The 115,343-nt window shown below is 44.6% G+C and carries 71 protein-coding genes and 1 tRNA gene (2 of these 72 running past the window's edge); 46 read left to right on the forward strand and 26 right to left on the reverse strand.

Annotation, left to right across the window (positions count from 1 at the left end):
• The 8 genes from HMPREF1212_RS22140 to HMPREF1212_RS22175 form a co-directional block, all read left to right on the forward strand.
• Positions 1 to 462, forward strand: partial view of an Ig-like domain-containing protein gene (locus tag HMPREF1212_RS22140; RefSeq protein ID WP_046151114.1) — the 3' portion only. 5,037 nt of this gene lie to the left of the window's left edge; 462 of the gene's 5,499 nt are visible here — the last part of the coding sequence; the start codon falls outside the window, past its left edge; it ends in the stop codon at positions 460 to 462.
• Between the two features lie 165 nt (positions 463 to 627).
• Positions 628 to 1,359 carry a LiaF transmembrane domain-containing protein gene (locus HMPREF1212_RS22145; RefSeq protein WP_046151115.1) on the forward strand — a complete coding sequence of 244 codons (732 nt, stop codon included), beginning with the start codon at positions 628 to 630 and terminating at the stop codon, positions 1,357 to 1,359.
• A 2-nt stretch (positions 1,360 to 1,361) separates the two neighbouring features.
• Positions 1,362 to 2,168 carry a LytTR family DNA-binding domain-containing protein gene (locus HMPREF1212_RS22150; RefSeq protein ID WP_046151116.1) on the forward strand — a complete coding sequence of 269 codons (807 nt, stop codon included), beginning with the start codon at positions 1,362 to 1,364 and terminating at the stop codon, positions 2,166 to 2,168.
• A 447-nt stretch (positions 2,169 to 2,615) separates the two neighbouring features.
• A complete protein-coding gene (locus tag HMPREF1212_RS22155; protein ID WP_046151117.1) occupies positions 2,616 to 4,820 on the forward strand; it encodes an alpha-galactosidase in 2,205 nt (734 codons plus the stop codon).
• A gap of 23 nt (positions 4,821 to 4,843) precedes the next feature.
• The gene (locus HMPREF1212_RS22160) at positions 4,844 to 6,841 is read left to right on the forward strand and encodes an alpha-galactosidase (protein WP_046151118.1); all 1,998 of its coding nucleotides are present in this window, start codon (positions 4,844 to 4,846) and stop codon (positions 6,839 to 6,841) included.
• A gap of 22 nt (positions 6,842 to 6,863) precedes the next feature.
• A complete protein-coding gene (locus tag HMPREF1212_RS22165) occupies positions 6,864 to 9,989 on the forward strand; it encodes a SusC/RagA family TonB-linked outer membrane protein (RefSeq protein ID WP_046151119.1) in 3,126 nt (1,041 codons plus the stop codon).
• Between the two features lie 47 nt (positions 9,990 to 10,036).
• Positions 10,037 to 11,635: a RagB/SusD family nutrient uptake outer membrane protein gene (locus HMPREF1212_RS22170; RefSeq protein ID WP_044193676.1), complete on the forward strand. Its 1,599-nt coding sequence runs from the start codon at positions 10,037 to 10,039 to the stop codon at positions 11,633 to 11,635.
• 113 nt (positions 11,636 to 11,748) lie between these two features.
• On the forward strand, positions 11,749 to 14,343 hold the full coding sequence (locus HMPREF1212_RS22175) for a beta-mannosidase (protein ID WP_082099963.1): 2,595 nt from the start codon (positions 11,749 to 11,751) through the stop codon (positions 14,341 to 14,343).
• A gap of 376 nt (positions 14,344 to 14,719) precedes the next feature.
• Here the strand turns inward: HMPREF1212_RS22175 and HMPREF1212_RS22180 are convergent, their stop codons facing one another.
• Both HMPREF1212_RS22180 and HMPREF1212_RS22185 read right to left on the reverse strand, forming a co-directional pair.
• Positions 14,720 to 15,298 carry an FKBP-type peptidyl-prolyl cis-trans isomerase gene (locus tag HMPREF1212_RS22180; protein ID WP_046151120.1) on the reverse strand — a complete coding sequence of 193 codons (579 nt, stop codon included), beginning with the start codon at positions 15,296 to 15,298 and terminating at the stop codon, positions 14,720 to 14,722.
• A 4-nt stretch (positions 15,299 to 15,302) separates the two neighbouring features.
• Complete coding sequence (locus HMPREF1212_RS22185; RefSeq protein WP_046151121.1) at positions 15,303 to 16,847, reverse strand: glycine--tRNA ligase; 1,545 nt, start codon at positions 16,845 to 16,847, stop codon at positions 15,303 to 15,305.
• Between the two features lie 331 nt (positions 16,848 to 17,178).
• On the opposite strand from HMPREF1212_RS22185, the gene HMPREF1212_RS22190 reads away from it, so the two are divergent.
• Together HMPREF1212_RS22190 and HMPREF1212_RS22195 are read left to right on the forward strand one after the other, a co-directional pair.
• Positions 17,179 to 17,733, forward strand: a complete 555-nt coding sequence (locus HMPREF1212_RS22190; RefSeq protein WP_028730239.1) for an NAD(P)H-dependent oxidoreductase — start codon at positions 17,179 to 17,181, stop codon at positions 17,731 to 17,733.
• 152 nt (positions 17,734 to 17,885) lie between these two features.
• Positions 17,886 to 19,322, forward strand: coding sequence for a Gfo/Idh/MocA family oxidoreductase (locus tag HMPREF1212_RS22195; protein ID WP_046151122.1), 1,437 nt, complete (start codon positions 17,886 to 17,888; stop codon positions 19,320 to 19,322).
• A 54-nt stretch (positions 19,323 to 19,376) separates the two neighbouring features.
• Here the strand turns inward: HMPREF1212_RS22195 and HMPREF1212_RS22200 are convergent, their stop codons facing one another.
• The gene (locus HMPREF1212_RS22200; protein WP_046151123.1) at positions 19,377 to 19,850 is read right to left on the reverse strand and encodes an arsenate reductase ArsC; all 474 of its coding nucleotides are present in this window, start codon (positions 19,848 to 19,850) and stop codon (positions 19,377 to 19,379) included.
• A gap of 332 nt (positions 19,851 to 20,182) precedes the next feature.
• Between HMPREF1212_RS22200 and HMPREF1212_RS22205 the strand changes: the two genes are divergently transcribed.
• A complete protein-coding gene (locus tag HMPREF1212_RS22205) occupies positions 20,183 to 23,347 on the forward strand; it encodes a GH92 family glycosyl hydrolase (RefSeq protein WP_046151124.1) in 3,165 nt (1,054 codons plus the stop codon).
• Between the two features lie 130 nt (positions 23,348 to 23,477).
• Here HMPREF1212_RS22205 and HMPREF1212_RS22210 read toward each other — a convergent pair whose 3' ends face one another.
• The gene (locus HMPREF1212_RS22210; RefSeq protein WP_046151125.1) at positions 23,478 to 23,861 is read right to left on the reverse strand and encodes a helix-turn-helix domain-containing protein; all 384 of its coding nucleotides are present in this window, start codon (positions 23,859 to 23,861) and stop codon (positions 23,478 to 23,480) included.
• Between the two features lie 237 nt (positions 23,862 to 24,098).
• Between HMPREF1212_RS22210 and HMPREF1212_RS22215 the strand changes: the two genes are divergently transcribed.
• Positions 24,099 to 27,143 (forward strand): SusC/RagA family TonB-linked outer membrane protein, encoded by a 3,045-nt coding sequence (locus HMPREF1212_RS22215; protein WP_046151126.1) that lies wholly within the window; start codon positions 24,099 to 24,101, stop codon positions 27,141 to 27,143.
• Between the two features lie 13 nt (positions 27,144 to 27,156).
• Positions 27,157 to 28,875 (forward strand): RagB/SusD family nutrient uptake outer membrane protein, encoded by a 1,719-nt coding sequence (locus HMPREF1212_RS22220; RefSeq protein ID WP_046151127.1) that lies wholly within the window; start codon positions 27,157 to 27,159, stop codon positions 28,873 to 28,875.
• Between the two features lie 157 nt (positions 28,876 to 29,032).
• Here the strand turns inward: HMPREF1212_RS22220 and ilvA are convergent, their stop codons facing one another.
• Positions 29,033 to 30,232 (reverse strand): threonine ammonia-lyase, encoded by a 1,200-nt coding sequence (gene ilvA, locus HMPREF1212_RS22225; protein WP_046151306.1) that lies wholly within the window; start codon positions 30,230 to 30,232, stop codon positions 29,033 to 29,035.
• Between the two features lie 203 nt (positions 30,233 to 30,435).
• Here ilvA and HMPREF1212_RS22230 point away from each other — a divergent pair, with 203 nt between their 5' ends.
• The 3 genes from HMPREF1212_RS22230 (at position 30,436) to HMPREF1212_RS22240 (ending at position 34,714) form a co-directional block, all read left to right on the forward strand.
• Entirely contained in the window at positions 30,436 to 33,156 is a 2,721-nt protein-coding gene (locus HMPREF1212_RS22230) for a DNA gyrase/topoisomerase IV subunit A (RefSeq protein ID WP_046151128.1), read from the forward strand.
• 85 nt (positions 33,157 to 33,241) lie between these two features.
• Positions 33,242 to 33,323: transfer RNA gene (locus HMPREF1212_RS22235), tRNA-Leu, on the forward strand.
• Positions 33,324 to 33,589: 266 nt separating this feature from the next.
• The gene (locus HMPREF1212_RS22240; RefSeq protein ID WP_046151129.1) at positions 33,590 to 34,714 is read left to right on the forward strand and encodes a site-specific integrase; all 1,125 of its coding nucleotides are present in this window, start codon (positions 33,590 to 33,592) and stop codon (positions 34,712 to 34,714) included.
• A 105-nt stretch (positions 34,715 to 34,819) separates the two neighbouring features.
• On the opposite strand, the gene HMPREF1212_RS22245 is transcribed toward HMPREF1212_RS22240, so the two are convergent.
• Both HMPREF1212_RS22245 and HMPREF1212_RS22250 read right to left on the reverse strand, forming a co-directional pair.
• Positions 34,820 to 36,106, reverse strand: a complete 1,287-nt coding sequence (locus HMPREF1212_RS22245; protein ID WP_157317108.1) for a hypothetical protein — start codon at positions 36,104 to 36,106, stop codon at positions 34,820 to 34,822.
• 117 nt (positions 36,107 to 36,223) lie between these two features.
• Positions 36,224 to 37,906, reverse strand: coding sequence for a DUF4365 domain-containing protein (locus HMPREF1212_RS22250; RefSeq protein WP_046151131.1), 1,683 nt, complete (start codon positions 37,904 to 37,906; stop codon positions 36,224 to 36,226).
• 98 nt (positions 37,907 to 38,004) lie between these two features.
• Between HMPREF1212_RS22250 and HMPREF1212_RS22255 the strand changes: the two genes are divergently transcribed.
• Complete coding sequence (locus tag HMPREF1212_RS22255; protein ID WP_046151132.1) at positions 38,005 to 38,262, forward strand: hypothetical protein; 258 nt, start codon at positions 38,005 to 38,007, stop codon at positions 38,260 to 38,262.
• Between the two features lie 150 nt (positions 38,263 to 38,412).
• On the opposite strand, the gene HMPREF1212_RS22260 is transcribed toward HMPREF1212_RS22255, so the two are convergent.
• Positions 38,413 to 39,000, reverse strand: coding sequence for a GNAT family N-acetyltransferase (locus HMPREF1212_RS22260; RefSeq protein WP_046151133.1), 588 nt, complete (start codon positions 38,998 to 39,000; stop codon positions 38,413 to 38,415).
• Between the two features lie 881 nt (positions 39,001 to 39,881).
• Entirely contained in the window at positions 39,882 to 40,283 is a 402-nt protein-coding gene (locus tag HMPREF1212_RS22265) for a hypothetical protein (protein WP_028730246.1), read from the reverse strand.
• Between the two features lie 223 nt (positions 40,284 to 40,506).
• Here HMPREF1212_RS22265 and HMPREF1212_RS22270 point away from each other — a divergent pair, with 223 nt between their 5' ends.
• The 4 genes from HMPREF1212_RS22270 to HMPREF1212_RS22285 all read left to right on the forward strand — a co-directional run bounded on the left by HMPREF1212_RS22270 (position 40,507) and on the right by HMPREF1212_RS22285 (position 44,625).
• Positions 40,507 to 41,400 (forward strand): HEPN domain-containing protein, encoded by an 894-nt coding sequence (locus HMPREF1212_RS22270; RefSeq protein WP_046151134.1) that lies wholly within the window; start codon positions 40,507 to 40,509, stop codon positions 41,398 to 41,400.
• A gap of 109 nt (positions 41,401 to 41,509) precedes the next feature.
• The gene (locus HMPREF1212_RS22275) at positions 41,510 to 41,845 is read left to right on the forward strand and encodes a helix-turn-helix domain-containing protein (RefSeq protein WP_010801025.1); all 336 of its coding nucleotides are present in this window, start codon (positions 41,510 to 41,512) and stop codon (positions 41,843 to 41,845) included.
• Entirely contained in the window at positions 41,823 to 42,974 is a 1,152-nt protein-coding gene (locus HMPREF1212_RS22280) for a type II toxin-antitoxin system HipA family toxin (RefSeq protein WP_046151135.1), read from the forward strand. The genes HMPREF1212_RS22275 and HMPREF1212_RS22280 overlap by 23 nt, the downstream gene beginning before the upstream one ends.
• A 556-nt stretch (positions 42,975 to 43,530) precedes the next feature.
• Complete coding sequence (locus HMPREF1212_RS22285) at positions 43,531 to 44,625, forward strand: tyrosine-protein phosphatase (protein WP_046151136.1); 1,095 nt, start codon at positions 43,531 to 43,533, stop codon at positions 44,623 to 44,625.
• A gap of 60 nt (positions 44,626 to 44,685) precedes the next feature.
• Here the strand turns inward: HMPREF1212_RS22285 and HMPREF1212_RS22290 are convergent, their stop codons facing one another.
• The 5 genes from HMPREF1212_RS22290 to HMPREF1212_RS22310 all read right to left on the reverse strand — a co-directional run bounded on the left by HMPREF1212_RS22290 (position 44,686) and on the right by HMPREF1212_RS22310 (position 50,551).
• Positions 44,686 to 45,324 carry an HAD family hydrolase gene (locus tag HMPREF1212_RS22290; protein ID WP_046151137.1) on the reverse strand — a complete coding sequence of 213 codons (639 nt, stop codon included), beginning with the start codon at positions 45,322 to 45,324 and terminating at the stop codon, positions 44,686 to 44,688.
• A 136-nt stretch (positions 45,325 to 45,460) separates the two neighbouring features.
• The gene (locus HMPREF1212_RS22295) at positions 45,461 to 47,050 is read right to left on the reverse strand and encodes a S41 family peptidase (protein ID WP_046151138.1); all 1,590 of its coding nucleotides are present in this window, start codon (positions 47,048 to 47,050) and stop codon (positions 45,461 to 45,463) included.
• 24 nt (positions 47,051 to 47,074) lie between these two features.
• Positions 47,075 to 47,536, reverse strand: coding sequence for a pantetheine-phosphate adenylyltransferase (gene coaD, locus HMPREF1212_RS22300; RefSeq protein WP_028730252.1), 462 nt, complete (start codon positions 47,534 to 47,536; stop codon positions 47,075 to 47,077).
• Positions 47,537 to 47,545: 9 nt separating this feature from the next.
• Positions 47,546 to 49,411, reverse strand: coding sequence for a DNA topoisomerase IV subunit B (locus HMPREF1212_RS22305; protein WP_028730253.1), 1,866 nt, complete (start codon positions 49,409 to 49,411; stop codon positions 47,546 to 47,548).
• A 9-nt stretch (positions 49,412 to 49,420) separates the two neighbouring features.
• The gene (locus HMPREF1212_RS22310; RefSeq protein ID WP_028730254.1) at positions 49,421 to 50,551 is read right to left on the reverse strand and encodes a hypothetical protein; all 1,131 of its coding nucleotides are present in this window, start codon (positions 50,549 to 50,551) and stop codon (positions 49,421 to 49,423) included.
• A 202-nt stretch (positions 50,552 to 50,753) separates the two neighbouring features.
• Here HMPREF1212_RS22310 and HMPREF1212_RS22315 point away from each other — a divergent pair, with 202 nt between their 5' ends.
• Positions 50,754 to 51,686 (forward strand): SMP-30/gluconolactonase/LRE family protein, encoded by a 933-nt coding sequence (locus HMPREF1212_RS22315; RefSeq protein WP_046151139.1) that lies wholly within the window; start codon positions 50,754 to 50,756, stop codon positions 51,684 to 51,686.
• A 96-nt stretch (positions 51,687 to 51,782) separates the two neighbouring features.
• Positions 51,783 to 53,963: a ribonuclease R gene (gene rnr / locus HMPREF1212_RS22320; RefSeq protein WP_046151307.1), complete on the forward strand. Its 2,181-nt coding sequence runs from the start codon at positions 51,783 to 51,785 to the stop codon at positions 53,961 to 53,963.
• A 92-nt stretch (positions 53,964 to 54,055) separates the two neighbouring features.
• On the opposite strand, the gene HMPREF1212_RS22325 is transcribed toward rnr, so the two are convergent.
• From HMPREF1212_RS22325 to HMPREF1212_RS22340, 4 genes are all read right to left on the reverse strand, one after another.
• On the reverse strand, positions 54,056 to 54,934 hold the full coding sequence (locus HMPREF1212_RS22325; RefSeq protein WP_046151140.1) for a hypothetical protein: 879 nt from the start codon (positions 54,932 to 54,934) through the stop codon (positions 54,056 to 54,058).
• 120 nt (positions 54,935 to 55,054) lie between these two features.
• The gene (locus tag HMPREF1212_RS22330) at positions 55,055 to 55,267 is read right to left on the reverse strand and encodes an immunity 17 family protein (protein WP_009860178.1); all 213 of its coding nucleotides are present in this window, start codon (positions 55,265 to 55,267) and stop codon (positions 55,055 to 55,057) included.
• A 3-nt stretch (positions 55,268 to 55,270) separates the two neighbouring features.
• Complete coding sequence (gene tsaE / locus HMPREF1212_RS22335) at positions 55,271 to 55,690, reverse strand: tRNA (adenosine(37)-N6)-threonylcarbamoyltransferase complex ATPase subunit type 1 TsaE (protein ID WP_046151141.1); 420 nt, start codon at positions 55,688 to 55,690, stop codon at positions 55,271 to 55,273.
• A gap of 79 nt (positions 55,691 to 55,769) precedes the next feature.
• Positions 55,770 to 57,320, reverse strand: coding sequence for a T9SS response regulator signal transducer PorX (locus HMPREF1212_RS22340; RefSeq protein ID WP_010801006.1), 1,551 nt, complete (start codon positions 57,318 to 57,320; stop codon positions 55,770 to 55,772).
• Between the two features lie 303 nt (positions 57,321 to 57,623).
• On the opposite strand from HMPREF1212_RS22340, the gene HMPREF1212_RS22345 reads away from it, so the two are divergent.
• From HMPREF1212_RS22345 to HMPREF1212_RS22400, 12 genes are all read left to right on the forward strand, one after another.
• The gene (locus HMPREF1212_RS22345) at positions 57,624 to 61,766 is read left to right on the forward strand and encodes a hybrid sensor histidine kinase/response regulator transcription factor (protein WP_082099964.1); all 4,143 of its coding nucleotides are present in this window, start codon (positions 57,624 to 57,626) and stop codon (positions 61,764 to 61,766) included.
• Between the two features lie 19 nt (positions 61,767 to 61,785).
• Complete coding sequence (locus tag HMPREF1212_RS22350) at positions 61,786 to 64,053, forward strand: beta propeller repeat protein (RefSeq protein ID WP_232430182.1); 2,268 nt, start codon at positions 61,786 to 61,788, stop codon at positions 64,051 to 64,053.
• Positions 64,054 to 64,266: 213 nt separating this feature from the next.
• Positions 64,267 to 67,491: a SusC/RagA family TonB-linked outer membrane protein gene (locus HMPREF1212_RS22355; RefSeq protein ID WP_052725085.1), complete on the forward strand. Its 3,225-nt coding sequence runs from the start codon at positions 64,267 to 64,269 to the stop codon at positions 67,489 to 67,491.
• Between the two features lie 26 nt (positions 67,492 to 67,517).
• A complete protein-coding gene (locus HMPREF1212_RS22360; protein ID WP_046151142.1) occupies positions 67,518 to 69,218 on the forward strand; it encodes a RagB/SusD family nutrient uptake outer membrane protein in 1,701 nt (566 codons plus the stop codon).
• A gap of 291 nt (positions 69,219 to 69,509) precedes the next feature.
• On the forward strand, positions 69,510 to 72,038 hold the full coding sequence (locus tag HMPREF1212_RS22365) for a glycoside hydrolase family 9 protein (protein ID WP_046151143.1): 2,529 nt from the start codon (positions 69,510 to 69,512) through the stop codon (positions 72,036 to 72,038).
• 41 nt (positions 72,039 to 72,079) lie between these two features.
• Entirely contained in the window at positions 72,080 to 74,602 is a 2,523-nt protein-coding gene (locus tag HMPREF1212_RS22370; RefSeq protein ID WP_046151144.1) for a glycoside hydrolase family 9 protein, read from the forward strand.
• Positions 74,603 to 74,631: 29 nt separating this feature from the next.
• On the forward strand, positions 74,632 to 76,506 hold the full coding sequence (locus HMPREF1212_RS22375; RefSeq protein ID WP_046151145.1) for a hypothetical protein: 1,875 nt from the start codon (positions 74,632 to 74,634) through the stop codon (positions 76,504 to 76,506).
• Between the two features lie 12 nt (positions 76,507 to 76,518).
• Positions 76,519 to 78,906 carry a glycoside hydrolase family 31 protein gene (locus HMPREF1212_RS22380; RefSeq protein ID WP_046151146.1) on the forward strand — a complete coding sequence of 796 codons (2,388 nt, stop codon included), beginning with the start codon at positions 76,519 to 76,521 and terminating at the stop codon, positions 78,904 to 78,906.
• Positions 78,907 to 78,917: 11 nt separating this feature from the next.
• Complete coding sequence (locus tag HMPREF1212_RS22385) at positions 78,918 to 81,737, forward strand: TIM-barrel domain-containing protein (RefSeq protein WP_046151147.1); 2,820 nt, start codon at positions 78,918 to 78,920, stop codon at positions 81,735 to 81,737.
• A 13-nt stretch (positions 81,738 to 81,750) separates the two neighbouring features.
• On the forward strand, positions 81,751 to 84,252 hold the full coding sequence (locus HMPREF1212_RS22390) for a sugar-binding domain-containing protein (protein WP_046151148.1): 2,502 nt from the start codon (positions 81,751 to 81,753) through the stop codon (positions 84,250 to 84,252).
• 10 nt (positions 84,253 to 84,262) lie between these two features.
• Positions 84,263 to 86,461 carry a glycoside hydrolase family 3 C-terminal domain-containing protein gene (locus HMPREF1212_RS22395; protein WP_046151311.1) on the forward strand — a complete coding sequence of 733 codons (2,199 nt, stop codon included), beginning with the start codon at positions 84,263 to 84,265 and terminating at the stop codon, positions 86,459 to 86,461.
• A gap of 188 nt (positions 86,462 to 86,649) precedes the next feature.
• Positions 86,650 to 87,861, forward strand: a complete 1,212-nt coding sequence (locus tag HMPREF1212_RS22400) for a peroxiredoxin family protein (protein ID WP_046151149.1) — start codon at positions 86,650 to 86,652, stop codon at positions 87,859 to 87,861.
• 77 nt (positions 87,862 to 87,938) lie between these two features.
• On the opposite strand, the gene HMPREF1212_RS22405 is transcribed toward HMPREF1212_RS22400, so the two are convergent.
• Positions 87,939 to 89,456 carry a potassium/proton antiporter gene (locus HMPREF1212_RS22405; RefSeq protein WP_046151150.1) on the reverse strand — a complete coding sequence of 506 codons (1,518 nt, stop codon included), beginning with the start codon at positions 89,454 to 89,456 and terminating at the stop codon, positions 87,939 to 87,941.
• A 527-nt stretch (positions 89,457 to 89,983) separates the two neighbouring features.
• On the opposite strand from HMPREF1212_RS22405, the gene HMPREF1212_RS22410 reads away from it, so the two are divergent.
• The 3 genes from HMPREF1212_RS22410 (at position 89,984) to HMPREF1212_RS22420 (ending at position 97,742) form a co-directional block, all read left to right on the forward strand.
• On the forward strand, positions 89,984 to 93,238 hold the full coding sequence (locus tag HMPREF1212_RS22410) for a SusC/RagA family TonB-linked outer membrane protein (RefSeq protein ID WP_232430183.1): 3,255 nt from the start codon (positions 89,984 to 89,986) through the stop codon (positions 93,236 to 93,238).
• Between the two features lie 24 nt (positions 93,239 to 93,262).
• Positions 93,263 to 94,939 carry a SusD/RagB family nutrient-binding outer membrane lipoprotein gene (locus HMPREF1212_RS22415; protein ID WP_046151152.1) on the forward strand — a complete coding sequence of 559 codons (1,677 nt, stop codon included), beginning with the start codon at positions 93,263 to 93,265 and terminating at the stop codon, positions 94,937 to 94,939.
• Between the two features lie 145 nt (positions 94,940 to 95,084).
• Positions 95,085 to 97,742, forward strand: coding sequence for a transglutaminase-like domain-containing protein (locus HMPREF1212_RS22420; RefSeq protein ID WP_046151153.1), 2,658 nt, complete (start codon positions 95,085 to 95,087; stop codon positions 97,740 to 97,742).
• A gap of 83 nt (positions 97,743 to 97,825) precedes the next feature.
• Here HMPREF1212_RS22420 and HMPREF1212_RS22425 read toward each other — a convergent pair whose 3' ends face one another.
• Positions 97,826 to 98,713, reverse strand: a complete 888-nt coding sequence (locus HMPREF1212_RS22425; RefSeq protein WP_046151154.1) for an Rpn family recombination-promoting nuclease/putative transposase — start codon at positions 98,711 to 98,713, stop codon at positions 97,826 to 97,828.
• A gap of 618 nt (positions 98,714 to 99,331) precedes the next feature.
• Between HMPREF1212_RS22425 and HMPREF1212_RS22430 the strand changes: the two genes are divergently transcribed.
• From HMPREF1212_RS22430 to HMPREF1212_RS22450, 6 genes are all read left to right on the forward strand, one after another.
• Positions 99,332 to 103,696: a DUF6383 domain-containing protein gene (locus HMPREF1212_RS22430; RefSeq protein ID WP_046151155.1), complete on the forward strand. Its 4,365-nt coding sequence runs from the start codon at positions 99,332 to 99,334 to the stop codon at positions 103,694 to 103,696.
• 305 nt (positions 103,697 to 104,001) lie between these two features.
• Complete coding sequence (locus tag HMPREF1212_RS22435; protein WP_046151156.1) at positions 104,002 to 104,352, forward strand: hypothetical protein; 351 nt, start codon at positions 104,002 to 104,004, stop codon at positions 104,350 to 104,352.
• A gap of 233 nt (positions 104,353 to 104,585) precedes the next feature.
• Positions 104,586 to 104,861 (forward strand): hypothetical protein, encoded by a 276-nt coding sequence (locus tag HMPREF1212_RS22440; RefSeq protein ID WP_198293295.1) that lies wholly within the window; start codon positions 104,586 to 104,588, stop codon positions 104,859 to 104,861.
• A gap of 257 nt (positions 104,862 to 105,118) precedes the next feature.
• Positions 105,119 to 105,256 carry an Rpn family recombination-promoting nuclease/putative transposase gene (locus HMPREF1212_RS27425; protein WP_232430184.1) on the forward strand — a complete coding sequence of 46 codons (138 nt, stop codon included), beginning with the start codon at positions 105,119 to 105,121 and terminating at the stop codon, positions 105,254 to 105,256.
• Positions 105,228 to 105,581 (forward strand): hypothetical protein, encoded by a 354-nt coding sequence (locus HMPREF1212_RS22445; protein WP_046151158.1) that lies wholly within the window; start codon positions 105,228 to 105,230, stop codon positions 105,579 to 105,581. The genes HMPREF1212_RS27425 and HMPREF1212_RS22445 overlap by 29 nt, the downstream gene beginning before the upstream one ends.
• A 203-nt stretch (positions 105,582 to 105,784) precedes the next feature.
• Positions 105,785 to 106,240 carry an HU family DNA-binding protein gene (locus HMPREF1212_RS22450; RefSeq protein WP_028730269.1) on the forward strand — a complete coding sequence of 152 codons (456 nt, stop codon included), beginning with the start codon at positions 105,785 to 105,787 and terminating at the stop codon, positions 106,238 to 106,240.
• Positions 106,241 to 106,247: 7 nt separating this feature from the next.
• Here HMPREF1212_RS22450 and HMPREF1212_RS22455 read toward each other — a convergent pair whose 3' ends face one another.
• Positions 106,248 to 106,472: a DUF4248 domain-containing protein gene (locus HMPREF1212_RS22455; RefSeq protein WP_028730270.1), complete on the reverse strand. Its 225-nt coding sequence runs from the start codon at positions 106,470 to 106,472 to the stop codon at positions 106,248 to 106,250.
• A gap of 83 nt (positions 106,473 to 106,555) precedes the next feature.
• On the opposite strand from HMPREF1212_RS22455, the gene HMPREF1212_RS22460 reads away from it, so the two are divergent.
• Positions 106,556 to 107,047 (forward strand): glucosaminidase domain-containing protein, encoded by a 492-nt coding sequence (locus HMPREF1212_RS22460; RefSeq protein ID WP_028730271.1) that lies wholly within the window; start codon positions 106,556 to 106,558, stop codon positions 107,045 to 107,047.
• A gap of 36 nt (positions 107,048 to 107,083) precedes the next feature.
• Positions 107,084 to 107,281, forward strand: a complete 198-nt coding sequence (locus HMPREF1212_RS22465) for a hypothetical protein (RefSeq protein WP_122146420.1) — start codon at positions 107,084 to 107,086, stop codon at positions 107,279 to 107,281.
• A 7-nt stretch (positions 107,282 to 107,288) separates the two neighbouring features.
• Here HMPREF1212_RS22465 and HMPREF1212_RS22470 read toward each other — a convergent pair whose 3' ends face one another.
• The 5 genes from HMPREF1212_RS22470 to gldL all read right to left on the reverse strand — a co-directional run.
• On the reverse strand, positions 107,289 to 110,204 hold the full coding sequence (locus tag HMPREF1212_RS22470; RefSeq protein WP_157317110.1) for a FimB/Mfa2 family fimbrial subunit: 2,916 nt from the start codon (positions 110,202 to 110,204) through the stop codon (positions 107,289 to 107,291).
• A 14-nt stretch (positions 110,205 to 110,218) separates the two neighbouring features.
• The gene (locus HMPREF1212_RS22475) at positions 110,219 to 111,886 is read right to left on the reverse strand and encodes a hypothetical protein (protein WP_046151161.1); all 1,668 of its coding nucleotides are present in this window, start codon (positions 111,884 to 111,886) and stop codon (positions 110,219 to 110,221) included.
• Positions 111,887 to 112,239: 353 nt separating this feature from the next.
• A complete protein-coding gene (gldN, locus tag HMPREF1212_RS22480; protein ID WP_046151162.1) occupies positions 112,240 to 113,331 on the reverse strand; it encodes a type IX secretion system ring subunit PorN/GldN in 1,092 nt (363 codons plus the stop codon).
• A 44-nt stretch (positions 113,332 to 113,375) separates the two neighbouring features.
• Positions 113,376 to 114,944, reverse strand: a complete 1,569-nt coding sequence (gldM, locus tag HMPREF1212_RS22485) for a type IX secretion system motor protein PorM/GldM (protein ID WP_046151163.1) — start codon at positions 114,942 to 114,944, stop codon at positions 113,376 to 113,378.
• A 23-nt stretch (positions 114,945 to 114,967) separates the two neighbouring features.
• Positions 114,968 to 115,343, reverse strand: the 3' end of a protein-coding gene (gene gldL / locus HMPREF1212_RS22490; protein WP_232430185.1) for a type IX secretion system motor protein PorL/GldL. 737 nt of this gene lie beyond the right edge of the window; 376 of the gene's 1,113 nt are visible here — the last part of the coding sequence; the start codon falls outside the window, past its right edge — the gene reads right to left on this strand; it ends in the stop codon at positions 114,968 to 114,970.

The raw sequence follows: 115,343 nt of genomic DNA on the forward strand, positions 1-115,343 counted from the left end.
GACAAATCTGAGTTGACTCTGGCTGTAAAGGGCACTTATACCCTGAAAGCAACTGTTGCTCCGGCCGATGCCGACAACAAGAACGTAACCTGGAAGAGCAGCGACGATAAGATTGCGACTGTCGATAAAGACGGTAAAGTAACAGCGGTTGCCATCGGTAAAGCTACTATCACGGTAACAACCGAAGATGGCGGCAAGACTGCTACCTGTGTGGTGACTGTCGATGCAGCTACCGGTCTGGAGGAATTGATTGCCAATACCCGTGTATACGGTCAGGATCATGCGATCCGTATCGAACCGGCTATGTCTGTCAATGTTCTGGTGGTAAGTATGAACGGACAACTGATCTATAACGATATCGTTAGTTCCGCTACACAGATACCTGTTCCTGCTGCAGGCATCTATATCGTAAAACTTGGAACCGGAAACGATACTTCCGTTCGCAAGGTTAGCGTGAAATAAACAAACAAGTAAGTAAAAATTAGGGGGGATATGCTAAATATCTCCCCTTTTTTGTCGGTAATTATCGGTAATTCACCGATATTTGACGGTGGTACAACGTATTTCTATTGCCGGAAGGCTGGCCGGAGCATACTTTTGTCCTCAAACAATTAAACTGTATTTATTATGAACGTAAGGAAAAATGTATTTTGGGCGATCCCGTTTATTGTGGTGGGGATTGTATGGTTGCTTAGAAATATGGGGATGGTTACATTCGAACTGTTCGATATAATTGTCTCCTGGCAGATGCTGTTGATGTATGTCGGCGTAGGCAATATGTTGAGCCGGCATTTTACCGGTGGTTTGATCACCTTTATGATCGGTGCACTGTTCCTGATGCCCGAACTGGGATGGATAGACAGCAACTGGCTGAGTGTGAACTGGCCGATTACATTAGTTGTAATAGGTATCATCATTCTGCTGAAACCTCTGTTCAGGAAATCAAACCATAAACGTCATGGTCATTTAAATCCCGAAAATGTATCTGTGGGGCGTACGACAGAAAGCTTCGTTAATACCGATGGCTATGTGGAGATCGATAATACATTCGGTTCGGTACAACAGATCATTCTCGATCCGGTATTCAAAGGGGCACGGATCAAGACCTCGTTAGGTGGAACGATCCTCGATCTCAGACAGACCAAACTGGAAAACCCGGAAACTGTGATCGAGGTGGATTGTTCCCTGGGTGGGATAGAGATTTATATGCCGGCCGGTTGGCGGTTGCATTTTCAGACGAACTCGATGCTGGGAGGATGTGAAGATAAGCGTTATAACAGGGGGATAGCAATCGATGAAGAGCATATATTGATTATTCGCGGAAATGTAACTTTGAGTGGTATTGTTATTAAGAGTTGAGTATGCAGACACATCCATTTATAATATCTGTCCCTTATAAGATTGCCGGAATTGTCTCAGCTGCGGTAGGATGGGTGGTCGGCGCTTTGCTGTTGTACTTCTATACACAGGCGGGATGGGTGGTTGCTTGTCTGGATAGTCTTATTTCTGTCGGCCTCTTTGCTGTTTGTGGCTTTTTGCTCTGGTTCGTGACAGGTGTGTTGCGACTGGTTCAGGTACAAGTGGCGGTGGCTATATTAGTACAGGTTCTTTGTCTGGTAGGAGGATATATGGTCGAGTTGCTGGGATGTCCCGGCCGGATAGATACATTCGTGTATACGGTTCCTTTCCGCTTTCTCTTTGGGGCGTTGGGATGGATCATTCTGGCACAGTGGTATTATGCCCGCTGGCTGGAACAACGCCAACAGGAGGAGGGAGAAGAAGAGGGAAATGCTTCGGAGACGGAGTTATTACCTATTCCGGCAGAATCTGCCGAGCCGGAACTGGATCGTATTTCGGTAAAAGATGGTAGCCGTATCCATCTGATCCAGTTGGATGAACTGCTCTATATCCAAGCGAGTGGCGATTATGTCACCCTTTTTACCACAAACGGACAGTATGTGAAGGATCAAACAATGAAATATTTTGAATCCCGCTTGCCGGCTAGTACCTTTATCCGTATCCACCGTTCTTGTATAGTGAATTGCGAATATATTGCGCGCATAGAGTTATTCGGAAAAGAAACCTGGCAGGTTCGACTGAAGACAGGTGTTTCCCTGCGGGCAAGTGCAGGCGGATATAAGTTACTGAAAGAGCGTCTTTCTCTATAAAAGGAAGAAATAAAACTGTTAATTTTAGCAGATTTTGATTGTAATGTATATAGTTTTGTGTTCGGAAACAATTTTTAGCTACAATGCCTCGACAGCTTAACATATATTGTCTGTAAAAGACTTGACAAATGCTTGTTGCAGCTGTATATTTGCATTGTGGTTTTTTCATAATAGTATTAGATTTAAGGTTAACAAAGTTGGTTAGGGGTTGTCGTGAGACAGCCTTTAATGTTTTATAGAGGTTTGCATTATCCGATGCAGGCCTTTTTTTATTCTCTGCATTGTAACAGATGCGTCAAAAAATGACACAAATGTTGCATCTTCATTAAGTCCTTATTAATTAAGCTCATAATTACAAGTAATTGGCGAATCCGTGCTTTTTGTACTATTATTTATTGGTTTAGTTTGCATCGTCAACCATGAATAATAAGTATAAAATTGATAGACATGAAAGCACTATTGTTAACTGTTGCCCTGCTGTTGGGATGTATAACTGCTTCCTCGCAAGATAAGGATACGGGTATCATTACCGTTTCTACGAACGACCTGAGTATGGTCTTTTCCATCTCGGCGGATAAGAAAGTGGTGTATAACTATTTCGGGGATAAATTCCAGCATGTATCTCCTTTCCTTAATAAGAAGTATAAGGAACAACCGGATAACGGGATCGGTTATGCTCCGGTGATCTATCCGGCCTACGGGGGACGTTTCTTCCTGAACCCGGCGTTGAAACTGACCCATAACGATGGTGTGCAGACTACCGAATTAATCTATGCAGATCATCAGGTAAAGAATATAGATAATAACAGAACGGAAACAGTGATACAGTTGAAAGATCCTTTGTATCCGGTTTTTGTTAACCTGAACTTCACGGCTTACCGCAAAGAAAATGTGATCTGCCAGTCAGTTTCCATATCTCATCAGGAGAAGAACAAACTGGCTGTCGAGAATATTGCTTCCGCTTACCTTCCCCTGCATGCAGACTCTTATTATCTGACCCATTTCCACGGAGCCTGGGCTTCCGAAATGCAACTGGTAGAAGAGAAGCTGACGTCGGGTGTGAAACGGGTGGAGTCGAAGAAGGGAGTACGTACTACCCAGTCCGAAAACTCTTCTTTCCTGCTTTCGCTGAATGGCCCGGCTAATGAAGACAGAGGCGAAGTGTATGCCGGTTCTCTGGCCTGGTCGGGCAACTATCTGTCTTCCTTTGAGATAGATGAATGCGGTTTGCTTCATGTTATGAGCGGTATGAATGATTTTGCCTCTACCTATAACCTGGAACCGGGTAAAACGTTACAAACGCCTGAAATGGTATGGACATACAGTTCTACCGGTAAGGGACAGGTATCGAGAAACCTGCACGACTGGTCGCGCAACTATGCGCTGGCTCATGGTGACTGGGAATTGCCTGTTGTCCTGAATAGCTGGGAAGGTGCTTATTTTGATTTCAGTGAAAAAACGATTACGGATATGATCGATGACGCTGCTGCTTTCGGTGTTGAAATGTTCGTACTCGACGACGGTTGGTTCGGAAATAAGTATCCTCGTAATTCGGATAAGGTCAGTCTGGGAGACTGGCAGGTGAATAAGAAGAAACTGCCGCGCGGAATCGATTACCTGGCTAAATATGCGGTAGATAAAGGACTGAAATTTGGCATCTGGATCGAACCGGAAATGGTAAGCCCCAAGAGCGAACTGGCGGAAAAACATCCCGAATGGATTGTAAAGAGCGGTAAGCGTGATATTATCCCGATGCGTAACCAGTGGCTGCTCGACTTGAGTAATCCGGCTGTGCAGGACTTCGTGGTAAAGACATTCGATGAGGTAGTGGCCTTGTCGCCCCATATCTCCTATATAAAATGGGATGCAAACCGTCACGTCGACAATTTCGGTTCCGATTATCTTTCCAAAGAAAACCAGACTCATTTCTGGATTGAATATACGAAAGGACTGTACAGTGCTTATGAACGTATCCGTGAGAACCATCCGGATATTATGATTCAGCTATGTTCTTCCGGTGGCGGCCGTCTCGACTTCGGTGCGTTGAAATACCACGATGAGTTCTGGGCAAGCGACAATACCAACTCGCTCGACCGTATATTCATTCAGTACAGCACAAACCTTTTCTTCCCGGCTAAGGCTACGGCAGCCCATGTTTCGACCACTCCGAATCATCAAACCGGTATGATGGCACCGCTGAAGTTCCGCTTTGATGTGGCTATGACCGGCCGTCTGGGTATGGAACTGCAACCCAAAGACCTGACCGGCGATGAACTTCCTTTTGCAGAAGAAGCCGTGAAGAATTATAAACGTATCCGTCCGATCGTGCAGATGGGCGACCTTTATCGCCTGAAATCCCCTTACGACGGAAACGGTTGGGCTTCACATATGTATATATCTAAAGATAAAAAAGAATCGGTATTTTTCGCATACAGCCTGAAATACCATGGACGTACAACATTCTTTGAGACCAAGTTGAAAGGACTGGACCCGGCTAAAATGTATAAGGTAACGGAGTTGAATAAAGCCGGGAACAGTACTTTCTATGGCGACGGTCAGGTCTTCCCCGGCGATTATCTGATGAAAGCCGGTATCAGCCTGACAATCGGGAATACGTACGAAAGTACCGTCCTGCTGATCACGGAACAATAAGAACACATATTAATTATCAACAAATGAGACTTATCAATTTAAATCTGCTGCTATTTCTCGCCTTGCTGGTATCTTGTAGCGAACCGTCCGTTTCATCGGGTAAATGGAAGGTTAGTTACGACCGACAACAGAAAGGCTATCGCATCGAGAAAGAAAATCAACTTCTTTCCGGTGGCACCTACGCTTCTTATAAGCTGGGTGATAAACTGGTCACGACCCGCGATTACCAAAAGAGCCGGGCGAAGCTGACTCCTGTCAACGACGCTTTCGGCCAGGGATCTTTATTACAGGTTACTTATACGGACAGTAACCTGCCTACACTGGTACAATCTTTCTATATCTACCCGGAGAAAGATTATCTATTGACGGAATTCACTCTTCAGGGAGGGGATGCCGACATTGAATCGAACTACATGGCTCCGGTCAATATCGACCCGATGCCGGCTATCCTGGCTGAAGGGGATAACCGTGCCCTGTTTCAGCCATTCGATAACGACTGTTGGATCCGCTACCAGTCTCATCCGCTTACATTCGATAAATTGCGTAGTTATGAAGTGGCTACCGTCCTGAATAATAACGACCGTAACGGTCTTATCGTAGGATCGGTGGAACATACGGACTGGAAGACTGGTATCGATATGAGCCGGGGCGACCGTAACAATATCGGTTCGCTGGTTTGCTTCGGTGGTGTGGCCGACACGTTGACGCGCGACTCGAAAGCACATGGCGCACTGAAAGGCAAGGAAGTGAAATCGCCGAAGATCTTCCTCGGCTTCTTCAATGACTGGCGTACCGGGCTGGAGGAGTATGGAAAGGCAAACTCTGTCGTTGCTCCGGTAAAGAAATGGCCGGGTGCCGTTACTTTCGGTTGGAATAGCTGGGGTGCTTTGCAGTTCAACCTGACTTACAAGAAAGCGCTTGAAGTATCTGATTTCTTCAAGAACAATCTTCAGAACAACCATTTTGTGAATACCGACGGTAACGTAACGATCGGGCTCGACTCCGGCTGGAACAGCTTTTCCGACGAAGAGTTGAAAAGCTTTGTCGATCATTGTGCTGCCAACGGCCAGATAGCCGGTGTTTACTGGACTCCTTTCACCGATTGGGGTAAACGCCCTGATAATATCATCAAGGATGCTCCCGGTTACACCTATAAAGATGTTTATCTCTATGCCAACGGACAGCCGCAAGAACTGGACGGTGCTTATGCCATCGACCCGACTCATCCGGCTATCGAGGAAATGATGAAAAAGACATCCGACCTGTTCCGCCGCAGTGGTTTCAAGTATGTCAAGATGGACTTTATGACACACGGCGCGATGGAAGCCGACAAGTGGTATAACCCCGATATTCAGACAGGTATCCAGGCGTATAACTATGGTATGCAGCTGCTGGATAAGTATTTTGGCGATATGTACATCAATTTGTCTATCTCGCCTGTATTCCCGGCTCATTACGCACAGTCGCGCCGTATCGCCTGTGATGCCTGGAATAAGATCAAAGATACCGAATATACGCTGAATGCCCTTTCTTACGGATGGTGGCAGGATGAGGTATATCAGTATAATGATGCCGACCATCTGGTGCTGCGCGAAGCTACCGAGGGTGAAAACCGTGCCCGCGTTACTTCGGGAGCCATTACCGGATTGTATATTGTAGGGGATGATTTCAGTGCAGGAGGTAAATCCATCGACAAGGAACGTGCCATGAAGTTCTTGACCAATCCCGAAGTCAATGCCGTTGCGACAGGTGTTTCTTTTGCTCCGGTGGAAGGGAACGGCGAGCGTTCGGAGAACCAATTTGTTCTTCACAATGCCGATGGAACCACATATTTCGCTATCTTTAACTATGCGGATAAAGATATGAATGCCACGATTTCACTCGAAAGAATAGGGTTGAACCCGGCCACAGAGTATAAAGCTAAAGAACTTTGGAGCGGACAGGAGCAAAACGTAAAGGGATACATGCAGGTAGCAGTTCCTTCCGCAGATGTATTACTATATAAAATTATAAACAATTAAGGTGTACCTAAATTAATCAATTATGAAACAGATCAAGATTTTCAGTATTTTGATGATGCTTGTGTTATGTTGCGGCACGATGTTTGCCCAGAACGCCACGATCACAGGGATAATCACCGACGCTAATACGTCGGAGCCGCTCCTAGGAGCGAGCGTTGTTCTCAAGGGAACAACGCAAGGGACTGTATCCGATATGGATGGAAATTACTCTATCACGGCAACGCCGGGTGTCACACTGGTGTTCAGCTATATCGGTTATGATACCAAAGAAATAAGAGTAGGAAACCAGAATGTGATCAACGTTGCACTTTCGGAAGATTCACAATCCATTGACGAAGTGATTGTTGTGGGTACTGTGATGAGAAAGAGTGATCTGACCGGTGCTGTGGGCAGTGTTAGCGGTGAAGTGTTAAAGGAAAAGCCTGTAACCGATATAAACCAGGCACTTCAAGGTCGTGTGGCTGGTGTGTTTATCAGTTCTGCAGCAAAACCGGGAGATAACTCATCTATTAAGATCAGGGGTATCAATACTATTAATGGGGCTACAGATCCTATTTATGTGGTCGACGGTTTGATCATGGACAATTATGGAGGTGGATTTAATGCAGTCAACCTGAATGACGTTTCTTCCATCGAAGTTTTGAAAGATGCTTCGGCTACAGCCTTGTATGGTTCACGCGCAGCCAATGGTGTCGTTTTGATCACAACCAAAAAAGGAAGCAAGGGAGAAGGTAAAGTTAGCTATGACGGATGGATTGGCGTTCGTTCTTATGCAAAAAGACCTGAAACAATGAATTCCAAACAGTTATTCGAACTTCGTAGAGATGCTGCAATGAATAGTTTTGCCGCTCGTCATCCTAATGCAACGGAAGCAGAGATTAATGCCAATCTGCAAAATCGTATCATGACACCTTATAACCCGCTTGGAGGAGGAGGATATGTATTCGGACAATACGAATTGGATGCCTACAACAATCCTAATTTCCAGGATTACGACTGGCTGGACGAAGTGACTCGTAATGCCATAGAACATAATCATTCATTGAGTTTTGCCGGTGGAAGTGATAAAGGTACTTATTTTATAAGCCTTGGCTTTGCCAATCAGGAAGGAATGGTGAAAAACCTGAGTAACAAGAATATTACCGGCCGTGTCAATGTCGATTACAATGTTAAATCCTGGTTGAAAGTCGGTACCAATACTTCGTTTATACGTACTGAATCGGAAATAGCAGAAAATGACGATGTTTTCGATAAAGCAAGAGGTGCGAACCCTATGTTACCAATTGATTATGACTTGCTTACATTGAATTATGGTGATCGTATTGACGAAAACTATTTTAACCCTTTGGGTACGATGCGTATCGACCACGATCGGATAAGAAACCGTTTTATCAGTTCTAACTTTTTGAATATTAATCCGATCAAGGGCTTGAACTTCCGTACGACTTTTTCACTGAACCATTTGGAAGAATCTACTTTCAGATATCAACCGAACGATATCCAGCAGGCTATCCGTTATTCCAATCATGGAGAAACGCAGCATAAGCGGGATAATGTAACTATGTGGCAGTGGGATAATACTATTTCGTATGATAATACTTTCGGTGGAGTTCACCGTATCAATGCTATGTTGGGTACTAGTGCTTCTAATAATTCCCGTAACTATACTAATGCAACCGGCCGTGGATTCGATTCTAACCTTTTGGGATACCATAACATCGGTGCATCTGAACAAACCGGAGACAGACGTATTGAATCGGATTTCTATTCTTCTTCATTGATGTCTTATTATTTGCGTGCCAACTATACGTATGACAATAAATATTATCTGACTGTAACGGCTCGTTACGACGGATCTTCCAAATTCGGCAAAGACTACAGGTGGGGTTTGTTCCCTTCTTTCTCCGGTGCATGGAATATTACTCAGGAAGATTTTATGCAGGATCAGACAATCTTCGACCAGTTAAAATTACGTCTGGGTTATGGTATCGTGGGTAATCAGGAAATCGATAATTATGCTTTCCTTACATTATATAAACCTAATGTCACTACCGGATCTACTACTTATGTTCCTGATTCTAAAAAAGGTACATCAGATATTACTTGGGAAGGACAGCGTCAGTTCAATCTCGGATTCGATATGGCATTTCTTAATAACCGGATTAAATTTTCGGCAGACTATTTCAATATTATCAACAGCGACTTGCTGCTGACACGAAATCTGGCAGAGACCTCCGGTTTTAAAACTGCAGTAATGAATATCGGTGAAATCAAGAACAGAGGGGTTGAGTTCACTGTGGATGTAAATGCTCTAAAAACGAAAGATTGGGAATGGAATATATCAGCCAATTTCTCAAGAGACCGTAACAAGGTGACCAAGTTGTATGGTGACGGAGTGGAATTCATTAAGAAATATAATGGGGATCATAACCTGGAAAAAGAGGGTAACCTGTTCCTGGGCCAGTCGCGTAACACTATTTATATCTGGAAAACCGGAGGTATTGCCCAGGTTGGTGATATGGATCGTCTGAATCAGATCAATTGGCAGGGGAAAAATGTAAGTCCTGGTGATCTATATCCGTTGGATGTTTCTGGTCCTGATGGTGTACCCGATGGAAAGATCGACGATGAATACGACCGCGTTGTTGTAGGTTCTCCCGATCCTAAATTTTACGGAGGATTCAGTACGGATCTTAGTTACAAAGGTCTTTCATTGAACCTTGTATTCAATTATTCTTACGGTGCAAAAAAATTAAGTCCTTTGTATGAAACATTGGTTGGAAGTACGGGTAGTTCGCTTGCATCGGTCGATCTGCTTGACCGTTGGACACCTGAAAATACGGGAGCTAAATTCCCCCGTCCGATGTATCAGGATGGTAACGATACGGCTCCGTCGTATAACCCGTTTAGTGCCAGCCAGATGGATTTTTCTGTACAGAAAGCTTCTTACCTGCGCTTATCTACACTGACGCTGGCTTATACGCTTCCCGGAAAGATTGTCAATAGTCTGAAACTGGATAATCTGCGAGTGTACGGTACGGCATCGAATGTGTTCTGTCTGACTCCGTATAAGGGGTATGATCCGGAAACGGGTGACTGGTATCCACCGACAAGAATGTTTGTTTTTGGTCTTAATGTATCATTCTAAGCTACCATTGATAAAAGAACTTATTTATAATGTTTAAAATGAAATTTATGAAAGCAATAACTATATTATCACTTTCGGCTTTGTGTTTGTTTGGGACAAGCTCTTGTCAGGATTTTTTGGATAAGACACCACAGAGCGCATTGACAGCGGACCAGATCTATACGGATTTGGACAGATTGGAGCCTACGGTTAACGGATTGTACACCAGTTTTCGTAACACGAAAGTCAACAGGGAAGGTTTTACTTTCTATATGATCGGTACGGACGAAGCTCAGCAAGGTATTAAAGAAGTGCTCACTTATTCGAGCCAGCCGGGCTTTGATTATTATAACGGACAGCTGAACAGTGCACTCGATAAGATTTCGGCTATGTGGCAAAGCAAATGGCCTATCATAAATACGGCGTCATTGTCTATTTGTGGTCTTACTATCCTGGAGGAGTCGGAAACAAATGACGAAAATCTGAAAAAAATCAAATTGCTGAAGGCAAATGCCTGTTTCATGCGTGCCATGTCTATGTTTGAACTGGCTATGCATTGGGGAGAGGTTCCTATCGTTGAAATTACATCTTTGGATCAAACAGATACGGATTATGCGAGAAGACCTTTGCCTGAAGTATGGAAACAGATCTTCGATGATTTCACATACGCTTCAGAAAACCTGAGCGAAGGTAGACAAACAGGCCCACGCGCTACCAAAGGATCGGCTATTGCCATGTTGGGTAAGGTTTGCATGTATGCACCTGAAGAAAGCGGTTATCGCGACTTCCAGAAGGCTATCGGCTATTTCGAGCAAATGAATAATGGGCTTTATTCTTTGGAACCGGATTACGGAACATTATTCGACGAATGGGGAACGTTGGAATTTAACTCTCCTGAATCGGTGTTTGAGATCGATTACGAACCGAATGATAACGGAAGAAGCGGCTGGCAATGGGATATGGGTTCTAAAACCTTAGGACAAGCCGGTTATAGTGAAGAATGTTATTTAGGCGGATGGGATGTGATTATGCCGACAGTATACCAGTATAGCATGAGAGAAGACGGTGGTGTATGGGAAGAAGGCGACTTGCGTAAAAATGTAAACTTGCGCTATGAATGGACTTATGATGGTATTACCTATACTGTTCCTACGGATGCTGCCGACGAGTTGGACCCGCATATTAAGAAATGGGAAGACAGACGTATCGACAGATTTGCACCTGAATATCCCAACGTTTTCAATAGAAGTTATTATCGCGTGGGTAAGAATTATCCGATGATCCGTTTTGCCGATGTTCTGCTTTGTTATGCCGAATGTTTGAATGAAGTAGGAAACACTGCTCAGGCGATAGATATTGTAAACAACCAAATCCGTAGACGTGCCTGGGGAGGAAATCTTCCGGCAGATAAGCAATGGAAAGGATTGTCGAAAGAACAGTTCCGGGTCGAAATTATGGATGAACGTATGCGGGAGCTTTGTTTTGAAGGATGGAGGCGTATGGACCTTATCAGGACAGGTAAATTTGTGGAGTTGATCAAACAACGTAACCGTTGGGCAAGAGAATCGAATACGATTCAGGAATACCACATGCGTTATCCTATCCCTGATTCCGAAATCAATAATAATCCGAGTTTAACAAAGGATGATCAGAATCCGGGTTATTAATTAAATTGCACAAGGCAATCTGAAATATAAACTGTAGTTGTGGAGTATGGGGGTAATATTGTTATATTCTATATTACCCCCTTTTATTTTCAAGTATTTAATAACGTATTGACATGAACATTCAAAGAAAGAATAACTATACTCGAATCATAATCTTTTTTCTATTGATTTTATCTTATACGGGAGTTAGCGGGGCTCCAGTAAAAACGGAGTTGAATTCCGGATGGCGTTTTAGACAGTGGAGGTTGAACAACTGGTATCCGGCTACGGTTCCCGGTGTGGTTCATACGGATCTTATTGCAAATAAGATTATTGAAGATCCTTTTTTCCGTCTTAACGAGCGAAGCGTGCAATGGGTTGATAAGGAAGATTGGATGTATGAAACATTTTTCGATCTGAACGATGAAATGTTTGATAAGAAAAACATCCGGCTGCACTTTATGGGATTGGACACTTACGTCAGTGTATATCTGAATGGCGAAAAGATATTGGAAGGCGACAATATGTTTCGTGAATGGAAAGTGGATATAAAAGATAAGGTGAAGCAGAAAGACAATAAGTTGGAGGTTCTGTTTCGTTCTCCTATAAAAGAAGATATACCTAAATGGGATGCGTTGCCTTATCAATACCCTACAGGACCGGATCAATCGCAACAAGGTGGTATCTTTAATAAAACGGTTAGTTCGTTTGCACGTAAGGCCGGATATCATTATGGCTGGGATTGGGGGCCGCGCCTGGTTACATCCGGCATTTGGCGTCCGGTTTATTTAGAGGCATGGAATGAGGCCAAGCTGGAAGATGTTTTTATCCAGCAAAAAGAGGTGAATAAACAAAAGGCTTCAATTACAGTTCACGTTGATATTTTGTCTGATAAGGATATCTCCGGTGCACAAATCATTGTAAAAGACAAAAAATCAGGAAAGACTTATGCTACATGTACGGCAGATTTAAAGAAGGGTACAAACGTTGCAACAACTGATTTTGTAATCAATAATCCTCAATTGTGGTGGACAAACGGATTAGGAGAACCTCACCTGTATGAATTTCAGACAGATATCGTTTTAGGTTCTCAGGTGATTGATTCCAATATTTCCAGAACAGGCATACGGTCGGTAAAAGTGATTAATAAACCGGATCAGTATGGTACGACATTCTATTTTGAATTAAATGGAGTTCCGGTATTTATGAAGGGAGCGAATTACATCCCTAGTGATAACTTCTTACCTCGTGTTACCAAGCAAAAATATGAAAAGACGATCCTCGATGCCGTGAATACCAATATGAATATGCTCAGGGTTTGGGGTGGAGGAACGTATGAGAATGATATCTTTTATGATCTTTGTGATCAACACGGTATTTTGGTCTGGCAGGATTTTATGTTTGCCTGTGGCATGTATCCTTCTGAAGGAGACTATCTTGAAAGTGTTCGTTATGAGGCGATAGATAATATAAAACGTTTGAGGAACCATCCTTCAATTGCTCTTTGGTGCGGGAATAACGAATCGTACGATGGTTGGTTCGGTTGGGGCCGTAAAGAAGACTATACCAAACAAAATCCGGAATACGCACGTGTTATGTGGAAACAGTATGCTGATCTTTTCCATAAACTGTTGCCGGATATGGTGGAACAGTATGCTCCGGGTGCATTTTATTGGCCTTCTTCCCCCTATGGTCTTCCGGGACAAGGATGTGATGATAAAAATGGAGACCGGCATTATTGGGAAGTCTGGCATGGCAGGAAACCTATTACTCAATATAACAATGAGCGAAGTCGATTCTTTAGTGAATACGGATTTCAATCCTTCCCTGAGTTTGAGTCGGTTAAGATATATGCGCCGGAATCCGGAGACTGGGCGATTACATCTGAGGTCATGATGGAACATCAACGAGCCGGATCTTATGCGAACAATTTGATAGAAGAATATCTTTTGAATGAATACAGAAAACCTAAAGATTTTGAATCTTTCCTTTATATGAATCAGGTCTTACAGGGTGATGCCGTTAAGATTGCGATGGAGGCTCATCGGAGGGATATGCCTTATTGCATGGGTACTTTGTTTTGGCAACATAATGATTGTTGGCCTGTGGCTTCATGGTCTAGCCGTGATTATTACGGTCGTTGGAAAGCCCAACATTATTTTGCCCGTGATGCTTATAGGGATATATTGATTTCTCCTATAGAAAAAGATAACAGGTTATCAGTATATGTAGTGTCCGACAGATTAACAGCCACCAAAGGGGAACTTACTTTGACTGCATTGGCATTGGATGGTACGGTTATTGATAAAGTACAGAAGACAGTGACAATTGCAGCCAATACAAGTAAAAATGTTTTGTCGATGAATGTCGGTCAATTGATAAAAGATCGCTCAAAGAACGAAGTGGTAATACATGCGCGTTTGGTGGATAAAACAGGAAAAATATATACCAATAATTACTTCTTGTTACAGCAAAAAGAGATAAATTATCCCCGAACCATGATCTCAAAGCAAATTAAATCAGTGGATGGAGGATATGAGGTTCTTCTCACTTCTGACAAATTTGCGCGTGCGGTATTTATGTCTTTAAATGGGATCGATAATTTCTTCGAAAATAATTACTTTGATATACTTCCGGGAGAAACCGTTGCAGTCAAAGTAAAATCGACACTTTCGGTATCGGACTTTGAGAAGCAGTTGAAAATTATCTCGCTAAGTGATGCATACTGATAACTGACAAATCGTATATATACAATCAGATCTGCTAAAATCGGACAGGGAAACTGTTAATTTTAGCAGATTTTGATTGTAATGTATATAGTTTTGTGTTCAGTAACAAAATTTGGCACGGATAAGTGTCTTGCTTAACGTTTATTAGTCTGAAAAGACTTGACAAAAGCCCTCTACAGCCGTATCTTTGTACTGTGGTTTTTTCATAATAGTATTAGATTTAAGGTTAACAAAGTTTGGTTAGGGCTTGTCGTGAGACAGGCTTTAATTGTTTATAGGGGTTTGCTTTGCTGCAAGCCTTTTTTATATCAAACTAACAACAATAAAAAAGGAGCATCATATTGATGCTCCTTTTTCTATTTGTATAATAACTTTATTATTTACCAACAATCGCAGGTACGTCCATCACTTCAATTTCGAAAACCAAGGTAGAATAGATAGGTATATCATCCCCTTTATCTTGTGTACCATAGCCCAGTTGTTGAGGAATCCATACTTCCCATTTATCACCGACTCTCATATTTTGCAATGCAATAGTCCAACCAGTAATTACTGAGCCATATATAGGATTATAGTTGCTGTCATAGGTTGCATAATCTGGACTAACTGCAAATTTTCCCGGAGCGCCATCCTCAAATTCACGCTTATCAAAGTAGTCATCTCTTGTTTTAGTGGCTAACCAACCCCTATAATAAGTTGTAACATGACTTGTGTAATATACTTGTTGTCCATCGCCTTCTTTCAGCTTTTTGGCATAAACAAAGTAGTCTCCACTACCACTTATTTTCACTTGCGTGAAATCCGGATCATTAGCCTTTGCCTGGAAAAGTCGTTCGTTCTCCAACTTGTAAGCTTCAACAATTGCATCATCACTATTATCATCGTCGTCCTTACAGGAAGTAAAGACGGCGGATATACAAAAAATCATCAACGCGATTTGCAGGTACTTCTTCATGTACTTATTCAATTATCTTTTTTAATAATGTCTTCATATTTACCTTTTCGGAGATAATGTCGTGCAACTTGTCGATGCTGACACATTCCTGTTCCATCGTATCACGGAAACGGATCGTTACGCAATTATCTTTCAAAGTGTCATGGTCAACTGTAATACAGTACGGGGTTCCGATAGCATCCTGGCGACGGTAACGTTTACCGATAGAATCCTTTTCATCATACTGGCAACGGAAGTCGAACTTCAGCATGTTGATAATTTCTTCTGCCTTTTCAGGAAGACCGTCTTTCTTTACCAATGGCAATACCGCCAGTTTGATAGGAGCCAGGGCAGCCGGCAGTCTCAATACAACACGGGTTTCACCGTTCTCAAGCGTTTCCTCGCAGTATGAACCTGCCATAACGCTCAGGAATACACGGTCTACACCGATAGATGTCTCGATCACATACGGAGTATAGCTCTTATTCAGTTCTGGATCGAAATATTGCATTTTCTTGCCGGAGAATTTTTCGTGCTGGCTCAGGTCGAAGTCTGTACGGCTGTGGATACCTTCCACTTCCTTGAAGCCGAACGGCATTTCGAACTCGATATCTGTAGCGGCATTAGCATAGTGCGCCAGTTTTTCGTGATCGTGGTAACGATACTTCTGATCGCCCAGTCCCATCGCCTTGTGCCAGTTCAGACGAGTCTTTTTCCACATCTTGAACCATTCCATTTCTTCGCCCGGACGAACAAAGAACTGCATTTCCATCTGTTCGAACTCACGCATGCGGAAGATGAACTGACGGGCAACGATCTCGTTACGGAATGCTTTACCGATCTGTGCGATACCGAAAGGAATCTTCATACGACCTGTTTTCTGCACATTGAGGAAGTTCACGAAAATACCTTGTGCCGTTTCGGGACGCAGATATATTTTAGAAGCTCCTTCGGCTGTAGACCCCATTTCTGTAGAGAACATCAGGTTGAACTGGCGTACTTCTGTCCAGTTGCGTGTTCCTGAGATTGGACAAGCTATTTCGCAGTCGATAATGATCTGGCGGATATCTTCGAAGTTGGAATCGTTCAGTGCTTTTGCAAAACGAGTATGTATCTCGTCACGTTTAGCCTGGTGTTCCAATACGCGGCCGTTCGTGGCGCGGAATTGTGTTTCGTCGAAAGCTTCGCCGAATTTCTTAGCGGCTTTGTCTACCTCTTTCTGTATCTTGTCATCGATCTTAGCCAGATAATCTTCAATCAGGACGTCTGCACGATAACGTTTCTTTGAATCCTTGTTGTCGATCAACGGATCGTTGAATGCATCGACGTGGCCGGATGCTTTCCAGATAGTCGGGTGCATAAAGATGGCGGAGTCGAGACCTACTACATTTTCATGGAGTAATGTCATACTGTCCCACCAGTATTTTTTTATATTGTTTTTCAGCTCAACGCCATACTGTCCGTAATCATACACTGCGCCTAAACCATCATATATTTCTGAAGAGGGAAATACAAATCCGTATTCTTTACAGTGTGAAACCAGTTTCTTGAAAACATCTTCTTGTGCCATAACTATAATTTGCCAATTTGTTTAATATGCCAATGTGCCCTGCACATTATTATCAACCTGCAAAGTAAATGATTTTTTCTGTAAGTTACAGCATTTTACGCGCCTTATTCGTTAATACATATAAAGAAGTGTGACCACTACAACCACTCTTCACCATCAAAAATTATGTTGAATATTTGGTCCCGGGTTTATTCTTTAGTCTCTCAAAAGGTTATTATAAGAAAGTCTTTGATATAAAATAAATATGTTGATTCATTGTAGGATATTTATGGATTTGCTTATTTTTGTGATAACGGATCAACTAGGGTATTACAATATAAAACTAAATATTATGAATGACAATTCCAAGAGAGTAGTAATTCTTCTGGCTCACCCCAATTTAAACGAATCGCAGGCAAACAAAGCTCTGGCTGATTCAGTTAAAGATATTGACGGTGTTATGGTGTATGACTTGTATGAATATCAGAATCAATCTTTCGATGTGAATATCTGGAGTAAGATTATTTCTGATGCTTCAATGGTTATTTTCCAGTTCCCGTTTCATTGGATGTCAGCTCCTTCTTTGTTAAAGCGATGGCTTGATGAGGTATTTACATCGCTTGCCAAGACACCAGCCGTGGCCGGTAAGCCTTTGCAAGTCGTTACGACTACCGGATCGGAATATGCGGCCTACCGGAGTGGCGGACGTAACTGCTTCACTATGGATGAATTGCTGCGTCCTTATCAGGGCTGTGCTATCCATGCCGGAATGGTTTGGCAAACGCCTTTGGTTGTCTATGGCATGGGGACAAGTGACGCATCCAAGAACATTGCTGCTGGTGCGGAAGCTTATAAACAGAAGGTGGAAGCCATGCTCTCTGATCATGGAACCAATAGTACTTGGTAATTCTTCTCCGATATACTTTCATTCTGTTTTTGAATAAAATAGAGAAGTTTATTAGCTGATTCCTTTTGAATCAACAAAAAATATCTATTTTTGCATAGTTGATGTTTTTAATGTTTGCGCAAACAGACTTAATTTATCTAATATAAAATACCATGAGATCAGAAGACATTTCACGCCGCTCGTTTCTGAAGCGGGCATTGGCACTTTCTGCAGCTACGGCGATCCCGTCGTTTTGGATTCCTTCAAAGGCGAATGCTTTTCCAGGTGTACCTTTCGTTAGTCCTAACGAAAAAGTTAATATTGCATTTATCGGCATCGGAAACCGGGGTGGCGAGATTGCCAAAGAGTTATATAAGACAGGCTTATGTAATGTAGTGGCTCTTTGTGATGTGGATATGGGGGCCAAGCATACGCAGGAACTTATATCTATGTTCCCGAAAGCCCAGCGTTTTCAGGATTTCCGCCAGATGTTTGATAAGATGGCGGACAAGATCGATGCAGTTTCGGTAGGAACTCCCGATCACTCGCATTTCCCTATTACAATTGAAGCGATGGCTCATGGTAAACATGTCTATGTGGAAAAACCGATGGCTCGTACCTTCAATGAAGTGGAACTGATGATGAGGGGCGAAAAGAAATACGGAGTAGTCACTCAAATGGGTAACCAGGGACATTCCGAAGCGAATTATTACCAGTTCAAAGCCTGGAAAGAAGCCGGACTTATAAAAGATGTAACAGCCATAACAGCGCATATGAACTCTCCCCGCCGCTGGCACGGATGGAATCCGAATATCAAACACATGCCGATGGGTGAGCCTATTCCTGAGACAATGGACTGGGATACCTGGCTGGGTGTAGTGCAGCAGCATGATTATAACCATGATTACCACATGGGACAATGGCGTTGCTGGTATGACTTCGGTATGGGTGCGCTGGGTGACTGGGGAGCACATATTCTGGATACGGCACACGAATTTCTGGATTTAGGTTTGCCTTCGGAAGTTAATCCGTTATACCTGAAAGATCATAATCCATTTTTCTACCCGATGTCGTCTACCATCTTGTTTAAATTCCCCGAAAGGAATAATATGCCGGCTGTAGATGTCACCTGGTATGATGGCTTGGATAATATTCCGGCTGTTCCCGAGAACTTCGGTTCATCGGATGTCGATCCAAATATTCCGACTGTTGCAGGCGGTAAACTGCAATTGATGAAACTGAATCCGGGTAAAGAGATATATTCGAAGACGCTTACCTTTAAAGGGGGTTCTCATGGCAGTACATTGTCTGTTATTCCTGATCAGGTAGCCAAGGATATGAATCCGAAGTTGCCTGAATACGAAAAGAGCACATCTAATCATTATGCAAACTTTCTGCTGGCTTGCCAGGGAAAAGAAAAGACCCGCTCTCCGTTCTCTATTGCCGGCCCGTTAAGTCAGGTGTTCTGTATGGGTGTATTGGCACAGCGTCTGAACCGTAAGCTGGTCTTCGACCGCACTACCAAGGAAATTGTGAACGACGATTTTGCTAATCAGATGCTGGTCGGTGAGCCGCCACGTAAAGGTTGGGAAGAATATTATAATGTATAACAGAAAATCGATGATATAGTAAAAGAGCACTACATATTATATGTAGTGCTTTTTTTAGTTACATCGGCAGAAACGATTGGCACCGCAAGTGCAGGTCGGGCCTCCGTCACCGTTAAGTATTTCATCATTATAAAAGTCGTACATCTTTGTTTTGATCTGTATGCATATTCGGCGGAATTCACTTTCGATAAATTCAGGTGTTCCTGTTGCACGTGAAGGATCATAGAAGCCGATATGTAACCGATGGCGGACTTTTCCTCTGAATACGGGGCAATTCTCGTTCGCATCTCCGCATACTGTAATTACATAATCCCAGGGTTCATCCAGATAGCGCTCGACCGATTCCGGCGTATGGCTGCTGATATCTATTCCAGAATTTTTCATTGTCTTAATGGCGAGCGGGTTTACTTCCCCTGCAGGATCCGTTCCGGCTGAACGAACGATCAGATTCTTATCGAAAGATTGTAACCAGCCCTGTGCCATCTGGCTACGGCAACTGTTGCCGGTACATAGGATTAATATTTTCATTTTTCGTGTATTCTGTAATTAGCAGGTAAAGATAACTTAAATATGTTGATAATTATCGGCAAGCCTGCTTGCAATTATCAACAAACTTACTCATAATTGTCAACAAGCCTGCGCATAATTATCAGCAACAAAATAGATTGATAGCTGGCAGCAATATTCTTGCAATTATCAGTGATAACATCAGAAGACCCTAAACAGATCCAAATAATCCGGTAATTCATATAAAAGCAATAATAATCCATCAAATAGGCAACTATTTGCTATTTCCCAATAATGATGGTTGTTTTTATTTTGTAATTTGTTAGTAACAGACTCTAATTCTAATAATTGAAATGAAGCATTTACTCTTACTTCTATTCTTGTTTTTATCGTCTTCCGGCCTGTCTGCCGGAAATAAAGTCTTATTCGAAATAGGACAGCAGGATAACTCAGCGGCTGAGTTCGCATTATATCCTGATAACTATAATAGCTTTCTGGCTAACTTCGGAGGGGAGAAATCTTTTTATGTCGGTTATTCGACCGCTGATAAGCATTGGCCTTATGTTTTACCGGGGCCGTTGGATAACTGGGCCGGTGGTGGGTATTGGGCCGGATTCCATCCGCGTCATTTCCCTTCTGTGTTTTTTAATCTTGATAAGACATCTGCAGAGGGAGAATGTTATCTGACCTTTTTCTTTACCGGAGCACATAACAGTAATCCTATTAAGATACGGGTGGAGATAAACGGTAACCGGTTTGAGGAGGATTTGAATGGAGAAAACTCTGGAGAGTTACTTACAAATAAGGAAGACGGAAAGGTTAAAGAAATAAAAATACAGTTCCCCGCCTCGTGGCTTACCACAGGGATGAATAAAATCCAGTTGGGAACAATCAAAGGAACCTGGGCAATATTCGATTGTATCCGCTTGGAGACTCCGGCCAACATGCAATTGGGAAAAGCTTCTTCTTCCCTGATACGTTCTGTCAAAGCAGCTCCGTTTGAATACCAAAAAGAAAACGGAGAACGTATGCAACTGGTTTTGGTGGATATGAACCAGTTTGACTGTTCCCGGGAATTAATATTCCGGGTAGAAGGATGTCAGCCTGTTTCGCGTATAATCGAAGTAGGGGAGAGCATTCAGGAAATATTAATGCCTGCTGCAAAAACAACAGGTAAACAGGAAACTTTAAAGTTCACAATACAGGATGGAAAGGAGATTGTTTATAAAGGAGAAATTATCCGTAGCCGGCAACCTCTTCATTCCTATTCGGATGATGTCGATTTGCTGATGGGAACCGGTAATTCGCGCTGGATGTTCAAGCCGGGACCTAGCCTTCCGCTGAGTATGGTGCAGATTGCTCCCGACAACCAGGACGAGATATGGAAAGCCGGATATGAATATACGATCGAAAATATCATGGGATTCAATCATTTCAGCGACTGGACGATGACCGGTTTCCTGATGCAGCCAACCTGTGGGGAGTTGCAAGTAAATCCCGGCAGGGAAGATTTTCCCGACGAAGGCTATCGTTCGCGTATTGATAAGGCTTCCGAAAAGGCCGAAATAGGCAGATATTCCGTCTATATGACCGATACAAAAATCAAAGCGGAGATTACGTCAACACGTCGCGCCGCCTTACAACGCTATATTTTTCCGGCGAGGGAAGATGCCCGTATCCTGATCGATATGTTTACTCCCAACGAGTATCCGCATAATCTGGTGAACGCACATATAACAAAAGTCAATGATACTGAAATAGAGGGATATGCTACCTATTACAATGCTTTTACCGGTTATACGTTGGAGCAATCTTATACATTATATTTTGTCCTTCAGTTCAGTAAGCCTTTCGAGTCGATGGGTGGTTGGGTCAATGAAGGCGTTAAACCTGTGACGGGTTATATACCGGGATGGAACAGAAATCATGAATTTGACACTCCTGCGGAAATCAGGCAGAATATTGCCATGATAGAAGGGAAGGGAGATGTGGGAGTCTTTCTGAATTATAAAACGACAGAAAACGAAGAGGTTCTTGTCCGTTCCGGTGTCTCTCTGGTAGACATGGCAGGAGCAAGAAATAATTTGAAGCAGGAACTGGCTGACCCATTCGGATGGGATTTTGAGAAAGTAGTGAATAACGCCCGTTCCGTCTGGGATGAGTATCTGGGAAGGATCGATATTGAAACGGACGATTACCTGCAAAAGAAGAAATTCTATACAAATCTTTATCGTGCGCTGGCTGCCAAAGCGACCTGGAGTGACGTGGACGGTCGTTTTGTGGATGAGAATGAAAGAATCAGGCAGTTGGAGAAACCGGGTGACTGTATCGTAAGCGGTGAATACTGGAATACGTTTTGGAATAACCAACAGTTGTTTAACCTGATTACTCCCGAAATATCGAGTCAATGGGCGCGTTCGGCTATCCAGTTGTATCAGAACAGCGGATGGTTCAATACAGACCCTGCCGGAATCGAGCATACGGGAGTTATGGTGGCTATGCATCCGATTTCCCAGATTCTGGGGGCCTGGCAGAGTGGCATACGCGACTTTGATATGCATGTGGCTTACGACGGCTTGAAGAAGATGATGCTGACACCACCCCAAAAGTATGAGGGAGGAGGCACTGTTGGCGTTGAGAATCTGGTGCCTTATATGGAGTATGGATATATTCCGGCAGGGAAAGGCACTGTTTCCAATACGATGGAGTATGCTTACGACGATTGGTGTCTGGGGCAAATGGCTCACCTGCTGGGAAAAGAAGACGATTTTCATTTCTTCGACAAACGGTCTGACAACTGGTATAACTTGTTTGACGGTGAATCCGGTTTCATCCGTCCTAAAGACGAGCATGGGAAATGGATAGAACCTTTCGATCCTTATCATACACCCGGATTTACGGAAGGGAACGCATTTAACTATTCCTGGTTTGTTCCTCATAATCCTGAAAAATTGATTCGTATGGTTGGCAAGGAACGTTTTGTCGATCGGTTAGACAAGGCGATGGAGCAATCCGCCCATGCTAACTTTAATGCGGCGGGAGATAATTTCTCCGCTTTCCCGATCAATCATGGAAATGAAACATCTATGGAAGTGGCCTATCTTTTTAACTGGGCGGGTGCTCCCCATTTGACACAGAAATGGATACGGGCGATACAGGAACAGTACTACGGAACTACTCCTTATGATGCTTATCCGGGAGACGAAGATCTGGGACAAATGAGCAGCTGGTTTGTAATGAGTGCTATCGGTCTGTTCCAGATGGAAGGTGGTTGTTCGGAGAAACCGTTCTATGAATTAGCTTCTCCCCGCTACTCGAAAATAACAATCCGCTTGGATGGAAAGTATAACCGGGGCGAGACTTTTGTGATAGAAGCTCCCAACGCCTCCAAGGAAAATAAATACATTCAATCGGTTACCTTAAACGGAAAACCGGTCAATGGCTTTAAAATATCACAAGAGGAAGTGCTGAAGGGAGGAAAGATTATTATTGAGATGGGAAATGAAGCAAAGAAATGAACATAACATTTTTAGATCAGATAAAAGATTGTTTTTTATGGTGAAATAGGAACACCAGAGACTGATGAGCCTTGCACTTTACTTTCAATGAAGTGCAAGGTTTTTTATTCAATAGGAGCAAGTAAAACCTTTATTTCTTCTCAAGCTCTTCAATCCTCTTCAAAAGTACATCGATAAGACGGGAATTAGATTTAACCAATTCGCGAAGATCATCGTTACTATCTACATTTACGATGCTACTGTCGCGTGTAATCCATACGCGACCATAATCTTTTTGATTATTATTATACGTATCTCCTTCTATTCGGGTAAATAATTCAATAGCCGACATATTGAGTACTTCCGCTATTTTGTTCAGCCGAGTAAGGGTCAGGTCGGTTTCTCCATATTCAATTTTGCAATAGGCGCTGGTAGAAAGACTGAGTTTCTCGCTCATTTGTTCCTGCGTAAGGTTTCTTTCCAGGCGAAGTAATTGAAGGCGTTGTCCGACTAGTTTTTTCAAATCTGCTGTCATACTCGTAAATAATTGATTAATGTTCTTATTTTATCGGTCAAAAGTAACAAATTATGTGGATATAATGTAACCTCTTTTCAATTTAACTTTGTAAAGTCAATAATTCTTAAAATCATTTAGATCAACAGGCCTGTGAAGTGAATGGTATATAGACCGTAAAGTCTTATGCTTCGGCATTAGACTTGTCAAAATTATGACTTGTCAAATCATTATTAACCTGTAAAATAATACAAGAAAATGCAACAAAAAAAGAATTGCGATTTTCTCTCAAGAAGAAATGATTCGATCTCCCAAGCAATAAAGATGATATGTGGCCTGTTTTTATGTTTGCCGACAGGTGCTTTTGCTGTGGAAGAGAGTCCTAAATTGTTAACCTCAACTTGGATAGAGAGCAGGATGCCTAATCAGGCGGAAAAAACAGTGACTGTTATGGTACGGGATGAAACCGGGCCTGTCATAGGAGCAAATGTTGTGGTAAAAGGAACGACGATAGGGAATATCTCGGATGATAATGGAATGGTTATCCTGCAAAATGTTCCGGATAATTCGACCTTGGTTATATCCTATATCGGTTATATAAGCCAGGAAGTGAAAGTAGGGATACAGAAATCAATTCAAGTGAAATTGGTAGAAGATGCCGAGACATTGGAAGAGGTTGTAGTCATCGGTTATGGCTCCCTGGATAAAAAGCAAGTCACCAGCGCTATCACCTCTTTGAAGGCTGACGACCTGATGGTCGGTGTCAGTGGTGCCAATATTTCCACATCCCTGCAAGGTAAAATCGGTGGTTTGGTGATGTATAATCTGGGAAGTGCCAATGCAGGCACCACATTCCAGTTGCGCGGTATGACTTCCATCAATGCCGGCAAGGCTCCGCTAATCGTCATCGATGGTTTTCCGGGAGGCGATATCCGTTCCTTGACGCAAGACGACATTAAGTCGATCGACATACTGAAAGATGGTTCTGCCGGAGCTATCTACGGTACGCGGGCTGCCTCTGGTGTGATTCTGATTACAACCAAAAGCGGTTCGGACACCAATGGAAAGGTGAAGCTTACCTATAGTAACGAATTCACGAAGAAGCAAAGCTATAATGCTCCGGAAATGCTTTCCGGACGTGAATATGCAGAAAACGGAATCGGTACCGATTATGGACAGGATACGGATTGGTGGGATGAGTTACTGAATCATGATAATTTTTCGCAAAAGCATCATCTTGCATTGGAATTCGGTACCGAAAAGGCACAGGTCTACACGTCTTTCTTCTACGAGAAGAACCAGGGAGTGGCTAAACAGGATGAACGTCAGGATTATGGAGGGCGCGTGAATGCTAATTTCAAACTGTTTGACGATTGGTTGGAAGTACGTCCGGCTGTCGATTATCGACAGGCTGCACGTAACAACCATTTTCCAAATTTCCAGCAGGCCATGCGCAATAATCCGACGCGTTCTCCTTACGATCCGGAAAGTGAAACCGGATATAATGTATGGTTGAACGAATCACTCGACTATAATGTAGTAGCCGATGCTATGCTGGAGGATTATTACGGAGTGGACAAATGGTTTAAGCCGGAGGTGAATATAAAATTGAATATTAAGCCGATTTCCGGTCTCTCTTACCAGCAAATCCTGGGGTATGAGAACCGCCAATGGGAATTGCACCAGTATTGGCCGAGGACGCATCGTTCAGAGTTGAACGAATCGCGTAAAGGACATGCGCATCTCGCATTCAGCAAGACAGAGAATCTGACCTCCGAGGGATATTTTTCATATATAAAAGATTTTAAGGAAAATCACAATTTAAACGTCACTGCCGGTTATTCTTACTTCGAACATAACGGTGAGAATTTCGGCATGGATAACTATAATTTCTCTGTCGACGGCCTGAAATATTGGGATATCGGCAAAGGCAGTTATCTGAGTGACGGTAAGGCTGGCATGAGTTCCGGCAAAAATATCACGGAACGTCTGTTCTCTATCTTTGCCCGTGCTAACTATGCTTATCAGGATAAGTACTTATTATCTGCCTCCATCCGCCATGAGGGTTCCTCCAAGTTTTCTGCAGACAATCGTTGGGCTAATTTCTGGTCTGCCAGTGCCGGTTGGCGTATTTCCAAAGAGAGCTTCATGAAAGAGGTAAAATGGGTGGACGACCTGAAGGTCCGTTTCGGTTATGGTGTGACAGGTAATAACGATTTCGATGCCTCTTATATGGCCGATATGCTGGGATCCGATACATACTGGATGCTTCCGAATGGTGAATGGGCTTATTCTTTCGGTAAAACGCAGAATGTGAACCGGAATTTAGGATGGGAAGAGAAGAAAGAATGGAACTTAGGAGTTGATTATTCTTTATTTGGCAACCGGCTATATGGAAAGTTCGACTATTTCAAACGTACGATCGACAATCTGATTTATGAAGTGGCCGTGCCGCAGCCTCCTTATACACAGAACACGCAATGGCAAAATATCGGTAGCATGGAAGTCAAAGGATGGGAGTTTGAAGTCGGAGGCGATATCATTCGCACGAAAGATTTCGTTTGGTCTTCCAACTTAAATCTCAGCCATAATTCCGGCAAGATAGCTACGCTTTGGGGAAATAACACCTATAAAAACGGTAACGGTTTCGTCGCTCCGGGCTCGCCGGGTGATGCGGCACGTATGGAAGAGGGATCAACGATCGGTTCTTTCTATGTCTGGAAGTTTGCCGGTTTCGACGATGAGGGCAATTTTCTGTTGTACGACAAAGAGAATAATGTGATCCCTGCAAAGGACAAGACTGAGAACGACAAGCGTTATATCGGAAACTATACCCCAAAGTTGATTATCGGTTGGAGCCATACACTTACCTACAAGGATTTTGATTTGGGAATCAACCTCCGTAGCTGGATCGACTTCGATGTCTATAACACAATCAATATGTACTATGGTATCCAGGGGCAAGGTAATTTCAATGTATTGAAAGACGCTTACGGTAAGTTCAGTCATATCAAGGGGGAAAAGCAGATTTGCGATTATTATCTGGAAGACGGCACGTTCTTGAAGATCGACGCTATCACGTTGGGTTATACGTTGCCGATGAAGAAATATACGAATAACCTGATCGACCGGATCCGTATTTACGGCACAGTCGGCAATGTCTGTACGATTACCGGCTACAGCGGGATGAATCCGGAAGTAAACATAACCGGCTGGGATCAGGGAACTGAGAAATTTTGGGATATAGAGCGTTTCTATCCGATGGCTCGCACTTATACATTAGGCATGCAGTTTAACTTCTAAAACAGATTGTAAGATGAAAAAAAGAAATATAATCCATTTGTTTTTATCAGGAATCATAAGCCTGTTGGCTGTTACATCTTGTGATATAGATCCGACATTTTATTCGCAGTCGGTTCCTGAAACGTTTTATACCTCTCAGGATGCCGTATGGCAGCGCTTCAACCGTCCGTTTACACATTGGCGTTGGTTTGTCGGATCCAATAGCGACCGTTGGGCTTTGCAGGAAATCGGCACGGATGAATTTTGTCTGCCAACCCGTGGCAGCGACTGGTACGATGGAGCCTATTACCAGAAAGTGCATCATCATGCTTATACCGAAGATATGGCATTCGTTAATAACGGATGGTATGGTTTTTCCATGGGGGTAGCTTTGGCCTGGGATGCTTTGGAGGATTTGGCTAAAATCGATTTTGATGCTTTGGGTTTTGCCGACGGGACACGCGAGTCGATGCTGAACCAGCAGAAAGTGTTGGTGGCTTCGCTTTATTTGGACGGGCTCGATTTGTTTGGCGGTGTTCCGCTCTATACGACAACGCAAAGTGACATCAAAGGGCGGTCAACCGATTTGGAAACATTCAATTTTATCGATTCTTTATTGACGGAGGCTATTCCTGAGCTTCCGCTAAAAGAGGAATTGAGCGCGCAAGAGACCGGAAGTATCAACAGAGCTACCGCCGCTGCGTTGAAAGTGCGTCTTTATTTCAATGCAAAATCTTATATCGGTAAAGATATGTTTGCAGAAGCTGCCGGTATTTGCAAGGATATCATCGATGGTAAATATGGGCAGTATGCGTTGGCCTCTGACTGGACGAATATTTTTGGTTTCGACAATGAAACTTGTCCCGAGTTGATCTGGTCTATCCCGAGCCAGAATGCAAAGTTGGAGACGGATGCCGGCTATTGGGAGTGGTCTGTCCCATATAACTACAAAAATTATCTGGGGGGGCTGGAAGGTTCAGGATCCAACAATGGAATTGGGTTGATACCGAGCCTGGATCCGACCGGTAAGAAATATCCGTATAAACTCGGAGGGGCTTATGGTAAATTCCATGATCAGGATGTGCGTAAACAACCGTATGTGTATGAAGGGAGTGGTAAATATCGAGGTATGTTCATCGTCGGCAAGCTGGTTAATCCTATTCATCCGGGATGGACTTGTACCGGAAGCCGTGAATATAAAGGGGAAGTACTTACGGTAGTCGATCAGGTTGCTTATTTTGCCAAAGTGGGCAAAGACGAGAAATATCCGAATGTCGAATCGCTCCCGTCTAATGTGGGTATGGCGGAAGAAAACTCTTGTGTCCGGCTGGTAAAATTCAGTCCGCGTCCCAATCAGGATGAGATGAAACGCAAGTTTGATCCGGATGTTCCTATAATCCGTTTGGCTGAGATTTATTATACGTTGGCCGAATGTAAGATGCGTGCCGGTGACAATGGGGGAGCCGCCGATCTGATTAATACCGTTCGCAAGCGCTATTTTGAAGATGGGAACGATCCTGACCCTGTCACATCTGCCAATCTGGATAAATATCGTATGTTGGACGAATGGCAACTGGAATTTCTAGGTGAAGGGAGACGACGCACCGATCTGGTCCGCTGGGATGCTTATGTGACGGAAAGTTGGTGGGATCATCAGGCGACCAATAATAAAAATCTGAATCGCTTCCCGATACATTACGGTATTATTGGTGCTAATAACCTGATTAAGCAAAATCCTGGCTATGGTGAGTAATAAAAAAAAGGAATCAAAAGAATGTTGTGTTTTAGTTATTAGATACGATCCTCTTCATTGAATGAAGGGGATCATTTACCACTGTTTTTTGAGTTTTGAGGCTGTTGCAAAAGTTTTCTGTGTTTTGGACTCAGACTTTTGCAACAGCCTCTTGGCTTTATCCCGGAATAATCTTATACCCCGCTGCTGTCAGCGTATATTGTATCTGGTCGATGTGATCCTGGTTGCGGGTTTCCATTTCCAGGCGGAGATAGCAACCGTTGATGTCGGCTGTATGGCTGACCCGTTCATGATGTACGGAGACTACATTGGCGCCTGTACCGGCAATGATCTCGGATACATGCTGTAACTGTCCCGGCTTATCGACCAGTTCGATCGTCATGGTATAAGAACGGCCGGATTTCTGCAAACCACGTCCGATCACACGCGAGAGGATCGTTACGTCGATATTGCCACCCGATACCAGGCAGATCACTTTCTTCCCTTTGACCGGAACCTTGTTGAACATGGCGGCAGCAACTGCGACGGCACCGGCTCCTTCGGCTATCAGCTTTTGCTGTTCGATCAAAGCCAGGATGGCGGTAGATATTTCATCGTCGCTGACAGTTACAATCTCGTCAACGTATTGGCGGCAATATTCAAACGTATGTTCACCCGGTTCTTTTACGGCAATACCATCGGCAATCGTGCGGACAAAACCCATTCGTTCGATCTTGTTGTGCTCAATGGAATTAAGCATACTCGGAGCGCCACTGGCTTGTACGCCATATACTTTTACATTCGGATTCAGGTGCTTGATTGCAAAGGCGACTCCTGAGATCAGGCCACCCCCGCCAATGGGAACGATAACGGCATCCAGGTCAGGCAATTGTTCCAGCAACTCCAGGCCGATTGTTCCCTGTCCGGCAATCACATCGTCGTCATCGAATGGATGAACAAAGGTATATCCTTTTTCGTCTCTCAGCTTCAACGCTTTCTGGTAAGCATCGTCGTATACGCCTTCTACCAGACAAACGTCGGCACCGTACCATTTGGTTGCTTCTATTTTGGAGATCGGAGCATTGTCGGGGAGACAGATCAACGATTTGATACCCTGTGTAGTAGCTGCCAGAGCAACTCCCTGCGCATGGTTTCCGGCGGAACACGCCACGACGCCCTTCGCTTTCTCTTCTTCCGTCAGTTGGGATATTTTAAAACAAGCCCCGCGGACTTTGAATGAACCTGTTATCTGCAAGTTTTCCGGTTTCAGATATATCTGTGAGTCCGGATTGATATTGGGCGCACTAATCAAATCTGTGCGACGGATAACTGTTTTCAGGGCAAAAGATGCCTGATAAATCTTATCAAGTGTGAGCATTTCTTTATTTGTTAAACCTTCGGCATTTACATTGGGCAAAACCGTTCTTACTCTATTTTGAGGGGGCAAATATAGGGAGAAATAATATATCTCATCGAAACAATAACGGTTTTTTATTATCTCGCTAATATTTCGTATATTTACGCCCCGGAATTATTTCCATTCAGGGGCTGAATATAGAAGAAAGAGCACGATATAAGTATATGAAACCAGAGGATATTGAAGATTTCACAGGAGAAAACGAAAACGAGGAAATAGAGCAAACAAATGCAGACTCTCAACCAAATGAGCCGTCTGATGCTGCTACACATTCGGAATACAAAATACCCGGTAAAGGGGAAGGACGTGTATCCTATCATCTCTCAGGGATGTATCAGGATTGGTTTTTGGATTACGCTTCGTATGTAATCCTGGAGCGTGCCGTGCCGCATATCAACGACGGATTGAAGCCGGTGCAACGTCGTATCCTTCACTCTATGAAACGTCTGGATGACGGACGGTATAATAAAGTGGCTAATATTGTCGGACATACCATGCAGTTTCACCCGCATGGTGATGCTTCTATCGGCGATGCGCTGGTGCAATTGGGACAGAAAGACTTGTTGGTCGACTGTCAGGGAAACTGGGGTAATATTCTGACCGGTGACGGTGCCGCTGCTCCCCGTTATATCGAAGCGCGTCTTTCCAAGTTTGCTCTTGAAACAGTGTTCAACCCGAAAACAACCCTTTGGCAACTGTCTTATGACGGACGTAACAAAGAACCGGTCACTCTTCCGGTAAAATTCCCTCTGCTTCTGGCTCAGGGTGTCGAAGGTATTGCGGTTGGTCTTTCTTCCAAAATATTGCCGCATAACTTCAATGAGTTGCTGGACGCATCGATCGCCTATTTGAAAGAGGAGGAGTTCACTTTGTATCCAGATTTCCAGACGGGAGGATTTATCGATGTAACAAAATATAATGACGGCGAACGCGGTGGTTCCGTAAAAGTCCGTGCCAAAATAACAAAGCTGGATAACAAGACATTGGTTATCAGCGAACTTCCTTATGGGAGAACGACTTCTTCCCTGATCGAATCGATCCTGAAAGCAAATGATAAGGGAAAGATCAAGATTAAGAAGGTAGACGATAATACGGCAAGCGGCGTAGAGATACTGGTGCATCTGGCTCCGGGCGTTTCATCGGATAAAACGATCGATGCCCTGTACGCATTTACCGATTGTGAGATCAGTATTTCTCCGAACTGTTGTGTGATCATGGACAACAAACCCCACTTCCTCACGGTAAGTGACGTGTTGCGCCATTCAACAGACGATACCTTGCATCTGCTGCGTACCGAGCTGGAAATCCATAAGGCGGAGCAGGAAGAAACGCTGTTCTTTGCTTCCCTCGAAAAGATATTTATCGAAGAACGTATTTATAAGGATAAAGAGTTTGAAAACGCGAAAGATATGGATGAAGCGATTGCCCATATCGACCTGCGCCTGACTCCGTTCAAACCTGATTTTATCCGTGAAGTGACCCGCGAGGATATTCTTAAACTGATGGAGATCAAGATGGGCCGTATCCTTAAATTCAATTCGGATAAGAGTAATGCCCTGATTGCCCAGATACGCGAAGAGATCGAACGTATCAACCATCATCTGGAAAATATCGTAGATTATACGATCGATTGGTTCGTTATGCTGAAGGAGAAATATGGCAAGGATCATCCGCGTATGACCGAAGTACGCAACTTCGATACGATTGAAGCGACCAAAGTAGTGGAAGCAAACGAAAAACTGTATATCAACCGTGCCGAAGGTTTCATCGGTATGAGCCTGAAAAAGGACGAGTATGTTTGCAATTGCTCTGATATCGACGATGTTATTATTTTCTATCGCAACGGTACGTATAAGATCGTGAAGGTTTGCGATAAGATGTTTGTCGGAAAAGACGTATTATATCTGAATGTGTTCAAGCGCAACGATAACCGTACGATCTATAATGTTATCTATCGCGATGGTAAAGTCGGTTATAACTATATCAAGCGTTTTGCCGTTACAGGGGTAACGCGTGACAAGGAGTATGATGTAACGAAAGGATCAGAGGGATCACGTGTCCTGTATTTCAGTGCCAACCCGAATGGAGAAGCTGAAACGGTGAAAGTGATACTGAAACCTAAACCACGTCAGAAGTTGCTTGTCTTTGAGAAAGATTTCAGTGAGATTGCTATCAAGGGACGTGGTTCGATGGGTAATATCCTGACAAAAGCCGATGTGCATAAGATCAGCCTGAAACAAAAGGGTAGCTCGACTCTTGGAGGACGTCAGGTCTGGTTCGACTGGGATGTGTTACGCCTGAACTATGACGGACGTGGCGATGAACTGGGCGAGTTCCAGAGCGACGATGTGATCTTGGTTGTTTTGCGCAACGGTGACTTCTACACAACGAACTTTGATCTTAGTAACCATTACGAAGATAATATACAGATAATCGAGAAATTCGATGCGAATAAGGTATGGACAGCTGCCCTGTATGATGCAGATCAGAAATATCCTTATATGAAACGCTTCCAGCTTGAAGCCGGCAGCCGTAAACAGAACTTCCTGGGGGACAACCCGAAGAGCCGCTTGCTGTTGCTTACCGACGAAACGTATCCGCGTATCGAGGTGGTATTCGGTGGTCACGACGCTTTCCGCGAACCTCTTGTGCTGGATGCCGAAGAGTTTATCGCTGTGAAAGGTTTCAAAGCGAAAGGCAAACGTATCACTACCTTTGAGGTAGAAACAGTCAACGAACTTGAACCGACCCGGTTTGCGTCACCTGATCAACCGACAGGAGAGGGGAGCACCGGTAATTCGGAGGATGACGATGAAGAGCTGGATCAGAGTAATTCGGATATTATCGATGAGATAACAGGACAGATGAAACTTTTTGATGAATAGTCTTTGAGGCAGATAAAAAGTAAAATCTCCGCTGAAAAACTTGCAGATTAATAAAAAAGGATTACCTTTGCACCGCAATCCAAATGCGGCTGTGGTGTAATTGGTAGCCACGCCAGACTTAGGATCTGGTGCTTCACGGCGTGGGGGTTCGAGTCCCTTCAGCCGCACAAAATGCAAAATCCTTCTAAGATGTTCTTAGAAGGATTTTTTTTGTTTTATGCTGTTTATTAGGTGATTACGACGTTTTCTTTCCTCTTTCAGAAATAGATAAATCATATCGAAATAAGGTTGTTTAGGTGCCAAATCGGGGATTAAAATGTGTGGTTCATGGCTGGCCACTCTTTAACATTTTACTGGGTGCTTAACTGGTTGAAATATAATTAAATATCTTGTGAAACTCTCCCACTGTTTAACATTTAAAAGACGTGTTTTTATGAAGAAAACAACATTCAAGGTGACTTACTTTATAAGGAAAGATAAGTCTTATACTAATGGTGAAGTTCCTATAACTATTAGAATTACTTTAAATGGGGAGCGAGTTGAATTTATAGGTAAACATAATGTTGACCCTACTTTATGGAATCAAGCGACAAATCGAGCAATGGGTAAATCTGCTGCGGCTAAGAGTTTGAATACTTATTTGGATCATGTATATATCAAACTTTGTGATTCGATGCGTGATTTGGAAGAAAGAGGAATTGAAGTAACGGCAGCGAATATTAAAGATAACTATCTGGGGATAATAAGTTATAAACAGGTTACTTTATTTTCTGCTTATGATGAACACAATGATAAGATGAAGGCTTTGATAGGAAAAGGCTATACCTATGCTACATTAGAGCGTCATTATACAACAAGAAATCACCTTTTGGATTTTATCAGAACGAAATATAACAAAGATGATATTCCATTAGAGCGAGTTGATAATGTATTCGTAACTGACTTTGAATTTTTCCTTAGGTCTGAAAAAAACATAGGGAATAATACGACAGTCAAGTATTTGCGTAATCTGGGTAAGGTTCTACGGATAGCCTTTGAAGCAGGTCATATTAAAAAGAATCCATTGAGTTCGGTTCGTTTACATATTGAAGATATAGACCGTCCGTTCTTAGATGAGAGAGAATTGCAGACTTTGTTTAATAAAACGTTTACAGTTCAGAGATTGGAACAGATTAAAGATGCTTTTCTATTCTGCTGTTTCACCGGTTTAGCTTTTATTGATGCAAAGAACTTAACACAAGAACATCTTTATACAACCTCATCAGGTAAGGTGTGGATTAAAATGCAGAGACAGAAAACAAAGAAATGGTCACATATACCATTGTTACCACAGGCAAAAGCTATTTTAGATAAATATGATAAGCACCCAATAAGAAAACAAGGTTTTCTTTTGCCTTTTCCTACGAATCAAAAAATGAATGCCTATTTGAAGGAAATTGCGGAGTTATGTGGCATTACTAAAAATCTGACAACTCATCAGAGGAGACATTGTAATTTATCTTTCTCGCTGAAAACAAACGATTTACAGAATTTGAATTTGCGACAGGTAACGATTTAGAAACAAGCAAATTTCCCCTATCTGTCTTATTCTGCATGATTAAAAAGAACGCTTTATCGTGTGCAAAGGTAATCAAAGTTTTATAATCATTAATTATAAACACCTCTATTTTTGCGATGGCTTGTATCCAGAGAGTTTCCAGTGTCTCCAAAATAGAGCATAAGGGCATAGTTCTTTTTCACTACACTTTTCCCAAGGAGCTACATTGCACAAATCATTGGGCGAAGATTTTAGAGAATTAGTACACCAATCATACATAGAACATTCAACTTTGCCTATTTCAAATAGATTCTCTATTTCTCGTAACGCTCTAAAATATTCGACATCCATATCTAAGGGACAGTCATTTGATAGGATCTTGAAATAATGTCCAAGACTATTGACCATGAGAGGAGTACCAACATCATGAACAGCCTTGCCCCAACATCCATTTGTTGCTAAATCTGCATGATTAGCCATCTTAAGCAAAAAATAGGGATCATTTTCTCTCCAATCAAGTGCAAAACGAACAATGTTATCAATCCACTTATAGTATGATTCAAGCATTGGCATATTCTGAAGATAACCTTTTAATTGCGTTTGAACTCGCATTAACATTATTTTATATTGTTCTAGAAATGACTTATGTTCTAAACTGCCATGATGCACTGTTTCTTGTGAATAGAAATAATCATAAATTGATTCTGGCGTATCAAAGACTATTCTTTTCTTTGCAACACCTTCCATAATATTAACAAAACACACACCAGGATTAGAGCATTGTAGACTTATATCACAAAGTGCTAAAACCTTAAGTTTATCTTTCGCAAATTCAGGTGAATAAAATTCAGCAACTTTTTCTGCAGCAGTATATGGAAAATCAGGTGATTTTTCATAACCTTTTGGAGAGCAACAGCATTCCATTAAATATGCCATATTCTCCATTATAGCCATTGCACCAAATATCATAATATTATCTTCAGTACATAATATCCTATTAGGAATAGCATTAAAATAAACATTTGGCAATAATTCATCAGAACTTTTTGTTATGTCAGATATTTTTAATATATCTATTTCCGAAGTATCACCAAGTGTCAATTTGGAGATTTGCCTATTTAAAAGAACATTATCATTATTGTCCTTTATTTCAAAGGGGACTGAAAAACTAGTTGAACCATGGTTATAAATTCTGTTTACTACGCTATGTAGATATTCACTATGAGTATAAATTGCTGATAAACCGTAAAACGTAGTAAAATCCTGAAGAAAATGGATATATTCATGAAATAGAATAGTCATATCCCTTATAGGTAATTGATTAATGGTAAGATCATCAATATTTGTATCTATATGCATTTCAAAAAAAGAAGGTATATAGTAACCTAATGTTTTGCTACATAAACGAGTCATATTATATAAATATTAGAAATTACACAATAAACAGTACCAAGCTATTGGGATAACGACCCTTCAATCGTGGGTCAATTTCTTCTTAATGTTCGATGTAGTTAACACCGATCAAAGCATCTAACCATCAATGGCTATGCTCTTAAAATAATCATCAAAGTGAGTTTTTAATAATTCATAAAAATAGGTTAGGCAATTATATTTCCCAAATAATATTGTCATATCACTAAGTCCACCTCCTCTGAAACAAGAGAACTCTCGACCATTAAACATCACAGATTCTTTTCTAAACAAATCTGTTGCTGAAGACAAATTGTTCTCTGTTATTATTCTTGACTTACTAATATCTTCAATCATAATAGTTTTTTCATTAGATGGCAGGATACTTCTGAAATAATGAATGTGAAATATAAATTTATGTTCTGGATCAGAGTAGTCTACCAATACAGAAATAAGATTGCCACCATAAAAAGCATCAAGTTTATCAGCCAACAAAGGAAACTCTGATTGTATAAAACTTTGATATGCACGTATTGTATTTAAAATTACTATTCGCGATTTTTCCAACGCTGTTGTTGGAGAGTAAAAATCATATACCATCCCCGTATTTCCATAAGAACCTTTTGCTGGATAGGGATATGGTATGGTCGTATATCCAATTTCGGACAAAAGCTTAATAGCATTATATACAGTGTTTACATATATAGATTTTCCTCCTGACACTAAGTGTACTGGCATTTTATCAATATATGGGTATTTTGATTGAAAGTGTTGAATCAACGAGTACACATTCAAATCAGAATACTTTTTTAAATGTAAGTATCTCCAATTTGCTTCGATAAACTCATGAATATATTCTATTAAGAATACCTCATCAGAAGGGATAACCCTCTGATTTTTGATGAAGTCTTCTATATGTTTCTTAATGATAGAAAGAGAATATAACTTAGGATTTTCTTTTAGTCTATTTTCAGTACAAGAGAATGAAGCATAATCATGCTTGTTTTTTATTTCGAAAATTGAGCATTGGGGCATTTGAACTATCGGTGCGACAAGTTCTCCCATATTTATATTATAAAGAGAATACTCTAATGAATTATCTGTATATGTATATATTGCAATACCTCGTTTCCATACATTAGGAAACAGCACACTTTTAATGTATCTAAAATCGGATTCTAATAGCCCGTTATACGCATCTGTAAAGTTTTGAATCTCTGTAATATCACAAGACCTTAAATCGGTTGCCATTTTAGGCATGTTTTGCAAATATGACTTCAATTCGCTATTCTCCTCTAAAATAGCTTCACTATTAGTTAAACAATATACACGGCTGCTACATATACTTAACCAATCTTTTAATACCATGTCAATATTGTCTTTTCGTAATTCCTCGTTTGTGGTGAAGTGCAATGTTATCGTCTCTTGTTGTTCTTTGTCCCGATTCGCGTTTAAAAGTTTTGGCGAAATATGTTTATATAAAACTTTATCCTGAGAATGGTCTACCGCTAAAAGGAAGACATTATCAGTTGTTGTTTCTGCATATGCAAATAAAGATGTAGGACAAGGAAACTTATTATGTCCTTCATCCCTTAGAGATACAGTTTTTACCTGAACGGTAATTTTGCCATTGATTCTATTTGATGAATCAAGTAACTCAATATAACCATCAATATTAGATTGAGTAGTTCCTTTATCAATATTGTTTTTAGTTCGGCCAAGTAAAAGAGTCTGTATAAATAATACAGAACGTTCTTCTTTTATACCATTTGCATCTATAGAAACTTTGGCTTTGAATGACATAATCTACACTAAAACTTAATAGTTAGGAACTGATATTAATATTACAAAGTTAATTATAATTTCTCAAATCTGTTATTTCCAATTGAGAATAATTATCTTTGCAATCGCATAATGAAATATTTGTTACAGAATTAGATAGGAACAACATACAAAAGACACCAGAACAGCAGATTGATGAGGCGGTAGAGAGTTTGAAAGCACTATTTCTCCTGCAGGCGAGGAATTTGCAAGAAGCCGAAGAAATCAAAAGGCGGTTAGACTCTCTTGGTTACGATGCAAAAGCAGTGTCGGCAATTATTAATGACCGAGATATTTACAAAGCCGTTATTCATAAAGTTTTATCACAAATGAGATAATACGACAATATGAAATTTTTGATGCAGTTCCTAATAATGTTCTTTATGGAATTGATGATAAACTTTATTTCATTGATACACAAATAAGATTGAGATAACTTTCAAATTTTCCAACAGGATTAGTCTAGTGGGACTACGAGTCTTTCTTCCTTAATGTATCCGTTTATTACCCCAATCCTTATCGAGCATGGCATAAATTATATCGTCTACCCATTCGCCACGAAGGAAATAACTTTCTTTGAAATGAGCTTCTTTCCTGAATCCCAATCGTTCGATAAGTCGGATAGAGGCGGTGTTTCTTGGATCGATAGATGCTACAATACGATGTTTCTTTAGGGTCATGAAAAAATAGTTTACCATTGCCGTCAATGCTTCGGTGGCATATCCTTTGCCCTGAAAAGCTTTATTCAACGTACAACCGACCTCTACCTGCATTCTTTCATGTCCTGTGAAGATTATTCCCATATCTCCGATCAGGCGGTTTTCATTCTTGGTTAGAATGGCAAATTGAAAGCATACGTCGGCTATATCTATAGTCATCGGCATATTGGTTATATAATTACGAACTTCCTTTGCGGATTCGGGGAACCAGCCCTGATATTGGTTTTCAATAGTATCAGAGCGGTAAGCGTATATTTCTTCCGCATCATCCGGGTTTGCTAACCGTATAATCAACCTGTCGGTCAGAATATTGCCGAAAGTAGTACCTGCTTTATCGACGTTTTTGGATTCAATCATATATCTTTTCTTTTTATTCTTTTGTTGCTATTTAATATGAACTGATTCGATAGGGTTCCTAAATATAGTAATTATTTGGAAAACAGATATTTTATCCTTTGAAGCAATGTGTTAAAGTGGAATATTACGTGAAATGATAAGATGGCAACACGAACTTTTGAAGTGAAATTATGGGGTTTGACAAAATGAAATAATAATACTTTGCTTTTGAATAAAAAAGATTTTATTACAGCCCTTTTTGTAACTTGTGTATTGCGCCAAATTGGTGTTGTAGAAGATTGTCGAATACAATATTTAACAATAATTTCTTCATATATGGCTTTTATAATTCGTCTGAAAGGGAATTTTATCTCGTTTTAAACGAAAATATAATTCGTTTAAAACGAGATTGAGGTTTATTTGAAGTGAGATTTATGTTAATAAATATTGAATTTGGCATTTTCGGGTACTGTTTTGTAGTACAAAAGTATGTTGAATAACATTTTTCATGCTCTATAACAAAGCAAATGAGTGCAGTAAGTAGATAGATAATATGTAGTATATATGATAAATATTTGGTCGATTGTTTTTGTTTTATTTGCTATAGGTAGCATAATATTGTTTTGTTTGCTTTAAGCAAGATGATATGTTATTTCTTGAGTTGCTGACAGTGGTGTAAAAGGCAGCAGGTATTGATTCTCTCCCGTACAGCTTTTCCATAGGCGGGTTGAATTGACAGTTTGATATTCGTGAGTTCTTCATGATAATATATTTCAAGTACGGATTACACAGATTTCATTGTTCAGATAAATAAACAATTTGTCAAATCCGTATAATCCGTGCCTGTAAAAAGTATAAAGAGGCTTTTGGGTATAGTCTTTTATGGTTTAGGGACTATACGATTAATTATAAAACATCAGACAAATGTCACTGGGTAGATGGGCTATTGTTTGTGCTTTTATGTAACAGCCTGATGTTGTCCATCTATTCTTTAAATAGTCGTAGCTCTGGGTTATCTCCAGATAAGAGATGAATCCTTTTATATACTCATTTTTATCAGGGAATAAATAAACAAACTCACATTTACCATCATTGCTGAAAAGACAAGTCAATGTAAACTCTTCTTGGTCAAATCGTATCTCGATCGATTTTTCTTCCACCTCTTTTTCGAAATAGTCTATTAAGCAATATGGATAGTTTATATATTTCTGTCTGATTTCTGGTAATGACAGATTTAATAAAGAAGTAATTTGTTGTAGCAGATAGTAATAGCTTTTTATCCCAACTATATTATTATTGTCCATATGAATACGTTCCTTTTTAAGCCTGATTCGGGGGAATCGAGCCTATATTAATACTATGATATTTTAATTACCTGTATTATATAGACTTATTCATTTTGTAATAACAAACAAAACAAATAAAAACAGGAACGTTGTGCAAATATATGATTTAGAATCAAAAAGCTAAAGGCAATTCTGCTTTTTTTGTACTTTTGTATTTTAACGTTGTACATAATCAAGCATAATGAAAGACTCGATCGCTTATCTACCTAAAGACAAACAGGAAGAACTGAATTTTCTTGTAACGGAGATACTTCGTCGCTTACCTCAGACGGAGTTTATTATTCTGTATGGAAGTTATGCGAGGGGCAATTATGTTCGCCGTAGCATACGGATTGAAGACGGCGGCATTCCTACCGTTAAAATTTCAGATTATGATATTTACGTGATAACGAGCGGAATAAACAGCAAAAAGGCGGAAACCATACTGGATAACGTAGAAGATATCTTCTTTGCCGGAAAAGATTTTGACCGCGATACCCCTGTTGAGTTTATTAACGATGATATTGCACAGCTTAATAAGTTTATTGAAGAGGGACGGTATTTCCATACACAGATAAAGCAGGAAGGAGTAATACTTTATAATAGTGGAAAATACAAATTGTCTCGTAGGAGAAAACTCAACTTTGATGAGATAAAGAAGCAGGCACAGGAATATTTTAATGAGAAGTTTGAAAAAGGAAATTTCTTTTTTGATGATGCCATAACAAATAAAGAAAGAGAAAGGTATCAAATGGCATCTTTTTATCTTCACCAAGCCTGTGAAAATTATTATTACGCTATCCGATTGACATTTGCGTTGAGAAATAACAAACAACATAATCTATCCAAATTATCTTCTACAACCAGGCGTTATTCCGATGATCTGAGTACTGTGTTCCCTCAGAACACTCCTGAAGAGAAACGACTTTTTAAACTATTAAAAGCCGCTTATGTAGATGCCCGGTACAATCCCCACTTTGTCGTGACTAAAGAGGATATCGATGCACTTATTCCAAAAGTAGAATTGCTTAGGGATATAACAAAGCGGATTTGTGAGGAGAAAATTAAGGAGTATGGGGAGCAGAGTGGTATATAGATACATCGACACTTTCGATAGTTGTCCTTTCTTTGTATTTACTGGAAATAAATATTATCTTTGTAACTAATACAATAATATTGATTAAGCCGTTTATTGCTACTATAGTATGACTTTATTATATACATTCGACGAAGATAAGACAGAAGCCATAATGAAGGTTCTGGCACAAAACTGTCAGAAGAGACGTTTGGAAAAAGGCCTCTCACGGGATGCTTTGGCAGATTTGAGTAAGGTTCCTGCTGCTACAATCGCGAAATTTGAAACGAAGCATGTCATATCTTTAGTTTCTTTTGTAGCACTGGCAAAGGCGTTGGGATATACCAATGATTTGAAACAATTATTGTCAGAACCATTATACAACACAATGGCTGAACTGGATGAGATAAACAGGAATTTAAACAGGAAAAGAGGAAGCCGTAATGTCAGGAAAGAAAAAGAGTGAAACCAGGAAGATAAGGTCTTTGGAGAAAATCAGACAGATAAATAAAGTGTCTGTATTCTATGGAGACAAAAAGGTGGGTGAACTTGCTATGACTCCAACTCAAAGGTGTGCTTTTGAATATGATAAAGAATGGCTAAAATCCGGTTTTTCTATTGCTCCAAGGCAATTAGACTTGAAAGAAGGTTTGTTTATTGCCCCCGCAGAACCTTTCTATGGCAATTTTGGAATTTTTGAAGACAGCCTGCCTGATGGGTACGGGCGTTATCTTTTAAACAGGATATTGCAAAAAGAGGGGATAGATGATACCAGCTTGACTCCTGTGCAACGTTTAAGTATTGTTGGCGCTTCCGGAATGGGGGCCTTATCGTATGTGCCTGAATTATATATCGGTGAGCCAAAAGGTTTACCGGAATTAAATTATATGCAAAGTTTAGCTCTCGATGTGCTTGCCGAGAAAACGGATAAGGATGTCGATGTTCTTTATTTTAATAGTGGTAATTCAGGTGGCTGTCGCCCAAAATCACTTTATAAAGATGAGGAAGGAGATTGGATATTGAAATTCCGTCATATCAATGATCCGAAAGATATGGGTAAAATGGAATATCAATATAATAAAGCTGCTCGTGCATCAGGTATCAATGTGCCTGACTTTAAACTTATTGAAAATAAATATTTTGCTACAAAACGATTTGATATAGAAGATGGGCAACGTTTACACACCGCAACAGCCGGAGCTTTACTTAACCAATCTATCCATTATCCGGCATTGACTTATGAGAATTTATTGGCTTTAACCGGGGTCATCACGCAAGACCCTGTTCAGGTGGAAGAAATGTTCCGAAGAATGGTCTTTAATATACTGGCTGAAAACAAAGACGACCATGCTAAAAACTTCAGTTTTTATTATAGGAACGCCCAATGGGAATTGGCACCGGCGTACGATCTAACAAAATGTAGTAGTGGATATAATGGTGAACATGCCACAACGGCCAATGGAAACGGAAATCCGACTATTGAAGACATGCTTGTTGTTGGTGAGGGTATTCGTATTTCCTGTAAAAGAGGACAAGAGATCATAGATCAGGTGAGAGAAGCTACTAAAGAGATTCTTGCAGACAAATTATACTAACGGAGAAAATAGATATGTACGAAGATGAAAGAATGAAGGAAACCATAGAAACTTATGATAAAACAGCTGTAAAGTATCAGAGTCTTTATCTATTACCATCAGGAAGAGTACCTTTCTGATGGTTTAACGGATGCCGAATTTGAAATAGTCGATTTACTGCGGAAGGATTATCCTGAGCCGGATGGGACGTTCCTTACCGATATGATCTTTATTGCATACTCGTAAAAGGATCGACCGTTATATTGCAGGGATACGCTGTCTGCTCCGATGAGGTGTTAAATAACGTTCGTGCCATCTGGATAGCGGAAATAATCAAAGACAAAGTCAGCCTATGGCATATTTATCCGGATACGGAGCAGAACAGGGAGAGATGGGGACTTTGAGGATTATATAAAAGAGTCTCGAAAAGCAGATGATTCCTTTTATATTCTAAAATAAATAAACGATATTCTAAATTTCATTTATGAGCCTAAATGGGGTTTTGATTTTGCGTAATTGTTTTTAAACCTGTAACTTGCGAGCTTTATTAATGTAAAATAGAGAAGAAAAGCGTGTTATGAAAAAGAGTTTATTTAGTTATTTATTGCTGTTATTTTGTGCTTCCGGGGTATTAACTTCTTGTGATGATGATGATGAAAAACCAACTACCGGCTATTCCGGTAAAGATATAAGCGGACAGGTTGAACTTGTGCGTGATCTGACATCCAAAGAAGCGACATTGAATGTCTCTGGTGATAATGCCTGGGATTTATATGCAGGTTCTTCGGCAGACGATATCGATATGAGTACACCATGCAAGAGTGGGGATGGGAAAGGTTCTTTCGAGTTGAGTGTCGATACACAAAAAAGATCCATTTTCTTGTTTAAGACTTCTGAAGGTCAGGTGTTATTGGCTGAAAGACGTTTGCCTATCGAAAAAGGGTACAATTTTAGAGATCTGGGCGGTATAAAGAACAAAGAAGGCCGTTTTGTTTGTTGGGGAAAATTATTCCGTACCGATGAAATGAACAAATTGAACGCAGCCGATCTTGCTTATTTGGTAAGTACCGGTTTGAAAACTGTTGTCGATTTCCGTACTGATACTGAAAAAGAAGGAGGTCTGGGTGGTATGTTGCCTGCTGCTCCGGATATTCTGCCATCTACTGTAAAGAATACTTATGATTTAAAGATCAATGCGGGTAATATCTTTTCAGATGAAATTATCGGAGCAATATCAAAGGGTATGAGCGAAGAAGAAACAGCACAGATCATGATTGATTCTTATGTTGAAATGGTAAACTTTGATGATTATGTCGCTCAATATAAGGAATTCTTTAAATATGTTCAGGACGCAAATACTTTGCCGTTGAGCTTCCATTGTTCAGCAGGTAAAGACCGTACGGGAGTTGCTACTATGCTTATACTCTCGGCTCTTGATGTGGATAAGGAAACGATCATGAAGGATTATCTGCTTAGTAAAGATTATATTGCAAGCAAGTATAGCAGTTTCTTGAAAATTTATCCTCAGATTGCCCCGCTGGTTACTGTCGATGAAAAATACCTGAATGCGGCTTATGATGCAATTGATAAGAAATATGGTTCTATGACTAAATTCCTTACGGAGACTTTAGGTATAGATATCCAGAAGATGAAGGAACTGTACTTATATTAATGTAAGACCGTATTCGGACTATATATTATTAACCCGGTTGGAGTTTCCAATCGGGTGTTTTTATTCTTGGATAATATCTTTCAGGTCTGTAATTACTTCAGCTTTTTCTATTAAGAGGTTATGACTATTATGTCCCCCAGCATACAACACACAGTTTATCCCTAAGGCTTTTGCCACTTCGGCATCATGTAATGTGTCTCCTATGATCAGGGCTTTGTCCGGGTTCAGGGAATTGTCTTTCAATAACTTCTGGCCGATCCCTACTTTCCCTGTTGCGCATATATCTCCCGAGCCGTATATACCTTTAAACTTTCCGGTCAGCCGGAAATGATCGAGCATACGCAGCAGGTCATTCTTTCCGGCAGCAGATAAGATATATTGGTTGATCCCCAGGCTATTGACTGTGTCTAAAATGAAAGGAACATCCATATGCAACTTTATCTCTTTCTCATAACTCTTGTAACGTTCCATATATTCGGCTGATACTTCCTCAATCGACTCTTTCTCAAAGTCGATACCTATTTGTCTGTGAAACTGTTTGACTGGGAAGCAGAATAATTCCTTATAAGTATTTAAATCCAGTTGAGGTAAATCTCTTTTTAAAAGCATTTCATTGATAACCCTGACGTTTACGTCTACATCATCTAATAGTGTTCCGTTCCAATCCCAGATTAAAGTGTCTATTCCTGATAAATTCATTTTGTAAAGTTTAAATATGGATACAAAGATAATCGTATGTGATAACTAATTAAAAAGGGGATGTACCAGTTATTTAATTTTTGGCACATCCCCTTTATTTGTTTAGAACCATAACAGGCTCGCATTGAAATCTTCTTTACCTTCCCAGCTCCTTATTGTAAACTGCTTCATCATTGATGATGCGCAGCGCTTCCTGATAACTTTGGTTATCGTCATTGATTACCTGGAAATATTCAGCCATATCGTACAGGTCGCGGGCTATTAAGGCCTTTACCTGAAGTGTGATAAGCGGTTTTGAACGGTTATATTGCTCTTCGTTGAACTCGATCTTTTCCTCTTTACCCAGATCGATCAGTTCCTGCAGCGTCTCTTCGGGAACGACGAATCCTTTTTTATATTGGCTGAACTTCGGATATTTCTTGTTCATTTCACTGCGGTTACGATCCAGATAATTCATGGCAACACGGTTCACCAGTCCGGTGGCAACCAGGCTACGGTGATAATCCGTATAGCGGGTGGTATCTACCGGGATGAATACGTCAGGCATGATACCGCCGCCACCGTAAACGATACGTTTTGTTTCCAGTGTATTGTACTTCATCGAGTCCGGGAAATGGATGCTGTCGGCACTCATCAGTTCGCCACGGTTATAACGGTCGATCAGGTCGTGCTGGTAATCTTCCAGTTTACCGTTTTCGTAATGTTTCTGTATGCTTCGTCCGGTAGGCGTATAATAACGTGCTACTGTCAGGCGGATCATAGAACCGTCGGGCATGGGGATTGGTTTCTGCACCAGACCTTTACCGAATGTACGGCGTCCTACAACCACTCCACGGTCCCAGTCCTGTACGGCACCGGCCAGGATTTCGCTGGCGGAAGCAGACGATTCGTCAACCAATACTACCAGGCGTCCTTCTTCAAATCCACCGCGTGCAGTCGATTTGGCTTCGTCGCGCGGCTGCTTGTTCCCTTCGGTATAGACAATCAGTTTGTCTTTGTTGAGGAATTCATCAGCCAGTTCGATGGCAATGTTGAGATAACCGCCCCCGTTTCCTTGCAGGTCGAGGATCAGGTTTTTCATTCCTTGTTTCTGGAGCTTGGCAAGCGCTTCACGGAATTCGTCGGCAGATGAGGCTGCGAAACGGTTCAGCTTGATGTATCCGGTCTGTTTGTCGGCCATATATGCGGCATCCATACTCGTTACAGGTATCTTTCCACGGATGATTTTGAATTCGATCAGTTCCGGATTTTTATTACGCAATACCTTTACGCTTACTTCGGTACCTTTCGGCCCGCGCAAACGCTTCATAATATCGGTTGTTTTCATTTTAACACCGGCAATTAGGGTGTCGTCAACCATGATGATACGGTCACCGGCTACCAGGCCTACCTTTTCAGACGGGCCACCGGGAATAACCTGGATAACGTATAGCGTATCGGTCAGCATGTTGAACTGGATACCGATACCGTCGAAATTCCCTTGCAAAGGTTCGGTCATTTCTTTTGTCTCTTCCGGATCCATATAGTTTGAATGTGGATCCAGCTTTTCCAGCATACCGATAATCGCATCTTCTACCAGCTTGGAATCATCCACCGGATCTACATACAGATTCGATATGGCATACAGGGCCATGGATAATTTGCGGGCATCCTGATTCGGTTTCTGGGCCACTGCCGAAGTGATGACGAGCATTGCTGCGAGCAGGGTGAATAGGATTTGTCTCATTTTTGATCTTTATTTCGTAAGTTGTCAATATAAGTTCGTACCCTTCGGCACGAACTGGGATATATCTTTTCCATAATTCAGCAGTTCGCGTACGATGCTGGAGCTGATATGCGTATGCTCGGGTTCTGTAAACAGGATGAACGTTTCGATGCCGCTGAGTTTACGGTTTACGTCAGCAATGCTTTTCTCGTATTCGAAGTCGTTTACCGTACGGATACCACGCAGGATGAATGCAGCACCCACCTCGTTGGCAAAATCTACCGTGAGCGAGTTGTATGACATCACCTTAACCCGAGGTTCATCTTTATATAGGTTACTGATCGCTTCTATCCGTTTTTCAATCGAGAAATAGGTTTGCTTCTTCTCGTTGATACCGATAGAGATAATGATTTCGTCTACCAGAGCCAGTCCACGGCTTACCAGCGACTGATGTCCGATGGTAAACGGGTCGAATGTTCCGGGGAAAAGGGCGATACGCTTTTTCATTCTTCGTGTTTAATTAACCACATCTTCTTCAACAACCAGGTTATCAATGATAAAGTTCTGTCTTTCCATGGTATTTTTACCCATATAGAATTCGAGCATATCTTTTACCAGGTCTTCTTTTTTCATTGTAACCGGATCCAGGCGTATATCTTTGCCGATAAAATGCTTGAACTCGTCCGGTGAGATCTCTCCCAATCCTTTGAATCGGGTGATTTCAGGATTCTTTCCTACGGCCTGTATAGCAGCCAGACGCTCTTCTTCGCTGTAGCAGTAATACGTTTTCTGCTTGTTGCGGACACGGAAAAGCGGGGTTTGCAGGATATAGACATGATTACGTTTGATCAGGTCGGGGAAGAACTGCAAAAAGAAAGTGATCAGCAACAGGCGGATGTGCATACCATCGACATCGGCATCGGTTGCGATAATAACCTTATTGTATCTCAAACCGTCCAGGCCGTCTTCGATATTGAGGGCTGCCTGCAGAAGGTTGAACTCTTCGTTTTCATATACGATCTTCTTGGTCAGACCGAAGCTGTTGAGCGGCTTACCACGCAGACTGAATACAGCCTGATAATTCGGGTCGCGGCTCTTGGTGATAGATCCGCTGGCCGAGTCGCCCTCGGTGATGAAGATACAGCTTTCTTCCGTACGGTCGCCTTTGGTATCGTTCAGGTGGATACGGCAGTCGCGTAGCTTTTTGTTGTGCAGGTTGGCTTTCTTGGCTCGTTCGCGGGCCAGTTTGGTCACACCGGCAATGGCTTTGCGCTCTTTTTCCGATTCCAGTATCTTGCGAAGCAGGGCTTCCGAGGTGTCTACGTTCTTATGCAGGTAGTTGTCGAGCTCCTTCTTGATGAAGTCGCCAACAAACTTGGCTACCGTAGGGCCTTCGGGGCCTATATCCTTCGATCCCAGCTTTGTTTTTGTCTGGCTTTCGAATACCGGTTCTTCCACCTTGATACTGATGGCGGCAACGATACCGGCACGGATATCGGAGTATTCGAAGTTCTTATTGTAATATTCTTTGATAACACGTCCCAGTGTTTCACGGAAAGCGGAAAGATGCGTTCCCCCCTGTGTCGTGTACTGGCCGTTGACAAATGAGTAATATTCTTCGCCGTACTGGTTACTGTGGGTGATAACCACTTCAATATCTTCGCCATTCAGGTGAATGATCGGATATAACGGTTCGGTGGTCATGTTCTCGTTCAGCAGGTCGACCAGCCCGTTGCGGGAGTGGAACTTCTTGCCGTTGAATATAATCGTCAGGCCGGAATTCAGAAAGACGTAATTCTTCAGGAGACTTTCGATGAACTCGTCTTTGTACTGGTATTCCTTGAATATTTCGCGGTCGGGGATGAAATAGATCGATGTACCGTTTGACTCCGTAGTAGGCTGTATCTTTGACTCTTCTGTAATGATCGCCTTGCTGTATTCCACCCGTTTGCATTCTCCGTCGCGGAAACTGGTGATAAGGAAATAACTGCTCAGGGCGTTTACGGCCTTGATACCGACACCGTTCAGTCCGACTGACTTCTTAAAAGCCTTGCTGTCGTATTTGGCACCTGTATTCATCTTGCTGGAAACGTCGACAACTTTTCCCAGAGGAACGCCGCGTCCGTAGTCCCTGACAGAAACGGTTCCTTCTTCTACGGTGACCTCTATGGTTTTGCCATACCCCATCATGTATTCGTCGATGGAGTTGTCGAGTACCTCTTTCAGCAATACATAGATACCATCATCCGCATAGCTACCATCTCCCAATTTACCAATATACATACCTGGGCGCCGGCGGATATGTTCCATCCAATCCAGCGTCTTGATATCGTCGTCATTATACGCTGTCGGTTGTTGCATTGTTGAATTCAGTTCTTCCATAGAAAATCCTTATTTTAATTTTTTGATAAAAGCTCTTCTTGTTTTATGATGTTCACGCTTGAAGTAATCCCATTGAGCCTGTACGGCATTATTGCTGGCCAGTTCCGGGTTACTTTCGGCATATTCGACACCTAAGCCGATATATACGGGGATAAGATCGTTAAACAGTAACGCATTTACTCCCTTATTCTGGTATTCCGGTAATACGCCGGTCAGATAGAGGTCGATTACCTTCGGCTTTGTCTTCAACGCTTTCAGCAAATGTATCCAGCCGAAAGGAAACAAATGTCCTTTTGCTTTTTGCATAGCGTGCGAAAGGCTGGGCAGTGAGATACCAAAACCGACTACCGTATCGTCCTCTTCCCTGATAATAAGGGTGACCAGATCCAGGCGGATCATCGGAATATACATTTTTACATAATAGTCGATCTGCTTTTGTGTCAGCGGAGCGAAGCCGTACAGAGGTGCATAGGATTCGTTCAGCGTTTCGAATATCTTTTGTGCATACGGCCATATCTCCTTTGTCTTTTTGAACTTCATGGTTTTCAGGCCGTATTTCTTTTTTACGATCTCTCCGATGCGCTGATGCTTCTCCGGAATACCTTCGGGTATATATATCTTGAACTCGTGCCAGTCCTGATCCTTCTCGTAACCGATACGTTCAATATGTTTCGGATAATAGGGGTAGTTGTAAATGGCAGCCATTGTACCCAGCTGGTCAAAACCTTCAACCAACATCCCTTCATGATCCATGTCGGTGAATCCCATCGGCCCGTGAATTTCAGTCATACCTTGTTCAGTCGCCCATTTTTCAACAGCATTGAACAGACCGTCTACTACTTCAGCGTCATCGATAAAGTCGAGGAATCCGAATCGGGCACGTTGCTGGTTCCACACCTCATTACTGCGGCGGTTGATCATTCCGGCAATGCGGCCGACTATCTTATCGTCTTTGTAAGCCAGATAATAGACAGCATCGCAGACTTCAAAAGCCGGATTCTTTTCTTTATCTAACGTAACCATCTCCTCTTCAATCAATCCCGGTATGTGGTATGGATTGCCTTTATATAAATCGATATTGAACTTAACGAACTTCTTAAGCTCTTTTTTGCTGGTAACTTCTTTAATTACTACGCTCATCGGTTATTTTTAGTTTGAACGGCAAATTTACATAATTAATTCGTTAGATTGTTTCTTTGAAGCTAAGATTAGGACTTTTAACACGAATAAGGTCGTTTAATTGATATCGATTACCTGCTGATGAGTAAAATACGCTATATTTGCACTTAATAACAGGCAGTGAAATTGATTATTTACCATGAAAAACTTAATAGGAATACTTATGTTGACAATACCTTTTATAACAGGCGGATGTTCATCCGAGCCGAAAGTTCTCAATGCAAATTTAGCCTTTAAAGCAGAAGCGACAACCGGAGAAGGTTCTATCTGGCATCCGGATAGAAATACGTTATTCTGGGTGGATATCGAAGGCAAAACATTATATGAGTATTATCCAGAAAAGCAGGATTGTAAAACCTGGGAGTTCGACCGCATGGTGTCTACCGTAGTGCCGGAAACGGATAGTACGGTTGTTGTCTCCCTTCAGGATGAGATCGTACGGGTAAACCTGAACGACGGCGGTTTATCATCCATCGCTCCGATACCCGACCACGAAGGAAAGGTTCGCTGTAACGACGGGAAATGCGATCCGGCTGGCCGTCTGTGGATCGGTACGATGGGATTCGGTGCTCCTAAAGGCGCCGGAACACTTTACACCGTACTTCCTGACGGAACCGTAACGACCAAGTTGGATGAAGTGACGATCTCCAACGGTATCGTATGGTCTGCCAACAAGAAATACATGTATTATAACGATACGGCAACAGGAAGGATTGCCCGTTACCGTTATGATGAAAAGACGGCCGAGATCCTGTTCGACGGGGTGGCTGTTATGATGCGTCCGGGTACCGGTTCCCCCGACGGTATGACGATCGATAGCAACGATAACCTTTGGGTAGCCCAATGGGGAGGTTTCGGTGTTTATTGTTACAATCCCTATACGGGAGAATTGCTGGCAAAAGTAGAGGTGCCGGCTCCTCATGTCGCTTCCTGTGCATTCGGCGGCGAGGATATGAATACGCTCTACATAACAACGGCACGGGCCGGACTTTCGGAACAACAACTGGAAGAATATCCCCTTAGCGGTAGTCTTTTTGTTTGTAAACCCGGAGCAAGCGGGCCGGAGCCTTACAAATTTAAACAACCGGCAAAGTGAACAATATAATTTAACCTGTTTGTAAACAGTATATCGATTATATTTGTTTATTTTGTGAGAGAGATGATTTATCTCTCATTTAATTACAAAAAATATATGACGAAAAACAAATCCGGGAAGAAGGATAATAGAGAAAACAAACCGAAGAAGAACAAGGCTAAACGTATGAAGAAAGAAGCCATGCTCCACTCCGTTATGTCCGTATTTCAATCCTCTCCCAAGGAACCATTTAACTATAAACAGATTAGCAAACTGATTGGCGTAGAGAGCCAGGTGCAGAAGCTACAGGTTGTAGACCTGCTGTATGATCTCTCTGCCGAAAATTTTATTACAGAAATAGACCGCGGACGTTATCGGTATAACGGTCTGGGGACCACTGCGATCGGTACATTCGGACGCCGGAGCAACGGAAAAAACTCGTTTATACCGGAAGATGGTGGTGCGCCGGTTTTCGTAGCGGAACGGAATTCCGGACATGCGATGGACGGCGATAAAGTGAAGGTGCAGTTGTTTGCCAAACGCAAGGGCGCTGAACCGGAAGCCGAAGTGATCGAAGTACTGGAAAGCCAGAAAAAGACATTTGTCGGTAAATTGCAGGTAACGAAAGGCTTTGCCTTCCTCATCACCGAGAACAAGACGCTGGCAAACGATATATTTATCCCGAAAGAAAAACTGAAAGGCGGCAAGAATGGCGATAAAGCCATTGTCCGTATCGTTGAATGGCCGGACGAAGCCAAGAACCCGCTGGGTGAAGTGGTCGATATCCTGGGTGTGGCCGGTCAGAATACAGCCGAAATGCATGCGATACTGGCAGAATTCGGCCTGCCGTATACTTATCCGGAAAATGTGGAAAAGGCGGCAAATAAGATATCGGAGATTATTCCGGAAGAAGAAATTGCTAGGCGTGAGGATTTCCGTAAAGTCCTGACCTTTACCATCGACCCGAAAGATGCTAAGGACTTTGACGATGCCCTTTCGGCTCGCCGGCTGGATAATGGAAACTGGGAAGTGGGCGTGCATATTGCCGACGTAACTCATTATGTAAAACCTGAAAGTCTGATCGACCGTGAAGCGGAAAGCCGTGCGACTTCTGTCTATTTGGTGGATCGTACGATTCCGATGTTGCCCGAACGGTTATGTAACCAGATATGTTCCTTGCGTCCGGACGAAGAGAAGTTATGCTTCTCCGCTATTTTTGAACTGGACGAAGAGGCCAACGTGAAGAAATCGCGTATCGGACGTACCGTGATCAAGAGCGACCGCCGCTTTACTTACGAAGAGGCGCAGTTGGTGATCGAAACAGGCGAAGGTGATTATAAAGACGAAATACTGATCCTGGACGCATTAGCAAAGAAGTTGCGTGAAAAACGTTTTAAGAACGGAGCCGTTAACTTCGACCGCTTTGAAGTAAGGTTTGAAATTGACGAAACCGGAAAACCGATCAGTACTTATATCAAGGAATCGAAAGATGCCAACAAACTGATTGAAGAATTTATGTTGCTGGCGAACCGTACAGTAGCAGAATTTGTAGGTAAAGTGCCTAAAGGAAAGACAAAGAAAACGTTTGTCTACCGTATCCACGATCTGCCCGATCCGGATAAACTGGAGAATTTTGCCGCCTTTATCCGCCGCTTCGGTTATAAGATGAAAACGGAAGGCAGCAGTAAGATCGATATCTCCCGCAACCTGAACCGTTTGCTGGACGAAGTGCATGATAAACCAGAAGAAAATCTGATTGAAACATTGGCAATCCGCTCGATGCAGAAAGCACGTTATACGACAGAGAATATCGGCCATTATGGTCTGGCTTTTGAATATTACACTCATTTTACTTCTCCTATCCGTCGTTATCCGGATATGATGGTGCACCGTTTGCTGGAACGTTATCTTGAAGGCGGACGCAGCGTGGTAAAGGCAAAATATGAAGAAAAATGCGACCATTGTTCTACGATGGAGCAGGTTGCGGCAAATGCTGAACGTGCGTCTATCAAGTATAAACAGGTTGAGTTTATGCAGGATAAGTTGGGCATGGTGTTCGACGGTGTGATCTCCGGTGTTACCGAATGGGGATTGTATGTTGAGCTGAATGAGAACAAGTGCGAAGGCCTTGTTCCTATCCGCGACTTAGGAGATGATTTCTACGATATGGATGAAGAGACATACAGCCTAATCGGTCGTCGTAAGAAACGCCGCTTCCGTCTGGGTGATCCTGTAACGGTGAAGATCGCAAATGCCAATCTGGAACGTAAGCAGCTTGACTTTATGTTGATGGAATAGAGAAGATATTATTGGATAAAATAAAAGAGACAACCGGTCATTAATGCATCAGTTGTCTCTTTTTGTTTTATATAGAAAGTGATAAAGTCGTATTATTCTTCAGCAGGCTGGAGGTTTTCGCCGATAGTGTATCCTAATTCGTCATCACGTTTTTTATCCTGGAAAAGATATGAGTTTCCTTCTTCAGATTCGATATAGTAAAGGTTTGTATAGATAAAGTCCGGGTTGTCATGTTTTAATACTTTGGCAACATTGTCCGGGATAGGAGTATCCATGCTTAATTCATACACTGTCCTTCTCCAGAAACCTCTGTCCGTTGCTATTTCCCCATGAAAGAAAACATGTTTAATTGTATCATTGTGAAGGATGAAGTATTCATGCTCTCCGTCATTCATGTATCCTCTTATCTCTGCCCCTTTATATTTTTCGTGTATAAAATTAAAATGGTCTTCGGGCAGATTTACAAACCAGCGTGTATCGTTTGGGGTACATCTAAGGGTTCTCAAGTAAAGTCCGTCGTCATTGATATAAATATAATGTTGCATGTTGTCGGATTTTTTCCAGGGATACGTGAAATGTAATGTGTAAAGGGGCCTTGTTATCCCTGCTCGTTCTGTTTTAAATATCTCAATGTCCTGTACGCCAATATATCCGGCTTGCAGGAAAGAAGTCTGAACTTCAATGGGGAGTTGTTGGATATCGCTGATCTCTGTATAGGTCATTTTCCAGCTATCATTGACATACGAGATCAATGCCTCATTTTGTTCCGGATCTTTAAATTTTATTTGGTCGATGCCATCCGAATAATTCATGAAAGAAGTGATCTCAGCAGATGGATATCTTTTGGAGAAGTCGCTTTTGATTGCTGCGGGAATCTCATCTTCTATTGTTGAGTTCTCTTTATCACAGGCAGTAAAACACATAAGTAGCATACATGCTACGATGTAATGGATACAATTAATTCGCTTCATAAGTTTTTTATTTAGACAGGTAAATACAATTGCAATACTAGTTGGATACAAAGGTAAGAAAAACAAGGAATAGAAATCCTAAGACAGACTTCTGTTCCTTGTTTATGATGCATTATTTTTTTACCAGTAAATCAAACCGAGTGTGCCGCAGCCAATTAACGCTAATCCTAATAAAGCATAAAATATACGTGCTCCTTTTCTTCCGAATTTATTTACGAAAGTCGTTGCTCCGCTGGTTTCGAAATACCAGTCGAAGTTAAAGATGGCAGCGACCAGGGAAAATGCTCCCAGGGCAATGAAGATGGCTAGTATGAAATAATCGGTAGGTTCCATCGGTTATTTCACTTCTACGGTTCGTGATCCGTCGGGGTTTTCGCTGATCGTTACGTTTACCACATCACCCGGCAACATCTCTTCAACTTTTTCCGGCCATTCGATGAAGCAAAGGGCACCGCTGTAGAAGTAATCTTCCGTGCCTATCTGTTCCGCTTCGCTGATCTTATTGATACGGTAGAAGTCGAAATGATAGATCAACTCGCCGGTCGTATCGCTGCGATATTCGTTGATAATGGCGAATGTCGGGCTGTTAATCACATCTTCTACGCCCAGCTCTTCGCAGATCGCTTTGATAAAAGTTGTTTTTCCGGCTCCCATGTTTCCGTAGAAGGCAAAGACGGTACGGTCATCCATTCCGGCAATGAATTCTTTGGCTGCCTGGCGGATGGTATCTAAATTTTCAATCTTGATAATACTCATGATGTCTATTGATTATTGATCATTTGTAATCTACCCGCAAAGGTATATTAATTTTCAATTTTCAATTCTCAATTTTCAATTATTTTGGTATCATGGTAATAAACGGCACCATCATTTCCTCCATCGAGATACCTCCGTGCTGGAATGTATTCTTATAATAGGAAACGTAATAATTATAGTTGTTCGGATATGCAAAGAAATCATCGTTCATGGCAAATATATATTTGCTGCTCAGGTTGGGAGAGGGCAGGCCTATCTTTTCCGGATCGCGTATCTCCAATACTTCTTTGGGGTTGTAATTCAAGTTTTTACCAACTTTGTAACGGAGGTTGGTATTGGTATTCCTATCTCCTATCACTTTGATCGGGTTATTGACGCGGATTGTTCCATGGTCGGTCGTAACGATCACTTTATACCCTTTATCGGAGATGCGTCTGAACAACTCCAGGGTGGTTGAGTGTTGGAACCAGGAACGGGTCAGGCTGCGGTAGGCAGCTTCGCTTTGTGCCAGTTCGCGGATCATCTTCATTTCTGTCCGGGCATGCGACAACATATCCACAAAGTTCAGGACAACGACATTCAACTGGTTGTGCGTCAGTGAAGAGATCATGTTCAACAGCTTTTCACCATATTGTGAGTCGTGTACTTTGTTATAAGAGAAGGTGTATTTCTTACGGAAACGGTCGATCTGTGTCCGGATCAAAGGCTCTTCGTTCAGGTTTTTTCCTTCTTCACTCTCTTCATCCACCCATAAGTCCGGAAACATCTTTTCTATCTGCAAAGGCATCAGGCCCGAAAAAATAGAGTTGCGGGCATACTGTGTGGCGGTAGGAAGAATACTGTAATACAGGCTTTCGTCGAATGTAAAATATTCTGCCAGCAGGTCTTTGACGACACGCCACTGGTCCAGACGGAAATTATCGATTAGGATGAAGAACACCTTTTCATCGTTGTCCAGCAAAGGGAATACCTTTTTCTTGAAAAGATCCGGACTCATCAAAGGACGTTCGGCAGGGTTCTGTATCCAGTTTACATAATTCTTTTTTACGAATTTACCGAAAGCGTTGTTTGCTTCTTCTTTTTGCATCCGCAGCATATCGGTCATCTGTACCTGGCTGCTTTCCAGCTCCAACTCCCAGTACACCAGCTTCTTGTATAATTCCATCCAGTCGTCGGTCGTTAGCGAATCGTTGATCTGCATACCGATGCGGCTGAATTCCTGTTGGTAGCCGACTGTTGTCGTTTCCGAAATAATCACATTTTTATGAACGTTCTTTTTGATGGAAAGAAGCAATTGGTTCGGGTTGACCGGCTTGATCAGGTAGTCGGCAATTTTGTTTCCGATTGCCTGGTTCATAATGCTTTCCTCTTCGCTTTTAGTAACCATGACGACCGGTACGTTAGGGTTAATTTCCTTAATGTGGGCGAGTGTTTCCAGACCGGTCAGGCCCGGCATGTTCTCGTCCAGGAAAATAATATCGAACGATTGTTCCCTGCAACAGTCGATTGCATCCTGCCCGCTGATTACCGGAACCACTTCATACCCTTTATCCTGCAAAAACAAAATGTGAGGTTTCAACAAATCGATCTCATCATCTGCCCAAAGTACTCTGTCTTTCTTTACTGCCATATTTGTTACCTTATTATTCTTACAAATTTAATCGGAATAGTTTACATAATAACGATGCTTGTTCCGGTTTTGTATATTGATCCTTGTTTTTTTACGGTCTTTTATATCCTTGTGTTTTATTTTGTAAATATCATGATAATAGGTGAATAATAATGCTTATTATCCCTGATATTCTGATTACAATAACAAAATAGCCCGTAAAAAGTTACAAATATCCCCTATCTGTACAGACAAAAAATGATAAGTTTGTAAACCTGTTATCAGGGATAAAGGAGATGAAACCGATTAATCTATTACTGTTGTATGAATAGAATACGATTTATATATATTATTGTTTGTTTACTCTATACGATTACTCTCGTACAAGGGGTAGAGAATAAAATCCTGTTTAACCGCCTGGATGTAAACAACGGGTTATCGTCTAATGAAGTGACCTGTATCTATAAAGACCGGAAAGGATTTATGTGGTTTGGTTCGAGTTCAGGACTGAGCCGTTTCGACGGCTATGAGTTCCGCGCCTTCCGGCATGAAGTGGATGGTGCATTGTTTTCGGAAGCCTATGTGACCCAGATTACGGAAACAGCAGACAGAAATCTGTGGATCTCTTATGAAGACGGAAAAGTCGGGGTCTATAATCCGGTTAAAAATATATTTCTGACGTTGGATGAGGCCCGAAAAGAATTGGATTTGCCAGCTAATATATCAGGCGTCTTTCAAGGGAAAGACCTGCAATTGATATTCTGTACTTCAGATAACCGATTGTACGCCTATGATTATTCCACAAGGAAAGCGGTCGTTTATCCGGTTGATCCGTCGGAAGGGCAGGTGTGCGATGTCTATCAGAAAGGGGAGATTCTATATGTGATCCATACCTCCGGTGTAATCGAGATGATCGATTTGCAGCAGGGAAAGTCCATCTTGAAGAACGGCCATCTGAAAAAAGTGTGTAAAGCCAGACGATTCATGTTGTTCATAGATAGTGATAACGAGATCTGGGTTTATCCGGATCCGGAAAGTTATGGGGGATTGTACCGTTTCACTCCGCGGAATGGCAGGTGGAAACAATATAATACTTCTTCGCCTCTTCCCCTAAATTCTTCGCTGATACGGGGAGTGGAGGAAGATTCGGAAGGTGTGATCTGGATTGCTGCCGATCATGGTGGCCTGAATCTGCTGGACAAGAAGACGGAAACGATCCGTTACCTGAAGAATAATCCGTTCGACCTGCGGAGTATCAGCCAAAACAGTGTGATCAGTTTATATAAGGATGATACGGGAATTATCTGGACAGGTACTTACAAGAATGGTATCAACTATTATCATGAAAGTATCTTTAAGTTCCGTTCGCTCCGTTATCCGGTTATGGAAGCTGAGGATGCGGAGATCAATGATTGTAATTGCGTCCTGGAAGATCGTTCCGGAAATTTGTGGATCGGGACTAACGGGAACGGATTGTTATATTACAACCGGACTACCGGGCAATACCGCAAGTATCGCCATGATCCGGCTGATCCGTCGAGTATCAGCAGTAACATTGTTGTTTGTCTGGAAAATGATGCCAGCGGTAATCTCTGGATCGGTACTTATGTCGGTGGACTGGATTGTTTTGACGGGAACCGTTTTAAACATTACCGTCCTCAGACCGACAGTTTGAAAGAGTTGTCGAACAACAGTGTCTACAGTCTTTATGCAGATGAGGCCGGCAATCTCTGGATCGGTACGCTGGGAGGAGGTATGGATTGTCTGGACCTCAAGACGGGGGAATGGTCACATTTCCATTCGGGCGACCCGGAGAATCCATTGGGCTCCGATTATATTTATTCCATATCAAAAGGTAATAAGGATGAATTATTGATAGGCACCTCGTTGGGGGTGAATATGCTCGATACGAAAAGCGGGCGTGTATCTTCTTTTAAAGGGGAGGTGAACAGGGAGGAAGTTTTCAATGATAAAGCGATCAATACGGTTTACCGGGATAGTCGTAATCTGTTGTGGATTGGCTGTAATAACGGACTGACCGTCTATGACCCTTCCCACGATAAACTATATCAACTGGATAAAACGAATGGTTTGCCTGACAACGATATTATGTCTATCCGGGAAGATGATACGTATGTTTTGTGGCTTGGGACGAAGAACGGTTTGCTCCAGCTAACCCCGTATTATAAGAAAGACGGGACATATCAGTTCAATTGTATTACTTATTATGAAAATGAGGGTGTACAGGGCCGCGTTTTTAACCGGAACAGTGTATGCCGCTCTGCTTCAGGAGAACTGATCTTCGGAGGAACGAACGGACTGACTGTTTTCAATCCTTCCCGGATAAAGTATAACTTCTATCCTCCGACAGTTGCCGTTACGGGCTTCCTGGTACAGAATGATCAGATTTTGCCCGGACAGCCATATAATGGGCGTATCATCTTGCAAGATGATATCAGCTATTGCAACGAGTTGTCGTTGCAGTACGATGAACGTAGTTTTTCTTTGAATATCGCGGCTCTTAGCTATTTTCTTCCGGAGAAGAACCGCTTTTCGTATATAATGGAAGGCTTCGACAAAAAATGGGCTACCATTGATGCGGTAAACCGGAACATTACTTATACCAATCTTTCTCCCGGAACCTATACCTTTCTGTTGAAAGCAGAAAATAATGACGGTGTTTGGGGACAGGAGCCGATAAAATTAAAGATAACGATCATGCCTCCTTTCTGGGGGACCAACTGGGCGATCTTTTTATATTGTATTCTGGCTGCCATTATCGTGTTCGCTATTATCCGGGGTATTCTTCATATCCAGAAGCGTAAATTCGAGAAAGAACAGGAACGGATACGGGTTAACCAGCTTCATGAAATGGATGAGATGAAATTACGCTTCTTCACCAATGTCAGCCATGAGTTCCGTACACCTTTGTCCTTGATCATTACACCGATAGAGAAGCTGATGAAGAGCGAAAGTAACCCGGAGAATCAGATGATACTGAAGTTGATCTACCAGAATGCAAACCAGTTGTTACGTTTGGTAAACCAGTTACTCGATTTCAGGAAGATCGATGTGCAGGGTGTCCAGTTACTTTTGTCCTCCGGAGATATCGTGTTGTTTGTCAGGAATATTACTTATTCATTTAAGGAACTGTCGGAGAAAAAGAATATTCGTTTTTCGTATACAACTTCCTTCCCTTCGTTGGTTATGAAATTCGATACGGATAAGGTTTTTAAGATCGTATCCAATTTATTAAGTAACGCCTTCAAGTTCACACCTGAAGGAGGGGAGATATCTGTTAACCTGAGCATGCAACAGGATGAGGATGGAAAAAGCATGTTATTGATCCAGGTCATTGATACAGGGATAGGGATTGAAGAAGATAAATACGATTTGATCTTCACTCGTTTCTATCAGATACCGTCAGAAGATAAATCGGGAACCGTGGTCGGTACAGGCATCGGATTGCATTTATGCCGTGAGTTTGTCAAGTTGCATAACGGGGCGATCTTCGTCAGGAGCCAGGTTGGAAAAGGAAGTACGTTTACGGTATCGCTTCCGATCGAACTTCCGGAGATACAGGAGATTATCTCTTCACCGGATAAACTGGATACGGCCGGAGTCGGGGAAAGAATAGGAATATCAGAGGAAAACGAAATACTCGGACAGATACAGCAAGAAAATACGGAGATGCGTACGGAGCCGAATAAACCGACTTTACTCATTGTCGATGATAATGCAGATTTCCGTGAATTCATGAAGTTGAGTTTGAGCGGTTTATACCATGTCTTTACGGCTGACGACGGTGAACAGGCCTGGAAAGTTATCCTGGAAGAACTTCCGGATATGGTAGTCAGCGATGTGATGATGCCGGTAACGGACGGAATCGTTTTGTGTAAACGGATCAAACAGGATATCCGTACATCTCATATTCCGGTAATCCTTTTGACGGCGAAATCGGCAGAAGAGAGCAAAATGACCGGTCTGGAAGCAGGAGCCGACGATTATATCGGCAAACCGTTCAATATGGATATGTTGATTCTGAAGATACAGCATCTGGTAGAAATGAAGAAACGGTTGCAGAAGCAGTTCATGCAATCATCGCAAACCGGTATTCAATTGGCCGATATCCCGATCAGTTCGATGGATGAGCAGTTGATGCGGAAAGCAATAGCCTATATCGAAGAACAAATAGCTAATCCGGAACTTTCTGTCGAGCGGTTAAGCCGGGAGATGGGGATGAGCCGTGTGAACTTTTATAAGAAAACACTTTCGATAACGGGTAAAACACCGGTCGAACTGATTCGTGCCATCCGTATGAAACGGGCAGCGCAACTGCTGGAGAAAAGTCAGATGCGTATCAACGAGGTTGCCAGTGAAGTTGGTTTCAACGACATCAAATTATTCCGTAAATATTTCAAAGATGAATTCGGGACGTTGCCGTCCGATTACATGAAAAAAGAGTAATCATTAATATACAATTACCATGAAAGCCATTTCAATGACCATTACAGGATTTCTGATCCTTCTGTCAATGGGCAGCCAGGGAATTATTGCCCAATCGCTTCGCCCTTCCGTTCCTGTGGAACACTATCGCTGGAAAAGTGTTCAGATCGTAGGCGGAGGATTTGTAGACGGGATTGTTTTTCATCCGAAGGAAAAAGACGTACGCTATTGCCGTACCGATATGGGTGGTGCCTATCGTTGGGATAAGGATACGCAACAGTGGGTTTCTATGCTCGACTGGATCACTTATGACGATAACAATCTGGTCGGTGTGGAGAGTATTGCGGTCGATCCCAATGATCCTCAAACCGTTTATCTTTCATGCGGAACCTATACCCGCAGTACGAACGGGGCTGTCCTTTGTTCAAATGACGGAGGACGGACTTTTACCCGTACCGACATGCCTTTTACCATGGGAGGAAATGAAAATGGCCGCGGTAATGGCGAGCGCATGATGGTAGACCCTTTGAATAGCGATATAATCTATCTGGGTACCCGTCTGGATGGTCTTTGGCGTTCAGCGGACCGGGGAAAAAGCTGGCAACAGGTACGTTCGTTCCCGGATGTGGCGGAAGTTATTCCTGAGGGAGGTAATCCGTGGATGCAGGATCGTGGTTGCGGTATTAATTTAGTTTTGTTTGATCCATCGGGCGGCACAGTCGGTAAAGGTTGTTCGACTTTGTATATCGGAGTTTCGCTAAAAGATCGCGACAATTTCTTTGTCAGCCATGATTATGGAGAAAGCTGGCAACCGCTTGTGGGACAACCGGTACAGTACCGACCCACTCAGGCGGTCCTTTCAAAAGACGGCTATCTGTATATTACGTATGGCAGTAACCCCGGTCCGATGCGGATGAATAACGGGGCAGTCTGGAAATATGATCCCCGCAGTGGAAAATGGCAGGATATTTCTCCGGTAAAGGCTGATCCTGATAAAGGGGCTGCTTTTGGATATGCCGCAGTGTCTGTCGATCAGCAGAATCCGAAGCATCTTATTGTCAGCACCTTCAATCGTCCGGTCGCCGGTTCGTATGCGGAAGATGATATTTACCGGACTACCAATGGAGGTAAAACCTGGAAACCGGTCTTTGCAGGAGGTGCCCGCTTCGATTACAGCAAAGCTCCTTATGTGGAGTTTACCCCGTTACATTGGATGTTCGATATTGAAATAGACCCGTTTGATCCCGATCATGCCCTGTTTACAACCGGATATGGCGGTTGGGAGACATTCAATCTCGGTAATATGGATAAAAATGAACCGACACTGTGGCAAGTGATGAGTACGGGGATAGAGGAAACTGTTCCCTTGGATTTATATAGCCCGAAACAGGGTGCGCAACTGATCTGTGCGATAGGTGATTATGGCGGCTTTACCCATGTTGATTTGGATCGTCCCGTTCCATCCGGTAGCCATGCCGATCCTTATTATTCCAATACGACCGGTATTACCGGGGCAGAAGATCAACCGGATCTGGTTGTTCGTGTGGGGACTGTTTCGCATCATCACCCTGAAGGCAAGCCGCTAGCCTATTCGATGGATGGAGGAAAGAGTTGGCTGGAGCCGGTTTCTTTACCTCAGGAAAAAGCTCAAAATGGACATATCGCTGTTTCTTCTGACGGACAAACCTGGATATGGACACCCGACCGCATGCCTGTCTATTATACGAATGACCGGGGAATAACCTGGTCAACTGCACAAGGAATCCCTGAAAATCTCCGTGTGATTGCCGACCGTGTCAATCCAAAACGTTTTTACGCTCTCGATCTTTCTGCCGCTGTTTTATATGAGAGTATGGATGCCGGTGTTAGTTTCCGGTCTCGTCCGTTGCCTTTTGCACCATTCGACGGTAAGGCACGCAATGCCCGTGGTGATCGCCGGGGAGGGCAAGACCGTGTGTATGCTACGCCGGGAAAGGAAGGCGACCTGTGGATTGCCGCTTTCGAGGCCTTATATCATGCCCTTCCCGGAGAAGTATTCGTTCCCCTGGATAAAGTGCGTCGTATCTACGCTTTCGGTTTTGGAAAAGCCGCGCCTGGTTCGGATTATCCGTCATTATATCTGGCAGGGATCGTGAACGGAGTATCCGGCTTTTTCCGTTCCGACGATGCGGCCCGCAGCTGGGTACGTATCAATGATGATGACCACCAATACGGATTGGTGCTGCACATCTCCGGAGATCCGAAAAGATACGGGAGAGTATACGTCGGTTCGCATGGACGCGGAATTGTTTATGCCGACCCTTATTAGCTATATATCAGATCGATAAATCTATGTGTTTTTCCATTAATGATGGAGGTAAAAACGGGGGAATAAACAAAATTCCCCCATAAAAGACACAATTTATCCCTCTTCATTTACCGTTTTACCCGCATCGTGAAACATTCTTTCCTTCATGTTGGAGATACATGAACTAATTTTGTTTCAGTTAAAAATTTATTTTTTACTTTAAATCAATTCAGTATGAATAAACACGTTAAAATTTTGTTGACGCTGAAGTCTTTGGGATTTGCATTCTTATTTAGTACCGGTCTTGTTGTCCATGCGGCAGTAGATAACGGTCATGTGAATCCGGCAAGCACAACTGCTATGCAGCAGTCGAAAAAAATCTCTGGTATCATTACAGATGAGAAGGGCGAACCAATTATCGGGGCGAACATTGCTGTAGTCGGTACAACGATCGGTATAATCAGTGATATGGATGGCAAGTACGAACTGGAAGTTCCGGAAGGCGCTGAGGTGAAAGTCTCCTATATCGGTTATAATCCTCAAAGTTTTAAAGTAACCCAGAAGACTTCTTATAATATAGTATTAAAAGAAGACTCCGAGATGATCGACGAAGTAGTCGTTGTCGGTTACGGTACGATCAAGAAAAGCGACATTTCCGGTTCCGTTGTTTCGGTCGACAAGGAACAGATGATGAAACGTAATCCGCTGAACCTCGCGCAAGGGTTACAGGGCTCTGCTGCTGGTGTGATGGTTTCCAAAAACTCGGGTGACCCGGAAGGGACGGCGACGATCCGTATCCGCGGTGTTGCGACGGTGAACGGCTCGGCCGATCCGTTGTATGTAGTCGACGGAGTACAGGTCGGCAGCAATGCTAATTTTGTAAACCCAGCCGATGTGGAAAGCATCGAAGTCTTGAAAGACGCTTCCGCCACCGCTATCTACGGTGCCCGTGGTGCGAACGGTGTCGTTATGATCACAACGAAGAAAGGGGTGAAAGGTGCAACCCAGCTCAACTTCTCTGCTAACTTCGGTATCCAGAACATGACCGGTAAGCTGGACGTAGCCGATGCCGACCTTTTTGCCTACTCTGTTCGCCAGGGACGTGCCAACGATAAGGCCGCTATCCAGAACAAAGCTTTCGGCGATGACTATGCAGGCCGCCTGCGCACCATTGACTGGCAGGACGTTATGACTCGCACCGCTTTACAGCAGAATTACATGCTATCTGTTTCCGGTGGCAACGATAAGACACAATCGACTTTCTCGGTCGGCTACCTGAATAACGACGGTGTGATACTGGATTCCAACTTCTCCCGTCTGACGGCCCGTGCCAATGTAACCCACAAGGTAAAAGACTTTATCGAAGTAGGCGGTAACGTCGCTTTCGTTCATTCCGAAAAGGTGGGAGGCGGAAACCTCCGCAGCTATGCGACGTTGACTCCGACTATGGATTATGTGGATGAAACCACCGGCCAGTTCATCAGCAATGATTGGCGTGTCAATGCAGACGGAACCTACAACGCTTTCATGCAGATCAGCGGTGAAGGCGATATCCAGAAAGGCCAGGATAACCCCTATGCCGCCAAGATGGAAGAAGATAAGACCCCTACCTATGAAAACAAGTTCGTCGGCAGTGCCTATCTGAACCTGAACCTGTTCAAGGGATTACAATTCCGTACGATCGGCTCCTATACCCTGTCGACAGTGGACGGAAGCGGTTTCAACATCGTAAATCCGCGAACCATCACCGCAGCACAGACCAACTCTTTCTGGATGAACCAGTCGCAGGATAATAACATCGAGATCGAAAGCTATTTCACCTATAACTGGAAGAACGATATCCATAACCTGACGGTCATGGCGGGTAATTCGGTCACCAATTACTGGGGCCATTGGGTATCTTCCAATGCGAGCAACTTCCTGGCAGACAGTTACCGCCAGATGTCGTTGACCAGCGACCAGACTTCACGTATCGGTGACGGCGGCTATAATCTGAAGACGCGCTACATCTCCTGGTACGGCCGTGCCATGTACACTTTGATGGACCGTTATATCGTTACCGCTACCGTACGTCGCGACGGTTCGTCCAACTTCGGATCGGGTAACCGTTGGGGTACTTTTCCTTCTGCCGCTTTGGCATGGCGTCTGTCTGAAGAAGACTTTATCAAGAACTTGGATATATTCAGCAACATGAAGCTGCGTTTCGGTTGGGGACAAACCGGTAATGCAGGCAGTGCGACCAGCCTTTCCGTTGCCCAACTCTCTTCCAACCGCATTGCTTACGACTGGGGACAGTTAGGCGGTTCATCTTCCAACTATAATAAGGTAGTCGGCTTCGCCCAACTGAAAGAGATCGACACCAACCTGAAATGGGAAACGAATACACAGACAAATATCGGTCTGGACCTGGGTTTGCTTAATAACGACCTGAACATTACGATGGATTACTTCATCCGTGACTCCAAAGACCTTTTACTTTATCGCAACATGCGCCCGTCTACCGGACACGGACAGGTTTATACCAACGCCGGACATATCCAGAACAAAGGATTCGAGTTTAGCGTATCCTATAACAAACGTTTCGGCGACTGGAACCTCGGTGCTACACTGACCGGTTCTACGTTGAAGAACAAAGTAATCGAAGTGGGCGACCCTATCTATAATAACCTCGATGCGAACGGCGATTTGATCACTGACGACGGCGATAACTGGACCAACCACTCCGTAACAATGGAAGGCCACGCAGTAGGTTCTTATTACGGTTATGTAGTGGAAGGCATCTTCCGGAACCAGGCCGAAGTAGATGCAGCGAATGCCCTGGCAAAGGAGAACGGATACGACGCTTACCAGGTAAATGCCACCACCGTGGGCGATTATAAATACAAAGACCTGAACGGCGACGGCCATATCGACGGTAACGACCAGAAAGTATTGGGGAACGGTTTCCCGAAACTAAATTACGGCCTCACCCTGAATGCCAGCTGGAAGAACTGGGATGCAATGATCTATATGTACGGTGTTGCCGGTATGAAGATCAACTCGTATGCCGCCATGAAAATGACCCAGCTATATAAGACCGGCGGCGGTATCCAGAATACATTGAAGGAATACATCGACAACGCCTGGAGCGAATCGAATCCCAATGCCGTTTATCCGCGCATGACCATCGTCGATAACAATACAAACATGAAAGCATCCGATGCCTACGTGAAGAAAGGTGATTTCCTGAAAATAGCGAACATCCAGATCGGTTATACCTTCCCGCGACGCTGGTTGCAGCCGTTCCGCATGGACAATGCACGCATCTTCGCCTCTGTCGAGAACCTCGCATGCTTCTCCGGCTATAATAAATTCGGCGATCCGGAAGTCGGTAATGCAGCCGTCTTGCAAACCGGTTTCGACGGTGGCCGTTACCCCTATCCGCGTACATTCACATTTGGTTTGAGTGTACAATTCTAATTGTTTAATCTTATAATTCGAGTCTTATGAAAAAAATAGTTATATCTGCCTTATCGTTACTCCTTTTGCTTACGACAAACAGCTGTAAGGATTATCTGGAAGTAGACCATTACGATATTCTCCCTGGCGACTTCATGTTCCAGAGTGAAGAAAACGTGGAAGGTGGCCTGATCGGTTGTTACGATACCTTCTATCCCTCCAAAGAAGACAACGAGGCCGGTGCCGACGGTTCTATGTGGGGTTTTAAGCCACAATACATGCTGTCGAACCATCCGACCCTAGACACACAGGCAAGCGGTTGGGATAAAGCCTATTGTACGGAAGACTGGACCTCTTCCAGTTCCGAGTTCCTCTCTTTATGGGTAGGCTGTTATAAGGCGATTTCCCGTTGCAACACCTTGCTCGATGGTCTGGAAGGCATGAGCAACGATCTCTTCAGCGAAGGAGAGGCCGGCAAGAAGAAGATCGAGGCACAGGCACGTGCTATCCGTGCTTACAACTACCTGGCTCTGGCGAAAAACTTCGGACGTGTGCCCATGCTGATGGCTGGCGAGACGTATGTAAATACACCTTCCAAGCCGCGCCCGGATACGGAAGATGAAACATGGCAGGTGATCATCGACGACCTTGCATTTGGTGCTTCCGTTCTCGACTGGACACCGATCAACGGCGAATACGGACGTATAACAAAAGGTTTCTGTTTAGGTTATCAGGCCGAGGCCCTGATGTATCAGGAAAAATATGCGGAAGCCAAGACATTACTGAAGGAAATAATCGACAGCAACACCTATTCGCTGGTTCCATGCTTCAGTTATTTGTATGATCCTGAAAAAGCATGGCAAACAGAAGACGTCTTTGCCACAGTGATGTGGACTGACAATGGTAATAACATGTCGGGTGTGCAAGGGTGGTCGCCAACGGAAGATCATTACATGACAGCATGCTATTGTGCCGCTTCGATGGAGTATAACGGTTGGGGGTCCTTGTTTATTTCCTGGGAATGTTACAACTCGTTTGAGGATGGCGACCGCCGCCGTGCCGCCTCTATGGTGGCTTTGGGAGAAACAAACCCCTGGACTGGGCAGACGATCGGTGCAAACGGTGCCCCGAATGTGAAGACAGGTTCCGAATATATGCCGAACATCTCCAGTTTGAAATACTGGCGTGCCAACTGCGACTATTGGACGACGATCAACCAGCCGTTTACCCTGCACCTGCTGCGTTATGCCGCCATCTTGCTGAATTATGCAGAATGCAGTTTCCAGACCGGCGACGAAACAAGTGGTTGGGATGCGATCCGCCAGATACGCGAACGTGCCTGGGGTAACCATGAAGTCAGTTTGAGCGACGCAGAATATCCGATTCCGATGCAGACTGAAACTGTGGCAGTGCCTGACGCTAAAACCTATTACACGAAATATAAAGCGGAAAAAGGTTACTCTTCCGATGTCTGGATGGTTGCCGTCAATATGGAACGCCGCCATGAGTTCAACGCTGAATTCAGCCTGTTCTATGATTTGAAGCGTACCGGAATGGTCGAAGAGTTTATCAACCTGGAATATCCGAAGGGAGTAGGTACTGCTCCGGGATCGGATGCCGCTTATCAGGACTGGCGTACCTATCGTACATTCGATTATAACAAGGATAAGATGCTTTATCCGATTCCTTATCAGGAAATCTTAACGAATGCGGAGATCGGACCGGAAGATCAGAATCCAGGTTATTGATTGTAAGTGTTTATTGTAGTTTGGTAGTAACTCTTCCCTTTGGAGAGGAGGCAGGGGTGTTAAAGTCTGTTGTAGGAAAGACCTATAACACCCCCTCTATTTCCTTTTGCGGAGGAAAACCGTTACTATCAAAATGACATTGCCCTATCGGGTAAATCAGATTACTATACCATGTATTTCAGATTACCTCACCGGGTAATATTTTTTAACGTATCAAAAAGACGGTAAAATAACTTGTTGCATTTCATTATGCTATTTGGGATTGATAGGTCTTTATTAAATCTTATTCACATGAAACGAACACTTATCGGCATATATTTACTGACTTCTGTCTTCTCCTTGACGGCTCAGGAGTTCAAGCTCAATTCATTCGGATACTTCAACAACGGGGGAGTAGATGTAATGTCGTTCAACGATTTCTATCCCGAAGGCCATCAGGGGGGCGTCAGCCTTATCATGCATGGTAACCGGATCGCTACCAACGGTGATATCCGTCTCGAAGCAACACCGGGACAATGGCAGCCGGTGCCAAAACAACAGGATCGCATTGTAGATAATACTTCCAACACGATCATCACGCGGCTTTCCTATCCCGATTCTTCCCGCCATATGACCGGTTTCAATCCGATGATTTATCCAGACCTCCAATTCAATTATACGGTCCGTGTAGAAGGGAAAGGCGGGGATATCGTAGTAACGGTCGACCTCGATCGACCCATCCCGGCAGACTTCGCAGGTAAGGTCGGTTTTAATCTCGAACTTTTTCCGGGCGATCTTTTCGGCAAACCCTGGATCATGGATGAACAGGACGGTATTTTCCCACAACAGCCTAACGGACCTACTTTAAATGTACGTTCCAATCATCAACATACCGGTGATTACTGTTCTTTTACAAAAGAAAGCGGCCTCTTGGCTGACCGGAAACAGCTGGCGAGAGACGGTTCGTCTTATAATCCCATCGTCGCCGACGATCTGATAGCCGAACCTTATGCGGTAGGACATTGTTTCACCGTCCGCCCTGACGATGCTTACAACAAATTTACCATCTTATCGGAAAATGCAGAATTAAAACTATACGACGGACGTATGAACCATAATAATGGTTGGTTTGTCGTCCGCAGCGAAATCCCCGCCGGAGTAACGAAAGGCGCTGTCTGCTGGACCATCACTCCGAATGTAGTAAAAGATTGGCTGTATACGCCTGTTATCCAGACTTCACAGGTCGGTTACCACCCGGCGCAGCCGAAAGAGGCGATAATCGAGTTGGATAGCCGCGATAGCGCACGTCCTGAAGCTACATTATACCGTCTTACGGCAAAAGGAGAGGAGATAATCCGCTCCGCAACCCCACAGTCGTGGGGAAACTTCCTGCGTTATAACTATCTTAAATTTGATTTCACGGACGTGAAGGAGGAAGGGCTTTACCAGATTCGTTACGGAAACTCGGTCTCTTCTGTTTTCCGCATCGCCCGGAATATCTATGAACGGGGCGTATGGCAGCCGGTCCTGGAATATTTTCTTCCGGTACAAATGTGCCACATGCGGGTGAACGAAAAATATCGGGTCTGGCACGACTATTGTCATTTGGACGATGCCCGTATGGCTCCTGCCCTGAATCATATCGACGGATATACGCAGGGTGTTTCGACTTTGACAAAGTATGCCCCGGGGGATATCGTTCCGGGATTAAATATCGGCGGATGGCATGATGCAGGTGATTTCGACCTGCGCGTAGAATCGCAAGCCGGTGAATCTTATATCCTGGCATTGGCTTATGAGGCTTTTCGCGAGGACTATGATGTAACCTCCATCGATCATCATAACCGGATCACCGAAATCCATCAGCCGGACGGTAAACCGGACCTGTTGCAGCAGGTTGAGAATGGTGCCTTAACCGTAGTGGGGGGCTATCGTGCCCTCGGTCGCCTGTATCGCGGAATTATTTGTAACGACCTGCGCCAGTATGTCATGCTGGGCGATGCCGGTGCCATGACCGACAATGTGATCGGTAATGCCGACGACCGCTGGGTGTTCACCGAAGATAACCCTTCCCGTGAATTAAGTACTGCCGCCGCCCTGGCTGCCGTCTCCCGTGTATTGAAAGGCTTTAACGACACCCTGAGCGTGCAATCTTTGCAGGCCGCCCGCGAATTGTTCGACCGGACCCGTGTGACCGATCATTCGGAAATAAATAAGGTACAGGCTGCCGTCGAACTTTATCTGGCAACCCGGGAGGATGGATACAAAAAATATATCCTCGGTCAACAGAAACTGATCGTTGATAACATCGCCCGTACAGGCTGGTTTATCGGACGCGCCGACCAGGCCATCAAGGACAGGAAATTTACGGAGAACATACGCAAGGCACTTGCCGTTTTCCGCCGCGAACTGGAAGAACAGAAAAAGGAAACCCCGTATGGTGTCCCTTATAAACCGAGCATTTGGGGGGCAGGCTGGGATATCCAGTCGTTCGGCTATCAACAGTACTTTCTCGTGCAGGCTTACCCTGACCTGTTTGGGCCGGAGTTGCTTTACAGCGCGCTCAACTTTGTGCTGGGTTGTCATCCGGGAAGCAATACCGCCTCTTTCGCTTCGGGTGTGGGAGCCAATTCTGCAACGGTAGCCTATGGATTGAACCGTGCGGACTGGTCTTATATCCCCGGTGGTGTGATCTCCGGGACTGCCATGATCCGTCCGGACTTCCCCGAACTACTGACTTTTCCTTTCCTCTGGCAACAGACAGAATATGTGATGGGAGGAGGTTCCTCGCACTATATGTTCCTGGTGCTCGCTGCCCGTCAGTTATTGGAAAACAAATAAGAGCTATCAAACAGATACCAACATATAAAAGAATATATATCATGAAGAACATATTGACAGGCATCGGCTTATTGGCATTGATACAGTTCCACCCTCTTCAGGCGCAGGAATTCAAACTTGATCCGGCCGGTTATCTTCGCAATGAAGGTGTAGATGTAATGGCTTTCAGTGATGTCTATCCGGAGGGCAAACAAACCGGCGTGACCATTATTATGAACAACAACCGTGTGGCCGCCAGTGGCGATATCCGCCTGGAGACCTCTCAGGGGCAGTGGCAACCGCTTCCCGTTCTGCGGAGCCGCCAGGTAAATGAGGAGGACAACAGCATAACCGTTACGTTAAGTTATCCTGATTCATCCAGGCACATGACAGGTTTTAATCCGACCCTTTATCCGGATTTTGTATTCCAGTACACGGTCCGTGTAGCCGGAGAGGGTGACGATGTCGTCGTAACAGTCGATCTGGATACTCCTGTTCCTCAGAAGTATGAAGGAAAAATCGGTTTTAACCTCGAGCTTTACCCGGGTTCCTTACTGGGAAAACCCTGGATCATGGATCACAAGGCAGGCATTTTCCCTGCACAGGCGAATGGTCCGACAATCTCCTGCGAATCGAATACCCAATGGCTCGGCAACTTTAACCCAGAAGGAAAGGTCGACCTGAAACATCTTTTGGGTGACGGAACCTACAACCCGATGATCGCTGATGATATTATTGCCGCCCCTTATGCCCGTGGTAAGAAATTCACGATGAATCCCGCCGATCCTTACAACAAAGTAACGGTCCGTTCAGAAATCGGCGACCTGATCCTCTATGACGGACGTATGAATCACAACAACGGCTGGTTCGTTCTGCGGACAGAGATACCGGCGGGTGTTTCCAGGAACGCGATCAAGTGGGTGATCACTCCAAATGTAGTAAAAGACTGGCTATATACGCCGGTAGTACAGACCTCGCAGGTCGGTTACCATCCGGATCAGCCGAAGATGGCTGTGATCGAACTGGACAGCCGTGATAAGCAGATCGGTGAACCGGCTCTTTATAAAATTACGGATGCGGGTGAAGAGCTTATCCTCGACGGACCGGCACAGGAATGGGGTAAATTCCTGCGTTACAACTATCTCCGTTTCGACTTCTCATCTATTCGGGAAGAAGGATTGTACCAGGTGCGTTACGGCGAATCCGTTTCTCCTGTATTCCGTATTGCCGAAGATATTTATGAACGCGGTATCTGGCAGCCGGAACTGGAATATTTCCTGCCGATCCAGATGTGTCACATGCGGGTAAACGAAAAATACCGTGTCTGGCATGACCTTTGCCACATGGATGATGCCCGTATGGCTCCTGTGAACCTGAGCCATATCGACGGATATTCTTCGGGCCCGTCTACACTGACTAAATACCAGCCGGGTGATATCGTACCCGGTCTGACCATCGGTGGCTGGCATGATGCCGGTGACTATGACCTCCGTGTGGAATCGCAGGCAGGAGAGGCTTATATCCTGGCATTGGCTTATGAACATTTCGGTATCGATTACGACGCGACAACGATCGACCATCATAAAAGGGTTACCGAGATCCATCAGCCGGATGGCAAACCGGACTTGTTGCAGCAGGTGGAGAACGGTGCATTGACTGTTGTGGTAGGTTATCGTGCTCTCGGACGTCTTTACCGCGGGATTATCTGTAACAGTGTCCGCCAGTATGTCCATCTGGGAGATGCCAGTGCCCACACCGACAATGTGATTGGAAATGAAGACGATCGTTGGGTATTCACAGAGGATAACCCGTATCGCGAACTGACGACTGCTGCCCAGTTATCGGCTATCTCCCGGGTGCTGAAAAACTTTAACGATACATTGAGTACACAGGCATTGGATGCAGCGAAAGAACTGTACCGGATTACCCGGGCTGATGGGCGGACCAAAGGGGCTAAAATACATGCGGCAGTCGAACTGTATCTGACAACCGGCGATAATTCCTATAAGGAATATGTGCTGGCCGAACAGGAGTATATCGTTCAGCACATCGATCGTCTCGGCTGGTTTATCGGCCGTTTCGATAAAGCGGTGAATGATAAGAAATTCTCGCAGTCTATGCGTAAAGCGTTGGTTACCGTTCGTGACCAGTATGAGAAAATGAAGTTGCAGACTCCGTACGGTGTACCCGAAGATCGTGGAAACCTGAGTTCCGGTTCCTGGGATGTGCAGACACTGGGCTATTATTACTGCTTCCTGCAGGATGTTTATCCTGATCTGTTCACGCCTGACTATATTTTCAATGCAATCAACTTTATCCTGGGCTGCCATCCGGGAAGTAACACGGTCTCTTTTGCTTCCGGTATCGGAGCGAATTCGGCCACAGTGGCTTATGGGGTGAATCGCGCCGACGGCTCTTATATACCGGGTGGAGTTATTCCGGGAACAGTCCTGATCCGCCCCGACCTGCCGGAACTGGTGCCGTATCCGTTTATCTGGCAGGAAGGTGAGTATTGTATGGGGGGCGAAGCTTCTTATTTTATGTACATGGTATTGGCTGCCCGGAAGATACTGAATGATAAATAATATTGTAGAACACGTTTATTTCAAAGGATATGAAACGAATATATTATCTTCTGTCAGTATGGCTGATCTCCTCTTCTGTTTTTGCCGGTAATTACCGGAGCTTCAAAGTGTCGGTTTACACCCGTGCTTATGAGGTAGAAAAGATGAAGGATCTTGCGTGGTTGGATTCCACCTGGCGTGTAATCTCTCAACAGGTAAAGGTCGATAAAATCTATCTGGAGACGCACCGTGACCTGTTGATCGTTCCCGATGAAACCCTGGAACAGGCAAAGAAGTATTTCCTCGACCGGGGAATCGAAGTGGGTGGCGGTATCACCTATACAATCAATGAAGCGAATAACTTCGAGACCTTCTGTTATTCTGATCCCGAACATCGGAAGATGGTACAGGAGATAGCTGAACATACAGCCAGGCATTTCGATGACTTTATCCTGGATGATTTCTTCTTTACCAGCTGTAAGTCGGATATAGAAATCAAGGCCAAAGGTAGTCAGAGCTGGAGTGATTACCGCACTAAACTGATGACTGAAGCCGGTCAGACCCTGGTTCTGAAACCGGCAAAGAAAGTCAATCCGAATGTAAAGGTGATTATCAAATATCCGAACTGGTACGATCATTTCCAGGGATTGGGATTCGACCTTGAAAATGGTCCCCGGTTATTTGACGGTGTATGGACCGGAACGGAAACCCGTGATCCGGGTAATGCACAGCATTTGCAGAATTATCTGAGCTATAATGTGATCCGGTATTATGAGAATCTGCGCCCCGGTCATAACGGAGGTGGTTGGGTGGATGCCGGTGGTTCCGAACTGGGGATGGACCGATATGCAGAACAACTTTGGCTGACCATGTTCGCCAAAGCTCCTGAAATGATCCTTTTTGCTTATAACCAACTGTTGGATGTAAAGATCAGGCCGGAACACCGTACTTCCTGGCAGGGACAGGAAACCAGTTTCAGTTACGATGACATGATGAAACCGGTCAGATCATCCGACGGACAGCAGGTGCAGCCAACCACGATCGCCCGTGCAGCCGGTATGACTTTCGAACAAATAGACAAGTTTGTCCATAAACTCGGGAAGCCGGTCGGGATCAAGTCTTACAAACCTTATCATTCGCTGGGGGATGACTTTCTTCCGAATTATCTGGGAATGATCGGCCTGCCGATGGATATGTATCCCGAATTCCCGACAGATCAGCAAGTTGTTTTGCTGACTGAACAGGCTAAATATGATCCGGTGCTGCTTCCAAAGATGAAGGCCCAGTTACAGAAAGGCGGAGATATAGTGATTACCAGTAACCTGTTGAAAGCTATACCGGAACAGATCGCCGAAATTGCTGAATTGCGTTGTTCGGATCTGAAAGCATTGGTGAATGATTTCGGGCCATTGGGTAAATCCGGTCGGGACCTGTTGATCCCTCAGGTTCGTTACCAGACAAACGATGCCTGGGAGCTGGCAAGTGCCGGACGTCCCCTCGAAGGTGGTGTCAGTGGATATCCGATGTTACTTCGGGCTCTTTATTCGAAAGGTAGTTTGTATGTGATCACTATTCCGGACGATATGGGAAATCTATACGATCTTCCCGAAGGCGTACTGAATATATTTCGCCGGGTGATGAGTCAGGATCTGCCTGTACATATCGAGGCACCGTCGAAGGTGAGCCTGTTTCTTTATGATAACGGGACATTCATTGTGGAATCATTCAATGATGAGCCTGTCACAATCCGGGTGATCACAGATGAAGGAGTAAAGCAACTGACTGATATCGTCGACGATTCCGTTGTGATTCCAGTGAGTGAAGAAACTTCATCCAAGAGAGTTCGTCATTACCAAAAAGAGGAAAAGAACCAGTCCTTCCGCCTGACGCTTATGCCTCATTCATACCGTGTATTTAAATATTAAACAAGATAAATCATGAAAAATAAGAATCTATTTCTAGCATTGACCCTCGCTGCCCTGGGAGGACTTTCCGGACAGTCGCAGGCACAGCTTCAGATTAATTCGGGTTCACAGTATCTGATGAACCAGGCGAGAGATATGAGCACCGATTTCGGTGACTTCACCAACATCTTTTTCTTTGCAGATGAATTGTCATCATTTGATGTAGCAAAAGCCAGCGGTACCGTTCGATGGAAACGGTACACGCTGGAAAGCCGCCAGGCGTTCAATACAAATACCGTATTGCCTGTACCGCTGAAAATGCAGGATTTCCCTTTTACAGCTTATGTAAATGATCCCGAATTAAGATTCTCTATCGACTTCGTCTCTCCCCGTACGGTCCGTGTCCGGATGTTAACGACACCGGTGGAACCGAAGGATGAAACATCCCTGATGCTTGCCAAAGAACCGGGCAAAGACAGCTCCTGGAAGGGAACAGAAACGGGGAATGCCGTGACATATGCAAATGCCAACGGTAGTATAACCATCGAAAAGAACCCCTGGCGTATCGTTTTGCGTGATGCGAATGGCAAGGTCATGACGCAGACCCGTACATTGCATGATAACGACTCGACTCAGGCTAAGGTTGTCCCGTTCAATTTTATCAAACGTGGGTCGGATAATAGCCGGAGCATTAATCCTGTATTCTCGCTGGCTCCGAACGAAAAGATTTTCGGTTGCGGTGAGTCTTTCGGCCCTCTGAATAAAGTGGGACAGAGAGTACACCTGTTTGTAACCGACCCCCAGGGACCTGAAACCGACCAGCAATATAAACCTATCCCCTTCTTTATGAGTAACCGCGGCTATGGAATGTTCATGCATACCTCCGCCCCGGTGACCTGCGACTTTGGTGCGACCAATATCAATGTCAATAAGCTGTTCATGGGGGATGAGACAATGGACTTTTTCGTTTTCTTCGGAGAACCGAAAGATATTCTGAATGAATATACGGAGATTGTGGGTAAGCCGGGAATGCCGCCTCTGTGGTCGTTCGGAACCTGGATGAGCCGCATCACTTATTTCTCCCAGAAAGACGGATACGACGTAGCAGAAAACCTGCGTAAGCATAAGATCCCCTCCGATGTGATTCACTTTGATACCGGCTGGTTTGAAACCGACTGGCAGTGCGATTACCAGTTTGCTCCGAACCGCTTCTCCGATCCGCAACTGATGCTGGATGATCTGAAAAATAAAGGCTTCCATACTTGTTTGTGGCAGTTGCCTTATTTCACGCCGAAGAACCGTTTCTTTAGCGAGCTGATTGAAAAGGACCTGTATGTGAAGAATGGTAAAGGAGAACTTCCTTATGAAGATGTTGTATTGGATTTCTCCAATCCGAATACGGTTAAGTGGTACCAGGACAAACTGGCCAACCTGATCAAGATGGGGGTAGGTGCTATCAAGGTCGATTTCGGTGAAGCTGCTCCGTTCAATGGCATCTATGCTTCCGGTAAGAGCGGGTTTTATGAGCATAATCTTTATCCGTTGAGGTACAACAAGGCTGTTGCCGATATTATCAATGAAGTACATGGCGAAAATATTATCTGGGCGCGTAGTGCCTGGGCAGGCTCACAGCGTTACCCGTTGCATTGGGGCGGTGATGCCGAGAATACAGATATGGGTATGCTGGGAACATTGCGTGGCGGTCTGTCGTTCGGTTTGAGCGGATTCTCTTTCTGGAGCCATGATATCGGAGGTTTTGTAACATCTACTCCGGAAGAACTCTATCGCCGCTGGTTGCCGCTGGGATTCCTATGCTCCCACACCCGTGCACACGGTGCACCTCCTACAGAACCCTGGCTGTATAATGAAGGTTTCCTGAAAGCTTTCCGCCAGAATGCGGAATTGAAGTATAAACTGATGCCGTATATCTATGCACAGGCAAAAGAATGTACGGAGAAAGGTCTTCCGATGATGCGTGCTCTCTTTGTGGAATACCCGCATGATGCCGGTGCATGGTTGGTTGAAGATGAATATCTGTTCGGTAGTCAGATGCTGGTTGCTCCGATGATGGAGAGCGGTATGGAACGCGATGTCTATCTTCCGGAGGGGAAATGGATTGATTACCAGACCGGAAAAGTCTACACAGGTGGCTGGCATACGATCCTGGTCGGAACGGTACAGGCGGTTATTCTGGTACGCGACGGCTCTGTGCTTCCTCATATCAAACTGGCGCAGAATACCGGAGAAATGGATTGGAGCCAGATTGAACTGAAGGTATATGCCGCCGATGCTTCCGAAGCAACCGGTTTGGTGTGCCTGCCGTCCGACAATCAGCTTCATCCGTTGACTGTCTCTGTAAAGGGGCATCAGGTGAAAGCCGACGGCCTGGAAGGAAAAGTGAAATTTAAAGTGACAGACTAATAAGATAGAATATGAAACAAGCGATTGTATGTCTTACTTTCGGAACGCTGTTGTTCTCTGCCTGCCATTCGGATGCTGTCCGACAGACAGAGAACGGGATAATCGTCCCGATTACTTCCGGCGAGACTAAAGCCGTTAAGCTGGAAGTGATTACCGACGATGTAATCCGGGTGATGGCATCGCCAACAGGCATATTTGAAGAAAGTGCAAATCTGATCAAAGATACGCGTCAGCTACCTGTCCCTACGTTTGAGATCACCCGGAGCGGAGATACCATCACGCTTGGAACAGCTACTTTACAGGCTCGTCTATTACAGAGAACAGGTGAAGTCTGGTTCACGGATAAAGCAGGGAACCTGATCCTCCGTGAACAGAATGGAGGTGGGAAAGAATTCACCCCGGTACGGGTGGAAGGAACCAATGGCTATTCGTTCCGTCAGGTTTTTGAAAATGACGAAGAGGAAGGATTGTACGGTCTGGGGCAACATCAGAGCGACGAGTTCAATTATAAAGGAAAAAACGAAGAACTGTTCCAGTACAATACGAAAGTAAGCGTTCCTTTTATCGTTTCCACCAAAGGGTATGGAATACTCTGGCATAATTATTCCCTGAGTCGTTTCGGGGATAAACGCCCTTATGCGGAACTGGCCGATGTCTTTAAACTGTATGATAAGGAAGGACAGGCGGGTGCATTGACTGCAACTTATTATAAGGATCGGACCTCTTCGGTACAACCTTTGATCCGAAAAGAGGACAAAATCAATTATGAAGATCTGGTAACGATCAAGAATTTCCCGGAGAAATTTCCATCCAATGAGGCTTATGCCACCTGGGAAGGAGAGATAGAACCTACAGAAAGTGGTGTACATCATTTCAAACTACATTATGCCGGATATACGAAAGTCTTTATCGATGGGAGAGAAGTGGTCGCCGAACGCTGGCGTACAGCCTGGAACCCGAACGATTATAAAACCAAAGTCCGTCTGGAAAAAGGGAAACGTTATCCGATCCGGATCGAATGGCTTCCGGATGGCGGTGTCTCTTATTTGGGATTGAAGGTGCTGAGTCCGTTGCCCGAAGCCGAACAGAACCGTTTGGCTTTCTGGAGCGAAATGGGCGACCAGATCGACTATTACTTCATCAACGGTAAAAACATGGATGACGTAATCAGCGGCTACCGCACCGTGACAGGTAAAAGCCAGGTCATGCCTAAATGGGCAATGGGCTATTGGTTAAGCCGCGAACGTTATAAGACACAGGAAGAATTGCTCACGGCACTGGATGAATACCGCCGGCGGCAGGTTCCGTTGGACGTGATCGTTCAGGACTGGAGCTACTGGCCGGAGGATGCCTGGGGAAGCCATGAGTTCGATAAGGAACGTTTCCCCGATCCGGCAGGTATGATTAAGGAGATACACGATAAGGATGCCCGTTTCATGATCTCCGTATGGCCTAAATTCTATGCGACGACAGAGCATTATAAGGAACTGGACCAACTCGGAGCGATGTATCAGCAAGCGATTAAAGACAGCATCCGCGATTGGATCTATCCGGGATATATCGGCTCTTTCTATGATGCCTATAACCCGGAAGCCCGCAAACTGTTCTGGGATCAGATGAACGAACATCTCTACAGTCTGGGTGTCGATGCCTGGTGGATGGATGCTTCCGAACCGAACGTACAGGATAATACGGATATGGAGTATCGCAAGAAACTGTGCGGACCGACTTATCTGGGACCTTCTACCAAATATTTTAATGCTTATGCGCTGATGAATGCGGAAGCTATCTACGACGGACAGCGTGGTGTGAATCCGGATAACCGTGTCTTCCTGCTGACCCGTTCGGGGTTTGCCGGACAGCAACGTTATTCGACGGCAACCTGGAGCGGCGATATCGGTACCCGTTGGGAAGATATGAAAGCCCAGATCAGTGCGGGACTGAACTTTGCCATGTCGGGTGTTCCTTACTGGACGATGGATATCGGTGGTTTCTGTGTAGAAAAACGGTATGAACACGCGAAAGAGGGCAGTGAAGACCTGAATGAGTGGCGTGAGTTGAATACCCGTTGGTATCAGTTCGGAGCGTTCTGCCCGTTATTCCGCAGTCACGGTCAGTATCCGTGCCGCGAAATATACAATATAGCTCCCGAAGGAACACCGACGTATAAGTCTATGAAATATTATACCGAACTGCGTTACCGTCTGATGCCTTATATCTACAGCCTGGCTGGTATGACTTATTTCAACGACTACACGATTATGCGTGCTCTGGTAATGGATTATGCAGATGATAAGAATACCTATAATATCGACGACCAGTTTATGTTCGGTCCTGCTTTTATGGCTTGTCCGGTTCATCAGTATAAGAAACGTGACCGGGAAGTTTATTTCCCTGCCGGAACCTGGTATGACTATTATACGGGCAAGAGCATTACCGGCGGAACTTCCGGCACAGTGTCTGCGCCTTATGAACAAATGCCTTTGTTTGTGCGTGGCGGTTCTATTATTCCTACCGGAAAGTTGATACAGTCGACAGCCGAGCAACAGAAAGACCTGACGGTTTATGTGTATACCGGAGCGGATGCTTCTTTCTCTTTGTATGAGGATAATGGAATTACCTACGCTTACGAGAAAGGAGAGTACAGTACCATACCGCTTTCTTATAAGGAGTCCGGTAAGGAATTAACGATCGGTGACCGTTCCGGTTCTTTCCCCGAAATGGCGGCAGAACGGAACATAAAGGTTATCTTTGTGACACCTGAATATCCGGTAGGAAAAGAAACTTCTGCTGTCTACAAAGGTGAACAGTTAACCATTTCGTTACCCTGATAAACTATAGCGTATGAAACAAATAGCAATTGTATTCCTGAGCCTGTTGCTGGTGGCCTGTTCGGCCGGCCGGCAGGGGCGGGAAAGAGTATCTTTCAATCATGACTGGTTGTTTTCACTGACCGATAATCAGGCAGATGTTTCTGCCCCTGATGCAGATGATTCCGGCTGGCGCTCACTGAACCTGCCGCATGACTGGAGTATCGAAGCCGATTTTTCCAAAGAGAATCCGGCAACACCCGGCGGTGGAGCTTTGCCCGGTGGCATGGGATGGTACCGGAAGCATTTTAACATGCCGGAGACTGACCAGGGGAAGAAGATCTATATTGATTTCGACGGTGTTTACCGTTGTAGTAAAGTATGGTTGAACGGTCATCTGCTGGGTTTCCGTCCGAACGGATATATCTCGTTCCGTTACGACCTGACCCCCTATCTGAAATACGGACAGGAGGAAAACGTACTGGTCGTGCAGGCGGATAACTCGCAACAACCCAACTCCCGCTGGTATTCCGGATCGGGTATTTACCGTAATGTCTGGCTGGTGAAGACCGGACAGGTCCATGTGGATCATTACGGAACAAATATAACGACTCCGGAAGTCGCTCAGGATAAGGCAACAGTGGTGATTGAAACGACATTGAAGAATAATGAGGCCGCCGCCGTTTCCGCCGAATATACAACAATCGTGAAAGACCCTTCCGGGAACGTCGTAACCCAGGTTACGCAACTTGCCGGATTACCGGAAAACGGGACTAAATCGTTCAGCCAGACAATTGAAGTAAAGAATCCTGAACTGTGGGGTACCCGGAATCCGGCATTATATACGGCAATCACTGAGGTAAGATCCGGCGGTCAGTTGAACGACCGGTATGAAACGACCTTTGGTATCCGTACTTTCCGTTGGGATGAAGCGACCGGCTTTTATTTGAACGGGGAGCCGACCAAAGTGCTGGGCGTTTGCCTGCATCATGATCTGGGTTGCCTGGGAACGGCTGTCAATAAACGGGCAATCGAACGCCAGTTGCAGATCATGAAGGAGATGGGTGTCAATGCGATCCGTACAAGCCACAACCCGCCTGCTCCTGAGTTGCTCGAACTTTGTGACGAGATGGGCTTGCTGGTACAGGATGAATCGTTCGACATGTGGAGAAAACGTAAATCGCCTTACGATTATGCGCAGTATTTCGACGAATGGCACGAACGTGACCTGACGGATCAGATCAAACGCGACCGCAACCATGCTTCTGTCTTTATGTGGAGTATTGGTAATGAAGTACTCGAACAGTGGTCGCATGCCGATGCCGATACATTGAGCTTGCAGGAGGCGAACCTGATACTGAATGCCGGCCATAAGATCGACCCGGCTTTGTTGGAAGACAGCACGATGAGCGTACAGTCGCTGATTACGATTGCTTTGGCCGATATTGTCAGGAAGCTCGATACTACCCGTCCGGTAACGGCCGGAAATAACGGTGTAGATCCCACCAACCATCTGTTCCGTTCCGGGGCACTTGATGTCTACGGGTTCAACTATCATGAAAAGGATTTCGCTCCTTTCCCGCAGGTCTATCCCGGAAAGAAGCTGATCGTCAGTGAATCGACTTCGGCGTTGATGACACGCGGCTATTATCAGATGCCGTCCGACGAAATGTATATCTGGCCTGAGTCATGGGACAAACCTTTTGACCGTCCGGAACACCTGTGTTCTTCGTATGATAACTGCCATGTCCCCTGGGGCTCTACGCACGAAGTGACCTGGTACGAAGTGAAACGCCTGGCGCATGCCTCCGGTATGTTTATCTGGACTGGTTTTGATTATCTGGGCGAACCGACTCCTTACTGGTGGCCGAGCCGCAGCAGTTTCTTCGGTGTTGTAGACCTGGCCGGGTTCCCGAAAGATGTCTATTATATGTACCGGAGCGAATGGACCGACCAGCCGACTCTGCACCTGTTCCCGCACTGGAACTGGAAGGAAGGGGAGATGGTGGATATCTGGGCCTATTATAACCAGGCGGACGAAGTGGAACTCTTCCTGAACGGAAAGAGTCTGGGGACAAGAAGTAAAAACGACAGTACGTTCCATGTCTCCTGGCGCGTACCGTTCACACCAGGTACACTGAAAGCCGTATCCCGCAAAGCCGGTCAGGAAGTCCTGGCGCAGAAAATCCATACTGCGGGCGAAGCGGCTCAGCTGGTATTGATTCCTGATCGTTCCGTTATACAGGCGGACGGCACAGACCTTTCCTTCATAACCGTTGAGGTAAGGGATAAAGAAGGAAACCTGGTTCCCCGTGCGAATAACCTGCTCCGTTTTTCCGTAGAAGGTGACGGTTTTATCGCAGGAACCGATAATGGTGACCAGAATGATCCGAACAGTTTGAAGAAACCGGAGCGGAATGCTTTCTATGGAAAAGCCCTTGTCGTGGTGCAGAACACAGGCAGGAAAGGCGTTATTCGTGTAAAAGCGACGGCCGACGGATTGCCGGATGCCGTAACAGAGATTAATGTTCAATAAATTAGTAAACATGAAGAAATTGATAACTATGGCTGTGCTTTCCTTTTGTATGACCGCTGCGGTATCGGGTGCACAGCCCTCAGATAAAGACGATCAGCAGATCGAGAAACGGATTGAGAAGCTGGTCCGTAAGATGACATTGGAAGAAAAAATTAGTTTGTTACACGGGAACTCCAAATTCTACGTCTCGGAGATTAAACGCCTGGGTATTACCGAATGGAGCCTGAGTGACGGCCCACACGGGGTACGCGCGGAAATCAACCGGCACGACTGGGGTTATGCCAACTGGACGACCGACTCGTCCACCTATTTCCCGACCGGTACTGCCTTTGCAGCCGCCTGGAATCCGGAACTGGCCTATTACCGGGGAGAAGTGTTGGGGGAAGAAGCCCGTTGGCGTAAGAAAGACGTCTTGCTCGGCCCCGGTGTAAATATCATCCGTAGCCCGTTGTGCGGACGTAACTTCGAATATATGAGTGAAGATCCTTATCTGAACTCAGTTCTGGCCGTTCAGTATATTCAAGGATTGCAGAGCCGTGATGTCGCTTGCAGCGTGAAACATTTTGCCCTGAATAACCAGGAAACGAACCGGACGACCGTTGAGGTGGAATGTAGCGAGCGTGCCCTTCGTGAAATCTATTTGCCGGCCTTCAAAGCGGCTGTACAGGAAGGTGGTGCTCTGACTGTGATGGCTGCCTATAATAAGTATCTGGGTGATTGGTGTGCTGAAAACAAATACCTGGCGCGTGACATCCTCCGTGACGAATGGGGATTTAAAGGCGTTTATGTTACCGACTGGGGCGCTGCGCATAGTACGGTCAAATCAGCAATTGCCGGTCTCGACCTGGAAATGGGTACCAATATCGAAAACTACGATGACTGGTATTTTGCCAATCCTTTGATCGAAGCGGTTAAAAAGGGGGAGATACCCGAAAGCCTGGTAGATGAAAAGGTCGGAAATGTACTTCGTGTAATGATCAAGACAAAGGTTCTGGACCCGAAGAAACGTTTTAACCAGGGTTCCATCAATACGCCGGAACACCAGCAAGCCGCTTATCAGGCTGCTGCCGAAGCCATTGTATTGTTAAAGAACAAGGAAGATTTGTTACCGCTGGACGTCTCTTCGGTTAAAAGCATTGCCGTAATCGGTGATAACGCCACCCGTAAACATTCGAACGGCGGTTTGAGTTCGGAGATTAAGGCTTTATATGAAATAACTCCGCTGGAAGCAATCCGCACAAAGTTAGGCGACCGTGTAAAGGTCAACTACGCACAAGGATATGAGAAACTTTCCACCTTTATCGAGGGAAGCAATAACGGACAAAACGCCGGGAGTTTTACCGATGGCAACCAGCTGAATGAAGGATTGTTGAAAGAAGCGGTGGAGACTGCCCGCAATAGTGATGTTGCTATCGTTGTAGGTGGTTTGAATCATGACTACGATACGGAATCGTCCGACCGCCAATATATGGAACTCCCTTACGGGCAGGTCCAGCTGATTCAGGAGGTCGTGAAAGCCAATCCCAGAACGATTGTGGTGATTGTTGCCGGCTCGCCGGTCAATATGGCGGCATTGGATATTTGTGCGCCTTCGATTTTGTGGGCGTGGTATAACGGTATGGAAGGCGGTAACGCTTTGGTAGATGCTATCACCGGAAAGGTAAATCCCAGTGGCAAAATGCCGTTTACGACACCTGTTACATTGGAGCAGTCACCCGATGTCGCTTTGGGTAATTTCCCGGGAAGAGACCTGAAAGTAAAATATGAGGAAGATATCCTGGTTGGTTATCGTTGGTATGACACGAAACAGTTACCGGTAGTTTATCCCTTCGGATATGGATTGTCTTATACGGACTTTTCTTTTGCCGGTTTATCTACCGATAAGAAAAGCTACGGACCGGATGAAACGGTCAAAGCAACTTTCACACTGATTAATACCGGGAAAAGAGATGGGGCAGAGGTTGCCCAGCTTTATGTAAGCGATCCGGAATGTTCCGTTATGCGTCCGGTAAAAGAATTGAAAGGCTTTAAAAAGGTATTCCTGAAAGCCGGTGAAAGCAAGCAGGTCGAGATTGATATTCCGGTAAGTTCTCTGGCATTTTACAGTGAAGCACAGAAACAGTTTGTAGTAGAGCCGGGCACTTTCCTGTTGCACTTGGCTACTTCTGCCCATGATATAAAGGCTGATACTTCTATTGAAGTCCGCTAGCATTCAGCCTGTTAATTATAGAAAAGGTCTGTAGCCGTGTTATTGGTTACAGGCCTTTTTGCTATAGATAACTACGTAATAGTCCTTGTTTAATATAAATTAATCAATTGTTTTATATAGCTATACGAATATTTCGTATATTTGCGATTGTGTCGTAATGTATCAAATGATATCTAAAATAACATGCCATGAGAACAGGACTATTACTTATTGCCTTCTTTTTGTCGTCGGTGATGACAATGGATGGTCAGGAGAACAACAATGATTATTTAAGAAAGGTGTTGAGTAATCTTGAGAATATAAAAACAGCGACGTATCGTTCGCTTACCGAAAGTTGGGAACCGGGAGATACGACAACCAATATTTCAGGTTTTACTTTCGTGGAAGAATACGATAATCCCGCAGATTCTACGATAGGAGCCAGTTGGGTGAATTATACCGATGACAAAAAGGAGTTGACCAGTTGTTACGATGGCCATGTGCATATTTCATACTGGCATGATAAACACGGGGTGGTAGTCAATGATTTTACTTTTCGAAAGTTGCCTTTCAGACCTTTAGGAAGTCCTTTTTTTAATTATGCCAAAAATATTATTAAGTACGCACTAACTACTGATGATAGCATTTCCGTAGATGTGAAAGACTGCGGCGCTGATTATTTTTTCAGATTGGTGATTAATGAGGATGAACAAGTTGAGTTTTTTGGGGCAGGTCATCATATCCCTAAGCCTCCGTTTGATATGGGTGATCCTACTTCTATTTATGAGATGTGGATTGGTAAATTGAATGATTTACCTTATAAGATCAGGAGAGAGATGTCACATAATATATCGGCAAATACATGTTTTGATGCACAACTTAACAAGCTGGAAGCAACAGAGATCAAAGCATCCGATTATATCCCGAAAGATTATGAAGTGAGAGAGTATGGCAAAAAATATGATACCAAGCCGCAACCTGACCTTACCGGGAAAAAGGCTCCGGATTGGACGTTGATGGACATCAAAGAGCAGATGGTCTCGCTTTCTGATTTGAAAAGCAAAGTTATCCTGATCGAGTTTACCGGAATAGGTTGTGGCCCTTGCATGGCTTCTATCCCTTTCTTGAATGAATTGAAAAATAAGTATAGTGCAGACGATTTAACAGTTGTAGGAATAGAGACTTGGAACAGTAAGACGCGCTCACTCCAAAATTATGCAAACAGGCATGCTATCGGTTATACGTTTTTATCAGGGAATGATGAGATAGTGGATAATTATCAGGTCGGTCTGGCTGCGCCTGCTTTTTTCATACTGGATGAAAACCGGATAATTAGAAAGATAGTAAGAGGCTATAATTCGGAGAATACCGGAAAAGAAATAAGCAACCTGATAAATGAATTATTGAGTTCCGGTTCATAATATCGAAAGGTTGTAGTAAAAGCCTGTAAATGACATACGGACTTTTGCTACAACCTCCTGATTGGTTGGTGTATTTTTTAATTCTTTGTCAGCGTATAATCCGTGATCCCCAGTGCCTCATAAGCCTGGAGTAACGCTTCGTCATTATCAGAAATCATCAGTAACTTATCGTTTTCCATAAGGACCGTATTGCCTTTAGGGATGAAATAACGTCCGTCGCGCATCACCATAACCGCCAGCGTATGGTCGGGCAGGGTGAGTTCCATCAGTTTGTTACCATGCGTAAGCACTTCCGGGGTAATATCTATTTCACTCATCGCACTCTTGATACCTTCCGGAAGTTCGATGCCGAATACATCTTTTCGTTCCGGTTCGTCGATCATATCCAGCCATTTGGCAGCCTGTGTTACGGTGGTGCCTTGTATCAGCAACGAAAGGATGGTGATAAAGAATACTACATTGAATATCAGTCCGGCATGTTCAATTCCCGCAATCATCGGATAAGTGGCGAAAATGATCGGTACGGCGCCGCGCAAACCTACCCACGATATATACAACTTCCCTTTAAAGGAGAAGTTTTTATAAGGAATCAGGCAAAGGAACACGCTGATCGGACGGGCGAAGATAATCATGAAGATACCGATCGTTAACCCGATGGGGGCTACCGGCAGCAGTTCGTGCGGGTTGACAAGCAATCCGAGCGTAAGGAACATCACGATCTGCCATAACCAGGCAAAACCGTCGAAGAACGTACCGATACTCTTTTTATGTACAATCTTGGCATTTCCTACCACCAAGCCGGCTATATATACGGCCAGGTAGCCGTTTCCTTTACATAGCGTAGTGGCGGCAAAAGTAAAGAATGCAGTAGCCAACAGCAGGATTGGATACAACGATTCGTTGTCGATATCTATCTTGTTGATGATAAAAACAGCTATCTTTCCTAACAGGAAACCGGCAATAGCACCCACCGACAACTGGATAACCAGCGATAAGGCAGCATCAGCCAGGTTCATCCCTGCCGTCTGTATATAAGCGATCAGCAGCAAGGTAAGCATGTAGGCCATCGGGTCGTTACTACCACTTTCCAACTCCAGCGTGGGACGCAGCCGTTGCTTCAGGTATACCCCTTTACTACGGAGGATGGAAAAGACAGACGCAGAATCGGTAGACGACATAACAGCCGCCATCAACAGCGATTCGGGAAAGGTGAGGGTTTCGTAGCCCGTAACCAGTTTGGAGATATAATAAATGAAGCCACCCGTGATAAACGTAGTGGCCAGCACCCCGACCGTTGCCAGGATAACCCCTTGCGACGCAATCGGCTTAACCTCGGATATCTTCGTATCCATACCGCCCGAAAACAGAATAATACTCAACGCCAGCATACCGATGAACTGTGCGGCGTTCGGATTACTGAACTGAATACCCAGTCCGTCGCTACCAAATAACATACCGACTCCCAGGAAAAGCAACAACGCGGGGAGTCCGAAACGATAACCTGCCTTACCGGCGAAAATACTGAAAAAAAGAATGACGGAAGCAATCAACAAGATTCCTTCCGCATTATGTAGAATCTCTAAGTCGTGGAACATAAGCGGAAACGGTTTTACTCTGTGATGTATAATATGATACAAAGTTCGCAAACTTATACCAAATAACGTGCATGATAAATAAAAATAATTGCTAACGTTAAAATAAAAAACAAGAATGGCAATATGTTGCTAAAATACTGGTTTTACGATTGATTACCCTTGGTCTGGCTGTCATGGTGTAAGGAAATGAAGCAATGTTGTAAAACATCGATAACCAATATTAACAAAAATAGATATTAATAATACATCTACAGATATATATTTGGTGTGGGAGAGATAAGTTATTCCAAATAAGGAAAAAGTAAATTCAAATATGGAAAAACAAAGTGACTTGATGTTGATTTCGCACTAGTATTAAACACACTACTATTACTATTACAAACTTCAAATTATGAACCAACAAATGTTTTGTTCAAAAAAGCAGAGTTATAACTCTGCTTTTAATGGCCAGCCATTAAAAGCAGAGTTATAACTCTGCTTTTAATGGCTGGCCATTAAAAGCATCATCCTTATGCTTATGTTTGGCTTTGACGGCAGGATTAGCATTTCCGCAGACGGTATTCGCCAAGGCCGGCACGGAAATGGCAGTAACCCAACAGCAGACTATTAAGGTTACCGGTCAGATTATCGATGCAACCGGTTTCGGGTTGCCGGGTGTTAATATTGCCGTGAAAGGTACTACCACCGGTACGATTTCTGATGTGGATGGAAATTACTCTATCGATGTACCGGCAAATGCCGAATTGGTCTTCTCTTTTATGGGGTATCAATCCCAAACTATACAGGTAAAGGGACAGACCGTGATCAATCTTGAAATGAAAGAAGACTCGGAGCTTCTGGACGAAGTCGTTGTAACCGCTTTAGGTATGAGCCGCGAAAAGAAGGCGCTTGGTTATGCAATGACAGAGATCAAAGGGGATGAAATCGCCAAGGTGAACGTGGTGAACCCGATCAATGGTATACAGGGTAAAGTGGCCGGTGTACAGATCAATATGGGTAACTCCGGGCCGCAATCTTCTCAACGTATCCTGATCCGTGGTAACTCTTCTTTGGGCGGTAACAACCAGCCGATCTTTGTGGTCGACGGCGTTATCATCGACAACGAAGTAATGGATCCGGATAAGGTGAACAGCCAGACACAAGACTTCGGTAACGACCTGAAGAACCTGAATGCCGACGACTTCGAGTCGATGTCTGTCCTGAAAGGTGCCGCTGCAACCGCCTTGTACGGTTCGCGTGCCGCTAACGGTGTGGTTCTGATCACAACCAAGAAAGGTAAAAAAGGATCAGGTATAGGTGTCAGCCTGTCGCACTCTGAAACCTGGGATGTGGTGTATGCCACTCCGGACGTTCAGAACGAATTCGGTATGGGTACGCAGCCGGTATGGAGCCTGAATTCGGACGGAAGCGACAACCGTCATATCTCGACCGGCCGTAACTTCGGTCCGCGTTTTGATGGCCAGCCCTATTACGTGGATAATTATGAAGGAATCTTCCAGGCTTCCAAGAACAACATTAAAGACATGTACCAGACAGGACGTTATATGAATACCAACGTCGCTGTATCGGGTGGTGATGAAAAAGGAGCTTTCCGTTTCTCTTACTCCAACCTTAAATCAAATGGTGTAACATTCAACAACGACTTCTCGAGAAATAGCTTTAGCTTGAACGCTTCCCGCGACCTGAGCAAATTCCTGAAAGCAGAAGGAGGATTTGCCTATATCCGCTCCAAAGCAACCAACCCGACTTACCAGGGTGGAGATAAATCACCGGTGTACGACTTTATGTTCAATGCTCCGCGTGAATATGACGTGAAATACTGGCTGAATCATTACAAGAGTGCTAAAGGCGACGGTTACAACGGGGAAGATCCGTTTGGCTACTCTAAAACTTTGTTCGACTATCTGGAGAACCGTTATTCACAGGTGGAAGATAACTTCCGTGCCAACCTCGGCCTGGATGTGAAGATCCTGGATTGGTTGACATTGAAGGTGAAAGGGGATATCTACAAGATATTCAAGACATACGAAGCAAAGGTCTTTGCAACGGGCCAGAGCAATTACGACGGCTCGAAATATGAGATTAACGACGACCGCAAAGATCAGTATAAGGTGACCGGTATGTTGAGTGCCCGTCATAGTTTCGAGGATTTCAATATCAGCGGATCGGTGGCTGCCGAGCAATGGGATACCCGTTCAGGCTACCACAATACAAAGTCTACAAACGGTCTGCGTATTCCCGGACAGTATGATATGACTAACTCGGTGGCTCCGGCTACGACAGAAGTACGTTATAAGACAAAGCGCAAACGTATCAACTCGGTCTATGCATTTGCCAATATGGACTATAAGAGCCAGATCTTCCTGGATATCACCGGCCGTAACGACTGGTCGTCTGCTTTGATCTATGCTGATGGAACAGGTACGACCTCTTATTTCTATCCTTCCGTCAGTGCTTCATGGATCATGACGGAAACGTTCCGCGACCTGCTGCCCGACTTCCTGTCATTCGCAAAGATCAGAGGTTCTTATGCCGTGGTAGGTAACGACTGCGATCCTTATCTGACTACAGCTACCGGTTATTATACATTCGACAATACGTATGTAAACCCGTTCGACAGCAAGGATTATCCTTACTACAAATACGACTCCGAGTATCTGCGGAATAATGCGTTGAAACCTGAAAAGCAGTATGCTCTCGAGTTCGGTCTGGAAGCCAAGTTCTTTAATAACCGCTTGGGCTTTGACCTTGCTTATTATAAGACGAATACAAAGAACCAGATCCTGGCACTCAGTATGCCTAAAGAAACAGGGGTAACCGCCCGCTGGATCAATGCCGGTAATATTCAGAACTCCGGTGTGGAACTGTTGATCAATGCCACTCCTATCGAGACAAAAGACTGGTTATGGGATCTGTCTCTTAACCTGACACACAACAGCAACAAAATCATCGAACTGGCTCCGGGCGTTGAACGCTACAAGCTGAAAGGCGGTGGCGGTGATACGGAAGCATGGGCTACGGTAGGTGGTGCTTATGGCGATATCTACACCAGCTATGCTTATACACGCAATGAGGCAGGTGAAAAGATCCTGAACCAGGACGGTTCATGGCGCCGCTCGGGTACCAGCGAAAAGATCGGTAGTATCCAGCCTAAGTTGCTGGGTGGTTTAAGCTCTTCCCTGACTTGGAAGAACCTTTCTTTCAACGTGGTGCTGGATGCCCGCTTCGGTGGTGATATCTTCTCCGGTTCCTACAACTATGGTATGTCTAACGGTATTCTGAAATCCTCTCTGTTCGGTCGTACGGAAGAATACGGCGGATTGCCCCGTACACTCGACGACGGACGTGTAATCAACGACGGTATGATCCCGGAAGGAGTGTTTGCCGAAGGAATCAACATCAACGGTACGGATGTTTCCGGTATGAGCTATCAGGAAGCCTACGAAAAGGGGTTGGTTAAGCCGCTGTCGGCCTACAAATATTATGCTAACCTGGCCGACTGGGGATCGGGTATCCGTGAGACAGGTATCCAGAAATGTTCCTGGATCGCTTTGCGTGAGCTGTCGCTGCGTTATTCATTACCGTCAAAATGGATCAGCAAGTTATACGTGCAGAACGTAAACGTAGGTCTTGTTTGCCGTAACGTCGGCTTCCTGTATAACAGCCTGCCGGATAACATCAACCCGGAAGGTCTGAGAAGTAACTACACTTCAGAATACTACGAAGCCGGTGGTTCTGCCCTGACCCGTAACTATGGTTTCAGCATCAACGTATCTTTCTAATGCCTTATTTAAACGAAGAAAATCATGAATAAATTAAAAATATGGGCCTATGCCCTTCCGGTTTTTTTAGGATCGCTTTGTTCCTGCAACAATGATTTCGTAAAAATCAATACCGATACCGGTACCGTATTGGAGGTAGACCCGGTAACAATGCTTTACCAGGCGGAGTCTAAATATAATACCTACCAGTCTATGTGGGACGACTCGTATGCCTGCAAACTGAGATGGATGCAATATTGTACAGGTATCTGGGGATACGGTACGACTAACTTTACATTCTTCAACTCCCGTATCGGCGAGACGTTATATACCGAATATAATGATGTAGGTTCCTATACCAAGCATATCGAATATCTTGTTTCGCAATTGCCGGCTGAGGAAGCGGCTAGATATCAGGACTTGATCGAAGTAGGCCGTATTATCCTGATCACAAAAGGCATCGCTACGACCGATATGCACGGATCACTGGTTTATTCCGAAGGATGGGGAATGCGTTCAGGACATGAAGACCTGATCGAACCGCATTTCCAGACACAGGAAGAGCTTTTCGATGTATGGAATAAGGAGCTGAAAGAAGCTGCTGCTACCATCAAAGCGAACCTGGGCGGTGACCAGATCTCTCTGCAAGGCTACGATGTTTGCTTTGATGGCGAAATGGAGAAATGGGTAAAGACGGCCAATGCAGTCCGTATGCGTATCGCTCTTCGTATATATAAACGGAATCCGGAAGAAGCGAAAGCCATAGTCAAAGAGGTATTGGCTTCAGCTGATATCCCGGCAAGTATCGACGATAGCTTCATCATGTATTTCGATAAGTTGTTCACCAGCGGTGGCGACTGGCATTCGGTAATCGACATGGATCGCGCTTCTGCCCCGTTCATGACTTATCTGAAGAAATATAACGACCCCAGAAAACGCTTGTTCTTCCAGATCAACAACCTGACTCCGGAAAATGTAGCTAAATATAATGCGGAACAGACAGACCCGGATAAATATATCCCGGAAGATTTCACCCGTTGGGAAGGGGGTACGGTCAGCAACGATTTCAAGTCAACCGACAAACGTTACCTGGCCCGCTCTTTGAAATCGGACGGTACGGATATGCGTGCGGCCAACAAACCTCAGACCCGCCTTTGGAAAGGTATGCAGGATAACGGTAGCGGTGGCTCGTGGTTTCCGATCCTTACTTATGCCGACTTCTGCTTCATGGCATCCGAGTTCGTACTGGATGGTGTGAACAGCTCCAAGACGGCACAGGAATGGTATGAAGAAGGCGTACGTGCTTCCATCACGCAATGGAGCAAGATCGGTGACTATTGCAAGATCAATGACTACGAAGCGGTAACCGATGCAGAACTGGAAGCCTTTATGGCTCAGGACGGCATCAAGTGGAATCCTTCCATCGCAAAGGAACAGATCTATTGCCAGTCATTCGTCGAACACTTCAAGAACAACAATGAGACATGGGCTATGTGGCGCCGTACAGGATATCCCAACCAGCAGTCTACCGTTATTACTTTCGACCCGGTTTTCATCGGCGGTATCCAGCAGGATGTACCGCGTAGAACGCGCTTCTCATACCCGGCTGTGGGGAGTCCTAACCATGACAACCTGGTTGAAAGAATCGAAACAATGGCTAAAGATCCTGAATTCGGTTTGATTACCGACGAGTTCGGCCGCCTGTGGTGGGATAAGAAATAAGTCTTGCCGGGAAACGTTTGAACAGTAATTACATAATTAAGGAAGAGGGTGTGGATATATTCCGTAAAAACATCCTCTTCCTTTCGTATAGACTTGTATCTTATCGTTTTATTCACTACTTTTGGCACACATACATAATCACTCTATGAACAAAAAACATCTATTCACATTGCTGTGCACCCTTCTTTTATGTGCAGCATGCAGCAAGCAGCAACACTTCATCTCTGACAATGCATTCAGAGCGGAAGTAGAGAAAGATTTCCAGGCCAAACAGGTTGCCCTGCCTGACGGAGATCTGTTCGCAGTTTTCAATCAGGAAATGACGCCGCAGGAGAAAGAGGCATTGACCTTCCTTTACGCCTACATGCCGATCGGCGACATTACCGATTATGACGGGAAACTCTATCTGGATAACATCCGCAGTTCTTTCAAGGCGAAACAGGAAATGCCCTGGGGCGACAGTATCCCTGAAGACATCTTCCGTCACTTCGTCCTGCCGATCCGCGTGAACAACGAGAACCTGGACGAAAGCCGTATGGTCTTCTTCGACGAACTGAAAGACCGTGTAAAAGGCCTGTCCTTGTACGATGCCGTGCTGGAAGTAAACCACTGGTGTCATGAGAAAGTAATCTATACCCCTTCCGATGCCCGTACCAGCTCGCCGCTGGCCTCTGTAAAGACAGCTTACGGACGTTGCGGTGAAGAGTCTACCTTTACGGTGGCCGCACTCCGCTCGGTAGGTATCCCCGCCCGCCAGGTATATACCCCGCGCTGGGCACACACCGACGACAACCATGCTTGGGTGGAAGCCTGGGTCAATGGGAAATGGATGTTCCTGGGCGCTTGCGAACCGGAACCGATCCTGAACCTGGGATGGTTTAACGGCCCTGCTTACCGTGGCATGCTGATGCACACCAAGGTATTCGGCAAATACAACGGCCCCGAAGAAGTCATGCTCGAAACAGACGGTTACACCGAGATTAATGTGATCGACAACTACGCACCGACAGGCAAAGCCATCGTAACCGTAGTGGATGCCGACGGCAAGCCCGTTCCCGATGCCAGCGTTGAATTCAAGATATACAACTATGCCGAGTTCTATACCGTAGCCAATAAGAAGACCGATGCCGAAGGAAAGACCTTCCTGACAGCCGGTAAAGGCGATATGTTCGTCTGGGCTACCAAAGACGGCAAGTTCGGTTTCGACAAAGTATCTTTCGGTAAAGGCGATGTAACGATCAAGTTGGATAAGAAGCCGGGTGACGCCATCGAAGCAGTCGCTCTGGATGTTATCCCGCCGGTAGACGGTTCCATCCCTGCTGAAGTAACTCCCGAACAGAAGGAAACCAATGCGAAACGCCTGTTGGAAGAAGACGCTATCCGTAATAAATACGTAGCTACCTTCTATACCGAAGAGAAAGCGGAAGCCCTGGCAAAAGAGCTGGGTATCGACCCGTTGAAAACGTCCGACTTCCTGATCGGCAGCCGTGGCAACTGGATGGAGATCGAGAAGTTCCTGCGCGAAACTCCGTCCGACAAACGTCCGGTAGCAATGGCTTTGCTGGATGTAATCTCTGCGAAAGATCTTCGCGATACACCTGCTTCTGTACTGGCCGACCATCTGAACAATACGGAAGTGGTTAACTCGGATCAGTTCAACAGATATATCCTGAACCCGCGTGTAGCCAACGAATTCCTGTCTCCTTACCGTAGCTATTTCATTGCCAACATAGATCCCGAACTGGCCAAACAGGCTCAGGCAGATCCGATGGCACTGGTTGACTGGGTGAAGAAGAATATCACGATCAAGAACGAACTCAACTCGCAGCGTATCCCTGTTATGCCGATGGGCGTATTCAAATCGCGTGTGGCTGATACCGGATCACGCGACATCTTCTTTATCGCTGTGGCACGTAGCCTGGGTATCCCTGCCCGTATCGAGCCGGTAGCCCGCAAGGTGCAGTTTATGAAAGACGGCCGGTGGATGGATGTAGACTTCGAAGCAGCCGTTCAGACTACAGCCAAGCAAGGTAAGGTTACAGCTACTTACGCTCCGATCAAGGCATTGCAGGATCCGAAATATTACAGCCATTTCACGATCGCCAAGATCCTTCCGGATGCTAAGTTGCAGACGCTGAACTTCCGCAGTGCAAGTACCGATATGGGTGTAGGTACCACCTGGAGCAGCTTGTTGAAGAAACCGCAGGCTATCGACGAAGGTAACTATATGATGGTGACCGGAACCCGTATGGCAAACGGCAGCGTACTGGCCGAAGTATCGTTCTTCAACATAGAGCCGGATAAGACAACCAATATCAAACTGGAGATGCGTGAGAACCTCGAAGAAGTGCAGGTGATCGGTAACTTCAACTCCGAGAATAAGTTCAAACGTGCCGATAACGGCGAAGAAACCAGCGTACTGGCAACAACCGGCCGTGGTTACTTCGTAGTGGCTATCCTCGGTGCCCGTCAGGAACCGACCAACCACGCTATGCGCGACATCGCCGCCGTGAAGAAAGACCTCGAAGCATGGGGACGCAGCATGGTGCTTCTTTTCCCGGATGAAAAGGGTTACAACAGCTTCGATCCGAAAGAGTTCGGCGAACTGCCCGGCACCATCACTTACGGTATCGATGCAGACAACCATATCCAGAAGGAGATCGCATCGGCCATGAAGCTGCAGAATGCAAGCCAGCTGCCGATCTTCATCATCGCCGATACCTTCAACCGCGTCGTATTCGTATCCCAGGGATACACGATCGGCCTGGGTGAACAGTTGATGAAGGTGATACATAAGTTGTAAGATCTGGCAAGAACAGAAACAAAATCAGCCGGGGTGTTATATCAAGATACCCCGGCTGATTTAATATATTATGCAGTTATAAATTACAATTCGTCAATCTCTTTCACCGACAATCCGGTACACTGAGCGATCGTTTCAATATTAATTCCCTGTTTTTTAAAGTTCGCAGCAATGAGACGTTGTTCTTCTGCCTTGCCTTTCTCCAGACCTTTCTCCAAGCCTTCTATTTTGCCTTTCTCTAATCCTTTCTTCAAACCCTTCTCTTCAGCTTCTTCTACAGCATATTCCAGCGTAGCACGCCAGTCGCGGTAAATCTTTAGATTCTCCTCATAGACGGCACGTTCGTGATCGGTCATTGCTTCTAATTTCGATACATCGAGCAGACGCTTGAAGGCATCATTTTTCTCCTTGAACGGAGACATATCAAATAAATTCATATTCTTCAATATAAAAATCGTGTTTTCAAGAGGCGTCTTACACTCCTCTTCACTTAAATTGAACAGGTCGAACGACAGATAGATCTGCTTCAACTTGACCTCGCCAAATGTTTTACCCGTTGCCTCGTTCGCCAAAACCACATCCGTGCGCCAACTTTGAAACTCAGGCATGCTGAAGTTCAACAGGTAGATACCATACACCGGAAGCAGGCTGTACTTCCAGTCATCACCGGTCCTTCCCTGACGGGAGACCATTTTACAAAGATAATAGAATCCGCGGTTAAAGAAATAACGTTGCGGGCAATTCTGCATCTCCAAAATAAATTTACTTCCGTCCACATCTTCGCAAAGGAGATCGAAGATCACCGTGCGCTGTTCTACTACTTCCGGTTGGATTTCTTTATCGAGATAAGTCAGGTCTTTCACCCGGTGCTCGCCTTCGAGGGCGGCATTGATAAAGTCGATGGCTACTTGCTTTACTCCGAATACGGTTTTAAAAGCGCTATCCAGCATGATATTAACGTACTTTTCCATATGTCAATGGTTTTAATGGTCTGTTACCCACTAGCGGGTAATGGGACAAAGATAGTTGTTTTTTATTTATATCAAAAGATGAAGCTGCTTTTTTCATGGCTTCAAAGAGAATGAGCATGTGAAGTTTAGAGACTCTTTCCCCAGCAATAAGAAATATTTGGGAAAATCACTCCAAATACCCCCTTTTAACAATCCCCGGCAAAAACCCGAAATAATGCCCATTGAAACACAGGCTATTATGAAACGCGCGCGGGTACATATTTATATAAATAGGGGTAATCGAATACGGGGTATGATCTATTGAATAATAAAGGATAGATACCGAAAAAGGACTGACTAGATAAATCGTTCCTTTTTTTTAGTCATACAAAGGTACCGCTTAATTTTGAATGTGCAATCCTTTTAAGAATTATTTTATCTGATCTATGTGCTTTCTTATCAACCGGATAGCAAAATATGTATGAAATTGCCCCTTTTCCACACGAAAGCAAAAAGCCTCTGAAAAAATTACTAGAAAAAAGGAACGTTTTGGCTAGTCATTTAACAATTGACAACACTAAGGCATCCTCTACGAACAGGCTTTTTAGAAACACTATTATTAATATTAAATTAAAGATTATGAACAAAAAGTTTTCTACGTTGGTAGCCGTCCTTCTGGCGGCTGGTGTATTCTCGACGGTAGATGCAAAGGTCGTAACGATTAAAAAGGGGGCTACGCCTACAGGTACGTCGTTGGCGATTGGTACAGACTTTTCTGCTGCTACTGCTGTTTTGTCCGGACAACAGACTGTAGGAACAGGAGTTGCTGATTTTTCATCAACTACGACATCTAGGAATTTTGCACAAGCTTCACACTGGAAGTGGGTAGACAATGGTGGCGGTAAATCCCTAGCTTTGCTAAATGAAAATGGTGATGCTGTTGCTTATGTGAAAGCAGGTATCGCTACTTCTGCTGTTTTATTAACAGAAAATATCGAAGACGCAGCTTTACTGGAAGTTTCGAGTGCTAAGTTGAAGATAAAAAGTGCAGAAGTAGGTTTGAAGGTGGCTAATAATTCTGTTACATGGGAGGAAATGGAAAGTGCTACTGCCTTGTCTGTTTATACAGCTGATGCCAGCGGTGTAGCCTTGGCAGATTTTAATGAGAGTGCTGCGTTTGCACTTGCTCAGGGAACTGCAAGCGCTAATTTGAATGCTGAATCATTCATTGTAATCGCTGAATACTCTCCTATCTCGTATGAACTGAAGAAGGAAGATGGTAAAGAATTAAATGCAGATTTCAGTTTATTCTGGACAGTAGAAGCAGTAAGTGCAACTGATGCTGCAGAAGGTTTCTATCTGAAAGCTAATCAGAGTGGCACGGCTTGGAATGGCTACTATATCTGTGCTGCTACTGGCTCTGGTGACGCTTTGTCATTGCAGGCAACAAAAGATGTTGCCGGAAAAGAAGCTGTTGCTTTCAAATATGCAGAAAATGGTGAATTGGTTAGAGTTGATGATAGTAAGGAGCTTAATTTAGAAAGTTTAACTGCTTTAGCAGGTAGTGATGGGTTTGATACTAACGCTCTTGACATCGCTTTCTGGCAAGCTGAAATACCCGATGCAGATAAGCCTGCTATCCCTGGTGATGGAGACATTTCTATTGCAGAAGATGGTAAGACAGTAAATGTTGATGCTAGCACAAAAGAAATTAAAACTCCTATTTATCTGCAGATTGCTGGAAAGTATCTGGTAGTTAAAGATGGTGCCGTTGAAGAAACAACTGTTGCTCCTACAGCAAAAACAGCAGAAGCCTATTCATGGATATTTGAGAACAATAGATATACATCTTTGGCAGCATCCAGAGCTGAAAAGAAGGCTGCTAATCTGACATTATCGGCTGTAGGAGAAAAGACTAAAGCTGCAACACCTACTTGGGTATTGTCTGAAAATGGTTCTTCTTTCTCTTTCACTAGTGAGCAAACTCCTGCTTTGATAGTAGAAGGTAAAGAGGGCTCTCAGAAGTATAGCTCTGTGGCTAACACATTATCTCAGATTACAAATCCTGCTACAGAAACCGTTTTAGGTCAGGCATTGGTATCTAGCATTGATGCTGATACTTATTATTTGTTGTCTGCAGGTGATGAAGCAACAGGTTTTGTAAGCTTTGATGGAACAACTTTATCCGCAAAAACAGACGATAAAACTTCAGATAACGTTCTTTGGAAAGTAACTGAAACTGCTATCGGTACAAGTGGCGCTTGCTCTTATCAATTCAAGAATAAGGCAGGTAAATATCTGACATTGGGTGGTAGCGAATTGTTTACTGTTCAGAGTGATGGTAAATATAACGAAGGTTTTGTATTGGTTACTAAGGCAGGTGAAGTTGTAAAATCTAGCAGTGGTGTTCCTTCTACTTCTACTGGTGATGCTGTAACCTGGGGTCTTTACGAAGCCGCTCCTAAAGCATATACCGCTGCCGAACTGAACAAGTTTGAAGGTGCAGGTTTCAGCCTGACTATCGATACAAAGAAAGATGCGAAAGCAACTATCAAGGGTGCCGATATGTTTGCAGGTAAACTGATGGCTACAGGTGACGCTAATTACCGTCTGCAAACTGCTGATGGCAAGTATATCGTATTATTGCAGGATAAAGCTGAAAACCCAACATGGGGTAAAGGCGACTTGGATGGAAAACATACTTATACCAGAGGTTACAAGTTTGCAACTGTGAACAAAGCTACTGATATTACAGATGGTAAACACCTGTCTTACTTCCGTATCTCTCACGCGGCCGGTTCAGACAGCAAAGACCTGATCGTTGAAGTGATGAATGGTGCTGCTACTGGTGCAACAGCCTTTGGCCGTTTGTATATCGCTGAAGTAAACGGCGAATATATGTTGACAACAACTGATGGTAAAGCTACAAATGATGTCTATCCGTACGTAGTTGCCGGTAACGGTAACGCCATTACGCTGAAAGCATTGGTTCAAGGTGGCCGTTTCGTTAATATCTCTTATGTAAACAGCAAGAAGGTAACTGGCGATGGTGGTAACCTGGATCGTTTCGGTAAAGTATATACCGTAGGTTTGAATGACGACGGAAAGACTATGGAAGTCGGTTATGCTAAGTTGGGTACAGAAGTATTAGCTTCTTCTCCTGAAACTCAGTGGGCTATCTCCGGTGCAGACGGTGGAATTATCTTCGCTAACCGTGAACAGCCGACAGTTAAAACAGAAGCATTGGCTCTGTATGCTACTGCTATTCCGGATGTATATTCTATCGAGAAGGTAAATACAGCAAATGGTGTTACTTTCCGTGACACTATCCGTTTGACATACGTAGAAAATACGAAGAAGTTCGACGGCTTCATGTTCGCTAAGGAAAACCAGTTGCGCAACCAGCGTTACAACCTGAGTGCCGTTAATAAGATCAACGAAGTAACTCAGCAGATGTATTGGGCTGAAAACACAGGTACTCATAAGATCGGTTTGGATGGCGACAGCGAAAACGCAAGCAAGTGGAAACTTTCTTTCGACAAGAAAGATCTTGTAGTGGATGATGTAACTACCAAAGATGCTTTGATCGACACAGTTCTTGTAATCAGCAATGTAAGCATTATCAAAGACAATAAGGTTGTAACAGTTCCTGATACATTGGCTATCCTGCCGTATATCTTCCAGAATGCTGCAAACAGCGAATATGTGAGGTTCAACGACAAGTCTATGGAAGACGGTAAGTTCTATATCTGCGACAAAGATAAAGATATAGATGCTGCTACTCGTTTCGCATTGAAGATGCGTCCGGACAGTACTTATCATTTCGTAACATTGAATACAGAACGTAACTCTAACAATGCAAAAGTTGAAGATTACAAAAATCCGTTCACAGATAAACTGTATGGCGACCGTATCAATAACTGGTTAGGCAACGCAAGCAACTATTCAGTGGCTAAGGGTAACGACCTGATGGCTGTCACTCCGCTCGATGTTCCTGAATACCGTCAGGTAGCCTTCGGTGATACGATCCGTATCTATCGCGAAGAAAACGACTCACAGGTAATGTACGAAAAACGTGATGCAAGCGTATTGGTAGAAGGCCAGGCTCCTAGCTTCCTGAATATCGATAACGTAAATCAGTTCAAGAACATCAATCCGGCTATCTTCGTAGATACCGCTTATGTAGACCGTGAAGCAGGCGAAAACACTCGTTACCAGTATCTGTTGGCTGTGAATGTAGAAGAAAAGACTGACGCTGTATGTCCGCTTAACCCGGAACATAACACTCAGGCTTGGAGAGACGAACACAACAACGGCAAACCGTGTCCGGATGCAGTGAAGAGTCATTACCTGAAAGGTCGCTTCCTGATCAACCTGATGGATACAGCTAATGTATACGAAGCAAAACAGTTGCATAGCAAGAACCCGTATATCGACAGAAACGAAGCAGGCGAACCATGTGCTAAGTTGGCATTCGTAGAAGGTTACCACCTGAACGATACCTTGTTTATCCAACGCGGTAACGGTGAATACGTAAAACTTAGATTAGATGATGCAAACTTCAATATCGCTAAGTTCGCATTCCATTATGATAACTATGCAGAAGGTACATTCAAGATCCAGACTCAGATCAAGAACTGGAAAGACGGTGACCTGGATGTAGAAGATGATGTAAACAATGACGGTTATCTGAAATGGATCAACGGTACAGTAGTAGTCGCTCAGGATTATAAAGCAGGTGACGTATTCAACTTGAACGAAGACGAAACTCGCATCCCGACAGCTAACGAAGGTATCAACGCTTCTGAAGTATCAGTAATTGCTAAGGAAGGTGCAGTTATCATCAACGGTGCAGCCGGTAAGAAAGTTACTATCAGCAACGTTCTTGGTCAGACAATCGCTAACACAGTTCTTTCTTCCGACAACGCTACCCTCTCTGCTCCTGCAGGTATCGTAGTAGTAGCCGTAGAAGGTGAAGCAGCTGTAAAAGCAATCGTAAAATAAAACAGTAGAGACGCACGGTTGTGCGTCTCTCTCTAACGATAATAATCAATAAATTTAAATTTGACTGCGCGGTTGTTTTCTCTATGCATTTTTAATCAATCAACTAATTACCCCGTGAGGGCGAACAAGCAGTCGTATTAATACTAAAGTAATGAAATAAAGTTCTTCTGTTCGATCTCTGTGAAGAGCAAAAACAGACAAAAACAAGCCCCGGGGGATTCGTTCTCCGGGGCTTCGTCTAATGGTACATAATTTAAAACATTCAGTAACATGAAAAAAAACAACAATCTTTCGCATCCCTATCATTGGATGCTCTGTTTGCTGAGATAACCGGGCTGCGCACGATGCGCGAGCGGGATGGGCATCTGTCCCGTAGTAAAGAACATAAGCTGGCGGCCTATAAGGCCAGCCTGCGCGACCGTCTGGGAGCCAGTGTGATCTTTCCCGAAGATCGGGTAACGATATCGGCTAAAAATCATAAGGCCGTGGCCTTTGCCGTAAAAGACATTGCCCTGCGGCTACGGGAATGCTCGGAGCGTAAACGCGACGGGCAGCTCTATTATCTGATGTACGATATCTTTACCTTCAAAGCCAGCCCCGCAGCTGTGAAACGCTTTTACTATATGGGGCTGGAAGACCGTGAAGTAGGAAAATAAGTATTCTTATCCCCCTGCCTTTTGCATCCCCCTGTTGCACGCTCCCGGCTTTACGTCCGAAGAGATAGGTCAGGGCTTATCCTCTGTCTATGAGTGGAATAAGGGTGAGTGTGCCGTTTCCCTCGCAACGTTTAGGACACAAAAGGACAAAAAGGACACGGGCACTTTTTCGGGCGAGGACTGCGCCGCAACACTCCTTTTCTTCCCGGGGATATCACTGACCACGTGCCGCCTTGTCGATCGTCGATGTCTGCCTCGAACACAGCCGCCTGCTGATGACGCAACTGGAGGAGTCTTCTCCCGTTCCCGAGCTGACCTGTCCCGATTATTTCCGGAAGATATTCGAACAGCTACCGGAGCAGTTCACCCTTTCCGACCTTTATGCATTGACCCAGGCCGCGCAGATAAACGATCGTACCGTACGCCGCCATCTCTCCCGTCTGGAACCGCAGTACATCACCCGCCTGTCGGCAGGCGTTTACAGCAAAAAGACTCCACCGGCCGCCTGAAAAAAGTGCCGGTGTCCTTTTTGTCCTTTTGTGTCCTTTCTGCTTGTTTCTCTCTGTTTTACAGTGTTTTACCTTTTAGGGTAGCGTGCAACACCCTATATCGCAGGAGGGGGTACCCTTTAGGGGGACGGGGGATAGGTTATAGGGTAGAAAAACTTAGATTAAATCCTTCAATATTCAATAGGAGAAATCAAAAAAAGTAATATCTTTGCCTCGTAGCCTGTTAGTAGGTTGCACAACCAATAAAATCCTTAGTTATGGGAAAATTTTTGAATCCCTTTACCGATGTCGGCTTCAAGAAGCTATTCGGCCAGGAAGTGAACAAAGAGTTGCTAATCGAGTTTCTGAACGATCTATTTAAAGCATATGGAAACATTAGAAAGAATGCCCTTTGAAGCCAGGAAAGCTGTCTTCAAGAAATTATTGGAAGTAGCGAATGTGGAGAATATGACTCCCGAGGAACGCTATTGCTATGATGAGTCGCTGAAAGCTTACCGCGATTACTATAATACGATCGCTTCGGCTGAACGTATCAGTAGAGAGAAGGGGCAAGCTGAAGGAGAAGCTAAAGGGAAGGCTGAAGGTAAAGCTGAGGGTAAAGCCGAAGGATTGACCGAAGGATTACTCCTAGTAGCATCCAATATGAAAAAGAAAGGTATCGACCTGACTTCCATTATTGAATGTACCGGATTAGATGAAGAGACTGTAAACGCGTTGTAAAACTGTTAGTAAGAAAATAGTAATCATATAATATAACAAGCCCGGCCTATAAATGGCCGGGCTTGTTTGTTTTTCCTCCTTCTTCCCCATCTTTCCACTCTCTCCTTCTCTTTCCGTTGCTTTCCGCTGGCCGGGCGGGGGTGGTTGTATCTTTGTTATGTGATTAATAAACAAGGTGTTTTACTCAAAAAAACTAAATGATTATGCCAGCAAAGTACACATTAGTGTTGCGCAAGGACATGCGCAAAGGGGCTGCGGAAGACAGCAAGTTATATTATGCCAATGCGAAAGCGGCGGGAACCTGCGGGATGTATGAATTGTGCGATCTGATCTCGCTGTCGTCTACCGCTTCGCCGGGCGATGTGCGGTTGATCCTCGACTCGCTGATCGAGGTGATGAAGCGCAGTTTGGGGAAAGGGGAAGTCGTACAGGTGGGCGAACTGGGTAATTTCCAGTTGCAGTTCGGCAGTACCGGTACGGCGACGAAGAAGGAATTCAACCAGGCGTTGATCAAAAGCAAGCGTATCGTGTTCCGTCCCGGTAAGGTGTTGCGCGACTCGATCAGCAATTATTCCTTTGAAAAGATACCCGAACCGTCCGACACCACAGGAGGCAACGAAGGCGGCGGTGGCGAAGACGACCGCCCGGTGATCGAGTAACCGCCCCTCAGGGCTCGCCCAGGTGATGGACGATATAGTCTTTTTGCCTGGGCGTAAGGAACTTCTTACGGGGATGCCATCCGGAGGCTTCCAGTTGGTCGACGAGCTTGTCGCTTACGCGAACCCATTTCAGCAGTTGCATCGTAGCACTTTTCTGAGAAATATTCGGGAAATATTGCAGGGCAAGCTCGCCCCATCCCCATACTCTGTTTTGATTGAATGAATTTTCCATAATGCTTGTTATTGAAGCTTTGTATAACTGTAAATTTACTAATAATCAGGCATATATGCAAACATTAAACACTTAAATTACGTATGAAAAAAGATCAACAAGTGCAGTATCTGCAAACCTGTCTGTCGGCAGCCGAGAAGGCAGGTTACACGTATGACATGAACCCGGTAATGATCCTGGCACAGGGTGCCCTGGAAAGTGGCTGGGGTACTTCCTTCCTGGCCAGGGAACATCGTAACTACTTCGGCATTATGGGGTATGGCGCATCGAATGGCTATTGGCACGGTGAGAGGGCCAGGATAGAGGGGGCGAACGGGGTACATTATTTCCGTCGTTATGGCGGGGCGGAATTCTCTTTCCTGGATTTTGCCCGGCTGATCCGCAGCGGTTATCATCGTGCCTGGAGTTTCAGCCGCCAGCCGGAAGCCTATGCCAAGGAGATTGCCTACAGCCCTTATATCAGCGAACAGAACGGGGATAACCGCGAGCAATATCGCCGCAGCCTGGTTGCCGTCTACGAGCAGATCGTTACATTAAAGGATATGTACGATTGGATGCGGGGCAGGGCGGCATAACCGGAAATAATTATGAACTATAAAACAACGACTACAATGAACAAACTAAGACAAATCCTGCAATTTATCAGGGCCCTGCTGGGCTTTTTGTTGGGCCTTAAAAAGAAGGAGACAACAGAGAAAGAAGAGAAAGTGGCTCTGCCGGACAATCAGCCGGTGGTGGCTCGTGTGTTACCCGGTGATACTCCCTGCTGTTATGTACAGCAGGGAGTATGGGTGGTAAAGATGATCTGAGTATCGCTTAATCCCTGACGCAACGGATGGAAGCGGCATTCAATGATGTGGTAGATATGCTACCCGGTTTCCATCTGTTGTGTTCTTGCGCCCATACATTGGTATTTCCTGTATTCTGAAACGGTGCCGAAGCAGAAGACGTCCAGTAATAACCGGTTTCTCCGGGATAATACAGCAATCCCATTTCCTGATTGGGGCTTCTTCTTCCTGCTGAAGGCAGGAAGATAGAGGCCTTGTTATTCGGGTTAAAGATAACCACCCCTGGATACGCTACCTGTGCCGTGCTTGAAGCAACGCTATAACGGCTTGCTGATGTTGTACCGTCCACCTGCCTCTTGATCGGGCGGCGGTCGAAATAACCGTCGGCATAAAGGCCGTAGCGCTGTTTCAGGTTCTTTTCATCTTCCACGTTTTCGAGATAGGTCGGAGAAGAGTTGTAGCGTTGTACTATCCTGTTCGGGTATGTGTCGAGCGGCCCTGTCCATTCACCGATATCTCCTGCTACAGGATTGGCCCACATCGATTGCCGCCATTCCGAATATTGTATTTGATCCTTATGGTCGGTCGGTGTTGTCTGGTTCCCCAGGTAATCGCATTGGAACATAAAAACGTTGGAATCGTTAACCCGGTTGAAGTTGGGATAAAGCCCGTTGTAACTCACCTGATTGGTATATCCGTCCGATGGGAGATGGTATCCCTCCGGGCACAGTTCGTAGTTAGCCTTCATATTCCATGTCACCCCGTCTCCGGTGCCGTTATCCCAGATCGGGCGCGGGTATTCCTCTTCGCTCCAGTCGCTTCCCAGGTTAGTCGCGTCCGGGTAGGCCGGATTGTAAGCCCGGCGGGGATTTACAGGCGAGTACCATTGGAACAGGCTGCCGGCTTGCGACGGATACTCCACGAATTTGGCACCTTTCACCGAAAGGTCGTAATATATGTTTGTCCTGTTACTTGCATTCAGGAACTGGTTGGCCGTCAGGTTAAAGTTGGAAACCTTCCTTGCCATGTTACGGGTTTGCGACGCTAAAGGGCCTTGTCCTATACCGTCTTCCGGGCGCATGACGTAATCGTCGGCTTCCCCCTGTCTGACGTAGATGCGGTCTCCCGGTTCCCATCCGTCATTACCATATTCGTGCTTCACAAATATGGTGGCATATCTGGGCTTCTTTAAGCTACCTTGTCCTGACGCATCCGAAGTATTTGCCGTCTTCCAGCCCACCCGGAAATAGATTCGGCCTCTTCCTTTGATATACGTACCTCCTTCATTTTGATAACTGTTAGGGACAACAGGATATTTTTCAGGATCGCCGGGCGAGTCTGTTCCGACCTTTGGATCGAAGCTGGGGGTAGTGCTTATAATTACCTGATCCTCTCCGTCTTCTACCCAGGCTTCCCATTTCGCCAGCCTGCTGGTACTTCCGATCCTTCCTTTTTGTCCGGTAATGATTCGTTCGCCGGTTTCGTTGTCGCGGGAGAATACACCTACATAGGGATATTCCCAGGTCATGTGTCCGAAGCGGCGACCTTGTTGTTTGGTTCGGACGGTAATTTCCCGTTGCAGCTTGCCTCCATACAGATCTTCTCCCGAAAGGATCAGGCGGAATGTCTGTTCGCCCGGATCGTTATATTCGTCGAGCAATATATCCATGTAGCCGTGTCCTGTCTTCAGGCCCTTGTCGTAGGTGTACGAGAAGCGGGAGGTTTTGTATTCTACATAAGTACCGTAATCTGTTATATCTCCGTCTTTGAGCGGCAGATCATTAAATGTTTCATCTGTCAACCTGCTTGTCGTACCGGAAGTGCCGACATACACGTCTGGCAATACATGTACCTTCGCCAGATTGGAAGAGAAGGTGATCCGCGCCCCGTTGAAATCGGTTATGTCGGCTTCTACCTGCGAGACATTCAGCTGGCGGTCTTGTACCTGCCAGTCTCCTTCTCTTTCTCCCCAGTTGGAGACGGTGATATTCAGGTCGAATGGAAGTTTGACCGATGCCTGCACCAGCAACGCCGCATCACGGGGAAGGGTATAATTATCTTTCTCCGCGCCGTCGACTCCTGCCGTATGTATTTTCAGTTTGGCGGCGGGATCGTAGAGGCTTTCTAAATTAACGCTGAATACCACCGCCTTGTCTTCTTCGTCTGTCGGCGAGAAATTACTGAAAGGGAGGATGAAGCGGGTCATTTGCTGCACCCATACTACGCCCCTGGCCGTTTGTTCGGAGGTGGGTGCAACTTGTTGAAAATAATCCTCGTCGACAGTAAATGTACGGGTGACGTTCCTGGCGGCAGAGCTGTTGTCGCCGGAAAGTAACGGCACTTCGGCAGGGATATTACCGAATGTCACACCTTTGAAATCGTCCGACAGGTTTTCGTTGGCTTCCAATTGGATGTCGATACGGGTGGCCAGCCGGCTTAGTTTAAGTTCCAGCGGATTGTGTGTCACATCGTCTACCTTCGATTGGCCTTCGTTGCCGAGCACTTCCACCTCTTTTATTTCCTGGCTCATCGGGATCTCGTTCAAAGAGTTGACCACCGAAGCCGGATAAGAGATGTTTTTCAGGTCGGAATAGGTCATTATCCCGTTTAAGGGGGAGGTGGTTTCCAGATACGGCTCGTTGGCCAGAAAGATAAAATTGTATGTCCCTTTGGGGATCTCATGCTTGATGATATCGTATTTTTTTGCCTCGTATCTTTTGTTGCTGACACATACACCCATTGCATCGAATCCCAGGATACGAAGATTTACGATCTTATCGTCGAGCTCCGCATTTTCCGGGTAATTAGAACGGAAAAGCGTGTTGCTTTTGATAAACAAATGGGCTATTCCGCTTGTTTGCTTTTGCTCGAACTCCTCGGAGCAGGACACAAAAGAGACGATACAGCCGAGAAGCAGTAATATAAAATGTAAGTTTCTATTCATTAGTGCATTTATAATTATAATACAGTGATATGTACTTTTATTCGTTGTTCTGCTGTCAAGTATTCTGTAATCTTTTTACTCATCGATACGTACGCATCGCCTTCGCCGCTCCCGTTGACATGCAGGTCGATCAATCCGTTGTCGACCGTAATCCGGTGGGGATCGTTGCGAACCGGTTCCCCTCCGGGCGAAAGTTGAAGCCAATTGCTCGGATAGGGCGTGTTGCTGTCTATCATCGGGTAATTTTCGATATAGGCCGATGTGTATTTGCCGACATCCGGAGTAAAGTTGCTGATCACGGTTCCGGTGCTTACGGGAGCATAGCGTCGGACGGTGATAATCTTTTGCAGGCTTCCGAGATGGATTTCGATCTCACCCTCGGTAAACCCGTTGGTGACTTTTATCTTGACATCATACGGGGTAGTGCTCGAAAGAGGAATCAGCCCGTCCGACGGAGCGACGATCTCCAGACCTGTAGTCAGGGATCTGACCGTCCTCTTATCCGGGAAAGGCGTTTTGCAGTCGGTCACCATCGTAAATGCCGTATATTCGGTTGCACCGTTTTGCGGTGCATAGAGCTCGTAATGCGAGTTGGTTACGCCGAGGTAGTAATCGTTGTTCGTCTGTATCTCATACCCAGAGTTGTCTTGTATGAGTACCTCGTAGTTCAGTCTCGTATTCGAGGCGAGTGATTTCTTTACATCCTCTATTGTGGCATATCCGTATCCTTCCACGGAGGTAATGGTAAATTCGTATAAATAATTGCGTTCCACATCGAGCCTTTCGCCGTTAGCTACCAGCCCCATCTTGTAATAAGACTCCTGTCCTCTGTATTCCCCCCTGATGATCAGGTAGGTGTCGTTGTCGGCATCATCATAAGCCGATTCATACAGGTAGAGCGGGTTGTTTGCCGTACTGTTCGATTCGGCTTGTATGAAGTCGGGACTATAGGACGCGCTGCTGCGGTATTCTATCAGGTTCGTATTCGCATAAGTGAGCGAACTGTTCCAGTTATATAACCTTGACTGTTTCGATGTATTGACAACGGCTGTGATACCCAGCAGTGTAAAATAGGGGGATGTGCTCGACACAACGATTTTGGCTGCAACACGTTTCAGCTCGACAGTCGGTATCGGGATGCCGACATCGATGCCGGAAACATTGACCAGGGCATTCATACTTAGTTTCTCACCAACGAAAGGTGCAGTAGTCTGCGGATTGCCCAGAGGTTCCGTTAATATCTTTTCGCTGGCATATTGAAGACTGCGGACAGGATCCTTCAATGCCGCATTAAATCCATCTTCGCTGTAATCGTAGGCTGTGCTTCCGATATAGAACTTATCCTGGGGGTTGGCCAGCATCAATAACTGGCAGGGGCCTGTCTGTTTATCCAGATAAACGTACGACTTGCCGTTGTTGTATTCCGCCTTGGCTGCCTCCGCGAATGTCGCGTTGCCGTCAGAACCGGTAAATACCAGAACCCAAGGAGTTTGATCGAGTGCATTTTCGTTCGCACCTGCACGGGTGATAGGTAATCCGTAAGAACTTGATTTTGTGTAAAGTTCGAATTGGATTTTGTTATTAGAAGGAGGTGAATTATCTTTCAACTCTTCTCCGGTTGTACATGCCTGGAATAGTAAGGACAGTAATCCGATAATATATAATATATATGCCTTCGCCATTCTTTTTAATAATAAACAAATATGACTTTCCTTTTGTTTGCTTTTACTGGTTCGGGGGGATTATGTTGTATCTTGGGGTGCCAATTGCAAACGAAACAGGAAAATTACATACTTATGTTCTACGTCTTTAGCCTGACGTATTGATAAAATAAAGTTCATGCTTTTGCAAAGGTAGCGATTCTTAGTGGAATAAGAGATAGGTATTTAGTTAATTTTTGAAAGCGCCCCGATTGGGGACTAGAGGATGGTTTTCCGTATGTGCTATCTCCTGCAAAAAAAATAACAGTGAATAACAACCGGCGGCTATTCACTGTTATTATCCCGACTAGCGGGTATTATCTTTCAGTTTCCTTTTATCTTCTGCGACGTACGCTACGTACCGGAGATGATTTCTGGGCTTTCGGAGCTTTTGTCTTGACTGTCTTTTCTTTGGTTTCCTTGACAGCCTTCTCGGTGGTGGCACCTTGCTGTCCGCGAGCCGATTTCTTAGCCTTCTTAGCCACTTTCGGGTCTTCTACCTGGGTTGTGTCAGGCTGGAACCAGAGAGCCTTTTCAAAGGCAACCAACTGGCCTTCGATGCGATCCTGTTCCCTCTTCATCGAGTCGGGAGTCGGGCAATAAGCCTGCAACGGCTGGTTCATCAGGTTCTGTGTCTTGATGATATCTCCTTCAAACATACGGCGGCGGAAATAGTCGTCGAGCGTAAAGGTCATAGCGTTGTTGATGTTGGACGTCATGATAAACGCTGTATTGATATACGGACGGATACTTTCGTAAGGGATCCAGAACATCGGCATGGTTACTTCGCCCACATCACCCGAAGAGGTCATGATCGGGCAGATAGCCAGTGTCTTTACATCGAATACCGAATTATTCTGGTCGAAATACCAGGCTTCCTTTACATAATAGGAGCGGACGCTTTCGGAAGGTATGTCGCTTTCGTTGATCACGAAAGTGCTGCCTTCAGTCCCTCTGCCAGGCACTTCCTCGTAGTAGATGCCGAAACGGTCGAGCATCTCTTTCAGGTTGACCTTGCTGCCCTCGCTGAAATCTTCGTAACCGTCTTCATACTGGTATGCATCGATCTTGCCTTCGCTGATCAGACTGAAGATGATGGAGAAAAGGTTCATCTGCCCGTTCATCGGAGTGACCGGATAATACAGGGGAGCGTTCTTTTCCTTCATCAGGTCTATCTGACGGTACATGACACGCATCCAGCGGGCGTTGCCCACTTCCTGTGTCATACGCTCGTTCATATCCTGTGCCCGCACGGTCAGTTCGGGTATACCGGTGTCTTTCTTATCATTTGCCCGTTCTCCGCGGGTGGCCTGCGGGCTTCTTCTTGCCCGTTGCTGGGTGTTTCCTGCTTCTTCCTGTGCCTGTATGGCGGTCGCTGTGAAGAACAGGGCGCTTGCAATTGCCAGTATGTAATAAAAACGTTTCATATTTTATATTCTTAGTTTGAGGGCGGTTCGCGAACCGCCCCTACTTAATTTACAATGACTTCGATCGGTGTAAGGGTACGTTCCAGTCCGTCGGGCCCTTTGGCTACTACGCCCCGGATGAAGAAACGTTTACCTCTTGTCAGACGGCGTATCCTGTCTTTCTGGCTGTCCGAGAAGCTGGCACCCTGAGATACTTCAGGTATGGCATTTCCCATCGAGTCGAAGAAAAGCAGTTCGAAACGTAATACGTTAAATTTGATATTCAATATATCATCGTCGATAGCAGCCTGAAGGACTTCTGTTTCGATCAGATTACGCTTACTCATGTTACCACCGCGGAACTTACGCACATTTCCGTTTTGATCCTTATACTCGATGTAAGGCATCGGATCGGGCAGGGCACGTACGCGGAAGGTATTCTTAGCCATTTCCACGCTGCGGCCGTCGGCCATGCGGGCGTTGACGGATATCACGGCATCGGTTCCTACCTTCGACGGGCGGGCTTCCCATATATCGCCCTTGCGGGTCAGGGTACCGTTGGTCATAGTAGCCGTAATGTTCCCACTCGGTACGCCCGGAACGGCGATACGCATATCGTTGGCGATACCGGCATATAATACGTTCATTAACAACGGTGCTACGGTTGCACTCGGTTCGGTTACGAAATATTCGCTTTCGAAGTTCTGGCGCATTACGCTACCGTCGTTATTAGGCATTTCGATATATCCTTTGACGGGATAAGTACCCGGCGCACCTGCTACGGTGGTGAATAAACCCTTGCTGTCAGCCGGCAGTTCCTTTCCGTTGACAAAGACGGTAGGACGTTTGGTCGAGTCGACTGCCGACAGGACGATGTTCGCTTTATACTGGCTTCCGCGCATCACGATCTGGCTTTCCGGTATTACCTGGGCTCTGATCTGGTTTACACGGTAGTCGCCTACGTCGACGCTGCTCAACAAGTTGTTCAGTACTTCTCCTTCCGCATAGCGGATATCGCTTTGCAGCTTGGTCAGCAAAGTAACGGCTGCTGCCACCGGCATATTTTCAAACAAGGCTTCTTCCCAGGTGCGGGTATTGATACCGGCTTTATGGGGAGGTGTCGTACTCAGGCTCGCTTCCAGGACACGGGTCTTGGCGCTGTCTTCCACCATTTCACCCATCATGGAACGGTAGGAGTCGATGGCTTCGCGCAATTTCTTGCCTTCACCGGTGACCGGGGCCAGCATGACGCGTGAAGCGGCTTCGAGGTCGTCTTTATGGTCGATCTTATTTACGTCGGCATCTTTTCCGTCAGCAATGACTGCGATACGTTCTTTCAGCTCCTGTACGTAGTTGTACAGGCTGTCGGAAGCCGTCTTGACCTGCTGGCCTTTGTCGTACCATTCTTTCACCTTTTCGGGGTTACTTTGGTAATAGGCAGCCAGTTCGCCGGATACGATATCGTTTCGGTGGGACGAGTTGTCGATAGACGTTCGTAAACTGTCTTCCACTAACTCGAAACCATCGAGAACCTCCGACGACACATTCAGTGCCATCATCGCGATGAACACCAGATACATCAGGTTGATCATCTTCTGACGGGGCGAGTTGGGATTATTTGCTATTCCAGACATTTTTCTTCAGTTTCGTTTGTTTGTTATCTACCGGCTTGTTGCTGGCCAGGATTGTTTGTATACGGAGGCTGCTGCTGGTATCCGTACGGCTGCTGGTACGGCTGCTGATAGGCAGTCTGCTGTTGCTGGTAATTAGGCTGCGGCTGCTGTGGTTGCGGTGCGGGTTGCTGGTAAGCAGGGGCTCCACCCATATTGACAGTCATAGCTTGCAGCAAACGGCTGTATACCTGGTTCAGTTCGGCCAGCTGACGGGTCATCTTTTCCGTTTCGTTGCGGAATACCGAGCTGTCGGTTACCGAACCGTCGTACATTTCGCGGATGCGGTTCAGGCCGCCGTTGATATGTTCGATCGACTCGATCTGTGAACTGATACTCTTCAATTGTATTTCGTAGATAGTG

The sequence above is a fragment of the Parabacteroides sp. HGS0025 genome, assembly GCF_000969845.1.
In the GTDB taxonomy this organism is placed as follows: Bacteria; Bacteroidota; Bacteroidia; order Bacteroidales; family Tannerellaceae; genus Parabacteroides; species Parabacteroides gordonii.

What these genes read in the sequence shown, in the direction of transcription:
- HMPREF1212_RS22240 (WP_046151129.1), top strand. Translation starts at nt 33,590, where the DNA reads ATGAAGAAAACAACATTCAAGGTGACTTACTTTATAAGGAAAGATAAG.
- ilvA (WP_046151306.1), bottom strand. Translation starts at nt 30,232, where the DNA reads ATGCTCACACTTGATAAGATTTATCAGGCATCTTTTGCCCTGAAAACA.
- HMPREF1212_RS22445 (WP_046151158.1), top strand. Translation starts at nt 105,228, where the DNA reads ATGGAAACATTAGAAAGAATGCCCTTTGAAGCCAGGAAAGCTGTCTTC.
- HMPREF1212_RS22210 (WP_046151125.1), bottom strand. Translation starts at nt 23,861, where the DNA reads ATGACAGCAGATTTGAAAAAACTAGTCGGACAACGCCTTCAATTACTT.
- HMPREF1212_RS22340 (WP_010801006.1), bottom strand. Translation starts at nt 57,320, where the DNA reads ATGGCAGTAAAGAAAGACAGAGTACTTTGGGCAGATGATGAGATCGAT.
- HMPREF1212_RS22365 (WP_046151143.1), top strand. Translation starts at nt 69,510, where the DNA reads ATGAAACGAACACTTATCGGCATATATTTACTGACTTCTGTCTTCTCC.
- HMPREF1212_RS22430 (WP_046151155.1), top strand. Translation starts at nt 99,332, where the DNA reads ATGAACAAAAAGTTTTCTACGTTGGTAGCCGTCCTTCTGGCGGCTGGT.
- HMPREF1212_RS22375 (WP_046151145.1), top strand. Translation starts at nt 74,632, where the DNA reads ATGAAACGAATATATTATCTTCTGTCAGTATGGCTGATCTCCTCTTCT.
- HMPREF1212_RS22475 (WP_046151161.1), bottom strand. Translation starts at nt 111,886, where the DNA reads ATGGCGAAGGCATATATATTATATATTATCGGATTACTGTCCTTACTA.
- HMPREF1212_RS22290 (WP_046151137.1), bottom strand. Translation starts at nt 45,324, where the DNA reads ATGAATTTATCAGGAATAGACACTTTAATCTGGGATTGGAACGGAACA.
- HMPREF1212_RS22215 (WP_046151126.1), top strand. Translation starts at nt 24,099, where the DNA reads ATGCAACAAAAAAAGAATTGCGATTTTCTCTCAAGAAGAAATGATTCG.
- HMPREF1212_RS22380 (WP_046151146.1), top strand. Translation starts at nt 76,519, where the DNA reads ATGAAAAATAAGAATCTATTTCTAGCATTGACCCTCGCTGCCCTGGGA.
- HMPREF1212_RS22245 (WP_157317108.1), bottom strand. Translation starts at nt 36,106, where the DNA reads ATGACTCGTTTATGTAGCAAAACATTAGGTTACTATATACCTTCTTTT.
- gldM (WP_046151163.1), bottom strand. Translation starts at nt 114,944, where the DNA reads ATGTCTGGAATAGCAAATAATCCCAACTCGCCCCGTCAGAAGATGATC.
- HMPREF1212_RS22230 (WP_046151128.1), top strand. Translation starts at nt 30,436, where the DNA reads ATGAAACCAGAGGATATTGAAGATTTCACAGGAGAAAACGAAAACGAG.
- HMPREF1212_RS22260 (WP_046151133.1), bottom strand. Translation starts at nt 39,000, where the DNA reads ATGATTGAATCCAAAAACGTCGATAAAGCAGGTACTACTTTCGGCAAT.
- HMPREF1212_RS22200 (WP_046151123.1), bottom strand. Translation starts at nt 19,850, where the DNA reads ATGAAAATATTAATCCTATGTACCGGCAACAGTTGCCGTAGCCAGATG.
- HMPREF1212_RS22385 (WP_046151147.1), top strand. Translation starts at nt 78,918, where the DNA reads ATGAAACAAGCGATTGTATGTCTTACTTTCGGAACGCTGTTGTTCTCT.
- HMPREF1212_RS22425 (WP_046151154.1), bottom strand. Translation starts at nt 98,713, where the DNA reads ATGGAAAAGTACGTTAATATCATGCTGGATAGCGCTTTTAAAACCGTA.
- HMPREF1212_RS22395 (WP_046151311.1), top strand. Translation starts at nt 84,263, where the DNA reads ATGAAGAAATTGATAACTATGGCTGTGCTTTCCTTTTGTATGACCGCT.
- HMPREF1212_RS22285 (WP_046151136.1), top strand. Translation starts at nt 43,531, where the DNA reads ATGAAAAAGAGTTTATTTAGTTATTTATTGCTGTTATTTTGTGCTTCC.
- HMPREF1212_RS22195 (WP_046151122.1), top strand. Translation starts at nt 17,886, where the DNA reads ATGAGATCAGAAGACATTTCACGCCGCTCGTTTCTGAAGCGGGCATTG.
- HMPREF1212_RS22190 (WP_028730239.1), top strand. Translation starts at nt 17,179, where the DNA reads ATGAATGACAATTCCAAGAGAGTAGTAATTCTTCTGGCTCACCCCAAT.
- coaD (WP_028730252.1), bottom strand. Translation starts at nt 47,536, where the DNA reads ATGAAAAAGCGTATCGCCCTTTTCCCCGGAACATTCGACCCGTTTACC.
- HMPREF1212_RS22270 (WP_046151134.1), top strand. Translation starts at nt 40,507, where the DNA reads ATGAAAGACTCGATCGCTTATCTACCTAAAGACAAACAGGAAGAACTG.
- HMPREF1212_RS22160 (WP_046151118.1), top strand. Translation starts at nt 4,844, where the DNA reads ATGAGACTTATCAATTTAAATCTGCTGCTATTTCTCGCCTTGCTGGTA.
- HMPREF1212_RS22415 (WP_046151152.1), top strand. Translation starts at nt 93,263, where the DNA reads ATGAATAAATTAAAAATATGGGCCTATGCCCTTCCGGTTTTTTTAGGA.
- HMPREF1212_RS22175 (WP_082099963.1), top strand. Translation starts at nt 11,749, where the DNA reads ATGAACATTCAAAGAAAGAATAACTATACTCGAATCATAATCTTTTTT.
- HMPREF1212_RS22165 (WP_046151119.1), top strand. Translation starts at nt 6,864, where the DNA reads ATGAAACAGATCAAGATTTTCAGTATTTTGATGATGCTTGTGTTATGT.
- HMPREF1212_RS22250 (WP_046151131.1), bottom strand. Translation starts at nt 37,906, where the DNA reads ATGTCATTCAAAGCCAAAGTTTCTATAGATGCAAATGGTATAAAAGAA.
- HMPREF1212_RS22455 (WP_028730270.1), bottom strand. Translation starts at nt 106,472, where the DNA reads ATGGAAAATTCATTCAATCAAAACAGAGTATGGGGATGGGGCGAGCTT.
- HMPREF1212_RS22360 (WP_046151142.1), top strand. Translation starts at nt 67,518, where the DNA reads ATGAAAAAAATAGTTATATCTGCCTTATCGTTACTCCTTTTGCTTACG.
- HMPREF1212_RS22310 (WP_028730254.1), bottom strand. Translation starts at nt 50,551, where the DNA reads ATGAGCGTAGTAATTAAAGAAGTTACCAGCAAAAAAGAGCTTAAGAAG.
- HMPREF1212_RS22370 (WP_046151144.1), top strand. Translation starts at nt 72,080, where the DNA reads ATGAAGAACATATTGACAGGCATCGGCTTATTGGCATTGATACAGTTC.
- HMPREF1212_RS22150 (WP_046151116.1), top strand. Translation starts at nt 1,362, where the DNA reads ATGCAGACACATCCATTTATAATATCTGTCCCTTATAAGATTGCCGGA.
- HMPREF1212_RS22325 (WP_046151140.1), bottom strand. Translation starts at nt 54,934, where the DNA reads ATGAAGCGAATTAATTGTATCCATTACATCGTAGCATGTATGCTACTT.
- HMPREF1212_RS22280 (WP_046151135.1), top strand. Translation starts at nt 41,823, where the DNA reads ATGTCAGGAAAGAAAAAGAGTGAAACCAGGAAGATAAGGTCTTTGGAG.
- HMPREF1212_RS22460 (WP_028730271.1), top strand. Translation starts at nt 106,556, where the DNA reads ATGAAAAAAGATCAACAAGTGCAGTATCTGCAAACCTGTCTGTCGGCA.
- HMPREF1212_RS22305 (WP_028730253.1), bottom strand. Translation starts at nt 49,411, where the DNA reads ATGGAAGAACTGAATTCAACAATGCAACAACCGACAGCGTATAATGAC.
- HMPREF1212_RS22390 (WP_046151148.1), top strand. Translation starts at nt 81,751, where the DNA reads ATGAAACAAATAGCAATTGTATTCCTGAGCCTGTTGCTGGTGGCCTGT.
- tsaE (WP_046151141.1), bottom strand. Translation starts at nt 55,690, where the DNA reads ATGAGTATTATCAAGATTGAAAATTTAGATACCATCCGCCAGGCAGCC.
- HMPREF1212_RS22220 (WP_046151127.1), top strand. Translation starts at nt 27,157, where the DNA reads ATGAAAAAAAGAAATATAATCCATTTGTTTTTATCAGGAATCATAAGC.
- HMPREF1212_RS22145 (WP_046151115.1), top strand. Translation starts at nt 628, where the DNA reads ATGAACGTAAGGAAAAATGTATTTTGGGCGATCCCGTTTATTGTGGTG.
- rnr (WP_046151307.1), top strand. Translation starts at nt 51,783, where the DNA reads ATGACGAAAAACAAATCCGGGAAGAAGGATAATAGAGAAAACAAACCG.
- HMPREF1212_RS22315 (WP_046151139.1), top strand. Translation starts at nt 50,754, where the DNA reads ATGTTGACAATACCTTTTATAACAGGCGGATGTTCATCCGAGCCGAAA.
- HMPREF1212_RS22400 (WP_046151149.1), top strand. Translation starts at nt 86,650, where the DNA reads ATGAGAACAGGACTATTACTTATTGCCTTCTTTTTGTCGTCGGTGATG.
- HMPREF1212_RS22330 (WP_009860178.1), bottom strand. Translation starts at nt 55,267, where the DNA reads ATGGAACCTACCGATTATTTCATACTAGCCATCTTCATTGCCCTGGGA.
- HMPREF1212_RS22265 (WP_028730246.1), bottom strand. Translation starts at nt 40,283, where the DNA reads ATGGACAATAATAATATAGTTGGGATAAAAAGCTATTACTATCTGCTA.
- HMPREF1212_RS22170 (WP_044193676.1), top strand. Translation starts at nt 10,037, where the DNA reads ATGAAAGCAATAACTATATTATCACTTTCGGCTTTGTGTTTGTTTGGG.
- HMPREF1212_RS27425 (WP_232430184.1), top strand. Translation starts at nt 105,119, where the DNA reads ATGGGAAAATTTTTGAATCCCTTTACCGATGTCGGCTTCAAGAAGCTA.
- HMPREF1212_RS22180 (WP_046151120.1), bottom strand. Translation starts at nt 15,298, where the DNA reads ATGAAGAAGTACCTGCAAATCGCGTTGATGATTTTTTGTATATCCGCC.
- HMPREF1212_RS22275 (WP_010801025.1), top strand. Translation starts at nt 41,510, where the DNA reads ATGACTTTATTATATACATTCGACGAAGATAAGACAGAAGCCATAATG.
- HMPREF1212_RS22350 (WP_232430182.1), top strand. Translation starts at nt 61,786, where the DNA reads ATGAAAGCCATTTCAATGACCATTACAGGATTTCTGATCCTTCTGTCA.
- HMPREF1212_RS22295 (WP_046151138.1), bottom strand. Translation starts at nt 47,050, where the DNA reads ATGAGACAAATCCTATTCACCCTGCTCGCAGCAATGCTCGTCATCACT.
- HMPREF1212_RS22470 (WP_157317110.1), bottom strand. Translation starts at nt 110,204, where the DNA reads ATGAATAGAAACTTACATTTTATATTACTGCTTCTCGGCTGTATCGTC.
- HMPREF1212_RS22155 (WP_046151117.1), top strand. Translation starts at nt 2,616, where the DNA reads ATGAAAGCACTATTGTTAACTGTTGCCCTGCTGTTGGGATGTATAACT.
- HMPREF1212_RS22450 (WP_028730269.1), top strand. Translation starts at nt 105,785, where the DNA reads ATGCCAGCAAAGTACACATTAGTGTTGCGCAAGGACATGCGCAAAGGG.
- HMPREF1212_RS22355 (WP_052725085.1), top strand. Translation starts at nt 64,267, where the DNA reads ATGAATAAACACGTTAAAATTTTGTTGACGCTGAAGTCTTTGGGATTT.
- HMPREF1212_RS22185 (WP_046151121.1), bottom strand. Translation starts at nt 16,847, where the DNA reads ATGGCACAAGAAGATGTTTTCAAGAAACTGGTTTCACACTGTAAAGAA.
- gldN (WP_046151162.1), bottom strand. Translation starts at nt 113,331, where the DNA reads ATGAAACGTTTTTATTACATACTGGCAATTGCAAGCGCCCTGTTCTTC.
- HMPREF1212_RS22345 (WP_082099964.1), top strand. Translation starts at nt 57,624, where the DNA reads ATGAATAGAATACGATTTATATATATTATTGTTTGTTTACTCTATACG.
- HMPREF1212_RS22465 (WP_122146420.1), top strand. Translation starts at nt 107,084, where the DNA reads ATGAACAAACTAAGACAAATCCTGCAATTTATCAGGGCCCTGCTGGGC.
- HMPREF1212_RS22405 (WP_046151150.1), bottom strand. Translation starts at nt 89,456, where the DNA reads ATGTTCCACGACTTAGAGATTCTACATAATGCGGAAGGAATCTTGTTG.
- HMPREF1212_RS22420 (WP_046151153.1), top strand. Translation starts at nt 95,085, where the DNA reads ATGAACAAAAAACATCTATTCACATTGCTGTGCACCCTTCTTTTATGT.
- HMPREF1212_RS22205 (WP_046151124.1), top strand. Translation starts at nt 20,183, where the DNA reads ATGAAGCATTTACTCTTACTTCTATTCTTGTTTTTATCGTCTTCCGGC.